Below are 83,804 nucleotides of genomic sequence, written 5' to 3' on the forward strand. Positions count from 1 at the left end.
TTCCGGGGCGGGACGGCCTGTCAAGGGTCGCCGAAGGCGATCGCGAAGCGACGCGACCGAAGGGAGCGCCCTTGACAGGCCGGCCCGAACCGGAAGGACGATGGGACTGACGGGAAACCCCCAAACCCTCCCTGCTCCCGTCCAAGGGGATCCCGCCCCCCACCCCCGGCCGGCCACCCGCCGCCACTCGGCCCCGGCCCGCCCGACCGCCAAGACCGGCGTGCGGAGACGGGGCGGATTCGCGTACGGTTGACGGTCGCCCATGCACGTCAGAAGGGGGCCTTGGTGGCCGCGCAGAATGCCGCTGTCGACAGCACGGCGGATTCCGTCCGCGATCGGGAGATCGCGGTCGAGCAGACGCATCTCGATCAGGTGTACCGACGCCTTGAGGAGAAGATCCACGAGGCCGAGTTCCTCATGAACGACGCCGCCCAGCGCGGCCAGGTCGGCACGCCCGGGGCGCTCGCCGAGCGGGACGCGCAGGTGTTCCGTGCCGGGATCCACCTCAACCGGCTCAACAACGAGTTCGAGGACTTCCTCTTCGGCCGGATCGACCTCGTCCTCGGCAAGGACGGGGAGCGCGGCCCCGACGGGGCCTACACCTCCGTCGAGCCCGCCGACGACGCGATCCGCGCCGACCTCACCGCCGACATCGCGGAGACCCTGCACATCGGCCGGATCGGCGTGCTCGACTCCGACTACTCGCCGCTCGTCATCGACTGGCGGGCCCCCGCGGCCGCGCCGTTCTACCGCTCGACCCCGAAGGACCCCGGCCGCGTCATCCGCCGCCGCGTGATCCGCTCCAAGGGCCGCAAGGTGCTCGGTGTCGAGGACGACCTGATGCGCCCGGAGGTCACGGCCGCCCTCGACGGCCGGGAGCTGCCCGCCATCGGCGACGGTGCGCTGATGGCCGCCCTCGGGCGGGCCCGTACGCACACCATGCGGGACATCGTCTCGTCCATCCAGGCCGAGCAGGACCTGGTCATCCGGGCCCCCGCCGCCTCCGTCGCGGAGGTGGCCGGCGGGCCGGGCACGGGGAAGACGGCCGTGGCCCTGCACCGTGCCGCGTACCTCCTCTACCAGGACCGCCGCCGCTACTCGGGCGGCATCCTGATCGTCTCGCCGACCCCCCTGCTCGTCGCCTACACCGAGGGCGTCCTGCCCTCGCTCGGCGAGGAGGGCCAGGTCGCGATCCGGGCGCTCGGGTCCCTCGTCGACGGCGCCGAGGCGACCACGTACGACGAGCCGCCCGTGGCCCGGATCAAGGGCTCGTCCCGCATGCTGAAGGTGCTCCGCAAGGCCGTCCGGGGGGCCCTGGAACTGGGCGACGCGCCGGAGCGGCTGCGCGTGGTGGCGTTCGGCCGGCGCGTCGAGCTGGAAGCGCCGGAGCTGAACCGGATCCGGCAGAACGTGCTCGGCGGCACCGCCCCCGTGAACCTGCTGCGCCCGCGCGCCCGCAAGCTGCTCCTGGACGCCCTGTACGCGAAGACGGGCGCGTCCGGCCGGCACAGCGACCCGGAGCTGGCGGCCGAGCTGCGCAGCGCGTTCGACGAGGACATCTCCACCGAGGACGACTTCCTCGGCTTCCTGAACGCCTGGTGGCCGGAGCTGACCCCGCGCCGGGTGCTGGCGGCGATGGCCGACGAGCGGCGGCTGGGCCGCTGGTCGCGGCGGGACCTGAACCCGCGCGAGACGCGGCAGCTGGCGCGTTCGCTGCGCCGGGTCGGCGCGGACGGCTCCGGCCCGCTGTCGGTGCACGACGTGGCCCTGCTGGACGAGCTGAACCAGCTCCTCGGCGCGCCGGCGCGCCCGAAGCGGAAGCGGGAGATGGACCCGCTGGACCAGCTCAGCGGGCTGGAGGAGCTGATGCCGACCCGCGAGGAGACCCAGTGGGAGCGGGCCGAGCGGATCGCGGCCGAGCGGACCGAGTACGCGCACGTGATCGTGGACGAGGCGCAGGACCTGACGCCGATGCAGTGGCGGATGGTGGGCCGGCGGGGCCGGACCGGCACCTGGACGGTGGTCGGGGACCCGGCGCAGTCCTCGTGGACGGACCCGGACGAGGCGGCGGCGGCGCGGGACGAGGCGCTCGGCTCCCGGCCGCGCAGGCGGTTCACGCTGACCGTGAACTACCGCAACCCGGCCGAGGTCGCCGAGGTGGCGGCCCGGGTGCTGGAGCTGGCTATGCCGGGCATGGAGCCGCCGACGGCGGTGCGCTCGACGGGCCTGGAGCCCCGCTTCACGGCGGCCGGGGAGGACCTGGGCGCGGCGGTGCGGGAGGAGACGCGGCGGCTGCTGGAGCAGGTGGACGGCACGGTGGGCGTGGTCGTGGCCATGGACCGGCGTGCGGAGGCCGCGGGCTGGCTGGCGGACCTGGGCGAGCGGGCGGTGGCGCTGGGCAGCCTGGAGGCGAAGGGCCTGGAGTACGACGCCACGGTGGTGGTCTCCCCGGCGGAGATCGCGGAGGAGTCCCCGGCGGGCCTGCGGGTGCTGTACGTGGCGCTGACGCGCGCGACGCAGCAGCTGACGGTGGTCTCGGCGGCGGGCGACAGGCCGGGCGCGGACGGCGTCCCGGAGCTGCTGCGCCCCTGACCCGCCGGGCCGGGGCCACCGCTCCGCCGGGGCCAGGGCCACCGCTCCGCCGGGCCGGGGCCACAGCTCCGCCGGAGCCGGGCCGGAGGTTCGCCGGAGCGGCTCACGGCGCGCCGTCCCCCTGACGGTGCGTGACGCCCTCGCGCCCCCCGCCCGACCAGCCGCGGGCCGTTCCCGGACGGCTCGCGGCCAGGCGCGTGATCCGGGGCGTCCAACTCGCGGGAGGGGGGATCGCTTCCGGCGATCCTTTGTTAGCCTGGGTACGACACCGGCTCGATCCAAGCCCCCGGGCCCAACCTTCGTCGCTTAGAGCGACCACTTGCCGCGAGGCGAGCATGGCGGGTCGGTGTCTTAGTCGGTAACACCAGGTCCGCGCCCTCCACCGAGTGGGGGGCGCGGACCTGTTTTGTATTAACCCACCATTCCGGGCGACCAGGTTCTCTCGTATGGTGGAAGAGTCTTTCCGAAATTTGTAGCTGGTTACCTTGTACCGGCTGGTAGGTGGGACGATCGGACAACAGGTCCTGCCGCACCTGCCCATCCCTGGACGGTGTGGGGCGGGATCCGTGTACAGCGAAACCAGGGACAGAAGAGGAAACACGGCCATGGCAACGGCGCCCAGCGTCTCGTATTCGATGACGGTCCGCCTGGAAGTGCCCGCGAGCGGAACCGCGGTCTCCCAGCTCACCACCGCCGTGGAGTCTTCCGGAGGGTCGGTCACCGGCCTCGACGTCACCGCCTCCGGGCACGAGAAGCTCCGTATCGACGTCACCATCGCCGCCACCTCCACCGCGCACGCCGACGAGATCGTCGAGAAGCTCCGCGGCATCGAGGGCGTCAGCCTCGGCAAGGTCTCCGACCGAACCTTCCTGATGCACCTCGGCGGCAAGATCGAGATGTCGTCCAAGCACCCCATCCGCAACCGCGACGACCTCTCGATGATCTACACCCCGGGCGTCGCCCGCGTGTGCATGGCCATCGCGGAGAACCCCGAGGACGCGCGCCGCCTCACCATCAAGCGCAACTCCGTCGCAGTCGTGACCGATGGCTCCGCCGTCCTGGGCCTCGGCAACATCGGCCCGATGGCCGCGCTGCCCGTCATGGAGGGCAAGGCCGCCCTCTTCAAGCGCTTCGCCGGCATCGACGCCTGGCCGATCTGCCTCGACACCCAGGACGCCGACGAGATCGTCGCCATCGTCAAGGCCATGGCCCCGGGCTTCGCCGGCATCAACCTGGAGGACATCTCCGCGCCGCGCTGCTTCGAGATCGAGGCCCGCCTGCGTGAGGCCCTCGACATCCCCGTCTTCCACGACGACCAGCACGGCACCGCCATCGTCGTCCTCGCCGCCCTCACCAACGCACTTCGCGTCGTGGGCAAGGCAGTTGAGGACGTCAAGGTCGTCATGTCGGGCGCCGGCGCCGCCGGTACGGCCATCCTGAAGCTGCTCCTCGCCGCGGGCGTCAAGAACGCCGTCAGCGCCGACATCCACGGTGTCGTGCACGCCGGCCGCCCCGACCTGGTCGACGCCGCGCCGGACTCCCCGCTGCGCTGGATCGCCGACAACACCAACCCCGAGGGCTACACCGGCACCCTCAAGGAGGCCGTGGTCGGCGCCGACGTCTTCATCGGCGTCTCGGCCCCGAACGTGCTCTCGGGTGAGGACGTCGCCGCCATGGCCGACGGCGCCATCGTGTTCGCGCTCGCGAACCCGGACCCGGAGGTCGACCCGGCCATCGCGCGCCAGACCGCCGCCGTCGTGGCCACCGGCCGCTCGGACTTCCCGAACCAGATCAACAACGTGCTGGTCTTCCCCGGCGTCTTCCGCGGCCTGCTCGACGCGCAGTCGCGCACCGTGAACACCGACATGATGCTGGCCGCCGCGACCGCCCTCGCCGACGTCGTCGGCCAGGACGAGCTGAACGCGAACTACATCATCCCGTCCGTCTTCAACGACAAGGTCGCCGGAGCCGTCGCGGGCGCCGTCCGCAAGGCCGCGCAGGCCGCCGCGGCCCCCGCTGTGACGGGGCCCACGGTCTGATACCGGCGCGTCGTGGGATGCGGGCCCGGCGGGGCGCCCATAGGGTTGCGGGGATGCCCGCGTGGCCCGCGGTCCGCATCCCCCGGAGCCATCCCCCGGAGCCACTGGTGCGGACGGAGCGTCACCGCGGCGTGACTGTGGCGCTTTTCGTGTGACCCTGGCGGGTGCCGGATTGGCTTTCCCGCCGCTGGTGGGGGCAGGATGCGTAACCGGGCGAGAGGGTCTGACGTTCAGACCCGGGTCCGGGCACTGTCCTAGGGCCCTGGCAGCATCGGCTTCGATCTCACGCCTCTAAGGCAAGTTGAACACGGGAGTACAACATGAACCGCAGTGAGCTGGTGGCCGCTCTGTCCGAGCGCGCCGAGGTGACCCGCAAGGACGCCGACGCCGTTCTGGCCGCGCTCGCCGAGACCGTCGGCGAGATCGTCGCCAAGGGCGACGAGAAGGTCACCATCCCCGGCTTCCTGACCTTCGAGCGCACCCACCGTGCCGCTCGCACCGCGCGCAACCCGCAGACCGGCGACCCCATCCAGATCCCGGCCGGCTACAGCGTGAAGGTCTCCGCGGGCTCCAAGCTCAAGGAAGCCGCCAAGGGCAAGTAGTACCGCCCTTGTGCCGAGGGCCGCACAGGCCCTCGGGACGGCAGTGGTACGTAGAACGGCCGAGGGCGGCCACCCCGCACGGGGTGGCCGCCCTCAGGCCTTTCCAGGGCCCCGCAGGGGGCCCGGCAGGGGCCCCGTGGGGCCCCTGCGGGGAGATGATCAGACCAGGTCGCCGTTGGGCAGCTCGACCTTGGCGCCGAGCTCCTGGAGCTTCTCCATGAAGTTCTCGTAGCCGCGGTTGATCAGGTCGATGCCGTGGACGCGCGAGGTGCCCTCGGCCGCCAGCGCCGCGATCAGGTACGAGAAGCCGCCGCGCAGGTCGGGGATGACCAGGTCGGCGCCCTGCAGCTTGGTCGGGCCGGAGACGACCGCCGAGTGCAGGAAGTTGCGCTGGCCGAAGCGGCAGGCGCTGCCGCCCAGGCACTCGCGGTACAGCTGGATGTGAGCACCCATCTGGTTCAGCGCCGAGGTGAAGCCCAGGCGGGACTCGTACACCGTTTCGTGCACGATCGACAGGCCCGTGGCCTGCGTCAGGGCGACGACCAGCGGCTGCTGCCAGTCGGTCTGGAAGCCGGGGTGCACGTCCGTCTCCAGCGCGATGGCCTTCAGCGGGCCGCCCGGGTGCCAGAAGCGGATGCCCTCGTCGTCGATCTCGAAGGCGCCGCCGACCTTCCGGTACGTGTTCAGGAAGGTCATCATCGAGCGCTGCTGGGCGCCGCGCACGTAGATGTTGCCGCCGGTCGCCAGGGCCGCGGAAGCCCAGGACGCGGCCTCCAGGCGGTCCGGGAGCGCCTTGTGGTTGTAGCCGCTCAGACGGTCGACACCGGTGATCCGGATGGTCCGGTCGGTGTCCACGGAGATGATCGCGCCCATCTTCTGCAGGACGCAGATGAGGTCTTCGATCTCCGGCTCGACGGCGGCGTTGCTGAGCTCGGTCACGCCCTCGGCCAGGACGGCCGTCAGCAGGACCTGCTCGGTCGAGCCGACCGACGGGTAGGGCAGGCGGATCTTGCAGCCGCGGAGGCGCTGCGGGGCCTCCAGGTACTGGCCGCCCTCGCGCTTCTCGATGGTCGCGCCGAACTGGCGGAGCACGTCGAAGTGGAAGTCGATCGGACGGCCGCCGATGTCGCAGCCGCCCAGGCCCGGGATGAAGGCGTGGCCGAGGCGGTGCAGCAGCGGGCCGCAGAAGAGGATCGGGATGCGGGAGGAGCCCGCGTGCGCGTCGATGTCGGCGACGTTCGCACTCTCGACGTAGGTCGGGTCGAGGATCAGCTCGCCCGGCTCTTCGCCGGGGCGCACGGTCACGCCGTGCAGCTGGAGCAGACCGCGCACGACCCGCACGTCACGGATGTCGGGAACATTGCGCAGCCGGCTCGGCTCGCTGCCGAGCAGGGCGGCCACCATGGCCTTCGGCACGAGGTTCTTCGCACCGCGGACACGGATCTCGCCCTCGAGCGGGGTTCCGCCGTGGACAAGCAGGACATCGTTGCCGGTCATGGATCTCGCGTTCCGGAGTGGATGGGCAGGGGACCAGACGTAAGGGTAAGGGCCACCACCCCCATGTTTGTATGGGTGACGGGGCCGTAGGACTGTCATGAATACGGCACAACACGGTCGGTGTCCGCCAGGTAGCGGAGTGTCGTGTTCCGGCGCGCGGGGCGGCGCGCGCTCCTCTCTGCCGCCGTGCGCCCTGAGCTGCGCTTGATCCGATACCGCCGCCCGCTCCCCCCGAGGGGCGATTGTGCGAGATCATGTGCCCATGACCGAGGTGTCCTCCCTCACAGGGCGGCTGCTCGTGGCCACCCCCGCCCTCGCGGACCCGAACTTCGACCGCGCGGTGGTGCTGCTGCTCGACCACGACGAGCAGGGCTCGCTCGGCGTGGTCCTCAACCGGCCCACCCCCGTGGACGTCCGCGACATCCTGCTCCCCTGGGCCCCGCTGGCCGGCGATCCGGGGGTGGTGTTCCAGGGCGGCCCCGTCGCGCTGGACTCCGCCCTGGGGGTCGCCGTGATACCCGGCGAGGAGGGGCCCCTCGGCTGGCGCCGGGTGCACGGGGCGATCGGCCTCGTCGACCTGGAGGCCCCGCCCGAACTCCTCGCCACCGCCCTCGGCGCCCTGCGCATCTTCGCCGGCTACTCCGGATGGGGCCCCGGCCAGCTGGAGGACGAGCTCGGCGACGGCGCCTGGTACGTCGTCGACTCCGAACCCGGCGACGTCTCCTACCCCGACCCCGAACGGCTGTGGCGGGCCGTGCTGCGCCGCCAGCGCAGCGAGCTCGCGATGGTCGCCACCTATCTGGACGACCCGTCGCTGAACTGAGCCCGGCGGGGTTCAGTACCCTGGATTTATGAGCACTCTTGAGCCCGAGCGCGGGACTGGTACGGGGACCCTCGTAGAGCCGACGCCGCAGGTGTCCCACGGCGACGGCGACCACGAGCGCTTCGCCCATTACGTCCAGAAGGACAAGATCATGGCGAGCGCGCTCGACGGCACCCCCGTCGTCGCGCTCTGCGGGAAGGTCTGGGTCCCGGGCCGCGACCCGAAGAAGTACCCCGTCTGCCCCATGTGCAAGGAGATCTACGAGTCCATGGGCGCCGGCGGCGACAAGGACAAGGGCGGCAAGGACAAGTAGCGAAGTCCTGACTTCCGCCGCCGAAGGCCCCCGATGCGCGCGAGCGCGTCCGGGGGCCTTCGCCGTGTGCGCCGGGCGGGTTAGGGTCGGCGCGACGAGCTTCGCCCCGCGGGGACGGGTGCCGGGCGGGACGCCGCGGGCCGGCTGCCGCCGCCTCCGGGCGGGCGACCGGCCGGCCGACGCGGAGGACTGACGCATGGACCTGATCCCGCTCCCCGAACACCTCGTTCCCGATCCGGAGGGACGCCGCCACACCTTCGGGCCCGAGCCCCTGCTCGACGCCGGGCCCCGCACCGGGGGCGTCGCGCGCTGGCTGCGCCGGGAGGTGGGCGCCGCCACCGGATGGGCCCTGCCCGCGCCGGCCGCCGGCGCGCGGGGCGACGTAAGGCTGCGGATCGAGCCGGGGGCAGCGGACGGGGGAGCCGGCGGGGAACCCGGCGGGCTGGGGCCCGAGGCGTACCGGCTCGACATCGGTCCCGACGGCGTCGAGCTGACCGGCGGGGACGCCGCCGGGCTGTTCTGGGGCGCCCAGACGCTGCGTCAGCTGCTCGGCCCCGACGCGTACCGGCGGGCCCCGCTGCGGCCCGGGCGGACCTGGAGCCTGCCGTACGCGGCCGTCGCGGACAGCCCCCGCTTCGGATGGCGCGGCATGATGCTCGACACCGCCCGGCACTTCACGCCCAAGGACGGGGTGCTGCGCCACATCGACCTGCTCGCCGCCCACAAGCTGAACGTGCTCCACCTGCACCTGACGGACGACCAGGGCTGGCGGATCGAGATCAGGCGCCACCCCCGGCTCACCGAGGTGGGCGCCTGGCGGGCCCGCAGCCGCTGGGGCCACCGCGCCTCCCCGCTGTGGAACGAGACCCCGCACGGCGGCTTCTACACCCAGGACGACATCCGCGAGATCGTCGCGTACGCGGCCGAGCGGCACGTACGGGTCGTCCCAGAGATCGACGTGCCCGGGCACTCGCAGGCCGCCATCGCCGCCTACCCGTGGCTGGGCAACGCGGACGCCGTGGACACCGCCGCGCTCGGCGTGTGGGACGACTGGGGCATCAGCAAGAACGTCCTCGCCCCGACCGAGGAGGTACTGCGCTTCTACGAAGGGGTCTTCGAGGAGGTGCTGGAGCTCTTCCCGGCCGAGGTCTCGCCGTTCGTCCACGTCGGCGGCGACGAGTGCCCCAAGGAGCAGTGGCGGGCCTCGCCCGCCGCGCAGGCGCGCATCCGCGAACTGGGCGTGGACGGGGAGGACGGGCTGCAGTCCTGGTTCATCCGGCACTTCGACGGCTGGCTCGCCGCCCGGGGCCGCCGGCTCATCGGCTGGGACGAGATCCTGGAGGGCGGACTCGCCGACGGCGCCGCCGTCTCCTCCTGGCGCGGCTACGCGGGTGGCGTCGCCGCCGCCGAGGCCGGGCACGACGTGGTGATGTGCCCCGAGCAGCAGGTGTACCTGGACCACCGTCAGGCGGGCGGCGCCGACGAGCCGATGCCCATCGGGTACGTGCGCACCCTGGAGGACGTCTACCGCTTCGAGCCGGTGCCGCCGAAGCTGTCGCCGGAGGCCGCCGCGCACGTGCTGGGCGCCCAGGCCAACGTGTGGACCGAGGTGATGGAGAACCAGTCCCGCGTGGACTACCAGGTGTTCCCCCGGCTGGCCGCCTTCGCCGAGACGGTGTGGTCGCGGCTGCCGGAACCGGAATCCCGTGACTGGCCCGGCTTCGAAGCGCGTACGGCCGCCCACCTGGCGCGCCTGGACGCCCTCGGGGTCGACTACCGGCCACTGGCCGGACCGTTGCCGTGGCAGCGGCGTCCCGGGGTCGTGGGACGCCCGCTCGAAGGCGCGCCCCCGATCGTGTGACCCGGGGGCACGGGGGGCGCTCCGGCGCCGCCCGTCCGGAAGCGGAACTCTTCGGGAACCTTTGGAACTCTCGCTCAAATGAGGCCGATCCGGGGAAAAACGGACGTTCGGGCGAGGGGTGTCCGGACCGTGCCGCGGGCGGCGCCGCCCCGCCCGCACGCCCCGTCCGCAGGCCCCGCCCCGGCCGCGCGCGCCCGGCGCCCGAGCAAGGACCGGCACCCCGTACCCGGGCGACCCTCGCGCCGGGCGGTCCCGAAGATGTGCCAGAGTTGCCACGTCCCGGCGGTGAGCACGTACCGTACGGCGGACAGGCGTGAGCGCCGGGACCGGGACATCGGGAAGGGGCAGCCGGGTTGACCACGCACGCACCGCACACACCGCATTCGGCTCAGGGGCCGCACGCACCGCACTCGGCTCTGGAGCCGCAGGCGGAGCGGGCGCAGTCCGTGACGCTGCCGGCCTCGCTCGACGAGGCCGTCGCGGCACTCGCCGCCATGCCCGCGGCCGTGCCCGTGGCGGGCGGCACCGACCTCATGGCCGCCGTCAACGCCGGGCTGCTGCGCCCCGCCGCCCTGGTCGGCCTCGGCCGGATCAACGAGATCCGCGGCTGGCAGTACCAGGACGGGCACGCGCTGCTCGGCGCCGGACTGACGCACGCCCGGATGGGACGGCCGGATTTCGCCGCTCTGATCCCGGCGCTGGCCGCGGCCGCCCGGGCCGCCGGCCCGCCGCAGATCCGCAACGCCGGCACCCTCGGCGGCAACATCGCCTCGGCCGCGCCGACCGGTGACGCCCTGCCGGTGCTGGCCGCGCTGGAGGCGGAGCTGGTGATCGTCGGCCCCGGCAGCCTCGGCGACACCGGGTGCTCGCAGCGCGAGATCCCCGTCTCCCACCTGCTGGCCGGCCGCGACATGCTGCGGCCGGGCGAACTGATCGGCTTCGTGCGGGTGCCGCTGCTGCACGCCCCGCAGGTGTTCCTGAAGGCCACCGGACGCACCGGCCCGGGCCGCGCGGTGGCGTCCGTGGGGCTCGTGCTGGACCCGGCGCGCCGCGGTGTGCGGTGCGCGATCGGCGCGGTGGCCCCGATGCCGCTGCGGCCGCTGGAGGCCGAGCAGTGGGTGGCCTCGCTGATCGACTGGGACGGGGACCGCAGCCTGGCCCCCGAGGCACTGGAGGCGTTCGGCGAGTACGTCGCGGCCGCCTGCGTGCCCGACCAGGGGGAGCAGGTGTCCTCGGCGGTACTCCACCTGCGGCGGACGGTGGCCGTGCTGGCGCGCAGGGCCCTGGGGAGGGCGCTGACCTCATGAGCGAGAACGAGAACGTGAGCGGAACGACGGGGAACGCGGGCAACGCGGGTCAGGCTGCCGGGGCCGGCAACGGCTGGGGCTGGGAGCCGGTCCCGCAGGGCGGCGAGTACGACAACGAGGCCACGGCCTTCGTGCAGCTGCCGCAGGAGATGCTGGACGCGCTCGACAGAGGGGAGCCGCTGGCGGCGCCCGGGCACGGCTTCGTGCCGCCGCCGATGATCGTGCCGCTGGGGTCGGGCAGTGCTGACCCCTCCGCCACCGGGACCTGGACGATGCCGGTGCAGTGGCCGGACGCGGGCTCGGGGGCGGTTCCCGGGGCGGGCGCCGGCCCGTCCGCCGGTGCCGCCGCGCAGGCGCCCGCCCGCGCGCCGATCCCGGCGTCCATCCCGCTCCCGGCGTCGGTGGCGGCCGCGTTCGCGGCGGCGCCCGCGGGGGAGGCCGAGGCCGAGCCGCAGGGTGGTGTGCCGCACGCGGAGCCGTCCGCCGGCGGGCCGCACGGCACGCTGGGCGGGGGGCTGCACTTCGACCCGACGGGTGGCGTGCCGCTGCACGGGGAGCCGCAGGGTGTGTCGCACGCCGCCCTGCACGTCGACCCGCAGGGCCACCCGCATGCCGTCCCGCACGGCGGTGTGCCGCACGCGGAGTCCGCCGCCGGCGGGCCGCACGGGACGCTGGGCGGCGGGCTGCACACGGGCCCGCACACCGACCCCTACGCCGAACCCCACGCGGGCCCGGATCCCGGCGCGACCGCCGAGTGGCAGTTCCCCGAGGCGGTACACCACCCGGCGGAGCCGACGGCCACCGGGCAGTGGACGCTGCCCGGCGGCGCCGGCGACCCCGCCCTGGACGACGGCTGGGGCCGGCCCGCCGGCGGGACCCCCGCCCCCTGGGAGCAGCCCGCGGCGCCCGAGGCGGCTCCCGGGGTGCTGCTGAGCTCCGGCGTGCTCCCGGGCAGTGCCACCGGTGCGCCCGCGGCCGCCCAGTCGGCCGGACGCGGTCCGAGGGTGCTGGGCGGCCCCGGCGTGGGCACCCCGCTGCCCGAGGCCTACCTCCAGGCCGGGCCGGAGCCCGAGGCCGTGCCCGCGGCCGCCCCGGACATCGAGGCCTCCCACGGCCCGGCCGAGATGCCGGTCGAGGGCGAGCGGCCGCGTCCGGCGGAGGCCGACGGCGGTGCCGGGGGCGCCGAGACCGGCGGACCCGGCTTCGCGGAGCCCCCGGCGGCGGCTCCGGCCGAAGCGGAGGCCGCGCCCGTGCCGGGCGACGGCGGTGCCGACAGCGGTGCGACGCCTCCGGCCGAGGGCGACACCGGGAGTTTCCCGGTCCAGGAGACCGCGTACGAGGAAGAGCGGATCCCCGCCGTCGCCCAGCACGAGCATCCGTCGGCGTCGTACGTCCTGCGGGTCAACGGCGCCGACCGGCCCGTCACCGGGGCGTGGATCGGCGAGTCCCTGCTGTACGTGCTGCGCGAGCGCCTCGGCCTGGCCGGCGCCAAGGACGGCTGCTCGCAGGGCGAGTGCGGAGCCTGCGCGGTCCAGGTCGACGGGCGGCTCGTCGCCTCCTGCCTGGTCCCGGCGGCGACGGCGGCCGGCAGCGAGGTGCGCACCGTCGAGGGCCTCGCGAGCGGCGGGGAACTCTCGGACGTGCAGCAGGCGTTGTGCAGGTCGGGCGGGGTGCAGTGCGGGTTCTGCGTGCCCGGCATGGCCATGACCATCCATGACCTGCTGGAGGGCAACCACGCCCCCAGCGACCTGGAGACCCGCCAGGCGCTGTGCGGCAACCTCTGCCGCTGCTCGGGCTACAAGGGCGTCATCGAGGCGGTCCGCGAGGTCGTCGCCGAGCGCGAGACCGCGGCGGCCGAGGCCGAGGCGCTCATCCCGCACCAGGCGCAGCCCGGCGAGGGCGGGATCCACCCGGCCCACCCGGCGGCACACGGCACGGACGGCTTCGACCCCTTCGGCTCGAACCCGGGATCCGGAGTGTTCGACGGCGGCCAGACGGCTTTCGACGGCGGCCAGACGGGCTTCGACGGCGGCCAGACGGCTTTCGACGGCCAGGCGGGCTTCGACGGCGGCCAGGCGGCCTTCGACGGCCAGGCGGGCCAGCACGGCACCGACGGCCGGGGCACCCCGATGGGCCACCTCGGACCCGACGGACTCGGCGGGCCGCACGGACTCCCCGGCCCTGACGGATTCGGCGGACTCCCCGGCCCTGACGGACTCGGCGGCCTGCACGGGAACGGATTCGGCGGGGACCAGCACAACGGAGGCATGGCGTGAGCGGGCAGGACGCGGCCACGGCGACGGCCGGCACCACCACGACCACCACCATGGCGACGGTCAGCCTCGGCGCCGACGGCGACACCGAACAGCCGCGCCCCCTGCGCGGCATCGGCGTCTCCGTCCCCTCCGCGGACTCCCGAGCCAAGGCCGAGGGCACCTTCCCCTACGCCGCCGACCTGTGGGCCGAGGGCCTGCTGTGGGCCGCCGTGCTGCGCTCCCCGCACGCCCACGCCCGCATCCGCTCCATCGACACCTCGGCCGCCGCCGAGATGCCCGGCGTGCGCGCCGTCATCACCCACGCCGACGTCCCCGGCGCGGCCACCCACGGCCGGCGCATCGCCGACCGGCCGGTCTTCGCCCACGACGTCGTACGCCACCACGGCGAGCCCATCGCCGCCGTCGCCGCCGACCACCCCGACACGGCACGCCTCGCCGCCGCCGCGATCATCGTCGAGTACGAGCTCCTCGACGCCGTCACCGACCCCGAGCAGTCCTTCGGCGCGGCCCCGCTGCACCCGGACGGCAACCTGATCCGGCACATCCCGCTGCGCTACGGCGACCCGGAGGCCACCGGCGAGGTCGTCGTCGAGGGCCTCTACCGCATCGGCCGCCAGGACCCCGCGCCCATCGGCGCCGAGGCCGGCCTCGCCGTGCCCCGGCCCGACGGCGGCGTGGAGATCTACACCGCCTCCACCGACCCGCACACCGACCGCGACCTCGCCGCCGCCTGCTTCGGCCTGGAGCCGGACCGCGTCCGCGTCGTCGTCACCGGCGTGCCCGGCGCAACCGCCGACCGCGAGGACGCCGCCTTCCAGCTCCCGCTCGGCCTGCTGGCCCTGCGCACCGGCTGCCCGGTGAAGCTGGCCGCCACCCGCGAGGAGTCCTTCCTCGGCCACGCCCACCGCCACCCGACCCTGCTGCGCTACCGCCACCACGCGGACGCCGAGGGCCGGCTGGTCAAGGTCGAGGCCCAGATCCTGATGGACGCCGGCGCCTACGCCGACGCCTCCGCCGAGTCCCTCGCGGCGGCCGTGGCCTTCGCCTGCGGCCCGTACGTCGTCCCGCACGCCTTCGTCGAGGGCTGGGCGGTCCGTACGAACAACCCGCCCTCCGGCCACGTCCGCGGCGAGGGCGCCATGCAGGTCTGCGCCGCGTACGAGGGCCAGATGGACAAGCTCGCCGCCGCCCTCGGCATCGACGGCGCGGAGCTGCGCCTGCGCAACGTCCTGGCCACCGGTGACCTGCTCCCCACCGGCCAGACCGTCACCTGCCCGGCCCCCGTCGCCGAACTCCTGCGCTCCGTCCGCGACTTCCCCCTCCCCTCCCTCCCCAAGGACACCCCCGAGGAGGAGTGGCTGCTGCCCGGCGGCCCCGAGGGCGCGGGCGAACCCAGCGCGGTGCGGCGCGGCGTCGGCTACGGCGTGGGCATGGTCCACATGCTCGGCGCCGAGGGCGCCGACGAGGTGTCCACCGCCACGGTGAAGGTGGTCGGCGGCGCCGCCACCGTCATCTGCGCGGCCGTGGACACCGGGCAGGGCTTCGCCACCCTCGCCCGCCAGATCGTCCAGGAGGTCCTCGGCATCGACGAGGTGACCTGCGCCCCCGTCGACACCGACCAGCCGCCGGCGGGTCCCTCCGCCCACGGCCGCCACACCTGGGTGTCGGGCGGGGCGGTGGAGCGGGCCGCGAAGATGGTCCGTACGCAGCTCCTCCAGCCCATGGCCCACAAGCTCGGCATGTCCACCGAGCTCCTCCAGATCCAGGACGGCCGGATCACGTCGTACGACGGGGCCTTCTCGATGACGGTCGCGGAGGCCATAGAGGGCAAGGAGCTCTGGGCGACGGCCCAGTGCCGCCCCCACCCCACGGAGCCGCTGGACTCGGACGGCCAGGGCGACGCCTTCGTCGGCCTCGCCTTCTGCGCGATCCGCGCGGTCGTCGACGTGGACATCGAGCTCGGCTCGGTCCGGGTCGTGGAACTGGCCGTCGCCCAGGACGTCGGCCGCGTCCTCAACCCCCGCCAGCTGGAGGCCCGGATCGAAGCGGGTGTCACCCAGGGCGTCGGCGCGGCCCTGACGGAGAACCTCCGCTCGGTCGCCGGCCTGGTCCGCCACCCCGACCTGACGGGCTACGCCCTGCCGACGTCCCTGGACGCCCCGGCGGTGCGGATCGTCCGGCTGGTGGAGGAGCGGGACGTGGTGGCCCCGTTCGGCGCGAAGGCGGCGAGCGCGGTCCCGGTGGTGACCACCCCGGCGGCGGTGGCCTCGGCGGTCCGCGCGGCGACGGGCCGGCCGGTGAACAGGATCCCGATCCGGCCATCGGCGGCGGTCGCGGCGCCGGTGCCGGCGGTGCCCAACTCCTAGCCGCTTGGGGCCTGTCGGCGCCGCTCGTTAGAGTGGCGTGAGCGGGTGCGAACGGGGACGGGGAGCGGGGGAGGCATCGTGGCGGTGGACAACGCGGGTCCGGGGCTGCTGGGGGTGAACGTCGCCGGCGGCGTCGCGGCCGGTCTGATGGCCCAGGCGAAGGCCCTGGAGGTCGAGTACGACTCGCTGACCGACTACAAGAACCGGGTCGACGCACTGCTGAAGACCCTCGACGGCTCGGAGGCGGACGCCGGCAAACTGGCCCACGGCACCCTGCCGGCAGGCACCCTGGGCACGGGCTTCGCCGAGGCGGACGCCCTGTTCAAGGCGTACACGACGGTCCACGGCGAACTGCAGAAGCTGTCGGCGGGCCTGGCGGGCCAGATCGAGGCACTGGGCATCGCCATCCTGACGGCGGGCAAGGGCTACGGCAACGTCGACGCGGAGACGCAGGCCCGCATGCGGGCGCTGATCAAGCAGTCGAAGGAAGCCTACGTCCCGGACCGCGACCCCCTGGTCCAGCAGGAACGCGAAGCCCAGAAGCACGCCCCGGCCTCGACTCCAGCCCCGAACCCGAGCACGTCGAAGGGCACGATCTGATGGCGACGACGAACTTCGAGGGCTACTCGCACGAGCAGCTGCTGGCGATGATCGCGTCCGTCAACCCGGAGACGGTCAAGGCGCGGGCGACGCAGCTGGCGGACGCGGCGAAGGCTCTGAACGAGATCGGCGACAGCCTCAAGCGACACCAGGTCAAGGGCTGGGAGGGCGAGGCAGCACACGCCTTCCAGGACTGGGTGAGCCGCACGGGCAGCGCCACGCTGACGCTGGGCAAGTTCAGTTCAGCGGCCGGCATGTGGATGGAAAGCGCCGCCCAGACGATGGTGGAGGTCAAGGCCAACACCCCGAAGTACGACGCGGCGGCGGCCGAGAGCCTGGAAGCGGCCCGCAAGTACCACAACGACCCGGACGCACAGAAGCTCGGCCAGACCGCCCACTCGAAGCTGACCGGCGACCACCAGCAGGCGGTGCAGCAGCTGACGAAGCTGGCGCAGTCGTACGAGGCGTCGACGACGCAGATGAACTGGGCGCAACCGCCCACGTTCCCGCCGCCGCCGGGGAGTATTGAGCCGAACGAGCCGTATAACGGGATTAGCGACTTCGGACGTGGCGGTGGCGCTTCTGCAGGTTCCGGCACAGGCGGTTCCGCTTATGTTTCGACAGCTCCGGGCTCTTCGGCGCCTGAACCCAGCTGGCCAGCGGCGCGTCAGCCTTCGCCTGACAAGGCGCTTCCTTCGATGACAGGCCCGACACCAGGGTTGCCGCCAGTCGTTCCGGACCGCAACGTGGACGTGAGCCTTGACCATGTCGCAACACTCCCGGACAAGGCTGTGCCGCCGAGCCCTGGACTGCCTGTCGGTCCCGGATCGAATGGACCGGGTTGGAGCCCTCCGGTTGGGCCGATCCCGCCTCTAACGCTTCCGCCGACCGGTGGGTTGCCAGCCACGCGGCCTCCTGTTGGCATCGGAGGAAAGGTTGGCGGCATCCCGGTTCAGCCACCACGTGACAGCGGGATCGTGGGTGGCAGGCCGATTTCCACTGGTGGCCCCAGCGCGGGTATTCCGCGCGGGACGGTCATCGGTGTGGAAGGTCCACATGCGGGTGTCCCCCGGGGGATGCCCGGCATGATGGGTGGCGGCTTCGGGAGCCCACATGGCAATCCAGGGGGTCCGGCGGCTGGCCGACGACTGACCATGGAGCATGGTGGTGTTGTCGGTGGCCGGCAGGCCGCAGCTGGTGGCCAGCCCTTCACCCAGGGTGGTTCGGGTTTGGTGCGGGGGTCGGCTGTGGGGCCAGTGGGCCATGGAGCCGTCACCTCCCAATCTCCGGGCAGGAGGCGCGGAGACCAGGGGGGCGAGCGCCCCGACTATCTGGCCGAGGACGAAGAGACCTGGCAGGCCAACCGTCGTGTTGTCCCGCCGGTCATCGACTGAGTGAAACGGACTTTGCACAGGATGCGCATGCGGGAGGCAACCTCGGCCCTGGTGGGTTTGCTGCTGTTGTGGGTCACCGCGACTCCCGCTCATGCGGAGACTGTGCGGTCCAAGCAGTGGCACCTAGATGCAATGAAGGCTGAGGACCTCTGGAGGATCAGCACAGGCAAGGGGATCACTGTTGCGGTGATTGACACAGGCATTGCTCGGATCCCCGAACTGGAGGGTCGGGTCGTCCCAGGCAGGGACTTTGCGTCAGAGGCTGTTCAAGGCGACGAGCGAGTCGACTACAGGAATCACGGCACCTCTATGGCAGCGATTATCGCAGGGAGCGGAAAGGGCCCGGACGGGGTGGAGAGCGCGTTTGGGCTGGCACCGGACGCGAAGATCCAATCTCTCCGCGTTGACCTGGATGGCAACGGCATCTCCACGAATACGTCGCTGGCTGACGCCATCCGCTATGCAGCGGATTCCGATGCCAAAATCCTGAACGTGTCCTTGGGGTGGAGCGATAGTGATGGCCTGAGAAGCGCTGTGACCTACGCCCTCAGCAAGGGGAAGTTGATCTTCGCTGCCTCGGGGAACGACGGTGACAGCCACATCAATTATCCGGCGGGTATTCCTGGCGTGGTGGGTGTCGCGGCTGTTGATCGCGATGGTGCTGCAGCCAAGGAGTCAACGCACAACGCTTCCGTAGATATGTCTGCGCCAGGCGTCGACATCATCAGCGGATGCAGCGGCAATACCGGCCTCTGCACCAGCCACGGCACAAGCGACGCCACCGCCCTAACCTCGGCCTCCGCGGCCCTTCTCTGGTCCGCTCACCCCACCTGGACCAACAACCAGATCCTCCGCGTCCTCCTCAACACCGCCGGCAAGCCCGTCGACGGCGTCGAGCGCAACGACTACATCGGCTACGGCGTCGTCCGGCCCCGCATCGCCCTCCCCACCCCCGGCGACCCCGGCCCGGCGGACGTGTACCCGTTGCCCGATCTCGCCGCAGCGGCAACGGCAACGCCGGCCCCTCCCGTTCCCTCGACCGGGGGAAAGATCACCCCGAGCGCCCCGCCCCGGGCCGGCTCTGCGGTAGACAAGGGCGACGGCAGCGGGGGCCTGCCCTGGATCGCCCTCGGGCTGGGGGCCTGTGTCCTCATCGGCGGGGCCGTCGCCGCCGTCGTCGTACGGCGGGCGAGGTCCTGACGCGGACACGGAGTACGGAGTGGGGAGCACACGGGATGTCCTTCGACGAGGAGTGGTCCGCGGCGCGCGCCACCGCCGCGGCCAACATCTCGGCCCGCCTCAACCAGGCCACCACCGGCGGCACCGCCGACCTCGCCCTTAACCAGGACCACATCGGCGCCATCGGCAGCGAGGCGTACAAGCTGCACTCCCGCCTCCAGGCCGACGGCCGGCACGCCGCAACCGCCTCCGCCGAGGCCGCCGGTGCGCTGTCGCGCGAGGGCTTCGGCAGCGGGGCCGCGCTCGCCAGGGCGAACACCCGCTGGGAATCCCAGGTCAAGACCCTCGTCGCCGCCTGCGCGCAGATCTCCAACGGGCTGAACTACTCGCTCTCCTCCCACCGCAGGGACGAGCAGCGCCTCTACGCGGAGTTCACCACCTCCAAGCTCGACGCCTACCTCAAGTAGTGGGGGAGCAGTCAGCGCCGTGGTGACGTACGAGAACGTGCTGAACGCCCCGATCGACAAGCTCGCCACCGCCGTCCGCGACTGGCAGGCCATGGCCGCCAAGCTGGAGGAGCTGGCCGAGGCCGCCCGCAACGGCATGAAAGCCAAGGCCGACAAGGCCGAATGGAGCGGGGTCACCGCAGGCGTGGCGCGGCCGTTCGTCGGCAGGACGGCCAAGCAGTTCGAGGACGCCGCCAAAGAGGCCAAGGGCGTCCACCAGGCCCTCGCCCAGGGCCACGACACCTTCAAGTCCTCCCGCGACCGGCTGAGGAAGATCGCCGAGGAGGAGGCGCCCGCAGCGGGCTTCCGGGTGGACGGGAAGGGGAAGGTCGAGGCGTTACCCCTGGCCACCGACGCCGACCGGAACGCGGCCCGCCACGACCCCGACTACCAGGAGTCCCTCCGCGTCAACCGCCCCCGCTGGCAGGCGAAGGTGGACGCGGCCGTCGACGCCTGTGACGACGTGGACCGCTCCCTCGCCCGGCTCCTCGGCGCCAACGTCGCCGACGACCACGACTTCACCGCCCCCAGGTACGCCGGCCTCACCGCCGAGCAGGCGGGCCGTGCGACCGACCTCGCCCGCAAGGGCCGCGACCTCTCGCACGCCGAGCTGGGCGAGCTGAACGAGTTGCTGGCCGACAATGCCACGAAGCCGGAGTTCGCGACCGGCTTCTACGGGAACCTCGGCCCCAAGGGCGCGCTCCAGTTCTTCGGGCAGATGTCGACCGACACCCACCCCTACGGCAGGCTCGACGAGCAGCGCCTCGCGGACGTCCGGGAGCTCCAGAAGAACCTCGGCCTCAACCTGGCCACCGCCACCCGCTCCACGACCGAGCCGCACCTGCCCGACGGCTACGCCCAGGAGCTGCGCAGGCTCGGCACCCAGCAGATCCCCCTGGGGCGGTACGAGCAGAACCCGCCGTTCGGGTACCAGCTGCTCGGCGGGATCATGCGCTACGGGAACTACGACCCCAAGTTCCTGCTCCCGATCGCCGAACACGCGACGCAGATCCACGCCAAGGACCCGGACTTCTTCAACCGGGGCCGCCAGCTGGGCGGCGGCACCGGCCGGAACCTGCTGAACCCCTCCGGGCTCAACGGCGCGGGCTACGACCCGGTGGTCAGCTTCCTGGAGGCCCTGGGGCACAGCCCGGAGGCGTCGGCGCAGTTCTTCGACCCCGACCGCGGGCCCCACGCCTACAACCTCGACGGCACGGTGAAGTCCGGGGCCCCCGACCTGGGCAGGGACGCGACGGGCAAGCGCGTCGAGAGCTACCTCGACTTCTTCGCCGACAAGGGGTACCGCTCCACCATCGACACGGAGGGCACCCGCCCGGACGACCTGATGAAGGCCCGCGCGTACGTGCCCGACGCCCTCGGCCACGCCCTGGAGGCGGCCACCCTCGGCCACGCATGGGACGACCCCGCGCCCGGACTGAACCGGACCGAGGCCGGAGCGCGGGTCATGAAGGACGTCGTGCTGGCGTACGGAGGCGACGCCGGGCTGCTCAAGCGCCAGGAGGTCCTCGAGGACAGCCTGGGCCGCATGACCGCCGGATACATCGACGACGTCAACCAGGCGCTGGACGGCAACGAGGGCAGGAGCGTCTTCGCCCCGGGGGCCGACGGCGGGCAGGCGCACGTGAAGTTGGGGCGCAACCAGGCCCGTGACCTGCTTGCCGCGCTGGGGCAGCACCCTGACTCCTATGCCACGGTGTCCGCTGCCGAACGTGTTCATGCCGCGAGCGTTCTGGAGAGCCGGGCGGTGCACGACGGCGCGATCGACGAGGGCCGGGCCCGGACGGTGGTCCGTGTCGGGGCCGAGGTCCAGGGCATCCTCGACGAGTCCCGTGCCGAGCAGGTCCGGGCAGTCGGCGAGAAGGAGCACGCGGCGTACGAGAAGGCGCACGAGCGGAGCTCGCACTGGGTGGAGTTCGGTACCACCGCCGCGATCGCCGCCGGTGTCGCCTTCCTGCCGGCCACGGCCGCCGCGGCCGGTGCGGCGGCGGTCGTCGTCCCGCTGGCCGTGGACACCGGCAGCGGCGCCGTGGAGCAGGCCGCCTCGAGCGTCATCGGGGAGTGGTCCGAGGAGACCAAGGAGAAGCACAAGGACGAGGTCGACGGCCAGACGCACGCCTCCAACAAGGCGATGTTCCAGGCGGGTGAGCACAGCGCCGAGGCACCCATGAGGCAGTTCGTGGAGCGCCACGGCATCGATCCCAACGGCGGCTTCGGCAACGACCTCGTCGAGTCGGTGCGGGTCGGCTACATGTCCGGGAACTCCCTCGCGCAGCAGCAGGGCCACGAAGCGCAGATGGAGGAAGCCACATGAGCCTGGGGCGCATGGACGCACCTCTGGCCTTCCTGGCCGTCGGGCTGGTCGTGTGCGCCATGGAGTTCGCGGGGTCGCCCGGGAGCGAGCGCGAGACGGCGGCGCAGGTACGGGAGCCGCCGAGGCTCTCCACCGGTCAGGTCTGTGCCGGGCTCTTCCCGGGCGAGGGCGGGAAGGCGCTGGAGCGGGTGCTGCAGTCGACGACGTTCGAGCCCCGGGACGGGGAGGGGAACCCGGATGTTCGCGAGGTCGCCAGGGTGATGGAGGACGCGTACAGGTCCGGCCGGGAGATCCGCTGGATGCCCCAGGCGGAGTGTGAGGTCCGGGGGGTGGCGCAGGGCGGGCGCATTCCCTCGTTGAGGGTGCGCTTCACCGCCGACAGCAAGCTCGACGAGTTCCGGGAGGAGAGGGAACCCGGTGTGTCGGTGTCCACCGGGTTGAGGAAGCGGGTCTACCTCTCCTACGAGTGCGTCAGCCCCCGTGCGGGGTCCACGCGGGACGCTCCCCTCGAAATCGCGGTCTTCTTCCACGAGCGGCGGGACGAGAGCGAGGGTGCAGCCGTTCTCCGGCCGGATCACCTGGCCCTCACCCACTCCGCCGCCCTCGCCGTGGCCAAGGAGCTCCGGTGCGCGGACGACGGCGGGCTCCCGGCCCGCGCCGAGCAGCTGCCGGCTGCCGGGCAGGCCCAGGAGGGGAGCGCGCCGAAGGCCGTCCGGGGCTCTCTGCCTCGGACGGCCTTCGGTTCTCGGAAGCCGTGACCGGAATCGAACCGGCGTAACCCGCTTTGCAGGCGAGTCCCTCAACCACTCGGGCACACGGCTGGGTGTGTGGTGACGAGTACGAACGTACGGGGGGCCGTGCCGGCGGGGAAGGGTGGCGCGGGGGCTGCAATGTGACTGCCATGCCGCGTTCACACGGGCTCGCGGACCTAGGTCGTGCGGCCGAGGCGGGATCGGTCGAAATGACAGGGGCGAAAGTGGCCCGTGAAACTTACTCTGGGGCGATGAGCGCCCTTGAACCCGGGATATCCGAGACCGCCGTCGCCGCCCCGCCGCCGCAGGGCGGCATTCTCGGGCCGGCGTACCGGACGCTCAGCGCCGGGATCATCTCCGTGGTCTTCCTGATCGCCTTCGAGGCCACCGCCGTCGGGACGGCGATGCCCGTCGCGGCGCGGGAGCTGGACGGGATCGGGCTCTACGCCTTCGGGTTCTCCGCGTACTTCACCACCAGCCTGTTCGCCATGGTGCTGTCCGGGCAGTGGGCCGACCGGCAGGGGCCGCTGCGGCCGCTGACGGTGGGGATCGGGGCCTTCGCCGCCGGGCTGGTGTGTTCCGGGACCGCGCAGCTGATGGGGGTGTTCGTCCTCGGGCGGGCGGTGCAGGGGTTCGGGGGCGGGCTGGTGATCGTCGCCCTGTACGTGGTGGTCAGCCGGGCCTACGAGGAGCGGCTGCGGCCCGCGATCATGGCGGCCTTCGCCGCGAGCTGGGTGGTGCCGTCGATCGTCGGGCCGCTGGCGGCGGGGACGGTCACCGAGCACCTGGGCTGGCGGTGGGTGTTCCTCGGGATCCCGGCGCTGGTCGTCGTACCGCTGATGGTGGCCCTGCCCGCGATCCGGCGCACCGCGTCCGGGCCGGTGGACCCGGCCTCGCCCGGCGCGTTCGACCGGCGGCGGATCCGGCTGGCGCTCGGGATCTCGCTGGGCTCCGGGCTGCTCCAGTACGCCGCCCAGGACCTGCGGTGGCTGTCGCTGCTGCCCGGCGTCGCGGGCGCGGCCCTGCTGGTGCCGGCGGTGCTGGGGCTGCTGCCGCGCGGCACGTACCGGGCGCGGCGTGGGCTGCCGTCGGTGGTGCTGCTGCGCGGGGTGGCGGCGGGGGCGTTCATCGGGGCGGAGAGCTTCGTGCCGCTGATGCTGGTCACCCAGCGCGGTCTGAGCCCGACGTGGGCGGGCTTCTCGCTGGCGCTGGGCGGGGTGACGTGGGCGCTGGGCTCGTGGGTGCAGTCGCAGGGCCGGACGGCGCCCTACCGGGAGCGGCTGATGGTGGCCGGGATGGTGATGGTGGCGGTGGCCATCGCGGCGGCCCCGGCGGTGCTGGTCGAGGCGGTGCCGGTGTGGACGCTGGCGCTGGCCTGGGCGGTGGGCTCGCTCGGGATGGGGCTGGTGATCGGCTCGACGAGCGTGCTGCTGCTGAAGCTGTCCGCGCCGGAGGAGGCGGGCGCGAACTCCGCCGCGCTGCAGATCTCGGACGCCCTGGCGAACGTGGTGCTGCTGGCGGCGGGGGGCGCCGCGTTCGCCGCGCTGGGCGGCGGGGCGGTGGGCGCGGGGCATGCCGCCGCCGCCTCGGAGAGCGCTTCGCACCCCGCGGCGTTCCTCGTCGTGTTCCTGCCGATGGCCTGCGTGGCCCTGGTGGGGGCGTGGGTGGCGACCCGGCTGGACCCGGTGCCGGAGAAGGCCGCGGCCTGAGGGGCGGGCCCGCCCCGGGAAATGGGGTGAGGCCGTCCCGCGAGGTCGTTACGCTCCGCACGTGAACACGCACGAGCTGATCCTCCCGCTGTCCGACGCCGAGCGCGCCGAGCTGGCCGACCTCGCCGATGCCACCGGCTCGACCCCCGAGGCGCTGGCCCTGGAGGCCGTACGGTCCCACCTGCGCCGGGAGCGCGAGCGGGTCGGGGCGGAGGGCGCCCGGCTGGCGGAGCGGCACGCCGGGCTGCTGAAGCGGCTCGGGCAGTGAGCGCCGCCGCCCCGGTCCGGCACCTCACGCTCGCCGAGGTCCTGGACCTCGCCCGGCTCGCCTGCCTGGCCCGGGACCAGCCCGTGGAGCTGCGCGCCCCCGGGCTGCTGGAGTCGGCGGTGCACCGGCCCCGGGCGCGCATGTTCGGGACCCCGGCCTACGAGGACCTCTACGAGCAGGCCGCCGCGCTGCTGCACGGCATCGCCGTGAACCACCCCCTCGTCGACGGGAACAAGCGCACGGCCTGGCTCGCCGCGGCGGCCTTCCTCGCCGTGAACGGGGTGGACCTCGCCGACGCCGATCAGGAGGCCGCGTACGCCCTGGTCATCGACGTCGCGGCCGGGCGGGAGGCCGATCTCGCCTTGATCGCCGGGCGGTTGAGCTCGCTGTGACGCGTGCGCGGCGGAGGGTGGGGGACGCCGGACGTCGTGTGTGACGCTCGCCGCACCCGCCGAGGTCACGGGCCTGTCCCTCCGCGAGGGGCGGGCCCGCGCCGGTAAGGTGGCCCGGTTGTCCTACGTACGACCACCACGTCGGCGGGGACGGCCACGACTGCCACGACCGCCGAGAGCAACGAACCGGAGACCGTGACTACTACCGCCTCCCACCACCTCTCACCCGCCTTCCCCGGCCGTGCCCCCTGGGGTACCGCCAGCAAGCTGCGAGCCTGGCAGCAGGGTGCGCTCGACAAGTACGTCCAGACCCAGCCGCGGGACTTCCTCGCGGTCGCCACCCCCGGCGCAGGCAAGACCACCTTCGCGCTCACCCTCGCCTCCTGGCTGCTGCACCACCACGTGGTCCAGCAGGTGACCGTGGTCGCGCCGACCGAGCACCTGAAGAAGCAGTGGGCGGAAGCCGCCGCCCGGATAGGCATCCGGCTCGATCCCGAGTATTCGGCCGGGCCGCTCAGCAAGGACTACCACGGCGTCGCCGTCACGTACGCGGGCGTCGGCGTGCGCCCGATGCTGCACCGCAACCGCTGCGAGCAGCGCAAGACGCTGGTGATCCTCGACGAGATCCACCACGCCGGCGACTCGAAGTCCTGGGGCGAGGCCTGCCTGGAGGCCTTCGACCCGGCGACCCGGCGCCTGGCCCTGACCGGTACGCCCTTCCGGTCCGACACCAACCCGATCCCCTTCGTCACGTACGAGGAGGGGAACGACGGGATCCGGCGGTCCTCCGCCGACTACACGTACGGCTACGGCAACGCCCTCGGCGACGGCGTCGTCCGGCCCGTGATCTTCCTGTCCTACAGCGGCAACATGCGCTGGCGCACCAAGGCCGGCGACGAGATCGAGGCCCGCCTCGGCGAGCCGATGACCAAGGACGCGATCTCGCAGGCCTGGCGCACGGCCCTGGACCCGCGCGGCGACTGGATGCCGAACGTGCTGCGCGCCGCCGACCAGCGCCTGACGGAGGTCAGGAAGGGCATCCCGGACGCCGGCGGGCTCGTCATCGCCGCCGATCAGGACGCGGCGCGCGCGTACGCCAAGCTGATCCGGGAGATCACCGGGACCAAGCCGACCGTCGTGCTCTCCGACGACACCGGCGCGTCGAAGAACATCGACACGTTCAGCGCGAACGACGACCGCTGGATGGTCGCGGTCCGCATGGTGTCCGAGGGCGTCGACGTGCCGCGCCTCGCGGTGGGCGTGTACGCGACGACGATCTCGACGCCGCTGTTCTTCGCGCAGGCCGTCGGCCGCTTCGTGCGATCGCGCAGGCGCGGCGAGACGGCGTCCGTGTTCCTTCCGACGATCCCCTACCTCCTCGGCTTCGCGAACGAGATGGAGGTCGAGCGCGACCACGTCCTGGACCGGCCGAAGAAGGCGGGCGAGGACGAGGACCCGTACGCCGAGTCCGAGAAGGAGATGGAGGAGGCGAACCGGCAGGAGGACGAGGACACCGGCGAGGACGAGCAGATGTCCTTCGAGGCCCTCGAATCCGACGCGGTCTTCGACCGGGTGCTGTACGACGGCGCCGAGTTCGGCATGCAGGCGCACCCGGGCAGCGAGGAGGAGCAGGACTACCTCGGCATCCCGGGTCTGCTGGAGCCGGACCAGGTGCAGCTGCTGCTGCAGAAGCGGCAGTCCCGGCAGATCGCGCACAGCCGCCGCAAGCCGGACGCGGAGTCGGACCTGCTGGAGCTGCCGGCCGAGCGGCGGCCGGTGGTCTCGCACAAGGAGCTGCTGGAGCTGCGGAAGTCGCTGAACACGATGGTGGGCGCGTACGTCCACCAGAGCGGGAAGCCGCACGGGGTGATCCACACGGAGCTGCGCCGGGTGTGCGGCGGGCCGCCGAGCGCGGAGGCGACGGCGGGGCAGCTGAAGGAGCGGATCAAGAAGGTGCAGGAGTGGGCCACCCGGATGCGGTGAGCCGTCCCTGAGAACGGGAAACGGGGTCCGTGCGCGGGTGCGCACGGACCCCGTTCTCGTGGGGCCTACCGCTTAGGCGGTCGGGCGGCGACGACGGCCGGTGCCGGCGACCAGGGCCGCACCCATGGCGAGCGCGACACCGCCGGCGCCGAGCGCCCAGCTGGTGGCGGCGTCGGCACCGGTCTCGGCGAGCTCGCCGCCGGTGTTGGTGCTGCCGCCGGTGTTGCCGGAGCCGGTGTTGGTGTCGACGATCGGCGTGGTGGTGCCGCCGCCGTTCGGCTTGGTGTTGTTGCCACCGGTGTTGCCGCCGGTGTTGCCACCGTTGTTGTGGCCACCCGTGTTGCCGCCGGTGTTGCCACCGCCGGTGGAGCCCTTGACGATCTTCGACTCGACGACGGCCGTGTCGGAGAAGACGTCCTCGTCCACGTTGCTGCCGCCGGCGGCGACGACGGCGATCTGGCCGGCCGGGGCGCCCGTGGTGAACTTCACGCGGACCTGGAGGCTGAGCTTCTTCGCCGGGATCTCGATGTCGTCGGTCAGCAGCGCGACGGCGGCGCCGCCCTCACCGATGACGTCGACGTCGTGCCAGGCACCCTGGTAGAAGACCTGCACCTTGACGGTGGAGGAGTCCAGCGAGCCGGCCTCGTCGGCGACGGCCAGGACGAGCACGTAGCTCTCCTGCGCCTTGCCCTTGGAGTTGTCGACCGTGTAGGTCAGGTTGGTCCAGTCGCCGCCCGCCTTGAAGGCGCTCGGGACACCGTTGATGCCGAGGACCGGACCGGTGGCGACCAGGTCCTCGTCCTCGTCCTCGACCTGCGGCGCGGGGGCCGGGGCCGGCTTCTGCGGCGCGGGCTTGGCCGGGGCCGGGGCCGGAGCCGGGGCCTCCTTGGCCGGGGTCTCGGCGGCCGGCTTCGCGTCCTTCGCCGGAGTCTCGGCGGCGGGCGCGGCGTCTTCCTTCGGCGCGGCGTCCGGCGTCGTGACGGCCGGGGTCTGGGCCTCGTCCGCCATGGCGGGCGTGGCCATGAGGACCGTCGGACCAACGACAGCGGCAGCGGCCACGACGGCCATGCGCTTCAGCTTCACTGTTGCTTCTCTCCCCTTGTATGTGTCCGAGGCATGTTGCGCCCCGCCCCCCCAACATCTTTTTGAACACGATCAGAGTAATCCCCGTGTAAACCGATTTTCGGTCCGGGGTCATTACGAATCGATACAGTCCCGTTCAGAAAACGGCTTAAACCGGCAGTAGGCGCCCGGATTCTGGACGAGGCCTTTCGCTCAGCGGACTCGCTCGCTACTGTCCCCGCATCGAACGCCCCGTGGCAGCGCCGCCGCGGGAGCGCAGCCGGTGCCTTGGCCGCCACCGGCGGCCTCTCCGTGCGTCGCCGAGGGACCGGCAGCGCTGCACCCCGCGAGAGTCACCGCCGCCCACCGATTACAGAGGGAGAGGCGTCGTGACCGCGGAAACCTCCCAGACTCTCGACCGAGGGCTCAGAGTCCTCAAGCTGCTCGCCGACACCGACCACGGTCTGACCGTCACCGAGCTCTCCAACCGCCTCGGTGTCAACCGCACCGTCGTCTACCGCCTGCTCGCCACGCTGGAGCAGCACGCCCTGGTCCGCCGTGACCTCGGCGGCCGGGCCCGCGTCGGGCTCGGCGTGCTGCGGCTGGGCCGGCAGGTCCACCCGCTCGTGCGCGAGGCGGCCCTGCCCGCCCTGCGCTCCCTCGCCGAGGACATAGGGGCCACCGCGCACCTGACCCTCGTCGACGGCACCGAGGCCCTCGCCGTGGCCGTCGTGGAGCCCACCTGGACCGACTACCACGTCGCCTACCGGGCCGGCTTCCGCCACCCGCTGGACCGCGGCGCGGCCGGCCGGGCCATCCTGGCCGCCCGTCAGGGATCGCTCATCGAGCCCGGCTACACCCTGACCCACGGCGAGCTGGAGGCGGGCGCCAGCGGCGCCGCCGCACCGCTCGTCGGCATCACCGGACTGGAGGGCAGCGTCGGCGTCGTGATGCTGGCCGACGCCGTCCCGGAGCGGGTCGGGCCCCGCGTGGTCGACGCGGCCCGGGAGGTCGCCGACGCCCTGCGCTGACCGGCGCGGACGCGGGCGGCGCGGGCCGGGCGGCCCGGGTCGGTAGATTGGCCGGGTGCTCTCACGCCTCACACGTCTGCCGCGTCCCGCCGCCCTGGCCGTCTGCGCCGCGCCCGTCCTCGGGCTGTTCGCCGTCGCGGCCCTCGCACCGCTGCCCTTCGTGGTGGCAGTGCCGGGCCCCACGGCCGACGTACTGGGCTCCGACCAGGGCAAGCCGGTGATCACCGTCACCGGCGCCCCGGTGCGGGACACCAAGGGCCAGCTCCGGATGACCACCATCCGGGCCACCGGCCCCTCCTCGACGATGAAGCTGCCCGAGCTGATCCGCCACTGGTTCAAGACCGACCAGGCCGTCATGCCCCGGGAGTCGGTGTATCCCTCGGGCGGAAGCGACAAGCAGATCGAGGAGCACAACCTGGAGGAAATGGCCCAGTCGCAGTCGGCCGCCGCGGCCGCCGCCCTCGGCTACCTCAAGAAGGACCCCAAGGACATCAAGGTCCAGCTCAACCTCGCCGACGTCGGCGGCCCGAGCGCCGGACTCCTCTTCACCCTGGGCATCGTCGACAAGCTTGACGGTGACGGCAGCGGCGGCGAACTCACCGGCGGCCGCAGCATCGCCGGAACGGGCACCATCAGCGCCGACGGCACGGTCGGCGCGGTCGGCGGCGTGGGCCTGAAGACGCAGGCCGCGCGGCGCGACGGGGCGACCGTGTTCCTCGTGCCGAAGGCGGAGTGCTCGGACGCCACGTCCGACCTCCCCGAGGGCCTGCGGCTGATCCCCGTCACTTCGCTGACGGACGCGGTGAACTCGCTGCGGGCGCTGAACCGGAACGAGGACGTTCCGTCCTGCTGACGGAGGGCTTCTCGTCGAGGCCGCGCCAGGACGGGAAGACCAGCGGGGTCAGCGTCGCCAGGACGTAGACGGCGGCGAAGGCCAGCAGGGCCGTGGTCACGCCCAAGCCGTCGACCAGGAAGCCCGCCGCGAGACCGCCCATCGGCATCGCCAGCTCGCCGCCCGCCATGCTCACGCTGGAGACCCGGCTGCGCATGTCCTCCGGGACCAGCCCGGAGATGACGGTGGTCAGGATCGGGTTCAGCACGCCCGCGCCCAGGCCGGCCAGGGCCATGGTCACCGCGAGGGGCAGCGGGGTGTCGGTGACGGCGGCGACGACGTAGCGGGTGGCCCCCGAGAGCAGGAAGGCGCCCGCGAAGACGGCCCGGCGGGGGAAGCGCTCGCCCCAGGCCCCGTAGAGCAGGGCCCCGAGCAGGGCGAAGCCGCCGAAGAGCGAGACCATCAGGCCGAGGGTGGCGGCGCCGCCGAGGTCCTCGCGGCCGTGGACCGGCAGGAGCACGGAGGACCAGCCCTGGTCGAGGCCGTTGGTCACCATCACCATGAGGGTGATGCCCAGCAGGAGACGTGAGTGGGTCAGGAACCGCCAGCCCTCGGCTAGTTCGGTGCGGTACGCGGCGAACGAGGGCTTCTCGGCGGTGCGTTGGGGCTCGGCGGCGGGGACCCCGCGCAGGAACGCGGAGATCAGGAGGGCGGAGGCGGCGAAGGTGGCCGCGTCCATGAGGAGTACGGTCTCGGCCCCGACGAGCGAGATCAGTACGCCCGCCACCGCGGCCCCGATCATCCGGGCTCCGCGCGAGACGGCGTCGTAGAGGCTCGCCGCGCGGGCGACGGTGGTGCCGGCGTGTTCGGCGAGGCTGGGCAGCAGCACGTAGCGGGCGGTCAGGCCCGGGGTGTGCACGAGGCCGCTGACGGCCATCAGCGCGCACAGCATCCAGAAGTCGAGGAGCCCCGCGTAGTGGAGGAGGGGGATCGCCCCGACCGACACGGCGCAGATCACGTCGGAGGCCGCGGAGACCCGGCGGCGGCCGATCCGGTCGATGACCGGGCCGCCGACCAGAGCGGCCACGACGATCGGGAGGGTGGCGCAGAAGGCGACGACGCCGGCGCGGCCGGCGCTTCCCGTGGTCTGGAGGACGAACCACGGGACGCCGATCAGGGTCAGTGAACTGCCGGCGATGGAGATGGTGTTGGCGGCCAGGACCGCCGCGAAGGGCCGACGGCTCATGCGGCGTGCTGCCTGACGCGGGCATGGGCGTGGGCGGGGGCCGGCTGGAGCAGGCGGGTGCCGGCGGCCACCAGGGTCTCGCCCAGCCGGTTGCGCAGGGCGGGCAGGGCCGGGGAGCCGGCGGGGGCGGCCTCCCGGGCGAGGCGCCAGGCGGCGGCCTCGGCGGTGAGTTCGGCGGTGCGGTCGGCGTGTATCAGGGCGTGCGGGAAGGTGTGCACGGCAGGACTCCTTCTGGGTGAACGCGTGGGGTGGGGCCGAGGGTGGGGCCGAAGGCGGGGCTGAGGGCGCGGGCGGGAGGTCAGGCGTTGCCGCGGCGCGGGAAGGTGTGCGTGTGGAAGCGGACCGTCTCGGCGCCTTCGGCCTGCGGCAGGTCGCGGTAGCTGTTGACGAGCTCGTGGATCCTGTGGATCAGCTCGTGGCTCTGGGTGGGCGTCAGGCGCAGCGTGAAGTCGCTGAGGTCCGACGAAGTCCGCCACTCCTTGGGCCAGTTGTGGGCTTCGCCGAGCCAGGTGCCGATCTCCTGGGAGTGGATCGCCGCGATCTCGCGGAGGAACGTGCTGCCGGCGCTGCGGGTCTCCGGGTCGTCGTCGAACATCAGCGACTCGTCGAAGGCCGTCCCGTCGTGGGTGGCCTTCCACCAGCGCTCGCGGCCCTTGCCGTGCCCGGGTGCGTCCTCGACGAAGCCGTGCGCCGCGAGCTGGCGCAGGTGGTAGCTGGTCGAGCCGCTGGACTCGCCGAGCCGCTCGCCCAGTTGGGACGCGGTGGCGGGTCCGTCGCGGCGCAGGGCGGCGAGCATGCGGATGCGCAAGGGGTGGGCGAGGCCGCGCAGGGAGCGGGCGTCGAGCTCCCGGACCGGGGGCTGCTGCGGGCTTTCGGCGTTCTTCTCGGGCATGGCTCAACCGTAAGGTTGCAAAGAGTTCTATGCAAGGGTTTCTTTGCAACCTTTTCTTTGGAAGCGGGGGAGGCAGCCCGCGGGCGGCTCAGCCGTCCGCCGCCGCCTGCTCCACCAGCGGGATGATCCGCAGCGGGACCGGGTTCTCCATGACGATCGCCGTCGACGCCCGCACGATCCCCTCGAAGCCCACCACCCGGTCGATCACCCGCTGGAGGTCGGCATTCGACCGCGCCACCAGCCGGCACAGCATGTCCCCGTGCCCGGTCGTCGTGTGCAGCTCCAGTACCTCCGGGACGCCCGCCAGGTGCGCCCGTACGTCCGCCCCCTGCCCCTGCTTGATCTCCAGCGTGGCGAACGCCGTCACCGGATACCCGAGCGCCGTCGGGTCGACCTGCGGGCCGAACCCGCGGATCACCCCGTTCGACTGGAGCCGGTCCAGCCGTGCCTGCACCGTGCCGCGCGCCACGCCCAGCCGGCGGGAGGCCTCCAGTACGCCGATGCGGGGCTCGCGCGCCAGCAGGACGATGAGGCGGCCGTCGAGTTCGTCGATGCCCATGGAAACCTTCCCTCGATCGGCTGGTCATACTGCACAGATCTCTCAGTCATCCTCCGGCTCGACTGGGCATTCTGTACAGCAGAAATGGAAACTATTGCGCAGCTTGTGGAAGAGCGGGAATCTGCGCTCATGACTGAGACCCTGGACACCACCCCGCAGACCGCGCGTGAGGCAGACCCCTTCCCGGTGAAGGGGATGGACGCGGTCGTCTTCGCCGTCGGCAACGCCAAGCAGGCCGCGCACTACTACTCCACCGCCTTCGGCATGAAGCTCGTGGCCTACTCCGGACCGGAGAACGGCAGCCGCGAGACCGCCAGCTACGTCCTGACCAACGGCGGCGCGCGGTTCGTCCTGACCTCGGTCATCAAGCCGACCACCGACCACGGCCGCTTCCTCGCCGAGCACGTCGCCGAGCACGGCGACGGCGTCATCGACCTCGCCATCGAGGTCCCGGACGTCCGCGCCGCCTACGCGTACGCCGTCGAGCAGGGCGCGCGCGGCCTGGACGAGCCGTACGAGGTCAAGGACGAGAACGGCACCGTCGTGCTCGCCGCCATCGCCACCTACGGGCAGACCCGCCACACCCTGGTCGAGCGCGTCGACTACACCGGCCCCTACCTGCCCGGCTACACGGCCGTCGAGCCGATGGTCGCCCCGCCGGCCAAGCGGACCTTCCAGGCGATCGACCACTGCGTCGGCAACGTCGAGCTGGGCCGCATGAACGAGTGGGTCGCGTTCTACAACAAGGTCATGGGCTTCACGAACATGAAGGAGTTCGTGGGCGACGACATCGCCACCGAGTACTCGGCGCTGATGTCGAAGGTCGTCGCGGACGGCACCAAGAAGGTGAAGTTCCCGATCAACGAGCCGGCGATCGCGAAGAAGAAGTCGCAGATCGACGAGTACCTGGAGTTCTACAACGGCCCCGGCGTCCAGCACATCGCGCTGGCCTCGAACGACATCGTCTCCACGGTGCGCACGATGCGCGCGGCGGGCGTGGAGTTCCTGTCCGTGCCGGACGCGTACTACGACACGCTCGGCGAGTGGGTCGGCGACACCCGCGTGCCGATCGACGAGCTGCGCGAGCTGAAGATCCTCGCGGACCGGGACGAGGACGGCTACCTGCTGCAGATCTTCACCAAGCCGGTGCAGGACCGTCCGACGGTGTTCTTCGAGATCATCGAGCGGCACGGGTCGATGGGCTTCGGCAAGGGCAACTTCAAGGCGCTGTTCGAGGCGATCGAGCGGGAGCAGGAGAAGCGCGGCAACCTGTAGGCCGCGCGGTTCCGGGTTCCACGGCCCCGCCGGTACCTCCGGCGGGGCCGTTCCCTTGCGCGGGGACCAGCCCGCGCAGCGGCGGGTTACGTTCCGGCCGAGGGGGACGGCTTCGGTGCCGCGGGCCGCGGCTTCGGTGCCGCGGGCTGCGGCTTCGGCTTCGGGGCCGCAGGCCCGGCCTTCGGAGCCGAAGCCGGCTTAGGCCTCGGACTCGGGAGTTCCGGCGCCACCCACGGCGTGCGCGGCTGCATGTTCTCCGGACCGCCCGCCGGCGGCTGCCCGATCGACGCCAGGGCGTCCTTCGCCAGCGGCCCCCGCACCGGGGAGAACACCGGGTTCGTGCGCAGCGCCGCCTGCAGGCTCCGCCGCGCCGCCGCCTCGTCGCCCAGCCCGCGCTCGATCACCGCCCGGTGGTACGAGAAGTCGGCGCTCCGCAGCCCGAGGTCGGTCGCCTTCTTCGCGTACTCCAGCGCGTCCGAGTCCTCGCCGCCCTTGTGCAGCGCCCACCCCAGCGCGTCGGCCACCTGCACGCTCTTGTGCCGCGCCCACTCCGCCGACAGGCGGCGCACCGCCTGCGCCGGATCACCGTGGTCCGCCTCGTACAGGCCGAGGACGACCTCCTCGTTGACCCCGTTCGCGGCGCCCGCCGCCGCCAGTACGGCCAGCGAGCGGTACTGCACCCGCGCCTCCTCGGGCCGCTCCAGCGAGTCCAGCAGCTCGCCCAGCTCCAGCGCCAGCCTCGGCACCGGGGTGCGGCCCAGCGCCAGCCGGTAGTCCCGTACCGCCTCCCCGCCCCGCCCCAGCGCCGCCAGCGCCCTGGCCCGGCCGCCCAGCGCCTCGCCCTGCCCCGGGTCGGTGCGCAGCGCCGCCTCGTACTGGCGCAGCGCCTCCGCCGGGTCGCCGCGCTCCCACGCCAGCTCCCCGAGCCGGAACAGCACGTACGCCTTCTCCGCCGGGGACTTCGCCTCGCCGCCCGCCGCCTCCAGCGCCACCACCGCGTCCTCGCGCCAGCCCCGGTCCCGGTACACCTGGGCCGCCCTCAGGTGCGCGGCCAGGCCCGGCCGGAGCTCCATCAGCCGGTCCATGGCCCGCTGCGCGGCCTTGTAGTCGCCGAGGCCCGTGTACGCGTCCACCAGGACCGGGTACGCCGTCCAGCGCCGCGGCGCCTGCGCCCGTACCAGCTCGCCCCACTTCCGCGCCGTCGCGAAGTCCCGCCGGGCGCCGGCCAGCGCGCCCATGCCGGTCATCGCGTCGAAGTTGCCCTTCTCGGCGGGGCGGACCTCCAGCGACCGCTTGAGCGCCTTCTCCGCCTTCGGGTACCAGGCGGAATCGGCCGTCCGCCGGGCCTGTTCGAGGTACGCCGACCCGAGCACCGCCCACGAAGCGTCGTCGTCGGCGTGCGCGGCGACCCACTTCTCCCGGTCCGCCACCAGCGCCGTCAGGTCCACCGCCGCCGCCGGGGCGCCCATGCCCACCGCCGACGCGGCCCGTTCGCTCGGCCCCGGCGGGCGGGCGTCGTCACCGGTACGGGCCGGGCGGATCAGCAGGGCCCCGGCGATCAGGACCACCGCGACCGCGGCCGCCACGACCGTCTTGCGTCCGGTGAAGGTCACGGGCGGCGCGGGCTGCTGGGATTGCTCGTCGAAACCGTGCATGCGCTCACTGTGCGTCAATATGAAGAGCCCGCCGAGGTGTCCGAAGCCGGTCGCCGCCGTGTTCACACCGATGGCCCCGACTGTCACTGTGGCCACATGGATGACGATCTCATTGTGCGACTCGGCGAAGGGCTTCCGCCCGAGGCGCTGCTGACCGACCCTCAGGTGACGGCCTCCTACGCCCGCGACACCGCCGGCTTCTGCGACGCCGGTACCCCCGCCGCCGTCGTCCTGCCGCGGACGGTGGAGCAGGTGCAGCACGTCATGCGCACCGCCACCGCCCTACGGGTCCCCGTGGTCCCGCAGGGCGCCCGCACGGGCCTCTCGGGGGCCGCCAACGCCTCCGACGGCTGCATTGTGCTGTCCCTCGTCAAGATGGACCGGATCCTGGAGGTCTCCACCGTCGACCGGATCGCCGTCGTCGAGCCGGGCGTGGTCAACGCGGTCCTCTCCCGGGCCGTCGCCGAACGGGGCCTCTACTACCCGCCCGACCCCTCCAGCTGGGAGCAGTGCACCATCGGCGGCAACATCGGCACCGCGTCCGGCGGGCTGTGCTGCGTGAAGTACGGGGTCACCGCCGAGTACGTGCTCGGGCTGGACGTGGTCCTGGCCGACGGGCGGCTGCTGCGCACCGGGCGGCGCACCGCCAAGGGCGTCGCCGGGTACGACCTGACGCGGCTGTTCGTCGGCTCCGAGGGCACCCTCGGGGTGGTGGTCGGGGCCGTCCTCGCGCTGCGGCCGGCGCCGCCCCGGCAGCTGGCGCTCGCCGCCGAGTTCCCCTCGGTCGCCGCCGCCTGCGAGGCCGTCTGCGCCGTCATGGAGGCCGGCCTGACGCCCTCGCTGCTGGAGCTGATGGACCGCACGACCGTCCGCGCCGTCAATGTCCTCGGGAAGATGGGCCTGCCCGAGAGCACGGAGGCGCTGCTGCTCGCCGCCTTCGACACCCCGGACGCGCCCGCCGACCTGGAGGCCGTCGGCAGGCTGTGCGCCGCCGCCGGGGCGGCTTCCGTCGTACCCGCCGGGGACGAGGCGGAGTCGGAACTGCTGCTCCAGGCCCGCCGGATGTCCCTCACCGCCCTGGAGGCGCTCCGGCCGGCGACGATGATCGACGACGTGTGCGTACCGCGGTCGCGGCTCGCCGAGATGCTGGACGGGACGGCCGCCATCGCCGCGGCGCACGACCTCCTCATCGGCGTCTGCGCGCACGCCGGCGACGGCAACACCCACCCGGTCGTCTGCTTCGACCCCGCCGACGAGGACGAGGCGCGGCGGGCCCGGGAGTCCTTCGACGCGATCATGGCCCTGGGGCTGTCCCTGGGCGGGACGATCACCGGGGAACACGGGGTGGGGGTACTGAAGAAGGAGTGGCTGGCCCGTGAACTCGGCCCGGTCGGGCTGGAGATGCAGCGCACCGTGAAGCAGGCCTTCGATCCGCTCGGGCTGCTGAACCCCGGCAAGCTCTTCTGACGTCCGCGTGGTCCGCGTCGGCCGCGTCGTCCCGTCGTACGGGGTGCCGGTCACAGGTCGCCGTCCGCGGACTCGTCCGAGGGCCACGGGTCGCGCAGCCACAGCTCGTCGGCGGGGGTGGGGGTGAGCAGCGCGGCCAGCGCGTCGTCCAGGCCGAGCCGCTCCGCCTCCGTCCCCGGCGGGACCACGCGCAGGGTGCGCTCCAGCCAGGCCGACACCGAGCCGGCCGGGGCCTCCAGGAGGGCGTCGCCGTCGGGGGAGCTCAGTGCCATGCACAGGACGGACTGGTTGTCGATCTTCGTGGGCCAGATCCGGACGTCTCCGTGGCCGCACGGGCGGAACACCCCCTCGACGAGCAGCTCGCGGGCGAAGGTCCAGTTGACCGGGGTGCTGGAGCCGGCGTGGAAGGTGACGTGCACGGCGTAGGGGTCGGCGGTGAGGTACAGCAGCTTCGCGGGCACGGGGATGCTGCGCTCGGGGGACAGGACCAGCTTCAGTTCGAGTTCGCGCTCGATGACGGGGTGGTGCATCGCGGCCTCACTTCGGTGCGTTCGTCTGCGGACGCGGGGCGGTTCTCGCCCCGCACGAGGAGAGAGCACCCTCGTGCCCGGGTATGACGCGGGTTTCCGCACCGAATGTCAGGTTGGCTGAAATCGTTCGGCTGACCGGATTCCGTCGGGTGGGGTGGGGGTGGGGCGAGGTTCGCCCGAACGTTTGGAATCTCCCGTTACCGGACCTGCCGGGCGGGGGTTCTTGGCTATGGTCCTCCCCTTGGGTCCTCCCCTGCACAAGCCTCAAGCCACGATCGGAGTTGGGGACATTGACGGCCTCCCCTGGTGACGGAGAGCACGCGGCCCGCGAGGGCTACTACCCCGACCCGTCCATCCCCGGGTACGTCCGGTACTGGAACGGCGCGTCCTGGGTCCCGGGTACGAGCCGTCCCGCCGCCGCGGTCTCCACTGCCGTCCGGGTGGAGGAGACGGGGCCGGTCTTCCTGGACGAGACCTGGGGCTCCGCCGTGGGCGCCGCCGGTTACGGGGATGGCGGTGCGGGCCGGCTTCGGGACTCCGCCCCGAGCCCGGCGTGGGGCGGAGCCCCGCAGGCGGGCCCCGGCCCGGCCGGCCGTGAGCCGGGCCAGGCCCTGCACGGCGGTGCCGGCGGCGCGGGTGCGGACTGGGGGTACGGCGCCGACGCGGGCGCCGGGCCGGGGGCCGGGCCGGGCTGGGGTCCCGGGGCCGGTACCCCGGGCGGTGGCGGGGCCGATGTGTGGGACTGGGGTTCCGGAGCGCAGCCGGGCCGAGAGCGGGGCGCCAGCGGTGCCGGCGCCGGGGCCGAGCCGGGCCGGGGCCCGGGCGGTGGCGGGGCGGTGGGCGAACCCGGCCGGGGGCCGGGCGGGTGGCAGGTCGATCCCGTTCACCAGGCCGGCTTCGGCGGGCCCCGCGACGCGCGGGTCTCCTGGGGCGACCCGGCCGAGCCCGAGCCCGGCCGGCCCGCCGGGATCTCCCTGGCCCGGCCCGCGGCCGCCGCCACCGCGCAGCGGCTCCCGGCGCAGGCCGCCGCCGAGAGCGTCGGCATCCTCTCGGCCCGCCCGCCGGCCTGGCCCGACGCCCCGGGCGCCGGCACCTCGGGCCTCACCTCCAGCTGGCCGGAGGCCACCCCGGAAGCCCCGCCGCAACGGCCGCAGCCGCAGCCGGCACACCGGACCCCCGAGCCGGCCCCCGACCCGGTGCGCCCCGCCGAGCCGGAGCCCCGGGACGCCGGGGCGGCAGGGGTCCGCGCGCGGGAGCGCCGCGCCCCGGAGCCCGCACCCGAGCCGGGACGCCGGGCCCCCGGGGCGCCCGAGGGGCCCGCGCCCTCGGGGTCCCGCGCGGCCGCCCCCGTACCGGAGGCACCCGCGCGGGAGGACAGCCGGGCCGTCTTCGAGCGGATGGCGGAGCGGGCCGTGCGGCCCGCCGGGCTGGGGCGGCGGGGGGTGGCACGGCTGCTGGACTCCCTCGTGCACACCGCCGTCGCAGCGGCCGTCACGGTGCCCGTCGTACCCCGGGTGACGGCCCACCTGGAGGCGAAGGTCGACGCCGCCCGGGCGAGCGGGCGCACCACCACCGTGTACCTGCTCGACGCCACCACCGCCGGGTACCTGGGCGTCGTACTCGGTGCGGTCCTGCTCTTCGGCGTCCTCTACGAGGCCCTGCCCACCGCGCGTTGGGGCCTCACCCCGGGCAAGAAGCTGCTCGGCGTGCGCGTGCTGGCCACCGCCACCCTGCGCCCGCCCGCCTTCGGCGCGGCCCTGGGCCGCTGGCTCGTGTACGCCTTCCTGGGGCTGCCGGGCAGCCTGTGGTGCCTGGTGGACCGCCCCCGCCGGCGGGCCTGGCACGACCGCGCCGCCGGGACGTTCGTGACCCGCTGACGGGCGGCGGGTGCCGCCGCGACGGCCCGTGCCCCGGACGGACGCGGCCGCGTTGCGGGCCGCGCGGAGCCGGGTTCGACTCGGGCCATGAGCACCGACCAGCCGCCGCCGGGCCAGCCCCCCGAGGACGACCCGTTCCTCAAGAAGCCCCACGAGCCGACGCCCCCGTCGGGCGGTTCGCCGTACGGCTCGCCGCCCCCCGGCGGCGGCGGTTACCCCCCGCCCCCGCCGCCCGGCGGCGGCTATCCGCCGCCTCCGCCCCCGCCCCCGTACGGCGGCGGGCCCGGAGACCCGTACGGCGGCGGGGGCGGCTACGGCATGCCCGATCCGCTCGCCGGGATGCCCCCGCTCGCGGACTTCGGCAAGCGGCTCGCCGCCCGCGTGATCGACCTGCTGATCGTCGGCGTACCGCTGTTCCTCATCCAACTGCCCTTCGGATCCCGGCGGTACGTCGTGGACACCGAGAAGGGCGAGGACGTCACCGAGGTCATCACCAAGTCGTACGGCGGCACGGGCCTGTTGTGGACGCTGGTCACGATCGTCGCGTACGTCGGCTACGACTGGTGGTTCACGCACAAGAACGGGCGGACCGTCGGCAAGAGGGCCATGGGCCTGCGCGTCGCGATGCTCAACGACGGCAGCGTGCCGCCGTCCGGCCCCGCGCTCGGCCGCGGCATCGTGCTCTGGGTGCCGACGCTGGTGTGCTGCTTCTGCCTGTGGCCGCTCGCGCTGATCGTGTCGATGCTCGTCGACAAGCCGTACCGGCAGGGGCTCCACGACAAGGTGGCCAAGACGGTGGTGGTCACCGCGACCTGAGCCGGATCCCTCGCCACGAGGGCACGCGCGGGCGGCCGACCCCGGTGGGGGGCGGCCGCCCGCGCCGGTGTCCGGTCAGTGGTGGACGGGGTGGTCCGCGGAGGCGGTCCGGGGCTCGGGCACCCGGGCGGCACCCGCCCCCGCCGCCGACCCGTCCCGCGCGGCGGAACCCCCGGCGGAACCCCCGGCGGAACCCGCCGCGGGCGCCCCGCCGCGCCGAGCCGCGTGCCGGCCGCGCCGCCGCGGGAGCGGCACGGTGAGCGCGACCAGCAGGCCGAGGGCGAGCGCGGCCGCGGAGATGACCGCGACCCCGATCCCGGTGCTCGTCTGCGAGAGCAGCAGCATGGCGATGGTCGACACGACGACGGTGGCGGAGCCGTAGGCGAGCTGTGCGGCAGTCGGACGCGGCATGGCGTTTTCCGTCCTCAAGGCGTGGAGGGTGGGAGTCGCATCGACAGATCGCGCACGCGTCAAGTGACTCCCGGAAGGGATGCCCGGACGAAGCAACAGGTAAGCGTGACCTTACCCACGGTGTCGGGGCACGGAGGGGCGCACGGCGTCGCACGGTGTCGCACACCCGCTCTCGGGACCCGTCAAGCGGAGGCCTTCGCCCCGGATGGGGCCGTATGGCGACGGAACGTCCGAATAGCGGAACTCGCTGACCGCATAGTGCAGTTGTAAGGAAGAAGTCAAGGTCTGTCTTTTCTTTAGACTCTCCGGTCAAATGTCGTCACTTGAGACGCGCGCCGCGCGGAACCCCCCACTCCTACGGAGATGTTCCGACCTACGTCGCGGCCGCGGGAGGGGAACGACATCAAGTGACCGGAAACTCCACCAGGCGTCGCGCGCTGCGCGCCGCCGCCGTCGGCGTGACCCTGGCCGCCACCGCGGCCTCGGGCGCCTTCTTCACCACGGCCCAGGCCACCACCGCGTGGGGCAGCGACGCCCCGGCGGTCGACAAGCAGGACCCGAGCTCCCCCGCGAAGGAGCAGGTCCAGCACAACCTGGAGACCCCGTTCAGCAAGCAGAACGCGCAGGCGCGCGAGGCTGCCCTTGACCAGGTGCTGGCGGGCAAGAAGAACGTCGAGCAGCGCGGGGCCTCGAAGGTCGTCAAGCTCGACGACAAGAAGTACGTCGAGCTGGGCCGCGAGAAGACCGACAAGATCTTCACGATCCTCGTCGAGTTCGGCGACCAGGTCGACAGCACGACCATGATCGACCCGGACGGCCCCGGCCCGCTGCCGGCCGAGCAGAAGTACGGGGGCACCCCCGGCCCGCTGCACAACACGATCGCGCAGCCCGACCGCGCGACGAACAACAGCACGGCCTGGCGCAAGGACTTCAGCCGTGACTACTTCCAGGACCTGTACTTCGGTACCGGCCAGGGCAAGGACTCGCTGAAGACCTACTACGAGAAGACCTCCTCGGGTCGCTACTCGGTCGAAGGCGAGGTCGCCGACTGGGTCAAGGTCCCGTACAACGAGGCCCGTTACGGCTCGAACTGGTGCCGCCAGACCAACTGCAACAACGTGTGGGACACCGTCCGCGACGGCGTCACCGCGTGGACCGAGGCGCAGAAGAAGGCCGGCAAGACCGACGCCCAGATCAAGGCCCAGCTGGCGCAGTACGACCAGTGGGACCGCAACGACTTCGACGGCGACGGCAACTTCAACGAGCCCGACGGCTACATCGACCACTTCCAGATCGTCCACGCGGGCGAGGACGAGTCGGCCGGCGGCGGCGCGCAGGGCAAGAACGCGCTGTGGGCGCACCGTTGGTACGCCTACGGCACCGACCTCGGCAAGACCGGTCCGGAGAACAACAAGGCCGGCGGTACCCAGATCGGCAACACCGGCATCTGGGTCGGCGACTACACGATGCAGCCGGAGAACGGCGGCCTCGGCGTCTTCGCGCACGAGTACGGCCACGACCTCGGTCTGCCGGACCTCTACGACACCTCCGGCGGCGGCGAGAACTCGGTCGGCTTCTGGTCCCTGATGTCGGCCGGCTCCTGGCTCGGCAACGGCAAGGACTCCATAGGCGACCTCCCGGGCGACATGACCGCCTGGGACAAGCTCCAGCTGGGCTGGCTGAACTACGACACGGCCAAGGCCGCGACGAAGTCCACCCACAAGCTGGGTGTCTCGGAGTACAACACCAAGGACAAGCAGGCGCTGGTCGTCGAGCTGCCGAAGAAGCAGGTCAAGACCGACATCGTCGCTCCCGCCGAGGGCTCCTCGCAGTGGTGGAGCCAGATGGGTGACGACCTCAAGAACACCCTGACCCGCACGGTCGACCTGACCGGCAAGAAGTCCGCCGCCCTCTCCCTCAAGGGCTGGTGGGACATCGAGGCCGAGTACGACTTCCTCTACACCGAGGTGTCCACGGACGGCGGGGCCACCTGGCACGCGCTGGCCGGCACCGCCGACGGTGCGGCCATCCCGGCCGACGCCTCCGGCAGCCCGTCGCTGACCGGTGCCTCCGGCGCCTGGAAGTCGCTGAACTTCCCGCTGGACGCCTACGCGGGCAAGAAGGTCGACCTCCGCTTCCGCTACCAGACGGACGGCGGCGCGGGCGGCAAGGGCTTCACGGCCGACGCCGTCACCCTGACCGCGGACGGCGCCACGCTGTTCACCGACGGCGCCGAGAACGGCGACAACGGCTGGACCGGCAAGGGCTTCGAGCGCATCGGCGGGGGCTTCACCAAGGAGTACCCGCAGTACTACATCGCCGAGAACCGCCGCTACGTCTCGTACGACTCCACCCTCAAGGTGGGCCCGTACAACTTCGGCTGGGCCAACACCAAGCCGGGCTGGGTGGAGCACTACCCGTACCAGGACGGCCTGCTGATCTGGCTGTGGGACAAGTCCCAGAAGGACAACAACACGAGCCAGCACCCGGGCTCGGGTCTGATCCTGCCGATCGACGCCAACGCCAAGCCGATGAAGTGGTCGGACGGCACCCTGCTGCGGAACAAGATCCAGCCGTACGACGCCACGTTCAGCGCGTACTCCACGGACGCGTTCACCCTGCACAACAAGGGCGAGTCGCTCTTCGTCAAGCCGAAGCCCGCGAACCTGGTCTTCGACGACCACAAGGGCAAGTACTACTACGACGAGAACCCGACCGGTTCGGTGAAGGTCGCTGACACCAACACCAAGATCAAGATCGCGAAGGAGACCTACGACGGCCTCCAGATGACGATCGAGGTCGGCCCCGCCGCCAAGTAGTCAAGCAAAACCGCAGGTCAAAGCATGATCGGCCGTCGCCCTCTAGCGGGCGGCGGCCGATCGCGTTTAGATGCGGGGACGACTGTTCTTATTGACGGGGGAGCTGAGGATCATGCCCGGTGGAGGTTTCGTCAGACTGCCAGGCGGCAGCGTGGTGGTCGCGCTCACGCTGCCGAGGCCGTCCGGCGACGGCGGCGACGTACGCGTGCTGGTGCACGCCGTGAACCGGGCCCGCGCCCTGACCAGGCTGCGGAACCTCGGGATGCGGGCGGTGTACCTGAGGGGCAACGCACAGCCCCCCACCCCGGACGAGGTCACCGCCGTCCTGCACCACCCCGACGGCCTCCTGTGGCGCGGCGCCCCGGATCCCGGCCAGGAGCTCTGGCACCCGATCCGCGCCCTCCTGGGCGGCTGAGGGGGCCGAGGGGGCCCAGGGGGCTCTCAGCCGCCCACCAGGGTCACGCCGGCCGCGCGGAGCTCCTCCAGGGCCTTCTCGGTGGTGTGGGGGGCCACGCCGGCCGTCAGGTCCAGCAGGACGCGGGTGGTGAAGCCGGCGCGGGCGGCGTCGACGGCGGTGGCCTTCACGCAGTGGTCGGTGGCGATGCCGACCACGTCGACCTCGCTCACGTGCCGGTCGCGCAGCCACTCGGCGAGGCCCTGGCCGTTCTCGTCGGTGCCCTCGAAACCGCTGTACGCGGCCTCGTAGGCGCCCTTGTCGAAGACGGCGGCGACGGCCCCGGAGGCGACGGCGGGGGCGAAGTTCGGGTGGAACCCGACGCCCTCGGTCCCCGCGACGCAGTGCACCGGCCAGGAGTTCTCGTAGTCCGGCTCGGCCGGGGGCCGCGCGAAGTGGGACCCGGGGTCGACGTGGTGGTCCCGGGTCGCCACGACGTGCCGGTAGCCGGGGGTGGTCTGCCCGATCAGCTCCGTGATCGCGGCGGCGACGTCGGCCCCGCCGGTGACCGCGAGGCTGCCGCCTTCGCAGAAGTCGTTCTGTACGTCGACGACGATCAGTGCGCGGTGCATGTCGCGTGTCCTTCGGGTCGGTGTCTGTGGTTCGGTCCGGCGGGCCCCGCGGGGCCTCTTCCCCCGTCCGGCCCCGTCCCGAAACGGGAAGGCCCCGCCGGGCCCGCCCGCTACGCGTATTCCGTGGGGAGCACGGCCTCGCCGCGGGAGAGCTGGGCCGCCGAGAGCGGGAGCCCCGCCCTGGCCGCCCGGTGGCGGTCGCGCGCGGCCTCCAGCGGCTCGCGGGCCACCACCTCGCCCGCCTTCACCAGCTGCACCAGCAGCTGCGAGCCGGCCAGCGCGGCCGGCACCGGCCCGGTGCCGACGACCTCGGCCTCCGCGACCCCCTCGGCGTCCCGCCGGCGCGCCGCCCACTTGCGGCCGCCGACGGACGTCTTGCCGCCCGAGGACTTCTTCGCCACCGCCACCAGCGGTGCCTTCGGGTCCGCCGAGGCCGCCCGCGCGACCAGCTTGTAGACCATCGAGCAGGTCGGGTGGCCGCTGCCGGTCACCAGCTGCGTGCCCACCCCGTACGCGTCCACCGGCGCCGCCGCCAGCGAGGCGATGGCGTACTCGTCCAGGTCGGAGGTGACCACGATCCGGGTGCCCGTCGCGCCCAGCTCGTCCAGCTGCTGCCGCACCCGGTGCGCGACCAGCAGCAGGTCCCCGGAGTCGATGCGCACGGCGCCCAGGTCCGTCCCGGCGACCTCCACGGCCGTCCGCACGGCCTCGGCGACGTCGTACGTGTCCACCAGCAGGGTGGTCCCGCTGCCCAGCGAGGCGACCTGCGCGGTGAAGGCGTCCCGCTCGCTGTCGTGGACGAGGGTGAAGGCGTGCGCAGACGTCCCGACCGTCGGGATGCCGTACCGGAAGCCGGCCGCCAGGTCGGAGGTGGAGGTGAAGCCGCCGACGTACGCGGCCCGCGAGGCCGCGACCGCCGCCAGCTCGTGGGTGCGGCGCGCCCCCATCTCGATCAGCGGTCGGTCGCCGGCCGCCGAGGCCATCCGGGAGGCGGCCGCGGCGATGGCGGAGTCGTGGTTGAGGATCGAGAGGACGACCGTCTCCAGCAGCACGCACTCGGCGAAGCTGCCCTCGACCCGCAGGACGGGCGACCCGGGGAAGTAGACCTCCCCTTCCGGGTATCCCCAGATGTCACCCGAGAAGCGGTACGACGCCAGCCAGTCCAGCGTCCGCATGTCGACGACGGCGCGCTCCCGCAGGAACTCCAGCACCGCGCCGTCGAAGCGGAAGTTCTCCACGGCGTCCAGGACGCGCCCGGTACCGGCCACCACCCCGTAGCGCCGCCCCTCGGGCAGCCGCCGGGTGAAGACCTCGAAGACCGAGCGGCGTTCGGCGGTGCCGTTCGCCAGGGCGGCCTGCAGCATCGTCAGCTCGTAGTGATCCGTGAAGAGCGCTGTCGACGGCACGTCCACCGGCAGGCCCAGGTCCGCAGGGTTCATGCCACGGATGCTAGCGCACATTTCGTCAAAGTGACGAGATGTAGGGGCCCGTTTGTGCGACCGGCCCGTCACAGTGGCAGCATGGGACAAGTGAGTGTTGCTCCTATTGAGATCGAACGCACCGAATCGGCCGAGGAGACCTTCGCGGTCCCCGAACCGGACGTCCCGTGGGTGACCCTGGTGCACAACGACCCGGTCAACCTCATGAGCTACGTGACGTACGTGTTCCAGGCGTACTTCGGATACCCCAAGGACAAGGCGACCAGGCTGATGCTCGACGTCCACAACAAGGGCAGGGCGGTCGTCTCCAGCGGCACCCGCGAGGAGATGGAGCGCGACGTGCAGGCCATGCACGGCTACGGGCTCTGGGCGACCCTCTCGCAGGACCGCAACTGATGGGCGGCGTGTTCGAGCCGCTGAAGGGCGGCGGGGCCGCGGTGGCCCTGGACGAGATCGAGATCTCCATCCTGCGCTCGCTGGCCGTGCAGCTGCTGGAGCTGATCGGCCCCGGCGAGCCGGAGCCCGCCGCGGACGCCGACCCGCTGGCCGTGCTGTTCGCCTCCGACGGCCCCACCGAACCCCCGGCCGACCCGGCGCTCGCCCGGCTCTTCCCCGACGCCTACGGGGGCCCCGGCGGCCCGGGCTCCGGGGAGGATCCCGAGGAGCTGCGGGCCCGCTCGGCGGAGTTCCGCCGCTTCACCGAGAACGACCTGCGCAGCCGCAAGCGGGAGGACGCGCTGGCCGTCGTGCGCAGCCTCGACTCCCTCACCCCGGCCGGCGACGGCGCGGCGGTGCTGGAGCTGACCGGCGAGCTGCCGCTGCGCTGGCTCGGCGCGCTCAACGACCTCCGGCTGACCATCGCGGCCCGGCTCGACATCACCGAGGACGACGAGAGCGCGGTGCTGTTCCGGCTGCCGGACGACGACCCGCGCAAGCCGATGGTGATGGCGTACCTCTGGCTCGGCGGCCTCCAGGAGACGCTCATCGAGACCCTCTGAGACGGGCCCGTCCGCCCCGCGGACGCCACCTCGCGCGCGTGTTCGCTCAGCGGACGCTCAAATCCGGATAACGATCAGATCACCGCCATGCGGTGATCTGATCTTTTTGCGCCGCCATGTCCTGATATTGCCGTGCCCTGCGTCACTTTTCCGCCCTTCTCCCACCCCCGAGCACGTGATAGATCTTCACGACCGCCGACGGGACGCCACCCATGTCCCCCGGCCCGCTTGAACCGGCTGACCGCCGGCGTGCAACTCCATCCGTATCCGGGGGGATCGAGGAACCCGATCCGCAGCCGTCAGAGGCGCGGGTCGGCGTGGAGAAAGGCGCACCAAAACATGACCTCTGTGCAGGTCGAGCAGCACGACAGGACGCCCGGCGAGGGCGGTCAGGGCGAAGGCGACGGGGAGGGCTACCACCGGGCGCTCGGAGCCCGCCAGATCCAGATGATCGCGATCGGCGGAGCCATCGGCACCGGCCTCTTCCTGGGCGCCGGCAAGGCGATCTCCAAGGCGGGACCGAGCCTGATCCTGGCCTACGCCATCGCCGGACTGGTCATCTTCTTCATCATGCGGGCCCTGGGCGAGCTGCTCATGTACCGGCCCGTCTCCGGTTCCTTCTCGGACTACGCCCGCGAGTTCCTGGGCCCGTTCTGGGGGTACGTCACCGGCTGGACCTACTGGCTGTTCTGGGTGGTCACCGGCATCACCGAGGTCACCGCGGCCGCGCAGTACATGTCGTACTGGACCCACGACAGCTTCCCGCAGTGGGCCTACGCGCTGATCTTCACGGTCATCCTCTACGCCGCCAACCTGATCTCCGTGAAGCTCTTCGGCGAGCTGGAGTTCTGGTTCTCGATGGTCAAGGTCACCGCCATCGTCGGCATGATCCTGATCTGCGCCGGCATCCTCACCATCGGCTTCTCCGACGCGGCCGACACCGCCTCCGTCTCCAACCTGTGGAACGACGGCGGCTTCTTCCCCAAGGGCATCGGCGGCACGCTGATGACCCTGCAGATCGTGATGTTCGCCTTCCTCGCGGTCGAGCTCGTCGGCGTCACCGCCGGCGAGTCCAAGGACCCCGAGAAGACCCTGCCCAAGGCCATCAACACCGTGCCGTGGCGCATCGCCGTCTTCTACGTCGGCGCGCTCATCATGATCCTGTCGGTCGTCCCGTGGACGCACTTCCAGCCGGGCGTCTCGCCCTTCGTCGCCGCCTTCGAGCGCATGGGCCTGGGCATCGGCGCCGCGATCGTCAACTTCGTCGTGCTGACCGCCGCGCTGTCCTCCTGCAACTCGGGCATGTACTCCACCGGCCGCATGCTGCGCGACCTGGCGCTCAACGGCCAGGGCCCGAAGGTCTTCACCAAGCTCACCAAGAGCGGCACCCCGCTCATCGGCACCACCTTCTCCGCCGCGCTGATGCTGGTGGGCGTCTGGATCAACTACGTCGCCCCGGGCAAGGCCTTCGACTACGTCGTCTCCTTCGCCACCATCTCCGGCATGTGGGCCTGGATCATGATCCTGGTCTGCCAGATCCGCTACCGGTCCAAGTCCGACCGCGGCGAACTGCCGAAGTCCGCGTTCCGCGCCCCCGGCGCCCCGTACACGAGCTGGTTCGCGCTGCTCTTCATCGGCATGGTCATCGTGATGATGGGCGCCGACAAGGACTCCCGCGTCTCGCTGTACTGCGCCCCCCTGTGGGGCCTGATCCTGGGCGTCTCCTACCTGGCCTCCAAGAACCGCGGCCAGGGCGGCGACACCTCCGTGAAGGTCTCGCTGAGCGTGGACGTCTGACGCCACGGACTCCGTGTCCACCATTCGGGCCCTCCCGTACCACTCCTCGGTACGGGAGGGCCCGTCTGCTTATCCTGTGGCTCATGCTGACCCTCACCCAGGCCCTGTACGACCAGATCGTCGAGCACGCCCGCAAGGACCACCCGGACGAGGCATGCGGCGTCGTGGCCGGACCCGCGGGCACCGGCCGCCCCGAGCGGTTCATCCCGATGCTCAACGCGGCCCGCTCGCCCACGTTCTACGAGTTCGACTCGAAGGACCTGCTCAAGCTCTACCGCGAGCTCGACGACCGGGACGAGGAGCCCGTGATCGTCTACCACTCGCACACCGCCACCGAGGCCTACCCCTCGCGCACCGACGTCACGTACGCGAACGAGCCCGGCGCGCACTACGTCCTCGTCTCGACGGCCGACCAGGACGGCCTCGGCGAGTTCCAGTTCCGCTCCTACCGGATCGTCGACGGCGTGATCACGGAGGAAGAAGTGCAGGTCGTGGCCGCCTACTGACCACTATGTGAGCCGACGGCGTCCACGATGCGGGATCACACTCCAAACACCGGACCGGGAATCGTTAACATGACCGCATGGTTTCCCACGACGTGAGCATCGAGATGCCCGGCAGGCTGCTGCTCGTGGCGCGGCTGCACGTCGACCTGTGCCGCCTCGCCAGCGCCATCTGTCCTGCCGTCTGAGCACCGGGCCCCTTCCGCGCGGGGGCTGCACCAACGCGCGCCCGCACACTTCTTCGCCCCCTTCACGACACTGGAGCCTGCCATGGCCATCGAGGTCCGCATCCCGACCATCCTCCGCACCTACACCGACGGCGAGAAGGCCGTGAACGGCGAGGGCGCCACCCTCTCCGAGCTGTTCGCGGACCTGGACACCCGCCACCAGGGCATCGAGGCGCGCATCGTCGAGGACGGCAAGCTGCGCCGCTTCGTCAACGTCTACCTCAACGACGAGGACGTCCGCTTCATCGACGGCATCTCCACCGCCCTCAAGGACGGCGACAGCGTCACCATCCTCCCGGCCGTGGCCGGCGGCTCGAAGTAATGCGCTACGACTCCCCGCTCGCGGCGGTCGGCAACACCCCGCTCGTGCGCCTGCCCCGGCTGTCCCCCTCGGAGGACGTCCGGATCTGGGCCAAGCTGGAAGACCGCAACCCGACCGGCTCGATCAAGGACCGCCCCGCGCTCCACATGGTCGAGCAGGCGGAGAAGGACGGCCGCCTGTACCCCGGCTGCACCATCCTGGAGCCCACCTCCGGCAACACGGGCATCTCGCTCGCCATGGCCGCGAAGCTCAAGGGCTACCGGATCGTGTGCGTGATGCCGGAGAACACCTCGCAGGAGCGCCGCGACCTTCTCGCGATGTGGGGAGCCGAGATCATCTCGTCGCCGGCCGCGGGCGGCTCGAACACCGCCGTGCGGGTGGCGAAGGAGCTGGCCGAGCAGAACCCCTCCTGGGTGATGCTCTACCAGTACGGCAACCCGGACAACGCGGGCGCCCACTACGCCACCACCGGCCCGGAGATCCTCGCCGACCTCCCGTCGATCACCCACTTCGTGGCGGGCCTGGGCACCACCGGCACCCTCATGGGCGTCGGCCGCTACCTCCGCGAGAACGTGCCCGGCGTGAAGATCGTCGCCGCCGAGCCGCGCTACGACGACCTCGTCTACGGCCTGCGCAACCTCGACGAGGGCTTCGTCCCCGAGCTGTACGACGCCTCGGTGCTCACCACCCGCTTCTCGGTCGGCTCGGCCGACGCGGTGACCCGCACCCGTGAACTCCTCCAGCAGGAGGGCATCTTCGCGGGCGTCTCCACCGGAGCCGCGCTGCACGCCGCGATCGGCGTGGGCCGCAAGGCGGTCGCCGCCGGCGAGTCCGCCGACATCGTCTTCGTCGTGGCCGACGGCGGCTGGAAGTACCTGTCGACCGGCGTCTACACGGCGGCGACCACCGAAGAGGCCATCGAGGTCCTCCAGGGACAGCTCTGGGCCTGAGGCCCCCGTACGCACGGCACGCACCGGACGCCGCCGGCCCCCGCAGCACGCGGGGCCGGCGGCGTCGGCGTTTCGCGGTTCACCCGTTCGGCCCTCTCGGGGTCGCCCGCCCCGCCCTGCGCGCGCAGGCTCGGAACCGACCGGTTTCCCAGCAGCAGGAAGGTCGTCGACATGACCACCACCCCGGGCGGAAACACCCCCTCGACGCCTGCCGGTACACACGGCCGGGGGCAGCATTCCTCCAGCGCGTGGGCCGGCGGGGGCGTCATCTTCGCCGGCGTGCTGATGGCCGTCGGCGGCGTCGTCGGCGTCCTCGAGGGCATCGCCGCCCTCGCCAAGGACGACGTCTACCTCCCCGTCGGCGACTACACCTTCAAGTTCAACCTCACCTCGTGGGGCTGGATCCACATCATCATCGGCGTGATCGTCTTCATCGTCGGCGTCGCGATCCTCAAGGGCCTCCACTGGGGTCGCATCGCCGGCGTGATCGTGGCCGCCGTCTCGGTCCTCGCGCACTTCCTCTGGCTGCCCTACCAGCCGCTGTGGGGACTCATCTCGATCGCCTTCGGCGTCTTCATCATCTGGGCCCTGTGCACGGACGACCGCACCGAGACGCTGATCTGACCGCCCCGCCTCCGGCCCCCCGCCGCCGCGCCCGCCGTACGCCGCCGGGCGCGGCGGTGCGCGGACGGCCGCGTCAGCGGCCGCCGCCCAGCAGCTCCGCGAGCACCGCCGCATGGCTGCCGTCCGGGTCCTTGACCGCCGTCACCAGGGTCAGCGGGCCCGCCGCCGCCAGCTCCCGCAGCCGGTCCAGGCCCTCCAGCGCCGCGGGGGCCGCCAGCTCTGCCTCGTACCGCACCCGGAACTCCTCCGGCGAGCCGCCCGCGTGGAACCACTTGCGCAGCTCCGCCGACGGGGTCACCTCCCGCGGCCACTCTCCCCCAGCTACCGCTGGGAGGTGCCCCCACACCGCGGCCGCCTCCTTCGACAGCCCGCGCGGCCACAGCCGGTCCACGAGCACCCGTACGCCGTCCGCCCCCGGTTCCGGGGGATCGTAGACACGCCGCAGCCGGATCACTCCGCACCGCCTCCCAGCCCCTTGGCCTCGTCCCACAACACCGGGTCCAGTGTCCCCACCGGCGTGCGGAACTCCCACAGCGACACCTCCTCGGGCCGGTCCGCCTCCAGGAAACCGCCCCGCCCGTGCCACCCGGCCATCCCCGGCGGCACCGGGATCACCCCGGCCCGCCGGTCGTCGTACTTCCCGGCGATCCACGCCACCCGCGCCCGCTCCCGGTGTGCCCGCACGGCCAGCACCAGGCAGGTCCGGCCGTCCGCCAGCCGCCACAGCTCACCCGGCCGCACCCGCGGCGGCGGCGCCGGCCCGTGGGGCGGCGGCGCCACCGCCACCGCCGTGGCCCGCCGGGGGAGCAGCACCACCACCGCCACGGCGACCGCCGCCACCACGGCGGGCCACCACGACGTGTCCATATTCCGACCGTAGCCGCGCACGCCGCCCCCGGCACGGCAACGCCCGTGCCCCCCATCGCTCTGCTGGGTGACACCACAGGTGATTCCCCCCACAACGGCCCGCCGCGGAGGAGCGACCGGAGGTTTCGCGCCTTACGCTCGACCCACGCACGGCCCGCATTCCGTCCACGGACCGTCCCCGGAGGTTCACGCTCCATGAAGCTCACCGTCGTCGGCTGTTCGGGGTCCTTCCCGGCCGCGGATTCGGCATGTTCGAGCTATCTCGTCGAGGCCGACGGCTTCAGGCTGCTCCTCGACATGGGCAACGGCTCCCTCGGCGCGCTCCAGCGCCACTGCGGTCTCTACGACCTCGACGCGATCTTCCTGAGCCACCTGCACGCCGACCACTGCATCGACATGTGCGCGTACTTCGTGGCCCGCTACTACCGGCACGAGGGCGGCCGCTGCGGCACCATCCCCGTCTACGGCCCCGAGGGCACCGAGCAGCGCCTGACCACGGCGTACGAGGACGTCCCGGACGAGCGTTCGATGAGCGAGGTCTTCGACTTCCGGACCCTGAAGTCCGCCGTCTTCGAGATCGGCCCGTTCACGGTCCGCACGGAGAAGGTCTGCCACCCGGTCGAGTCGTACGGCATCCGCGTCGAGCACGGCGGCCGCGTGCTGGCGTACTCCGGCGACACCGGCGTCTGCCCCGAGCTGGGGACGCTGGCGGAGGGCGCCGACCTGTTCCTGTGCGAGGCCTCCTTCACGCACGGCAAGGAGGAAATCCCGGACCTCCACCTCAACGGCCGCGAGGCCGGCGAGTACGCCCGCGACGGCCGGGTCGGACGGCTCGTGCTGACGCACATCCCGCCGTGGACGGACGCCGCGCAGAACCTGGCGGACGCCAAGGCGGTCTACGACGGCCGCGTCGACCTCGCGCACGCGGGCGCCGTCTACGAGGTCTGAGGCTCCGGGAGCACGCCGGCAACGACGGAGCCCCCGCCCTCCCTTCCGGGAGAGCGGGGGCTCCGTCGCGTAGTTGCCGCCTACGAAACTGCGGGGGCGCGGAGGCCGCGGGGCCTTACTTGGCCTCGGCCTTCGCCAGCTCGGCGAGCTCCTCGTCGGACTCGCGGCCCGGAGTGGGGAGGTTCCACTTGGTGATCGCGAAGCGGAAGACCGCGTAGTAGAGGGCCGCGAAGCACAGGCCCACCAGGACCAGCATCCACGGCTTGGTCGCGATGCCGAGGTTCAGGAAGAAGTCGATCGCGCCGGCCGAGAAGCCGAAGCCGTCCTTCATGCCGAGCGCCCAGGTCAGGGCCATGGACACACCGGTCAGGACCGCGTGGACCGCGTACAGCACCGGGGCGATGAACATGAAGGTGAACTCGATCGGCTCGGTGACACCGGTGACGAACGCGGTGAGCGCGAGGGAGAACATCATGCCGCCGACGACCTTGCGGCGCTCGGGGCGGGCGCAGTGGACGATCGCGAGGCAGGCCGCCGGGAGGGCGAACATCATGATCGGGAAGAAGCCGGTCATGAACTGTCCGGCGCTCGGGTCGCCGGCGAGGAAGCGGCCGATGTCGCCGCTCTTGCCGTTGTACTCGCCCGCCTGGAACCACGGGAAGGAGTTGAGCAGGTGGTGCATGCCGACCGGGATCAGCGCACGGTTGGCGACACCGAAGATGCCCGCGCCGACGGCGCCGGAGCCGACCAGCCACTCACCGAGGCCGTGGATGCCCTTGCCGAGGACCGGCCAGATCAGACCGAAGACGATGCCGATGAGCAGACCCGCGAAGGCGGAGAGGATCGGGACGAGACGGCGGCCGCCGAAGAAGCCCGCCCAGTCCGGCAGCTTGGTCCGGTAGAAGCGCTGGTAGAGCAGGGCGACGACGAGGCCCATCACGACACCGCCGAGGACCTTGGCGTCCACGGGCGCCTCGACCATGACGATCTTGCCGTCGGCCACCTTGGCGATCTTCGGCAGGCTCGAGTCGGTGAAGGTGGCGAGCACCTTCTGGAAGACCAGGTAACCGGTGACGGCGGCCAGGGCCGTCGAACCGTCGGACTTCTTGGCGAAACCGATCGCGATGCCGACGGCGAACAGCAGCGCCATGTTGCCGATGATCGCGTCACCACCGGCCGCCATGTAGGTGGCGATCTTGTTGATGAAGTCCGGCAGCGACGCCTTGCCGAGCATGTCGTCCTGGCCGAGGCGGATCAGCAGAGCGCCGGCCGGCAGCACGGCAACGGGGAGCATGAGGCTCCGGCCGATGCGCTGCATGACGGCCATCACGCCAGCGCCCTTCTTCTTCTCCGCAGCGGTCGCTGTGGACATGGGTTCCTCCAGTGGACAAGGCGCTGCCTGGGGACATGGAAAATGGGGGTGGCGGCGTCTCGGAAGTGGGGGACCAATGGCTGCTCGGCAGCTGCATGGTCTACACCATTGGGTGGTGTAGACCAGTTGTAGCACGGTCGGGGTTAGATAAGGAACCTTCGATTTTGTGTGGCCTGCGCCACAGGAAGAAGGGCCTCCGGATCATTGGATCCGAAGGCCCTGGCCTTGTGTCACAAGGGGCGCTACGCCTTGGTGTTCTCCGCCTCCATCGCCGCGATCTCCTCGTCCGACTCCCGCCCCGGCGTCGGGATGTTCCACCGCGTGATCGCGAACCGGAACACCGCGTAGTAGACCACCGCGAAACCCAGCCCGATCGGGACGATCAGCCACGGCTTCGTCGCCAGACCCCAGTTGATGACGTAGTCGATCAGACCGGCCGAGAAGCTGAACCCGTCGTGCACCCCCAGCGCCCACGTCACCGCCATCGACACACCCGTCAGCACCGCGTGCACCACGTACAGCGCCGGCGCCACGAACAGGAACGAGTACTCCAGCGGCTCCGTGATCCCCGTGACGAACGAGGTCAGGCCCACCGACAGCATCAGCCCGCCCACCTCCTTGCGCCGCTGCGGCTTCGCACAGTGCGTGATCGCCAGCGCCGCCGCGGGCAGGGCGAACATCATGATCGGGAAGAAGCCCGACAGGAACAGACCCGCGTTCGGATCGCCCGCCAGGAACATGTTGATGTCACCGTGCACCGTCGTCCCGTCCGGCTTCGTGTAACTGCCGAACTGGAACCACACCGGCACGTTCAGGAACTGGTGCAGACCGATCACCAGCAGCGCCCGGTTCGCCACCCCGAAGATGCCCGCACCCCAGGCACCCAGCCCCACCAGCCAGTCCGAGAAGCTCTCCAGCGCGTCACCCACCGGCGGCCAGATCCACAGGCACAGCGCCGCGAACCCGATCGCCACGAACGACATGATGATCGGCACCAGCCGCCGGCCGTTGAAGAAGCCCAGCCAGTCCACCAGCTTCACCCGGTGGTACCGCTGCCAGAACCACGCCGCCAGCAGCCCCATCACGATCCCGCCGAACACCCCCGGGTTCTGGTACGCGTACCCCGCGAAGGTGTCCGTCGGCGTCAGGCACCCGCCCCCCACGTCCTTCGTCCCCGACGGGCACGGCTTCGGGAACGCGTGCAGCACCCCCCGGTACACCAGGAACCCCGCCACCGCCGCCAGCGCCGTCGAACCGTCCGCCTTCTTCGCCATCCCGATCGCGACACCCACGCAGAACAGCAGCGGCAGGCCCAGGTCCGCGTCCAGCAGCGCCCCGCCCGCCCCCGCCATCACCTTCGCGACGGCCGACCAGTCCAGACCGTCCTTGCCGAACACGTCCGGCTGCCCCAGCCGGTTCAGGATGCCCGCCGCCGGCAGCACCGCGATCGGCAGCTGCAGGCTGCGCCCCATCTTCTGCAACCCCTGGAACAAGCCGTTCCACCACTGCCTGCGCGGCACCGCCGCTGCGCTGCTCGCGCTCATCCGCTTCCTCCCTGGCCCGGCCCGTTTTGGCGGTCGCAGTACGTGCGGCACACTGGTGTAGACCAGTTGTGGGCAGGCTGCTGCTGATCGTCATCCTTCGGCAGGCGTCCGGCTCGCGCTCGCGCAGATAGGCCAACCGTGAGCAACGTGAGCTAACGTGACGAAGAGGACGCAGCGGGTAGCCGGCCGGCCACGGCCGCAAAGACTCGTCCTTCGAAACACTCAGGGAGAAACACATGGCCACCAAGGCTGAGAAGATCGTCGCCGGGCTCGGCGGCATCGACAACATCGAAGAGGTCGAGGGCTGCATCACCCGCCTGCGCACCGAGGTCGCCGACCCCTCCCTCGTCGACGAGGCCGCCCTCAAGGCCGCCGGCGCCCACGGCGTCGTCAAGATGGGCACCGCCATCCAGGTCGTCATCGGCACCGACGCCGACCCGATCGCCGGCGAGATCGAAGACATGATGTGAGCTGAGCCCACGGCTCGGCACAGCACCACCAGGACCCCGTCCCGGCCGCACCGGACGGGGTCCACGCGTACCCCCGCACCGACTAGGCTCACAGCCATGTCTCGCATCGACGGCCGCACGCCCGAACAGCTCCGCCCGGTCACCATCGAACGCGGATGGAGCAAGCACGCCGAGGGCTCCGTCCTCATCTCCTTCGGAGACACCAAGGTCTTCTGCACCGCCTCCTTCACCGAAGGCGTCCCGCGCTGGCGCAAGGGCACCGGCGAAGGCTGGGTCACCTCCGAGTACTCGATGCTGCCCCGCTCTACCAACACCCGCGGCGACCGCGAATCCGTCCGCGGCAAGATCGGCGGCCGCACCCACGAGATCTCCCGCCTCATCGGCCGCTCGCTGCGCGCCGTCATCGACTACAAGGCCCTCGGCGAGAACACCATCGTCCTGGACTGCGACGTCCTCCAGGCCGACGGCGGCACCCGCACCGCCGCCATCACCGGCGCCTACGTCGCCCTCGCCGACGCCATCGCCTGGGGCCAGGGCAAGAAGCTCATCAAGGCCGGCCGCAAGCCGCTGACCGGCACCGTCGCCGCCGTCTCCGTCGGCATCGTCGACGGCGTCCCCCTCCTCGACCTCTGCTACGAGGAGGACGTCCGCGCCGAGACCGACATGAACGTCGTCTGCACCGGCGACGGCCGCTTCGTCGAGGTCCAGGGCACCGCCGAGGGCGAGCCCTTCGACCGCAAGGAACTCAACGCCCTCCTCGACCTCGCCGCCGGCGGCTGCGCCGACCTGGAGGCCCTCCAGCTCGGCGCCCTGGACCTCCAGGCCCCGTAGCAACCGCCGGGCGCGGGCGCGCGTCTACCCGGGTACGGGCGCACGGTCTCACGACCGTGCGCCCGTCCACGCATCCGAGCTTGGGGGGACCCGAATGAAGCCGAAACTCCGCATCGCCGCCGTAGCCCTCGCGGCCGCCCTCGCCGTCCCGGCGGTGACCGCCTGCGACGCCATCTCCACCGCCATGGACTGTGCCAACACCGCCGTCGCCATCGCGGACAGCGTCAACAACCTCCAGCAGGCCGTGTCCAACGCGGGCAACAGCATCCAGGACACCCAGAACGCGCTCGACCAGATCGACACCAACCTCAAGAAGATCAAGGACACGACGGGCAACGCCGACCTCGGCAAGGCCGTCGACTCGATGAGCACGGCCGTCAAGAACGTCCGCACCGCCGTCAACAACGGCGACACCACCCCCGACGTCAAGCCGATCGCCGACGCCGCCGCCGAGATCACCAAGGTCTGCACCCCGGGATAATGGGGGCATGACCCGCCTGATCCTCGCGACCCGCAACGCGGGCAAAGTGACCGAGCTCCGCGCCATCCTGTCCGCCGCCGGCCTGCCGCACGAGCTGGTCGGCGCGGACGCGTACCCCGAGATCCCGGACGTCAAGGAAACCGGCGTCACCTTCGCCGAGAACGCCCTCCTCAAGGCCCACGCCCTCGCCCGGGCCACCGGCCACCCCGCCATCGCGGACGACTCCGGCCTCTGCGTCGACGTCCTGAACGGCGCCCCCGGCATCTTCTCCGCCCGCTGGGCCGGCGCCCACGGCAACGACAAGGCCAACCTCGACCTCCTGCTGGCCCAGCTGGGCGACATCTCCGACGAACACCGCGGCGCCCACTTCTTCTGCGCGGCCGCCCTCGCCCTCCCGGACGGCACCGAACGCGTCGTCGAAGGCCGCCTCCTGGGCACCCTCCGCCACACCCCGGCGGGCGGCGGCGGCTTCGGCTACGACCCGATCCTCCAGCCCCTGGGCGACACCCGCACCTGCGCGGAACTGACCCCGGACGAGAAGAACGCCATCTCCCACCGAGGCCAGGCCTTCCGCGGCCTGATCCCGGTCCTGCGGGAACTGCTGGGCTGAGGCCCTCGGATGTGCCGACGGCCCTGTACCCGGATGCGGGTACAGGGCCTTCTTGCAGGTGCGGCCGGGGGGATTCGAACCCCCACGGGATTTCTCCCACGGCGTTCTAAGCGCCGCTCGGCTGCCTGTTACGACACGGCCGCGAGGTGCTGCCATGGTAGCGGCCCGGTATCGGCTGCGGCGAAGGACGCCTCATTCACTGCGGCGGCGACCTCCTCGGCACCACGTGCTGGTGATTGCGTGGCAGTTGGGGCACAGCAGCCGGAGGTTCCCGAGCCTGTTGTCACTCCGGTCGCCGTTGACGTGGTCCACCTCCAAGGTCATGGGAAGCCCGAGCCATTCGGGCGGAGCGCCGCAGTCGGCGCAGCGCTCGGGCACATCTGCATCGCGGAGGGCGCGGCGCAGCTGTGCGGTCTTCGCGCGCCGTCCATCCTCCCGCTTGACGAGGATCTCGTCAGCGGATCGCGGCGGGCAGGTGCCGGGTTTGCCGCGCTGATGGGCCTGCCCCAGGAAGTGCGATGTCGAGAGCCCCTCCTCGCGGATCCAGCGCTTCAGCCTCTCGTTGAGCGTTCCGTTCGCCGGGAGGCCGAGCAGGCTCAGGGTTCCGGACAGCGAGACCGACGCGGCCACGGCCTCGATCAGCGCTGTACTCGAGGGCCTCGGGTGATACGTGCGCGCGCTCACCGCCGCCGCCTCTTGGCGCGTCCCCGGTAGGTGTCCGTGGTGGAGTGGCAGTTCGGGCAGAGGAGCCGCAGGTTTTCGCGGCGGTTGTCACGCCAGTTGCCGTCGATGTGGTCCACTTCCAGAGGGAGCGGCCGTCCCGACCAGGTGCCCTCGTTGCCGCACAGCGCGCATCGCAGGGGCACCCCGAGCATGCTCAGTGCGTGCCGGAGGCGGTCGCCGGGAATCCGTCGGGTGCGGTCGCCGCGTTGCTCGACGAGAACCGTCTCGGGCGTCCGGTGCGTACGGGTTCTTCCTGCCGGAGACGGCAGGAAGAAGTGTGAGGTGTCGATGCCGTAGGCCTTCACCTTCCGGCTGATGTGCGTGTGGTGGCCGCCCACCACTTCCAGTCCCAGGTGCCTCAGCACCTCGCACATGTTCGTTGAGGCCGCGACTGCCTCCGCCAGGACCTCCTTGGTCCACTTCACCCCCTCCTTGGCGAAGTGCGAGACGTCCACCCCTAGTCTGCGCATCCTGCCGTGAACGTACCGGCGGGATCCGCCTCGAGGGTCCACCCCGAGCTTCTCCAGCGCCTCGGACAGTGTCTTCGACGTGCTCGCCGCTTCCGCCAGGCGTTCCTTCGTGTACGGACTGACCGGCATCGCGCCCCCGTTTCCGGCCCCGCGTCCGCGCGGCCCCGTACGGGTTAACCGATCAGCATCACGTGAGGTTACGTGCGATAAGCGGAAAGTCCCGCACCACTTCGGTGCGGGACTTTCAGGGGTGCGGGGCCGGACGGGGTCAGATGCCCAGGTCCTTGATGATCTTCGCAACGTGGCCGGTGGCCTTGACGTTGTAGAAGGCGTGCTCGACCTTGCCCTCCTCGTCCACGACCACCGTGGAGCGGATGACCCCGGTCACCGTCTTGCCGTACAGCTTCTTCTCGCCGAACGCGCCGTACGCCGCCAGGGTCTCCTTCTCCGGGTCCCCGACCAGGGTGACCTTCAGGTGCTCCTGCTCGCGGAACTTCGCGAGCTTCTCCGGCTTGTCCGGGGAGACGCCGATGACGTCGTACCCGGCCGTCGCCAGGACGTCCAGGTTGTCCGTGAAGTCGCAGGCCTGCTTCGTGCAGCCCGGCGTCAGGGCCGCCGGGTAGAAGTACACGATCACCTTGCGGCCCTTGTGGTCGGCCAGCGAGACCTCGTTGCCGTCCGCGTCGGGCAGGGTGAAGGCGGGGGCGATGTCGCCCGGCTGGAGTCGCTCGCTCATCTCAACAGTCTCCTCGGGATGGGATCGGTACGGGATGAGCCTAAGCTGACGTCACTGACAGACTGTTCATGACGGATCACACGCATCACTACGACGGAGGCAGCGCGGTGCCGGAAGCCAGGACCCCCGCACAGATCGAGGCGGACATCGTCCGCCGCCGCGAGCAGCTCGCCGAGACGCTCGACGAGATCGGCGTGCGCATGCACCCGCAGACGATCATCGGGGACGCGAAGGCCCGGGTCGCCTCGGCGGTGGACCAGACGGCCGGCCGTGCCTTCGTCGCCGTGAACCGGCTCGTCACCGACGTGCGGGACGGCCTGCGCCACGAGGACGGCGCCCCGCGCTTCGAGCGGATCCTGCCGGTCGCGCTCGTCGCCGTCGGCGTGGTCGGCCTGCTGGTGGCCTCCTCGCGCCGCAAGCGGTGACCACCCGGTGACCACCCTCCGGCTTACAGGGCGGACGGCGGCAGGTAGGTTCGAGGCGTGAGCGAGAACACCACCCACGACAAGCTGCCCATCCGCATGCTCCACGACCGCGTGCTCGTGAAGTCCGACACGCCCGAGGGCGAGCGGCGCTCGGGCGGCGGCATCCTCATTCCGGCGACGGCCGCGGTGGGCAAGCGGCTCGCCTGGGCCGAGGTGGTCGCGGTCGGGCAGAACGTGCGCAGCGTCGAGCCCGGCGACCGGGTGCTGTACGACCCGGAGGACCGTGCCGAGGTCGAGGTGCGCGGGGCGACGTACGTGCTGATGCGCGAGCGGGACCTGCACGCCGTGGCGGCGGAGCGGCTGGAGGGGTCGAAGGACTCCACGGGGCTGTACCTCTGAGACACGGGCGTGCGAAAGGGCCGGTGACCGTCGTCACCGGCCCTTTTTGCGTGCCCTTTGCTACGGTGGAGCAGAACCCCCGACGAGACGCGCCGTACCGGGTAGCAGGACGCAAAGACGACGCACCCCGTTTCCGCTCTCGTCCCGGAGGTGCCTGTCATGGCCTGGGTTCTTCTTCTCGTCGCCGGTCTGCTCGAGGTCGGCTGGTCGATCGGCATGAAGTTCACGGAGGGCTTCACCCGGCTCTGGCCGTCCGTGTTCACCGGTGCCGGGATCGTCGCGAGCATGGTGCTGCTGTCGTACGCGGCCAAGACCCTGCCCATCGGTACGGCGTACGGGGTGTGGGTCGGCATCGGTGCGGCCGGGGCGGCGGTGCTGGGGATGGCGGTGCTGGGTGAGCCCGTCACCGCCGCCCGGATCTTCTTCATCTGTCTGCTGCTGGTCGCGGTGGTGGGGCTGAAGGCCACCTCCGGGCACTGATCACCCTCATTCGAGGAAGTGGGACGGCGGGCGGCGGCGGCCCGGGCCCTGGGTGGTGCCTCCGGTGGTCTGGCCGCCGTTCGTCTGGCCGCCGTTGGTCTCGCCTCCGGTGGTCTGGCCGCCGTTCGTTTCGCCTCCGGTGGTCTGGCCGCCGTTGGTCTGGCCCCCGGTGGTCTGGCCGCCGTTCGTTTCGCCGCCGGTGGTCTGGCCCCCGTTCGTCTGGCCCCCGTTGTCCTGCCCGCCCTGGGTCTGGCCGCCGTTCGGCGGTCCCGGCGGGGTGGGGGGTCCCGGCGGGGTGGGCCGGTCGGGGCGCTGCCACGGCGGGCGGCTGCCGTCGGGCTGCTGCGGGCCGGTGGGCTGGACCGGCGGGGGCGGCGGGAGCTGGGCGGCGCCGGGCTGGAGCTCCAGGTCGAAGTCCTCCGGGTCGGTGGCCTCCAGGGCCGTCTTCGTGTAGGCCGCCCAGATCCGGGCGGGGTAGCCGCCGCCGCCGATGCGGGCCTCGCCGAGCGCCCCGTACAGGGACTGGAGGGTGCCGGTGTCGGGGTCCTGGCCCATCACCGAGACCACCGTGACGAGGTCCGGGGTGTACGCGGCGAACCAGGCGGCGCGGTCCAGCTCGGCGGTGCCCGTCTTGCCGGCGGCCGGGTGGCCGGCGGCCAGGGCCTCCGTGCCGGTTCCGTTGTCGACGACGCTGACCAGCATGGACGTGGTGGTGTCGGCGGCCTCGCGGGGGACGGCCTGGCGGGGGGTGCGGTCGGGGAGGTGGATGTCGTCGCCGTCCTTGGAGATCTTCTCCAGGAAGGTGTACGGGGTGTACCGGCCGTGGTCGGCGAGGGTGGCGTAGGCCTGGGTCATGTCCACGACGCTGGCCTGCATGGTGCCGAGGGCCATGGCCGGGCCGACGACGAAGTTGGGGGTGTCCTCGGGGATGCCGAGGTCGATGGCGGTCCGCTTGACCTTCTCGGTGCCGACGTCGACGACCATCTGGGCGAAGACCGTGTTGACGGAGAGGTCGGTGGCGGTGTTGACGGTGATGTCCCCGTACGACTGCTGGCCCTCGTTCTCGGGGGCGTAGGGGATGCGGGTGCCGACGACGCGGCGCTTGTTGTCGCCGTTGTAGATGGTGTTCGGGGTGATGCGGCGGCCGTCCTGGGTGCGGGAGTCGTTCTGGACGGCGGAGGCGAAGACGAACGGCTTGAAGGTGGAGGCGACCTGGTAGTCGTGGCGGGTCGCGTTGTTCACGTACTGCTTGGTGTAGTCGATGCCGCCGTAGAGGGCGACGATCTTGCCGGTGGCGGGGTCGATGGAGGCCCCGCCGGCCCGGACCACGCGGTCCACGGGGCGTGCCCCGGGGTCGAGCTTGTCCATCAGCTGCTTCTGGACGGCGTCGACGAAGGCGGCCTGGCGGCGCTTGTCGATGGTGGTGGTGATCCGGTAGCCGCCCTCGGCGAGGGTCTTGTCGTCGAGGATCTTGTGTTCGGCGATGTAGTCCTTGACGGCTTCGACGAGGTAGCCGCGCTGTCCGGAGAGGCCGGCGGCGGCGCGGACCTTGCCGGGTTCGGGGAACCGTGCGGCGGTGCGTTCCTCGGGGGTCATCCACTTCTTCTTGACCATGCCGTCGAGGACGTAGTTCCAGCGGGCGGTGGCGCGGTCGCGGCTCTGGGGGTGGGAGACGACGTCGAAGGCGCTGGGGGAGTTGAGGAGGGTGGCGAGGTAGGCGCCCTCGGCGGTGGTCAGCTTGTTGACGTCCTTGCCGTAGTAGGCCTGGGAGGCGGCCTGGATGCCGTAGGCGTTGCGGCCGAAGTAACTGGTGTTCAGGTACCCCTCCAGGATGTAGTCCTTCGACTTCTCGCGGCCGAGTTTGATCGCGATGAAGAACTCCTTGACCTTCCGTTTGATGGTCTGTTCCTGGCCCAGGTAGTAGTTCTTGACGTACTGCTGGGTGATGGTCGAACCGGACTGGGTGCCCTTGCCGGTCGCCGTGTTCCAGGCGGCGCGGACCATCGCCTTGGGGTCCACCGCCCGTTCGGAGTAGAAGTCCCGGTCCTCGGCGGCCAGTACGGCCTCCTGGACGCCCCGGGGGACCTGCGACAGGGGGACGTTGACGCGGTTGACCTCGCCGTCGCGGGCGAGCTGGGAGCCGTCGGCGTAGAGGTACACGTTGGACTGGGCGGTGGCGGCGGCGTTGGCCGGCGGGATGTCGACCAGCAGGTAGCCGGCGACGAGCGCGCCGCCGATCAGGAGGGCGACCAGCAGCAGGGTGCCGAGCACCATGCGCCAGGTGGGCAGGAGGCGGCGCCAGCCGGTGCGTCTGGGGCGGGCCTTGGGGCGCTTGGCCCCGCTGGGGGGCCGGTTCGGGGTGTCGGGGTCGCGAGGGGGCCAGCCGGGGGGTGGTGACTGGTCGCTCATCTCCGGGGCTCCTCGTGACCGTGGGAAATATCCACATTTTTACCTCATGGTGTCCGGATGGACTGGCGTAAAACGGTCGCGTGGCTCGCCCCTCCGCACTAAGCTCGCGCGCTTTGGCCGACGTGGGAACGATGAGGGGAAACGGAGGGATGCGGTGGGGCTGCACACGGCGCGTCTGTACACGGCCGTCGCGGCCGGCGGATTCCGGCGCTACGCCACCTACGGGACGGCGACTGCCGCAGGGGTGTTCACCAACACCGTCTTCGGCTTCATCGTGGCGTACACGTACGTCGCCCTGTGGGACGAGCGCCCCCACCTCGGCGGCTACGACCAGGCCCAGGCCCTCACCTTCGTCTGGGTCAGCCAGTCCCTGCTGGCCGCCGGCTCGCTCATCGGCGGCGGCTTCCAGGAGGAACTCCAGGAACGCATCCGTACGGGTGACATCGCCGTCGACCTGTACCGCCCGGCCGACCTCCAGGCGTGGTGGCTCGCGGCCGACCTCGGCCGGGCCGGCTTCCAGCTGCTGGGGCGCGGGGTGCTGCCCCTGGTGGCCGGGGCGTGCGCCTTCACCCTCGCGCTGCCCTCCGACCCGCTGCGCTGGATGTTGTTCCTGGTGTCGGTCTGCCTCGGGCTGGTCGTCGGGTTCGGGGTGCGGTACCTGCTCGGGCTGGCGGCGTTCTGGCTGCTGGACGGGGCCGGGGTCAACATGATGGCCACCGTCGTGACCATCTTCTGCTCCGGGATGCTGCTGCCGCTGACCGTCTTCCCGGGCGGCTTCGGCGAGCTGGTGCGGCTGCTGCCGTGGGCCGCGATGCTCCAGGTCCCGCTGGACGTGCTGCTCGGCACTCACACCGGGGCCGGGGGAGCCGTACGGGCGCTCGGCTTCCAGGCCGCGTGGGCGCTGGCCCTGCTGGGCGCGGGGCGGCTGGTCCAGTCGGCGGCGACGCGGAAGGTGGTGGTCCAGGGTGGCTGAGGCGACGGTGGACCGCAGTACGCGGATGCCCGGCCGCGGTCTGCCGCACGAGCAGGCACGGGCCGGCGGCCGGCTGCGGGAGGGGCTGCGCGGGTACGGGCTGATCGCCGGGATGTGGATCCGCTCGACCATGACGTACCGGATGTCGTTCCTGCTGGCCACCGTCGGGAACGCGGCGATCACCGCCCTCGACTTCGTCGCGATCGCCGTCATGTTCTCCCACGTGGACGCGCTGGGCGGCTTCACCCTGCCCGAGATCGCACTGCTGTACGGGGCCTGCTCCGCCTCCCTGGGCCTGGCGGACCTGCTCCTCGGCAACACCGACCGGGTGGGCGTCCGGATCCGCGACGGCTCCCTCGACACCATGCTCGTACGCCCCGTCCCGCTGCTCGCCCAGGTCGCCGCGGACCGCTTCGCGCTGCGCCGGCTGGGGCGGATCGCGCAGGGGCTGGGGGTGCTGGGCTGGGCGCTGTCGGTGCTGGACGTCCAGTGGACCCCGGGGAAGGTGCTGCTGGTGCCGGTGATGGTGGTGGCCGGGGCGGGGATCTTCGGCGGGGTGCTGGTGGCCGGCGCGGCCTTCCAGTTCCTCGCCGGGGACGCGGCGGAGGTGCAGAACTCCTTCACGTACGGGGGCTGCACCATGCTCCAGTACCCGCCGACCGTGTTCGCGAAGGAGCTGCTGCGCGGGGCGACCTTCGTGGTCCCGCTGGCCTTCGTCAACTGGCTGCCCGCGCTGTACGTGCTGGGCCGGCCCGATCCGCTGGGGCTGCCGGGGTGGGTGGCGTTCCTGAGCCCGCTGGTGGCCTTCGCGGTGTTCCTGCCCGCGTCGCTGGCGTGGCGGGCGGGTGTGCGTTCGTACCGGAGTACGGGGAGTTAGGGGTAGGCAGTGCCGGATGCGTTGATCTCGTTGGACGGGGTCGAGAAGGTCTTCGACGTGCGGCGCCGGGTGGGGCTGATGCGCCGGGAGAAACGGCAGGTCAGAGCCGTGGACGGGATCAGCTTCGCGATCGCGCGCGGGGAGGTGGTCGGCTACATCGGGCCCAACGGGGCCGGGAAGTCCACCACCGTCAAGATGCTGACCGGCATCCTCACCCCGACCGGCGGCCGGCTGCGCGTCGCCGGCATCGACCCGGCGCGGGAGCGGATGCGGCTCGCGCACCGGATCGGGGTGGTGTTCGGGCAGCGCACGACCCTGTGGTGGGACCTGCCGCTGAAGGACTCGTACGGGCTGATGCGCCGGATGTACCGGATCCCGGCGGCGCGGTACGCGGAGAACCTGGAGCGGTGCGTCGAGCGCCTGGACCTGGCCGAGCTGCTCGACGTACCGGTACGGCAGCTGTCGCTGGGGCAGCGGATGCGCGGGGACATCGCGGCGGCGCTGCTGCACGATCCGGAGGTGCTGTACCTGGACGAGCCGACGATCGGGCTGGACGTCGTCAGCAAGGCCAAGGTGCGGGGCTTCCTGCGGCAGTTGAACGAGGAGCGCGGCACCACGGTGCTGCTCACCACCCACGACCTCCAGGACATCGAGCAGCTGTGCGAGCGGGTGATGGTGATCGACCACGGCCGGCTGATGTACGACGGGGCGCTCGGCGGACTCCACGCCCTGGGTGAGGGCAGCGAGCGGACGCTGGTGGTCGACCTGGAGCGGGAGCTCCCGCCGGTGGAGGTGGCGGGGGCCCGGGTGGTGAGGGTGGAGGGGCCGCGGCAGTGGCTGGCGTTCCCGGCGGGGGAGTCGGCGGCCCCGCTGGTGGCGGCGGTCGCGGCCAGGTACCCGCTGCTGGACCTGTCGGTGCGGGATCCGGACATCGAGGACGTGATCGCGCGGATGTACGCGGGGCGGGGGTAGGGCGTGAGGGTAGGGGGTGGGGGATTGAGGTAGGGGGAAATCAGGGTTCGCCCCGGGGTGGGGCGTCGGGTGTCTGCATAGGGTGGGCCATATGAGTGACGAGCGGCCGGAGAAGCCGTTGCCCGAGAAGACCTCGTTGGAGAAGACCTCCTTGGAGAAGGCGGCAGGGGAGCCGCCCGCGATGCGGGCGTCGGACGCCGACCGCGAGCGCGTGGTGGACCGGCTGAGGGACGCCGTCGCCGAGGGCCGGCTCGACATGGACGAGTTCGAGGAACGGCTGGAGGCCGCGTACACGTCCCGTACGTACGCGGAACTCGAACCGCTGACCCGCGACCTCCCGGCGGCCGGCTCCTCCCCGTCCTCCCTGTCCTCCCCGTCCTCCCCGTCCCCCGTTCCTTCCGCTCCGGCCCACTCGTCGGCATGGCCGGAGCGGATCGGCGGTACGGGGACCTCCGCCACGGCCGTCGCCGTCATGTCGGGCTTCCAGCGCAAGGGCCGCTGGACCGTGCCCGCCCGCTTCAACGCCGTGGCGATCTGGGGCGGCGGTGAGCTCGACCTGAGGGAGGCGGACTTCGCGGAGCGCGAGGTCGTCATCACCTGCGTCGCCGTCATGGGCGGCATCGAGATCACCGTCCCGCCGGGCGTCGAGGTCGACGTACGCGGCATCGGCATCATGGGCGCATTCGACCAGGGCAAGTCCCAGGACTACCGGCCGGAGCCCGGCGCCCCGCGCGTCGTCGTCAACGGCCTCGCCTTCTGGGGCGGGGTCGCGGTCAAGGTCAAGCAGCCGAAGGGGCCGAAGGGGCCTAAGGGGGAGAAGGGGCTCGGCGGGGGTACGCCGCGCAAGGAGCTGTAGGGCAGCCGGCGGCGCGCCGGGAACTCCCCGGACCTCCCGGGAGTCGGATGCTATGCAGACAAAACCGGCCATCGGGGGAAGGGCAGGAGCGGCACGTGAACAGCAGCACGGGTGAGCGTACGAGGGGCGGCCCGGCGGCCCCGCCACGGGGAGGGTTCGTCTTCAACGCGGCGGACGAGGAGCGGCAGCGCGGAGTCCGCCGGATGAAGGCGACCGCGACGGGGCTGCTGATCCTGGTCGCGGTCGTCTACGTACTGGCCAAGTGCGCGCAGAACGCCTGGGGCGCCGGAGCCTGGGCCGGGTACGTGGCCGCCGCGGCCGAGGCGGGCATGGTGGGCGCCCTCGCGGACTGGTTCGCGGTGACGGCCCTCTTCCGGCGGCCGCTGGGCCTGCCCATCCCGCACACCGCGATCATCCCCACCAAGAAGGACCAGCTGGGGATCTCCCTCGGGGAGTTCGTCGGCGAGAACTTCCTGTCGGCGGACGTGGTCCGCGCACGGCTGCACTCCCTCGGCATCGGCGGCCGGCTCGGCGCCTGGCTGGCCGAACCCGCGCACGCCGACCGCGTCACGGCGGAGCTGGCCACCGCGCTGCGCGGAGCCCTGACCGTGCTGCGGGACTCCGACGTACAGGCCGTGGTGGGCGAGGCCATCACGCGGCGGGCGGAGGCGGCGGAGATCGCCCCGGGCATCGGCAAGACCCTGGAGCGGGTCGTCGCCGACGGCGGCCACCACCGCGCCGTCGACCTCGTGTGCGCCAAGGCCCACGACTGGCTGGTCACCCACGGGGACTCGGTCATGGACGCCGTCCAGGGCGGAGCCCCGGGCTGGACCCCGCGCTTCGTCGACCGCAAGATCGGCGACCGGGTGTACAAGGAGCTCCTGCGCTTCGTCACGGAGATGCGCGACATGCCGGGCCACCCGGCGCGCGGGGCGGTGGACCGCTTCCTGCGGGACTTCGCGGCGGACCTCCAGTCGGACACGGAGACGCGGGCGCGGGTGGAGCGGCTGAAGTCCGAGGTCCTCGCGCGGGACGAGATCCAGGACGTGATCGCCTCGGCGTGGTCCGCGATCCGCACGATGATCATCTCGGCGGCGGAGGACGAGCAGAGCGAGCTGCGGCTGCGGGTCCGGTCCTCGCTGATGTCCCTGGGCGCCCGGCTCGCCACGGACGGGCGCCTGCAGGAGAAGGTGGAGGGCTGGATCGAGGGCGCGGTGGTGTACGTGGTCACCACGTACCGCAGGGAGATCACCTCGCTGATCACGGACACGGTGGCGGCCTGGGACGCCGAACACACCTCCCGCAAGATCGAGGCCCACATCGGCCGCGACCTCCAGTTCATCCGCATCAACGGCACGGTGGTGGGCGCGCTGGCTGGGCTGCTGATCTACACGGTGTCGCGGGTGCTGGGGGGATAGGGGCGGGGATAGGGGCGGGGCGGCACTGCCCCCGGCCGTGCCGGGGTGCGCAGCGCGCGGTCGCGCGGCGAGGGGGCTCACCCGGGCGGTCTCTGAGCCGGTTTGGGGGTTTCCCGTCAGTCCCATCGTCCTTCCGTGTCGTGCCGCCCTGTCAAGGGCGCTCCCTTCGGTCGCGTCGCTTCGCGATGTCGCTGCGCTCCACCCTTGACAGGCCGTCCCGCCCCGGAATGCCGAAAGACTGCCGGGAAACCCCCAAAAGGAACGGTCATAGGGGGAGAGAGGCGAGAAGCGGGCCTTTCGGAGATGAGGCGAGGGGCCGGGCGCCGGCCCGCTGGGCATACGGGCTCCCACGTCTGCGATTCCGGGCCGGGGAGGCGGCTACCCGCACGAGAGGCCGAAAAGAGCAGCCCAGGGAGCAGCCAGGCGCACCAGATCGCTACGCGCTTCTCATGTCTCAGCGTCCGACGGCCGCCTTGGGCCGATCCCCGCACCAGAAGACAACCAGGACAGCCCGGGAAGCGTATGGGCGCGGCAGATCGCTACGCGCTCCTCCCGGCTCGGCGTCGCACGGCCGCCCGGGGCTGATACCGCCACGAGAGGCCGAAAAGAGCAGCCCAGGGAGCCGAGAGGCGCACGGCAAATCCAGCCCCGCCGGCGTTTTGAGGCGCGGGGGTCTGGGGGCGGAGCCCCCAGGAGGGGTCCGGGGCGCAGCCCGGGGGTGCTTCCAGCCCCGCCGGCGATTGAGGCGCGGGTCCGGGCGGAGCCCGGGGAATGGTGGAAGTGGGGGTCCCCCCGGACGGAGTCTGGGGGAGGGTAGGGGACAGCTCCGCGCAGCGGCCCCCCACCCGCAGCCCCCTGGGCCCGGAGGGAGTGGCCCTCGGCCCGGGGAGCGGGGTACGGCTCGGGGCCAGGGGACGGGGACCGGTCCCCGGGGGCGGTCAGGCGGAGCGGTCCGCCACGGCCCAGGCGGTCGCGGCGACGACACCGGCGGCGCCGACGACGGCCGGCCACGCCCCGACCTTCTTCGCCAGCGGATGCGCCCCCGCGAAGCCGGCGAGGTACAGCGCCCCGAGACCGGCCGCCGCCGGCACCCCGCCCCGCTTGTGCCACTCGCGCCCGGCCACCAGCCCGGCGGCGCCGAGCACGACACCGCCCAGCGGCCGCTTCTTGGTCCAGCGGGCCACGGCGTAACCGCCGACCAGCCCTGCCGCCGCCACCGCGGAACTCGGTACCCGAGCCATCTCGAACTCCCTCACACGTCGTGTCTTGCGATGAACTGCCCTGCACACGGCCGGCACCGGAACCGACACCGGCACCGGTACCCGACCCGTCAAACCTAACGCGGGCGCCTCGACGCCCGCCGGACCCCCACCGCCCCGAGCACGAGCACCGCCCCGCCGACCACGGCGTCCGGCACCGCCTCCCGCACCGCGCGCGGCAACAGCGCGACGACCCCGAGGACCAGGAGGAAGGCGAGCGCGCACCGCCCGGCCGCCCGCAGCAGTCTGTCCGTGTTCACGGTTGCTCAACGCCCCACCCCCATCCGCGACACGGACGACGCCGAGGCGATTTGTCGCACACTCGCCGGTTCTGCGCATCACCGGATACGGGAACCTCATGCGCGTAAATTCGGTCTTCCAGCAGGAATCCCCCCAATCACCCCAGGAGTCGACACAGTGATCTCCTACGGACGCACCGTCCTGGACCTCCAGGACGAGCTGGTCGACGCCTACGCCGAGGTCTTCGCCGCCGCGCCCTGGAACGAATGCGAAGAAACCATTCGCCAGTTCTCCACCCGCCTCCAGACGGACGTCCGGCGCCCCGGGTTCCGTATGGCCTTCGCCCAGTCCGAGGCCGGCGTGGACGGCTTCGCCACCGCCTGGCTGACCCCCGAGCCCTTCCCCCAGCACCGGGCGTACCCCCAGGTCGCCGCGCAGCTCGGACCCGACCGGGTGCGGGAGCTGCTCGTCGGGGCGCTGGAGATCGACGAGCTCGCCGTACGGGCCTACGCGCGCGGCCACGGCACCGGCCGGGCCCTGCTCGCGGAGATCACGGCGGACGCCCCGCAGCGGCGGGCCTGGCTCCTCACGTCCCGGCTGGCCACGGACACGGTGGCCACGTACCGCCGTCTGGGCTGGCACGAGGTGCAGGCGCTGCCCGGCACCCAGACGGGCGTCGTCGTCTTCCTGTCCCCGGACCACCCGGGCCGGCCCGGCTAGACCGGACGCGCAGCGGGCATCACCGGGCCGTGATCACACCCGGAACCGCCAAAGTCGCCCGCCGCCAGCTCGGCCTCGCCACCCGCCACCAGCTCACCGCCACCGCCGGGGTCCCCGGCGGCACCGTCACCTCCCGCACCCGCCCCGGCGGGCCCTGGCAACGCCTGCTGCCCCGCGTCTACCTCCTCCAGATGGGGCCGCCCGACCACCGCCAACGGGCCCTGGCCGCCGTCCTGTACGCCGCCGACCCGGCCGCGGACCCGCTCTCCGGCGAGACCGCCGCCCTCACCGGCGCCGCCGCCCTCTCCCTCCTCGGCATCCGCGACACCCCGCCCGCCCCGGCCGACGTACTGATCCGCGCTCCGCGCCGCCTCGCCGGCACCCCGGAGGTCCGGCCCCTGACCACCTCGCGCTGGCCCCGCACCATCACCGTCACGGGCGTCCCCAGCGCCCGCCCGGTCCGCGCCGCCGCCGACTTCGCCGCCCGCTGCCCGAGCCCCGACCGGGGTCCGCTCGGTCCTGGCCCACGTCGTCCAGTCCGGCTGGTGCCACCCGCACGACCTCCACGCCGAACTCCGCAGCGCCCGCCTCCTGGCCCGCCCGGCGATCCGTGCCGCCGCCGGGGAACTCCTGGCCGGGGTCCGTTCGCCGGCCGAGGCCCGGGCCCGCGACGCCCTCACCGGCACCGACCTCCCGACCCCGCTGTGGAACGCCCGCCTCCACACCCCGGACGGCACCTTCCTGGCCAGCCCGGACGCCTACTGGCCCGACGAGGGCGTGGCCCTGGAGATCGACTCGGCGGAGTACCACTACACCCGTGACGCCTGGCAGGCCACCCTCCGCCGCCGCCTCCGCCTGGAAGCCCACGGCATCCTGGTGGCCAGCGCCACCCCCTCGATGATCCGCGACACCCCGCACGAGGTAATCGCGGCCCTCCGCACCCTCCTGCTTCTGGCCACCACCCGCCCCACCCCACCCACGGCCCTGGCCAAGGGCCACCAGCAGCTCACGCTGTTCAACTCGGCGGAGGGCGCTAAACTCCAGGCGCCATGAGCAAGAAGCCAGAATCGGGTGAGTGGGCCCCGCCTCCGGGGTCCTGGGCATCGTCTCCTGGAAACCGGCGCAGCATGCTGGGAAACCGGAGTCGGGACACCTCGCCCGAGCGGGCACTGCGGTCACTCGTGCACGCCCGAGGCCTGCGCTACCGGGTAGCTGCCAAACCTCTTCCTAAGATGCGGCGCACGGCAGATCTGGTGTTCGGTCCCACGAAAGTAGCCGTCTTCGTTGACGGATGCTTCTGGCACGGATGCCCGCAGCACTTCGTGCCACCCAAGACCAACCCCGACTACTGGAGCGAGAAGATCAGCGGCAATGTGCGCCGCGACCGGGAGACGGACGACAGGCTTGCCGCCGAAGGCTGGCTGGTCCTCCGGTTCTGGGAGCATGAGGCCGCGGGGGACTGTGCTGCTGCGGTGTGGGACGCAGTCACAGGTCGTCGTTCGGGTACTCGGAAGTAGAGCTTGCGCCCCGCTTAGGAAGGCGTGCTGGAGGGCACTGCTTCGCCTGGAGTGCGAGGTGTGCCAACTCGCGCTTCCGCGGCGAACAGGGTTCCCTCAGAGGCCGCATCTGTGCCTTCCGGCTCTGGGTCGCCTTCCATCTGATAACCCTTGAGGAGCTCGCTCCGGTGTTCCGGACGAAGGACGGCCGCGATGGCCCGTCCCACGGCCTCGGCAACCGGCGGCGGGAAGGCATTGCCCACCTGGCGGTACCGTGCGGTCTTGCCGCTGCCTGCGAACGTCCAGTCCCTGAAGCCCTGGACTGCGGCGGCTTGGTCGACCGTGAGCATTGGGCCGTCCTTGCGGAACAAGTCCCGCTTCGGAGCTGCCTCGTGCTTGTCGTTGGCTACACCCTTCGCGTCCACATGCAGGGCGGCCCAGGCCTTCTTGGCACGCGTGGGGCCGAGGTCGGCGCCACCATGCTTCTTGGAGCCGCCGACCAGGGTGGGCGCCACGGTGACACCGGACTCCTCGGCCTCTCTCAGCCAGTCCTTGTACACCTGCTCGCCGGTCAGAACCGACTCGCCCACCTCGAACTCGACATCCCAGTAGTCCGAGTACCGGTCCCTCATGGTGGATTTGAGGGTCTCTACCAGGTTGTCCCCGGGCAGGGTGTCCTGCAGAGGCCAGACGAAGTCCGTGTGGTTGTCCACGTCCTCGTGGAACGCGACCAGGATGGCTCGGGGGCGCAGCTGCGGCACGGCAAACTTGTTGGCGTCCATACGCCGCCAGATTTTCCGCATGCGCTGGTCCTGCTGCTTCGCGGTCATAGCATCCGGGATGTCCGGGATGGCGTACCCGATATCCTTGAGCTTCCTGATGATGCGGAGCCGGTAGTCAATAAATACCTCCGGCGGCTCGAGAATTCCGCGGACGTTCTCGATCAGGATTGCTCGGGGTTTGAGGTCCGCGACGATCTCCAGCATGCTGGGGAAAAGGTCTCGCTCATCGTTTTCTCCCAGTTGCTTTCCGGCCAGGGAGAAGGGGGGGCAGGGGACGCCGCCCGCCAGGAGATCGATGTTTCTGCCGCCGCGCGCCCTTTGGAGGTCCTTGATTGCCTGGTGCTCAGGAGATCCCAGGAATTCACGGACATCGGACGGCCGCAGCGCCTCGATCTTCTGCCGGGTCCAGCCCGGCCAGGTGCCGACGTTCGCCTTGAGGGTTTCCACAGCGTTGGCGTCCCACTCGACCAACGCTGCATGGTCGAACCCGGCCTGGTGGAGGCCGGAAGCCTGGCCGCCTGCGCCTGCGCAGATCTCGACCGATACCAGCGGGTCGTCGAAGCTGGGGCGGGGTCGCCGCGCGGTCATCGCTGGTCTCCTCATGTGTGGCGCGAAACATCCAGTGTGGCAGGTACGCCAGGATGCATCCTCACACGGGAGTCGGACATCTGGGCGCCGAAGTGCTCGCGAGGCACTCCGGCGCCCGCCTCCTGTCAGCGCCGCCTGAGGTGCTGGAGCAGGGAGGCGACGTCGGCTGGAGCCAGTCCGGCCGCCACGGAGGGCTCCTCCTGCAGGTCCGCGAGCTGCTGGACGGTGGGGTCGTCGAGGATCTTCCCCATGAACTCCAGCTTGCGGTCGAGACGGGCCTCCACCACCTCGTCGATCGTGTTCCGAGCCGCCAAAACAGTGACACGGGTCTCAGTGTCGGGCGCCAGTCCGAGGCGGTGGATGCGGTCGAGGCTTTGGAGGTAGCGGCCGGCGACGAAGTCGCGGTCTACGTAGACCGCGTCATGGCAGACGTGGTGGAGGCTGATGCCCTCGCCCAGAGTGGCGGGGTTCGAGATCAGCACATGGCAGTCCTTGCTCTCGCGAAACCTCCGGATCTCGTCATCGCGGTCCGGTGTTCCACCATGCACCACGGCTGGCGAGAATCCGGACAGAAGGCGCTCCAATGTGGTCAGGCTGCGGACGAAAGTCGACCAGACTAGCGTTTTGCGTCCTTCCTGGGCGTTCTTTGCAACGATCGCGGCGACTTCCTGGTATTTCGGCGAGAGTTCATAGTCTGGAAGATCCTTCATGAGCGCGTACAGGGAATGCCCGCGCGGGATTTCCAGAGGAGGGAGCTGGTAGGCCAGTGGCTCGTACCGGCTTCCGCCGTCCAGGAGGAGAGCGGGGCTGGTTGCCGCCATCAGGAGGCGCAGAGCGGTCTTTCCCAGCGCACTCAGATCGTCCTGCCCGGACCGTGAGTCCTCGCTGCCGATCAGGGCCTCGTAGATTTCGGCGTGCAGAGGGGGGAGCTCTACGTAGCGGACCCGGGGCTCCATCGGGGGAAGGCCGAGCTCCAGCTTGGTGGTCCTGGTGAACAGCGGCCGGAGGGTGCGGCTCGCCTCCGCCAGGTCCCCGCCGGCCACTGCGCGTGCCACCGCACGCTGGCCGTGACCGGGCCAGACGAAGCCCAGGAGGTTCTCGAGATCCTTCCTCCCGTTGGGGGCAGGAGTGCCCGTGAGGATGAGGCGGCGGCGGGCGAGCGGGCCCAAGGCCATGCAGGCAGCGCCGTAGGTGCCGCGAGCCCCGAGCTTCATCCGGTGAGCCTCGTCAAGGATGAGCAGAGCTGGCTCCGACTGAAGCCATGCCGTCAAGACAGGCAGCGCGCGGTCCAGCCGCTCGTAGTTGACGATGAGGACTTCGGCGTAGTCGTCCATAGTCCCGTCGACCACGTGAGGCCGGAGACGGTGGCGGAAGCAGACAGCGGTTTCGTACTTCCAGGACTCGTAGGCGGACTTGGGACAGACCACGAGAAGGCGCGACACATTTCCGCGGGCCTTCTCCGCTGCGTACACGCCGAGTGCCACGCGCGTCTTGCCGGCGCCGGGCACGCTGAAGTTGGCGCCGTGCTGCAAGGAGAGCAGCTTTGCGATGTCCCTCTTCTGGAACTCTCCGAGCTCGGCCTTCCACTCGTCGCCCAGCATGGCAGGGACATCTTCAGGTGCGACTTCGGCTGCAGACGCGGCTTCCGGGTCGGTGAGGCGCTGCTCGACCTTGGCGGCGTCTTGGATGCTGCCGATGACAAGCTGCTGTAGGTCCGGAGCCCATTCGACGCCTGCCTGGTCCGGCCATTGGGCAAGCTGATCGACCCGGGTCAGCAGGTCGTCCACATCGGCCACAGCCGCCGTGGGGCCGAGCTGGCCGGCGGTGCGGAACCGTCCGGCCAGCTGCACCAGTGCGTCCGCATACTCGGCGGACACTTTGAAGACCACCCTGGTGCGGGTCTCGTCGAATTCCAGGCGCAGTGAAGCGCCAGTGGAAGTGTCCACGGTCACGAGCGGCCGCCGGACACTGCGTCGATCAGCCAGGCGACACCGTCTGCGGGGTCGTCCCCAATCCTTTCCGCCTGCGACGCGAGCTTGGTGAGGCTGTCCCGCAAGAGAAGCAGGGCGTCGTCGAAGGCCTGCTTGTCCAAGCTCCGGGAGGCCCGCGCCTGCACGAGGTCGACCGTGCACTGGTCGATCGCGGAGCAGGCGTCCGCGAGCCGCGCCGGTGCCAGCTGCTTGCGCTTGCGGACCCGGGCGTCGCGGCCGGCGTCGTCGATAGCCTTGTCGAAGGCGGCCTTGGCAGCGGCTACGGTTTCGCGTGCTGCCGCCTTCTCGCTTTCAGGCGCGACGGGACTGTCGGCTAGGGCCTTCGCGCGCAGTACACGGTCGTTCAGCGCGCGCGCCGCGGATACCTTCGAGGTCGTTCCCTTGACGGCGATCCCGAGGCCGGGGATGGAGACGGACTCCTGCACAGCCCCCGTATCGCCTGCCAGTTCGACAGGAAGCGCCTTGGAGAGGTATCCAGCCTTGGCGAACTCTTCATCGATGTGGCGGACGTCGGTCTTCGAGAAGCCGAGCAGGATGGCGCAGAGGCGCCATTCCTTCAGGAGGTCAGCCTCGTCCGCCTCCACCTCAGAGAGGTTCTTGTAGAGGCGCTCCAGCTCCTTCAGCTTCTCCTGGTCCATCTCGAAGTCGATCAGGCTCAGTGATGCCTCGCCGGTCCTGCTGCGCTCGATGAGCTCGCGGACCGCGGAGAGGATCCACCGTTCCTGGTGATAGGTCTTCGTCTGCACCCGGAACTCCCGTGCGATGTCCTCGGGTGTCCTCCCGAGCTGGGCCTGCTCCTCCATCGCCAGCAGCCTGTTGACGTAGGAGTAGTCCCGGCGGTGGTCCTTGCGCAGCTGGAGCGAGAGCTCTACAGCGTTGATGTCTGCCCAGGTGAAGGACGACGGCAGGACACCGACCCGCATAGATGTCTTGCCCGCCTCGCGGAGCGCGGCGGCGCGGGTGTTGCCGTTGACGAGCACGCCGTGGTGGGTGACGAGGCCGGGGTCGTTCTGGCCGTACTGGAGCAGGCTCTCCTTGAGCTTGTCGAACGCGGTGTCGCGGACCCGAGGGGCAGAGGGGTCGGCCTTCAGCAGGTCGGCGAGGTAGCCCTGGCCTTCGGCGCTATAGGGGTCTGCCTCCAGCTGCTGGTCCCGAGCGGGGTTGTGGGTTCGCTGCGCGCGGATGCGATGTGTACCCGGGTTGAAGTAGAGGCTGTCGAGTGGAAGCTCGATGACCTCCACGTGAATGGTCGTGCCGTTCCAGTCAATGCTGACGGTTTCCCGGGTCCCCCCGGCTGCCTTGACGTCCTCGAGCCGCTTGCGGATCAGCTCGCTGAACTCTTCCGCGCGCGGCGGTGGCGCGAATTCCCGGAACACAGTCCACACCTCTTCTTCTTTGTTTTCACCGTGTTGGTGCCGAATTTTGCGCAGGCTTGCTACTGGTTCTGCTGTACGGCCGCTCGGACGGCCTTCCGCGATACCTCCGGAAGGGTCTGGAGGATTCCCCAGATCTGCTCCAGGGGCCCCCGCGTCCGCTGGCCAGCGTCGATCCATGCGCCGAGAGCGGTCTTCTCGATAGAAGTCAGGAGGCCTACCTCGGCCAGCAGTGTGGCGAGGTCCACCTCGCTGGTGCCGCCGGCCACGCACTTGCCGCAGACGGTGACGAGCTGCTCCTCGGACGTTCCGTCGGCCAGGAGTACGCTGCGGCGGGCGATGGCGAGCTGCGACGTGCCTGAAGACCCGTCCGGGTACTTCTCTCCCACTCCGATCCCGCAAGTCCGACAGAGGAAGCTGTCGTCGCTCCAGACCTTTGCCCGCTGTGTGGAGGTCAAAGTGTTCCGCTGCTTGGCGGCGGCCTGGCCCGGCAGCCAGATTTCGGCCCCCCGGGCGACGTACTTCTGCTCCTGCTGCTTCAGCGACGGGTCCTCGCGGTGCGTGTCGATCTGCCAGTTGTGGTCCCGGAGTTCGCGGACGCGCCGGTCGATCTGGGCGACGTTGGGGAAGGCCTCGCGCAGTTCGGCCTTTGTGAAGACCCCTCCCACCCCTACCTTCGTCTCCAGCCACAGCGCAGCCTGCACCTTGGCGCCGTACTTGGGGTCCTGCCAGTAGGGCAGGGCGGCACTGCCAGTGCTGTCGGTCATTCCGTACTCCGTTCAGTGAAATAAGCGTGGAACGAGCAGGGCGGATCGTCCGGGATCCCGGATTTATTTCGAGCTCGGCGGTGTCGATGTTAACCGTGAAGGAAGGAGAAACGAGCCCCCCGTTGATGTGGTGATCTGCACCACATCGAAAAAATCCCCTGGGGGTGGCGCGGCATATCTAGGGGAACCCTCCGGCGTGGAGCGGATGTTGAGTCTATTTCATGCAGGCGGCCCCTTGTCTAGTCGTTTCCGTGTTGCCAATTAAGTGGAAATTATTCGTTGCCATTTAATTGGCAACACTCGGAATTGTCGATTCCAGTGATACCGATTCTCCCGGGGGGTTAGTGTTCACTCGTGCGGCATGGCGGTATTGGCTGAGGGGTGGGTGTGGAGTGCAGCGCAGAGGTTCAGCAGCAGCGGTCGGCGGAGGCGCGGGACGAGGCGGATTCGCGACCCGCTTTCTTGCTCCACTCCTAGCGGTTGCGCAGGAGGGGCCGTCAGGAAGTGTGGAGCCGCGCATCTCCCGGCGGCGGGTCGCAGCGATGCTGCAGGACGCTGGCTGCGATGTCAGTGCCAGCAGTCTGACGCGCTACTTGCAGGGCGACAGGCGCCCGGAGCTGGAGTTTGTCCGCGCCTTGTACGACCTGGCCGCCGCACGCAGCCAGCTGTCAGCCCCGGCCGGAATCCGGTGGGGGGATGTCGAGGCGGCGCACCGGCGCATCGCGTGGTGCAAGAACTGCGCAGACCTCGACGACGCGCTTGCAACCCTCCGGGCGGAGAACAGGGAGAGAGCGGAGTCTCTGGAGGCCCTGGCGGAGGAGGTGGCCGGCTTGCGCAAGCTGGCGAAGGCGGTCCGGCGCCGAGCGGCGCTTCCGCCGGTCCCCCCTGCTGAGGGGGACCGGCGGAGCGACCTTTCTGATGCCGCTGCCGCCCGGACCTTTGCGGCCACTGCGGCGGAGCTCTACTCCAATGGCCGGCCGGATGCCGCCGTTGCGGCACTCTCGGATGCCGTTCGCTTCCTCACTGCCGAAGAGGCCGTCGCGGCTTTGGAGTTCCTCCACTGCGGTCAGCACACGCAGCTTGAGGAGTCCTTCGGCCAGATGGTCGCGCGAGACCGGTCCGCGGCGACAGTAATCGAGGTAGCGGTCGAGCTGAGGGGGCGCCAGATGGTCGGACTCGCTGACGGAATCCTGGAGGCGGCCGCTGCAGGCGCGGCCCGCCGCCGCGAAGCGGCGGGGTGAGCCGTCCCGGGTCTCGTGCTCGTGTCGGCGGGCGAGTCGGGACCAGGGACGGCGGCCCGGCGCCGGCGGGCCGGGGAGGGACTATCAGGCGTCGATGATTCCGTGGCACTCCGTGTACGGCTTGCCCGAGGTGCACCAGCAGGGGGCCGTGGGGGTGGGGGGCCAGGGGGTGGCTTTGCCTCGGGCGGCCAGGGTGGTGGCGTATTCCGGGAGGAGGGCCGGGGAGGCCGGGGAGGTTTTCTCCGAGGCCGCGAAGGCTTCGTACGAGGGGACGCTGCCCGTCACGATGCCGAGGTTCGTGGTGCCCGAGGCCGCCAGGGCGCGGAGGGAGGATTCCACCGCCGTGAGGTGGGCCTCGCGGGAGGGGTACTCCGTCGAGAGGGTGGGGTACGAGGTGAGGAGCTCGGACAGTTCGCGGGCCGGCCAGTGCAGGATCGCCACCGGGAAGGGGCGGGACAGGGCGGCGCGGCGGTCGCCGAGTTCGGCGCGCAGGCGGGCGATCTCGGCGCGGAGTTCGGCCGGGTCGTTGGAGCCCAGGGCCCAGATGCGCTTCGGGTCGTGGAGTTCGTCCAGCGGGATCGGCCCGATGTGGCGGGTGTCGGCCACCATGTCCCAGTCGTCGTGGGGCAGGGCGAGGAGCCGGCGGACGCGGTGGCGGCCGGTCAGGAGTGCGGTCGTGGCGTGGGTGAGGGGGGTCTCCTCCGAGGTGAGGAGGGTGGCCGCCTCGGTGAAGCACTCGTGGGAGGCTTCCAGTTCGTCGTGTGATTCCAGGGCTTCGGCGATGACTTCCCAGGGGGCCGGGTCCGTGGGGGCCGCCGCGCGGATGCCGGAGATCAGGGCGCGGGCCTCGGCCTCGTGGCCGTACTCCCACAGGTTCGCGGCCTGGCGGGCCTTGATCAGGTGGGGGTGGGCGGGGGAGGCGGAGAGGAGTTGGTCGTAGAGGGCGCTCGCGCGCTCCCGGGCGTCGGCCAGTTCGAGGTGGGCCGCGGCCTGGAGGAGCAAGGGCTCCTGGTCCTCGGGGTAGCGGGTCGCCGTGCGGATCAGACGCTCGGCTTCGGCGGTGTGCTCGGCAGGCGTGTCGGGGCGCATGGTTCACACCGTACTGCTGCTGGTCAGTTGAGGGGGTAGGTCTTAAGGTGCCCGCCGTGCGGGATCGCGTGCGGGTGGTGGTGCAGGGGGGCGGCCGGCGGGTGGAGCGGGCGGGCTTCGCGCGGCTGTTGTGGGTGGGTGCCGAGGTGCTCACCACGCTGGGTGTGGTGGTGGCGCTGCTGGTCGTGCACCAGGTGTGGTGGACCAACCGGCAGGCCGCGGCCGCCGCCCGGGAGCAGGTCCAGGTGTTGGAGGAGGGGTGGGGGGAGGCGCGGGGGGAGGGGGCGGGGAGTTCGCCGTCGTCCGAGGTGCGGGAGTCCGTGGATGAGGGGGGCGGTGGTGGGGATCCGGTGGTTGTCGAGGGTGGGTCCAGTGGGCCTCCGGTGCCGCCTGCTCCGGGGAAGGGCGGCGGGGTGGCGTCGCCGTCGCCGGCGCAGCCGGGGAGGGGCGTCGGGGGGAAGGCTCCGGCGGCGCGGGTGCCCGCGCCGGCGCGGGACGAGGCGTACGCGGTGTTGCGGATTCCGCGGCTCGGGCTCGCCGTGCCCGTCGCGGAGGGGGTCGACAAGCGGGCCGTGCTGGACAAGGGGTACGCCGGTCACTACCCGGGAACCGCGCAGCCCGGTGCGGAGGGGAACTTCGCGCTCGCCGGGCACCGGAACACGCACGGGGAGCCGTTCCGGTACCTGAACCGGCTGCGGGACGGGGACGAGGTGTACGTCGACGTGCGGGGGCGGCGGTACGTGTACGTGGTGGGGAAGGTGCTGGCGGAGACGAGCCCGGGGGACGCGGGGGTGATCGCGCCGGTGCCGCGGAGCGGGGTCAAGCCCGGGTACGGCTATGAGGCGGCCGGTTCCTACATCACGTTGACCACGTGCACGCCCGAGTACACCTCCAAGTACCGGCTGGTGGTGTGGGGGACCCTCAAGACCGTTGTCGGTGCGGACCGTTAGTATCGGTTGTGGGTTCGTCAGTTCGAGGAGGGGCGGTGGGGATGGTGTTCGAGCGGTTCGTTCGTGCGCGGACTTTCCTCGTCTCTTCCGTCCTGTCGTCCTCGCGAGTGGTGCAGTTGCTCGTCGCGCTGTTGCTGCTCGGCGGCTTCCTCGGGCTGGTGTCCGGGGAGGCGGGGCTGGCCGCCGGTGTGGTCGTCCTGGCCTCCGCCGTCGCCTTCGGGGCCGCCGTGCTGGCCGCGTGCCTCGTACGGCCCGTGCCGCCGCACCGAATACGTACCGCGATCCGTGATCGCGAGCAGCGCACGGCGTTCCTGCCGCAGCGCGATCCCGACGCCTCGGGCCGGTCGCGGCCCAGGGCACCCGGCCGTCCTGTCCTGACGGCCGCGTAGGGGCGCGCAGTGCCTGCTGCCTCCTGCTGATCCATCGCTGTTGTCGCCCCTCGCGGGTCGTCACGCCGAAACGCATTTTTTCGACGTCTGACGAGACCCTCCGGAGGGCCCGCGTGTCCGTTTTCACTGATCTTGTCGTCGAGCTGGGCCGGCTCATGGAGCCGGTGCTGGCCGATTCCGCGACCGCTGCCGCGATCGTGCTGTTCACCGTGCTGGTGAGGCTCGCCCTGTATCCGCTGGGCCGTGCCGCGTTCCGGGCGGCCACCCCGGTGGCGGGCTGCCTGCCCATGCTGCTGCAGCTGCCGGTGTTCTTCCTGATGTACCGGTCCTTCTCCTCGGACGGGGAGCTGCTCGGGCACCGGCTGTTCGCCGCGCCGCTCGGTGCCCGCTGGACGGAGGCGCTGGCGGAGGGCGGCCCGTTCGGGGCGCAGGGGCTGGTGTTCCTCGGGCTGTTCGCGGCCGTCGCGGTGGTGGCCGCCTGGAGTGCGGTGCGGGGGCGGCGGGCTGCCGCGGCCGCGCCGGTGCCGGTGTCCGTGCCGGTCGTGGGGAAGGGCAAGGGGGCCCAGCCCGCGCTGAGTGCCGAGCAGGTGGAGGCCATGCGGAAGGTGGGCGGCGTGCTGCCCCTGCTGTCGTTCGGGACGCTGGTCACCGCGGCCGTGGTCCCGCTCGCCGCCGGGCTCTATCTGCTGACCACCACCGCCTGGTCGGTCGGGGAGCGGGCGTGGCTCCAGTACCGCAAGGACAGCGCGGCGCGTTCCAGTCTGTGAACGGGGTCTTGCGGATTGGTCGGACATCTTGGAGGATCGACCAATCCTCCGATGGCCGCAACCCATCGGCCGGCCCGTGCCATGCCCGTTCCACCGGCATGCCCATGGGCCGACCACCCACGACCACGGGAGAATGCCCATGAAGCTGCTGCGTGTCGGACCCGCCGGGTCGGAGCGCCCCGCGCTGCTCGACCAGGACGGGACCCTGCGGGACCTGTCCGGTCTGATCACGGATGTGGACGGCGCCCTGCTGTCCGACGAGTCCGTGCTGTCCCGGGTACGGGAGGCCGCGGAGGGCGGCGAGCTGCCGGTCCTGGACGCCGAAGGGCTGCGGATCGGCTCCGCGGTCGGCCGGATCGGCAAGGTCGTGGGCATCGGGCTGAACTACTTCGGGCACGCGGCCGAGATCGGTGCGGAGCCGCCGGCCGAGCCGATCCTGTTCCTGAAGGCCGCGGACACCGTGGTCGGCCCCGACGACACCGTGCTCATCCCGCGCGGCAGCGTGAAGACCGACTGGGAGGCCGAGCTCGGCGTCGTCATCGGCAGCACCGCCCGCTACCTGGGCTCCGCCGAGGAGGGCCTCGCGCACGTCGGCGGCTACACGCTGGTCAACGACGTGTCGGAGCGCGAGTTCCAGATCGAGCGCGGCGGCACCTGGGACAAGGGCAAGAACTGCGAGACCTTCACCCCGCTGGGCCCGTGGCTGGTCACGGCCGACGAGATCCCGGACCCGCAGGTCCTGGACGTCAAGCTGTGGGTGAACGGCGAGCTCAAGCAGGACGGCAACACCGCCGACCAGATCTTCCCGGTCGGCGAGGTCGTGCGGTACCTGAGCCATTTCATGACCCTGTACCCGGGCGACGTCATCGTCACCGGCACCCCGGCCGGCGTGGCCATGGGCCAGCCGGAGCCGAAGCCCTACCTGCGGGCCGGCGACGTGGTGGAGCTGGAGATCGAGAAGCTCGGCCGGCAGCGGCAGGAGTTCAAGAGCGCGTAGTGCCGGATGCCGGGTGCCTGAGCCTGGCGCCGGGTGCGGGGAGGGGCGGGCTGCCCGTGGCCCGGCTGGTACGAGACGTTCGGCGCGCTGACCCCCGCCAGCCGCTGGCTGCCCGCCGCGCCGGGCGAGACCCCGGACGGGGAGC

81 protein-coding genes, 2 tRNA genes, 1 pseudogene and 1 riboswitch are annotated in these 83,804 nt (G+C 71.8%); of the genes and pseudogenes, 56 read left to right on the plus strand and 28 right to left on the minus strand.

The genetic code is table 11. The annotated features are described in order from the left end of the window. Window positions 1-285: 285 nt before the first annotated feature. From ACQKM2_RS07685 to ACQKM2_RS07695, 3 genes are all read left to right on the plus strand, one after another. Window positions 286-2,592 carry a HelD family protein gene (locus ACQKM2_RS07685; RefSeq protein ID WP_427707398.1) on the plus strand — a complete coding sequence of 769 codons (2,307 nt, stop codon included), beginning with the start codon at window positions 286-288 and terminating at the stop codon, window positions 2,590-2,592. A gap of 605 nt (window positions 2,593-3,197) precedes the next feature. After that, window positions 3,198-4,631 carry an NAD-dependent malic enzyme gene (locus ACQKM2_RS07690; RefSeq protein WP_427707401.1) on the plus strand — a complete coding sequence of 478 codons (1,434 nt, stop codon included), beginning with the start codon at window positions 3,198-3,200 and terminating at the stop codon, window positions 4,629-4,631. Between the two features lie 320 nt (window positions 4,632-4,951). Beyond that, window positions 4,952-5,233, plus strand: coding sequence for an HU family DNA-binding protein (locus tag ACQKM2_RS07695; RefSeq protein ID WP_007264399.1), 282 nt, complete (start codon window positions 4,952-4,954; stop codon window positions 5,231-5,233). Window positions 5,234-5,392: 159 nt separating this feature from the next. On the opposite strand, the gene murA is transcribed toward ACQKM2_RS07695, so the two are convergent. Further along, a complete protein-coding gene (murA, locus tag ACQKM2_RS07700; RefSeq protein ID WP_007264398.1) occupies window positions 5,393-6,730 on the minus strand; it encodes a UDP-N-acetylglucosamine 1-carboxyvinyltransferase in 1,338 nt (445 codons plus the stop codon). Window positions 6,731-6,992: 262 nt separating this feature from the next. On the opposite strand from murA, the gene ACQKM2_RS07705 reads away from it, so the two are divergent. From ACQKM2_RS07705 to ACQKM2_RS07760, 12 genes are all read left to right on the plus strand, one after another. After that, on the plus strand, window positions 6,993-7,553 hold the full coding sequence (locus ACQKM2_RS07705; protein ID WP_125816781.1) for a YqgE/AlgH family protein: 561 nt from the start codon (window positions 6,993-6,995) through the stop codon (window positions 7,551-7,553). Between the two features lie 28 nt (window positions 7,554-7,581). Then, window positions 7,582-7,866 (plus strand): DUF3039 domain-containing protein, encoded by a 285-nt coding sequence (locus tag ACQKM2_RS07710; RefSeq protein WP_007264396.1) that lies wholly within the window; start codon window positions 7,582-7,584, stop codon window positions 7,864-7,866. Window positions 7,867-8,062: 196 nt separating this feature from the next. Next, window positions 8,063-9,727 carry a beta-N-acetylhexosaminidase gene (locus tag ACQKM2_RS07715; RefSeq protein WP_427707406.1) on the plus strand — a complete coding sequence of 555 codons (1,665 nt, stop codon included), beginning with the start codon at window positions 8,063-8,065 and terminating at the stop codon, window positions 9,725-9,727. Window positions 9,728-10,143: 416 nt separating this feature from the next. Further along, a complete protein-coding gene (locus tag ACQKM2_RS07720; RefSeq protein WP_427707753.1) occupies window positions 10,144-11,034 on the plus strand; it encodes an FAD binding domain-containing protein in 891 nt (296 codons plus the stop codon). Continuing rightward, window positions 11,031-13,310, plus strand: a complete 2,280-nt coding sequence (locus ACQKM2_RS07725; protein WP_427707408.1) for a 2Fe-2S iron-sulfur cluster-binding protein — start codon at window positions 11,031-11,033, stop codon at window positions 13,308-13,310. Before ACQKM2_RS07720 ends, ACQKM2_RS07725 begins: the two co-directional genes overlap by 4 nt. 50 nt (window positions 13,311-13,360) lie before the next feature. Then, complete coding sequence (locus tag ACQKM2_RS07730; RefSeq protein ID WP_427707755.1) at window positions 13,361-15,676, plus strand: xanthine dehydrogenase family protein molybdopterin-binding subunit; 2,316 nt, start codon at window positions 13,361-13,363, stop codon at window positions 15,674-15,676. Window positions 15,677-15,754: 78 nt separating this feature from the next. Further along, a complete protein-coding gene (locus ACQKM2_RS07735; RefSeq protein ID WP_427707411.1) occupies window positions 15,755-16,276 on the plus strand; it encodes a DUF2563 family protein in 522 nt (173 codons plus the stop codon). Next, the gene (locus tag ACQKM2_RS07740) at window positions 16,276-17,670 is read left to right on the plus strand and encodes a WXG100 family type VII secretion target (RefSeq protein ID WP_427707413.1); all 1,395 of its coding nucleotides are present in this window, start codon (window positions 16,276-16,278) and stop codon (window positions 17,668-17,670) included. Before ACQKM2_RS07735 ends, ACQKM2_RS07740 begins: the two co-directional genes overlap by 1 nt. Before the next feature lie 132 nt (window positions 17,671-17,802). After that, on the plus strand, window positions 17,803-18,870 hold the full coding sequence (mycP, locus tag ACQKM2_RS07745) for a type VII secretion-associated serine protease mycosin (RefSeq protein WP_427707416.1): 1,068 nt from the start codon (window positions 17,803-17,805) through the stop codon (window positions 18,868-18,870). A 35-nt stretch (window positions 18,871-18,905) separates the two neighbouring features. Next, window positions 18,906-19,316 carry a hypothetical protein gene (locus ACQKM2_RS07750; protein ID WP_427707418.1) on the plus strand — a complete coding sequence of 137 codons (411 nt, stop codon included), beginning with the start codon at window positions 18,906-18,908 and terminating at the stop codon, window positions 19,314-19,316. A gap of 19 nt (window positions 19,317-19,335) precedes the next feature. Further along, window positions 19,336-21,687, plus strand: coding sequence for a hypothetical protein (locus tag ACQKM2_RS07755; protein WP_427707420.1), 2,352 nt, complete (start codon window positions 19,336-19,338; stop codon window positions 21,685-21,687). Window positions 21,688-21,698: 11 nt separating this feature from the next. Further along, window positions 21,699-22,445: a hypothetical protein gene (locus ACQKM2_RS07760; protein WP_427707421.1), complete on the plus strand. Its 747-nt coding sequence runs from the start codon at window positions 21,699-21,701 to the stop codon at window positions 22,443-22,445. Here ACQKM2_RS07760 and ACQKM2_RS07765 read toward each other — a convergent pair. After that, window positions 22,437-22,508: transfer RNA gene (locus ACQKM2_RS07765), tRNA-Cys, on the minus strand. The genes ACQKM2_RS07760 and ACQKM2_RS07765 overlap by 9 nt on opposite strands. A 182-nt stretch (window positions 22,509-22,690) precedes the next feature. On the opposite strand from ACQKM2_RS07765, the gene ACQKM2_RS07770 reads away from it, so the two are divergent. The 4 genes from ACQKM2_RS07770 to ACQKM2_RS07785 all read left to right on the plus strand — a co-directional run bounded on the left by ACQKM2_RS07770 (window position 22,691) and on the right by ACQKM2_RS07785 (window position 26,791). Next, entirely contained in the window at window positions 22,691-24,148 is a 1,458-nt protein-coding gene (locus ACQKM2_RS07770; protein ID WP_427707423.1) for an MFS transporter, read from the plus strand. Window positions 24,149-24,209: 61 nt separating this feature from the next. Then, a complete protein-coding gene (locus ACQKM2_RS07775) occupies window positions 24,210-24,416 on the plus strand; it encodes a hypothetical protein (RefSeq protein ID WP_427707425.1) in 207 nt (68 codons plus the stop codon). Further along, window positions 24,413-24,808: a type II toxin-antitoxin system death-on-curing family toxin gene (locus tag ACQKM2_RS07780; protein ID WP_427707427.1), complete on the plus strand. Its 396-nt coding sequence runs from the start codon at window positions 24,413-24,415 to the stop codon at window positions 24,806-24,808. Before ACQKM2_RS07775 ends, ACQKM2_RS07780 begins: the two co-directional genes overlap by 4 nt. 195 nt (window positions 24,809-25,003) lie before the next feature. Beyond that, window positions 25,004-26,791, plus strand: a complete 1,788-nt coding sequence (locus ACQKM2_RS07785; protein ID WP_427707429.1) for a DEAD/DEAH box helicase — start codon at window positions 25,004-25,006, stop codon at window positions 26,789-26,791. Window positions 26,792-26,863: 72 nt separating this feature from the next. Here the strand turns inward: ACQKM2_RS07785 and ACQKM2_RS07790 are convergent, their stop codons facing one another. Continuing rightward, a complete protein-coding gene (locus ACQKM2_RS07790) occupies window positions 26,864-27,874 on the minus strand; it encodes a hypothetical protein (protein WP_427707431.1) in 1,011 nt (336 codons plus the stop codon). Window positions 27,875-28,242: 368 nt separating this feature from the next. On the opposite strand from ACQKM2_RS07790, the gene ACQKM2_RS07795 reads away from it, so the two are divergent. Both ACQKM2_RS07795 and ACQKM2_RS07800 read left to right on the plus strand, forming a co-directional pair. Beyond that, on the plus strand, window positions 28,243-28,884 hold the full coding sequence (locus ACQKM2_RS07795; RefSeq protein ID WP_007264382.1) for an IclR family transcriptional regulator: 642 nt from the start codon (window positions 28,243-28,245) through the stop codon (window positions 28,882-28,884). Window positions 28,885-28,939: 55 nt separating this feature from the next. Then, window positions 28,940-29,737, plus strand: a complete 798-nt coding sequence (locus ACQKM2_RS07800; RefSeq protein ID WP_427707433.1) for a S16 family serine protease — start codon at window positions 28,940-28,942, stop codon at window positions 29,735-29,737. Here ACQKM2_RS07800 and ACQKM2_RS07805 read toward each other — a convergent pair. The 4 genes from ACQKM2_RS07805 to ACQKM2_RS07820 all read right to left on the minus strand — a co-directional run bounded on the left by ACQKM2_RS07805 (window position 29,667) and on the right by ACQKM2_RS07820 (window position 32,413). Continuing rightward, entirely contained in the window at window positions 29,667-30,962 is a 1,296-nt protein-coding gene (locus ACQKM2_RS07805) for an MFS transporter (RefSeq protein ID WP_427707435.1), read from the minus strand. The two genes, ACQKM2_RS07800 and ACQKM2_RS07805, sit on opposite strands and share 71 nt — an antisense overlap. Then, entirely contained in the window at window positions 30,959-31,180 is a 222-nt protein-coding gene (locus ACQKM2_RS07810) for a hypothetical protein (protein WP_427707437.1), read from the minus strand. The genes ACQKM2_RS07805 and ACQKM2_RS07810 overlap by 4 nt, the downstream gene beginning before the upstream one ends. 80 nt (window positions 31,181-31,260) lie before the next feature. Continuing rightward, window positions 31,261-31,854, minus strand: coding sequence for an ArsR/SmtB family transcription factor (locus tag ACQKM2_RS07815; RefSeq protein WP_427707439.1), 594 nt, complete (start codon window positions 31,852-31,854; stop codon window positions 31,261-31,263). 88 nt (window positions 31,855-31,942) lie between these two features. Beyond that, the gene (locus ACQKM2_RS07820) at window positions 31,943-32,413 is read right to left on the minus strand and encodes an Lrp/AsnC family transcriptional regulator (protein ID WP_405980493.1); all 471 of its coding nucleotides are present in this window, start codon (window positions 32,411-32,413) and stop codon (window positions 31,943-31,945) included. 129 nt (window positions 32,414-32,542) lie between these two features. On the opposite strand from ACQKM2_RS07820, the gene hppD reads away from it, so the two are divergent. Beyond that, entirely contained in the window at window positions 32,543-33,688 is a 1,146-nt protein-coding gene (hppD, locus tag ACQKM2_RS07825; protein ID WP_427707441.1) for a 4-hydroxyphenylpyruvate dioxygenase, read from the plus strand. An 86-nt stretch (window positions 33,689-33,774) separates the two neighbouring features. On the opposite strand, the gene ACQKM2_RS07830 is transcribed toward hppD, so the two are convergent. Continuing rightward, window positions 33,775-35,439 carry a tetratricopeptide repeat protein gene (locus ACQKM2_RS07830; protein WP_427707443.1) on the minus strand — a complete coding sequence of 555 codons (1,665 nt, stop codon included), beginning with the start codon at window positions 35,437-35,439 and terminating at the stop codon, window positions 33,775-33,777. Here ACQKM2_RS07830 and ACQKM2_RS07835 point away from each other — a divergent pair, their 5' ends adjacent. Then, complete coding sequence (locus tag ACQKM2_RS07835) at window positions 35,440-36,810, plus strand: FAD-binding oxidoreductase (protein ID WP_427707445.1); 1,371 nt, start codon at window positions 35,440-35,442, stop codon at window positions 36,808-36,810. It begins immediately after the preceding gene. 50 nt (window positions 36,811-36,860) lie between these two features. On the opposite strand, the gene ACQKM2_RS07840 is transcribed toward ACQKM2_RS07835, so the two are convergent. After that, on the minus strand, window positions 36,861-37,340 hold the full coding sequence (locus tag ACQKM2_RS07840) for an SsgA family sporulation/cell division regulator (protein ID WP_427707447.1): 480 nt from the start codon (window positions 37,338-37,340) through the stop codon (window positions 36,861-36,863). Between the two features lie 290 nt (window positions 37,341-37,630). On the opposite strand from ACQKM2_RS07840, the gene ACQKM2_RS07845 reads away from it, so the two are divergent. Together ACQKM2_RS07845 and ACQKM2_RS07850 are read left to right on the plus strand one after the other, a co-directional pair. Then, the gene (locus ACQKM2_RS07845) at window positions 37,631-39,217 is read left to right on the plus strand and encodes an RDD family protein (protein ID WP_427707449.1); all 1,587 of its coding nucleotides are present in this window, start codon (window positions 37,631-37,633) and stop codon (window positions 39,215-39,217) included. A gap of 87 nt (window positions 39,218-39,304) precedes the next feature. Then, window positions 39,305-40,033: an RDD family protein gene (locus tag ACQKM2_RS07850; protein WP_427707451.1), complete on the plus strand. Its 729-nt coding sequence runs from the start codon at window positions 39,305-39,307 to the stop codon at window positions 40,031-40,033. 75 nt (window positions 40,034-40,108) lie between these two features. On the opposite strand, the gene ACQKM2_RS07855 is transcribed toward ACQKM2_RS07850, so the two are convergent. Beyond that, complete coding sequence (locus tag ACQKM2_RS07855; RefSeq protein ID WP_427707453.1) at window positions 40,109-40,444, minus strand: hypothetical protein; 336 nt, start codon at window positions 40,442-40,444, stop codon at window positions 40,109-40,111. 407 nt (window positions 40,445-40,851) lie between these two features. On the opposite strand from ACQKM2_RS07855, the gene ACQKM2_RS07860 reads away from it, so the two are divergent. Together ACQKM2_RS07860 and ACQKM2_RS07865 are read left to right on the plus strand one after the other, a co-directional pair. Continuing rightward, a complete protein-coding gene (locus ACQKM2_RS07860; protein ID WP_427707455.1) occupies window positions 40,852-43,263 on the plus strand; it encodes an immune inhibitor A domain-containing protein in 2,412 nt (803 codons plus the stop codon). Window positions 43,264-43,375: 112 nt separating this feature from the next. Further along, window positions 43,376-43,678: a hypothetical protein gene (locus ACQKM2_RS07865; protein ID WP_125816760.1), complete on the plus strand. Its 303-nt coding sequence runs from the start codon at window positions 43,376-43,378 to the stop codon at window positions 43,676-43,678. Between the two features lie 26 nt (window positions 43,679-43,704). Here ACQKM2_RS07865 and ACQKM2_RS07870 read toward each other — a convergent pair whose 3' ends face one another. After that, window positions 43,705-44,289 carry a nicotinamidase gene (locus ACQKM2_RS07870; RefSeq protein WP_427707458.1) on the minus strand — a complete coding sequence of 195 codons (585 nt, stop codon included), beginning with the start codon at window positions 44,287-44,289 and terminating at the stop codon, window positions 43,705-43,707. Between the two features lie 110 nt (window positions 44,290-44,399). Beyond that, window positions 44,400-45,728, minus strand: a complete 1,329-nt coding sequence (locus ACQKM2_RS07875) for a nicotinate phosphoribosyltransferase (protein ID WP_427707460.1) — start codon at window positions 45,726-45,728, stop codon at window positions 44,400-44,402. 81 nt (window positions 45,729-45,809) lie between these two features. Between ACQKM2_RS07875 and clpS the strand changes: the two genes are divergently transcribed. The 8 genes from clpS (at window position 45,810) to ACQKM2_RS07915 (ending at window position 51,149) form a co-directional block, all read left to right on the plus strand. Further along, the gene (clpS, locus tag ACQKM2_RS07880) at window positions 45,810-46,124 is read left to right on the plus strand and encodes an ATP-dependent Clp protease adapter ClpS (protein WP_125596099.1); all 315 of its coding nucleotides are present in this window, start codon (window positions 45,810-45,812) and stop codon (window positions 46,122-46,124) included. After that, entirely contained in the window at window positions 46,124-46,726 is a 603-nt protein-coding gene (locus tag ACQKM2_RS07885) for a DUF2017 domain-containing protein (protein WP_427707462.1), read from the plus strand. Before clpS ends, ACQKM2_RS07885 begins: the two co-directional genes overlap by 1 nt. A 339-nt stretch (window positions 46,727-47,065) precedes the next feature. Further along, window positions 47,066-48,523: an amino acid permease gene (locus tag ACQKM2_RS07890; RefSeq protein WP_427707464.1), complete on the plus strand. Its 1,458-nt coding sequence runs from the start codon at window positions 47,066-47,068 to the stop codon at window positions 48,521-48,523. Between the two features lie 83 nt (window positions 48,524-48,606). Further along, window positions 48,607-49,029, plus strand: coding sequence for a Mov34/MPN/PAD-1 family protein (locus ACQKM2_RS07895; protein WP_007264348.1), 423 nt, complete (start codon window positions 48,607-48,609; stop codon window positions 49,027-49,029). Between the two features lie 77 nt (window positions 49,030-49,106). After that, the gene (locus ACQKM2_RS07900; protein ID WP_427707468.1) at window positions 49,107-49,214 is read left to right on the plus strand and encodes a putative leader peptide; all 108 of its coding nucleotides are present in this window, start codon (window positions 49,107-49,109) and stop codon (window positions 49,212-49,214) included. 82 nt (window positions 49,215-49,296) lie between these two features. Further along, window positions 49,297-49,575, plus strand: coding sequence for a MoaD/ThiS family protein (locus ACQKM2_RS07905; RefSeq protein WP_007264347.1), 279 nt, complete (start codon window positions 49,297-49,299; stop codon window positions 49,573-49,575). Further along, window positions 49,575-50,525 carry a PLP-dependent cysteine synthase family protein gene (locus tag ACQKM2_RS07910; RefSeq protein ID WP_401245883.1) on the plus strand — a complete coding sequence of 317 codons (951 nt, stop codon included), beginning with the start codon at window positions 49,575-49,577 and terminating at the stop codon, window positions 50,523-50,525. Before ACQKM2_RS07905 ends, ACQKM2_RS07910 begins: the two co-directional genes overlap by 1 nt. A gap of 171 nt (window positions 50,526-50,696) precedes the next feature. After that, window positions 50,697-51,149, plus strand: a complete 453-nt coding sequence (locus ACQKM2_RS07915; protein WP_427707470.1) for a DUF7144 family membrane protein — start codon at window positions 50,697-50,699, stop codon at window positions 51,147-51,149. Window positions 51,150-51,222: 73 nt separating this feature from the next. On the opposite strand, the gene ACQKM2_RS07920 is transcribed toward ACQKM2_RS07915, so the two are convergent. Further along, window positions 51,223-51,603, minus strand: coding sequence for a DUF488 domain-containing protein (locus ACQKM2_RS07920; protein ID WP_427707473.1), 381 nt, complete (start codon window positions 51,601-51,603; stop codon window positions 51,223-51,225). Beyond that, a complete protein-coding gene (locus ACQKM2_RS07925; RefSeq protein WP_427707475.1) occupies window positions 51,600-52,016 on the minus strand; it encodes a hypothetical protein in 417 nt (138 codons plus the stop codon). The genes ACQKM2_RS07920 and ACQKM2_RS07925 overlap by 4 nt, the downstream gene beginning before the upstream one ends. A gap of 195 nt (window positions 52,017-52,211) precedes the next feature. On the opposite strand from ACQKM2_RS07925, the gene ACQKM2_RS07930 reads away from it, so the two are divergent. Beyond that, complete coding sequence (locus ACQKM2_RS07930; protein ID WP_427707477.1) at window positions 52,212-52,964, plus strand: MBL fold metallo-hydrolase; 753 nt, start codon at window positions 52,212-52,214, stop codon at window positions 52,962-52,964. Window positions 52,965-53,079: 115 nt separating this feature from the next. On the opposite strand, the gene ACQKM2_RS07935 is transcribed toward ACQKM2_RS07930, so the two are convergent. Both ACQKM2_RS07935 and ACQKM2_RS07940 read right to left on the minus strand, forming a co-directional pair. After that, window positions 53,080-54,336, minus strand: coding sequence for a PTS transporter subunit EIIC (locus ACQKM2_RS07935; protein WP_427707479.1), 1,257 nt, complete (start codon window positions 54,334-54,336; stop codon window positions 53,080-53,082). Between the two features lie 242 nt (window positions 54,337-54,578). Continuing rightward, a complete protein-coding gene (locus ACQKM2_RS07940; protein WP_427707481.1) occupies window positions 54,579-55,880 on the minus strand; it encodes a PTS transporter subunit EIIC in 1,302 nt (433 codons plus the stop codon). A gap of 218 nt (window positions 55,881-56,098) precedes the next feature. Here ACQKM2_RS07940 and ACQKM2_RS07945 point away from each other — a divergent pair. From ACQKM2_RS07945 to rdgB, 4 genes and pseudogenes are all read left to right on the plus strand, one after another. Beyond that, window positions 56,099-56,350 (plus strand): annotated as a pseudogene (locus tag ACQKM2_RS07945) (glucose PTS transporter subunit EIIB); the annotation flags it as partial. Window positions 56,351-56,446: 96 nt separating this feature from the next. After that, complete coding sequence (gene rph / locus ACQKM2_RS07950; RefSeq protein ID WP_427707483.1) at window positions 56,447-57,181, plus strand: ribonuclease PH; 735 nt, start codon at window positions 56,447-56,449, stop codon at window positions 57,179-57,181. 94 nt (window positions 57,182-57,275) lie between these two features. Further along, window positions 57,276-57,662, plus strand: a complete 387-nt coding sequence (locus tag ACQKM2_RS07955; RefSeq protein WP_427707485.1) for a hypothetical protein — start codon at window positions 57,276-57,278, stop codon at window positions 57,660-57,662. A gap of 7 nt (window positions 57,663-57,669) precedes the next feature. Further along, window positions 57,670-58,272 (plus strand): RdgB/HAM1 family non-canonical purine NTP pyrophosphatase, encoded by a 603-nt coding sequence (gene rdgB / locus ACQKM2_RS07960; protein WP_427707487.1) that lies wholly within the window; start codon window positions 57,670-57,672, stop codon window positions 58,270-58,272. 59 nt (window positions 58,273-58,331) lie between these two features. Here rdgB and ACQKM2_RS07965 read toward each other — a convergent pair. The 4 genes from ACQKM2_RS07965 to bcp form a co-directional block, all read right to left on the minus strand. Continuing rightward, window positions 58,332-58,415: transfer RNA gene (locus tag ACQKM2_RS07965), tRNA-Leu, on the minus strand. A gap of 49 nt (window positions 58,416-58,464) precedes the next feature. Then, on the minus strand, window positions 58,465-58,956 hold the full coding sequence (locus ACQKM2_RS07970; protein WP_427707489.1) for an HNH endonuclease: 492 nt from the start codon (window positions 58,954-58,956) through the stop codon (window positions 58,465-58,467). Continuing rightward, complete coding sequence (locus ACQKM2_RS07975) at window positions 58,953-59,594, minus strand: HNH endonuclease (protein ID WP_427707491.1); 642 nt, start codon at window positions 59,592-59,594, stop codon at window positions 58,953-58,955. Before ACQKM2_RS07975 ends, ACQKM2_RS07970 begins: the two co-directional genes overlap by 4 nt. Window positions 59,595-59,733: 139 nt before the next feature. Then, the gene (gene bcp / locus ACQKM2_RS07980; RefSeq protein ID WP_007264334.1) at window positions 59,734-60,201 is read right to left on the minus strand and encodes a thioredoxin-dependent thiol peroxidase; all 468 of its coding nucleotides are present in this window, start codon (window positions 60,199-60,201) and stop codon (window positions 59,734-59,736) included. Between the two features lie 107 nt (window positions 60,202-60,308). Between bcp and ACQKM2_RS07985 the strand changes: the two genes are divergently transcribed. The 3 genes from ACQKM2_RS07985 (at window position 60,309) to ACQKM2_RS07995 (ending at window position 61,505) form a co-directional block, all read left to right on the plus strand. Continuing rightward, window positions 60,309-60,626, plus strand: a complete 318-nt coding sequence (locus tag ACQKM2_RS07985) for a DUF3618 domain-containing protein (RefSeq protein ID WP_427707757.1) — start codon at window positions 60,309-60,311, stop codon at window positions 60,624-60,626. A 57-nt stretch (window positions 60,627-60,683) separates the two neighbouring features. Beyond that, entirely contained in the window at window positions 60,684-61,025 is a 342-nt protein-coding gene (locus tag ACQKM2_RS07990) for a GroES family chaperonin (RefSeq protein WP_079427293.1), read from the plus strand. Between the two features lie 52 nt (window positions 61,026-61,077). Continuing rightward, window positions 61,078-61,152, plus strand: a riboswitch (guanidine-III (ykkC-III) riboswitch). A 32-nt stretch (window positions 61,153-61,184) separates the two neighbouring features. Further along, entirely contained in the window at window positions 61,185-61,505 is a 321-nt protein-coding gene (locus tag ACQKM2_RS07995) for a DMT family transporter (RefSeq protein WP_030158619.1), read from the plus strand. A gap of 6 nt (window positions 61,506-61,511) precedes the next feature. Here ACQKM2_RS07995 and ACQKM2_RS08000 read toward each other — a convergent pair whose 3' ends face one another. Then, a complete protein-coding gene (locus ACQKM2_RS08000) occupies window positions 61,512-63,914 on the minus strand; it encodes a transglycosylase domain-containing protein (RefSeq protein ID WP_427707495.1) in 2,403 nt (800 codons plus the stop codon). Between the two features lie 160 nt (window positions 63,915-64,074). Here ACQKM2_RS08000 and ACQKM2_RS08005 point away from each other — a divergent pair, with 160 nt between their 5' ends. The 5 genes from ACQKM2_RS08005 (at window position 64,075) to ACQKM2_RS08025 (ending at window position 69,010) form a co-directional block, all read left to right on the plus strand. After that, entirely contained in the window at window positions 64,075-64,887 is an 813-nt protein-coding gene (locus tag ACQKM2_RS08005) for an ABC transporter permease (RefSeq protein WP_427707760.1), read from the plus strand. A gap of 25 nt (window positions 64,888-64,912) precedes the next feature. Continuing rightward, window positions 64,913-65,764, plus strand: a complete 852-nt coding sequence (locus ACQKM2_RS08010) for an ABC transporter permease (RefSeq protein ID WP_427707763.1) — start codon at window positions 64,913-64,915, stop codon at window positions 65,762-65,764. A gap of 9 nt (window positions 65,765-65,773) precedes the next feature. After that, the gene (locus ACQKM2_RS08015; protein ID WP_427707497.1) at window positions 65,774-66,736 is read left to right on the plus strand and encodes an ABC transporter ATP-binding protein; all 963 of its coding nucleotides are present in this window, start codon (window positions 65,774-65,776) and stop codon (window positions 66,734-66,736) included. Window positions 66,737-66,917: 181 nt separating this feature from the next. Further along, window positions 66,918-67,592, plus strand: coding sequence for a DUF1707 SHOCT-like domain-containing protein (locus ACQKM2_RS08020; RefSeq protein WP_427707765.1), 675 nt, complete (start codon window positions 66,918-66,920; stop codon window positions 67,590-67,592). A gap of 47 nt (window positions 67,593-67,639) precedes the next feature. Then, window positions 67,640-69,010: a DUF445 domain-containing protein gene (locus ACQKM2_RS08025; RefSeq protein ID WP_427707499.1), complete on the plus strand. Its 1,371-nt coding sequence runs from the start codon at window positions 67,640-67,642 to the stop codon at window positions 69,008-69,010. Between the two features lie 938 nt (window positions 69,011-69,948). On the opposite strand, the gene ACQKM2_RS08030 is transcribed toward ACQKM2_RS08025, so the two are convergent. Both ACQKM2_RS08030 and ACQKM2_RS08035 read right to left on the minus strand, forming a co-directional pair. Then, window positions 69,949-70,251, minus strand: coding sequence for a hypothetical protein (locus ACQKM2_RS08030; protein WP_042800947.1), 303 nt, complete (start codon window positions 70,249-70,251; stop codon window positions 69,949-69,951). 95 nt (window positions 70,252-70,346) lie between these two features. Next, the gene (locus tag ACQKM2_RS08035; RefSeq protein WP_427707501.1) at window positions 70,347-70,529 is read right to left on the minus strand and encodes a hypothetical protein; all 183 of its coding nucleotides are present in this window, start codon (window positions 70,527-70,529) and stop codon (window positions 70,347-70,349) included. Between the two features lie 157 nt (window positions 70,530-70,686). Here ACQKM2_RS08035 and ACQKM2_RS08040 point away from each other — a divergent pair, with 157 nt between their 5' ends. The 3 genes from ACQKM2_RS08040 to ACQKM2_RS08050 all read left to right on the plus strand — a co-directional run bounded on the left by ACQKM2_RS08040 (window position 70,687) and on the right by ACQKM2_RS08050 (window position 72,746). Further along, window positions 70,687-71,229 (plus strand): GNAT family N-acetyltransferase, encoded by a 543-nt coding sequence (locus ACQKM2_RS08040; protein WP_427707503.1) that lies wholly within the window; start codon window positions 70,687-70,689, stop codon window positions 71,227-71,229. A 777-nt stretch (window positions 71,230-72,006) separates the two neighbouring features. Next, window positions 72,007-72,282, plus strand: a complete 276-nt coding sequence (locus ACQKM2_RS08045) for a hypothetical protein (protein WP_427707505.1) — start codon at window positions 72,007-72,009, stop codon at window positions 72,280-72,282. Continuing rightward, complete coding sequence (locus ACQKM2_RS08050) at window positions 72,279-72,746, plus strand: very short patch repair endonuclease (protein ID WP_427707507.1); 468 nt, start codon at window positions 72,279-72,281, stop codon at window positions 72,744-72,746. Before ACQKM2_RS08045 ends, ACQKM2_RS08050 begins: the two co-directional genes overlap by 4 nt. Before the next feature lie 14 nt (window positions 72,747-72,760). On the opposite strand, the gene ACQKM2_RS08055 is transcribed toward ACQKM2_RS08050, so the two are convergent. From ACQKM2_RS08055 to ACQKM2_RS08070, 4 genes are all read right to left on the minus strand, one after another. After that, window positions 72,761-74,095 carry a DNA cytosine methyltransferase gene (locus ACQKM2_RS08055; RefSeq protein WP_427707509.1) on the minus strand — a complete coding sequence of 445 codons (1,335 nt, stop codon included), beginning with the start codon at window positions 74,093-74,095 and terminating at the stop codon, window positions 72,761-72,763. 125 nt (window positions 74,096-74,220) lie between these two features. After that, window positions 74,221-76,041: a DEAD/DEAH box helicase gene (locus ACQKM2_RS08060; protein WP_427707767.1), complete on the minus strand. Its 1,821-nt coding sequence runs from the start codon at window positions 76,039-76,041 to the stop codon at window positions 74,221-74,223. A 2-nt stretch (window positions 76,042-76,043) separates the two neighbouring features. Then, a complete protein-coding gene (locus tag ACQKM2_RS08065; RefSeq protein ID WP_427707511.1) occupies window positions 76,044-77,471 on the minus strand; it encodes a hypothetical protein in 1,428 nt (475 codons plus the stop codon). A gap of 50 nt (window positions 77,472-77,521) precedes the next feature. Next, window positions 77,522-78,226, minus strand: a complete 705-nt coding sequence (locus ACQKM2_RS08070) for a hypothetical protein (RefSeq protein WP_427707513.1) — start codon at window positions 78,224-78,226, stop codon at window positions 77,522-77,524. 542 nt (window positions 78,227-78,768) lie between these two features. On the opposite strand from ACQKM2_RS08070, the gene ACQKM2_RS08075 reads away from it, so the two are divergent. Continuing rightward, complete coding sequence (locus tag ACQKM2_RS08075; protein WP_427707515.1) at window positions 78,769-79,467, plus strand: hypothetical protein; 699 nt, start codon at window positions 78,769-78,771, stop codon at window positions 79,465-79,467. Window positions 79,468-79,551: 84 nt separating this feature from the next. On the opposite strand, the gene ACQKM2_RS08080 is transcribed toward ACQKM2_RS08075, so the two are convergent. Further along, complete coding sequence (locus tag ACQKM2_RS08080) at window positions 79,552-80,556, minus strand: SEC-C metal-binding domain-containing protein (protein ID WP_427707517.1); 1,005 nt, start codon at window positions 80,554-80,556, stop codon at window positions 79,552-79,554. 56 nt (window positions 80,557-80,612) lie between these two features. On the opposite strand from ACQKM2_RS08080, the gene ACQKM2_RS08085 reads away from it, so the two are divergent. The 4 genes from ACQKM2_RS08085 to ACQKM2_RS08100 all read left to right on the plus strand — a co-directional run bounded on the left by ACQKM2_RS08085 (window position 80,613) and on the right by ACQKM2_RS08100 (window position 83,659). After that, complete coding sequence (locus ACQKM2_RS08085) at window positions 80,613-81,506, plus strand: class E sortase (RefSeq protein WP_427707519.1); 894 nt, start codon at window positions 80,613-80,615, stop codon at window positions 81,504-81,506. A 41-nt stretch (window positions 81,507-81,547) separates the two neighbouring features. Continuing rightward, on the plus strand, window positions 81,548-81,895 hold the full coding sequence (locus ACQKM2_RS08090) for a DUF6412 domain-containing protein (RefSeq protein ID WP_427707769.1): 348 nt from the start codon (window positions 81,548-81,550) through the stop codon (window positions 81,893-81,895). A gap of 113 nt (window positions 81,896-82,008) precedes the next feature. Further along, window positions 82,009-82,662 carry a YidC/Oxa1 family membrane protein insertase gene (locus ACQKM2_RS08095; RefSeq protein ID WP_427707522.1) on the plus strand — a complete coding sequence of 218 codons (654 nt, stop codon included), beginning with the start codon at window positions 82,009-82,011 and terminating at the stop codon, window positions 82,660-82,662. A gap of 139 nt (window positions 82,663-82,801) precedes the next feature. After that, entirely contained in the window at window positions 82,802-83,659 is an 858-nt protein-coding gene (locus tag ACQKM2_RS08100) for a fumarylacetoacetate hydrolase family protein (RefSeq protein ID WP_285345782.1), read from the plus strand. The last annotated feature ends 145 nt before the right edge of the window (window positions 83,660-83,804 follow it).

It is taken from the genome of Streptomyces sp. NPDC004126 (assembly GCF_050275515.1).
Lineage (GTDB): Bacteria > Actinomycetota > Actinomycetes > Streptomycetales > Streptomycetaceae > Streptomyces.

Coding starts and splice junctions, on each gene's coding strand:
- ACQKM2_RS07690 (WP_427707401.1), top strand. CDS start 3,198: ATGGCAACGGCGCCCAGCGTCTCGTATTCGATGACGGTCCGCCTGGAA.
- ACQKM2_RS07695 (WP_007264399.1), top strand. CDS start 4,952: ATGAACCGCAGTGAGCTGGTGGCCGCTCTGTCCGAGCGCGCCGAGGTG.
- murA (WP_007264398.1), bottom strand. CDS start 6,730: ATGACCGGCAACGATGTCCTGCTTGTCCACGGCGGAACCCCGCTCGAG.
- ACQKM2_RS07705 (WP_125816781.1), top strand. CDS start 6,993: ATGACCGAGGTGTCCTCCCTCACAGGGCGGCTGCTCGTGGCCACCCCC.
- ACQKM2_RS07710 (WP_007264396.1), top strand. CDS start 7,582: ATGAGCACTCTTGAGCCCGAGCGCGGGACTGGTACGGGGACCCTCGTA.
- ACQKM2_RS07715 (WP_427707406.1), top strand. CDS start 8,063: ATGGACCTGATCCCGCTCCCCGAACACCTCGTTCCCGATCCGGAGGGA.
- ACQKM2_RS07725 (WP_427707408.1), top strand. CDS start 11,031: ATGAGCGAGAACGAGAACGTGAGCGGAACGACGGGGAACGCGGGCAAC.
- ACQKM2_RS07730 (WP_427707755.1), top strand. CDS start 13,361: ATGGCGACGGTCAGCCTCGGCGCCGACGGCGACACCGAACAGCCGCGC.
- ACQKM2_RS07740 (WP_427707413.1), top strand. CDS start 16,276: ATGGCGACGACGAACTTCGAGGGCTACTCGCACGAGCAGCTGCTGGCG.
- mycP (WP_427707416.1), top strand. CDS start 17,803: ATGAAGGCTGAGGACCTCTGGAGGATCAGCACAGGCAAGGGGATCACT.
- ACQKM2_RS07750 (WP_427707418.1), top strand. CDS start 18,906: ATGTCCTTCGACGAGGAGTGGTCCGCGGCGCGCGCCACCGCCGCGGCC.
- ACQKM2_RS07760 (WP_427707421.1), top strand. CDS start 21,699: ATGGACGCACCTCTGGCCTTCCTGGCCGTCGGGCTGGTCGTGTGCGCC.
- ACQKM2_RS07770 (WP_427707423.1), top strand. CDS start 22,691: ATGAGCGCCCTTGAACCCGGGATATCCGAGACCGCCGTCGCCGCCCCG.
- ACQKM2_RS07805 (WP_427707435.1), bottom strand. CDS start 30,962: ATGAGCCGTCGGCCCTTCGCGGCGGTCCTGGCCGCCAACACCATCTCC.
- ACQKM2_RS07815 (WP_427707439.1), bottom strand. CDS start 31,854: ATGCCCGAGAAGAACGCCGAAAGCCCGCAGCAGCCCCCGGTCCGGGAG.
- ACQKM2_RS07820 (WP_405980493.1), bottom strand. CDS start 32,413: ATGGGCATCGACGAACTCGACGGCCGCCTCATCGTCCTGCTGGCGCGC.
- hppD (WP_427707441.1), top strand. CDS start 32,543: ATGACTGAGACCCTGGACACCACCCCGCAGACCGCGCGTGAGGCAGAC.
- ACQKM2_RS07835 (WP_427707445.1), top strand. CDS start 35,440: ATGGATGACGATCTCATTGTGCGACTCGGCGAAGGGCTTCCGCCCGAG.
- ACQKM2_RS07840 (WP_427707447.1), bottom strand. CDS start 37,340: ATGCACCACCCCGTCATCGAGCGCGAACTCGAACTGAAGCTGGTCCTG.
- ACQKM2_RS07850 (WP_427707451.1), top strand. CDS start 39,305: ATGAGCACCGACCAGCCGCCGCCGGGCCAGCCCCCCGAGGACGACCCG.
- ACQKM2_RS07855 (WP_427707453.1), bottom strand. CDS start 40,444: ATGCCGCGTCCGACTGCCGCACAGCTCGCCTACGGCTCCGCCACCGTC.
- ACQKM2_RS07865 (WP_125816760.1), top strand. CDS start 43,376: ATGCCCGGTGGAGGTTTCGTCAGACTGCCAGGCGGCAGCGTGGTGGTC.
- ACQKM2_RS07870 (WP_427707458.1), bottom strand. CDS start 44,289: ATGCACCGCGCACTGATCGTCGTCGACGTACAGAACGACTTCTGCGAA.
- ACQKM2_RS07875 (WP_427707460.1), bottom strand. CDS start 45,728: ATGAACCCTGCGGACCTGGGCCTGCCGGTGGACGTGCCGTCGACAGCG.
- clpS (WP_125596099.1), top strand. CDS start 45,810: ATGGGACAAGTGAGTGTTGCTCCTATTGAGATCGAACGCACCGAATCG.
- ACQKM2_RS07885 (WP_427707462.1), top strand. CDS start 46,124: ATGGGCGGCGTGTTCGAGCCGCTGAAGGGCGGCGGGGCCGCGGTGGCC.
- ACQKM2_RS07890 (WP_427707464.1), top strand. CDS start 47,066: ATGACCTCTGTGCAGGTCGAGCAGCACGACAGGACGCCCGGCGAGGGC.
- ACQKM2_RS07895 (WP_007264348.1), top strand. CDS start 48,607: ATGCTGACCCTCACCCAGGCCCTGTACGACCAGATCGTCGAGCACGCC.
- ACQKM2_RS07900 (WP_427707468.1), top strand. CDS start 49,107: ATGGTTTCCCACGACGTGAGCATCGAGATGCCCGGCAGGCTGCTGCTC.
- ACQKM2_RS07905 (WP_007264347.1), top strand. CDS start 49,297: ATGGCCATCGAGGTCCGCATCCCGACCATCCTCCGCACCTACACCGAC.
- ACQKM2_RS07910 (WP_401245883.1), top strand. CDS start 49,575: ATGCGCTACGACTCCCCGCTCGCGGCGGTCGGCAACACCCCGCTCGTG.
- ACQKM2_RS07915 (WP_427707470.1), top strand. CDS start 50,697: ATGACCACCACCCCGGGCGGAAACACCCCCTCGACGCCTGCCGGTACA.
- ACQKM2_RS07925 (WP_427707475.1), bottom strand. CDS start 52,016: ATGGACACGTCGTGGTGGCCCGCCGTGGTGGCGGCGGTCGCCGTGGCG.
- ACQKM2_RS07930 (WP_427707477.1), top strand. CDS start 52,212: ATGAAGCTCACCGTCGTCGGCTGTTCGGGGTCCTTCCCGGCCGCGGAT.
- ACQKM2_RS07935 (WP_427707479.1), bottom strand. CDS start 54,336: ATGTCCACAGCGACCGCTGCGGAGAAGAAGAAGGGCGCTGGCGTGATG.
- ACQKM2_RS07940 (WP_427707481.1), bottom strand. CDS start 55,880: ATGAGCGCGAGCAGCGCAGCGGCGGTGCCGCGCAGGCAGTGGTGGAAC.
- rph (WP_427707483.1), top strand. CDS start 56,447: ATGTCTCGCATCGACGGCCGCACGCCCGAACAGCTCCGCCCGGTCACC.
- ACQKM2_RS07955 (WP_427707485.1), top strand. CDS start 57,276: ATGAAGCCGAAACTCCGCATCGCCGCCGTAGCCCTCGCGGCCGCCCTC.
- rdgB (WP_427707487.1), top strand. CDS start 57,670: ATGACCCGCCTGATCCTCGCGACCCGCAACGCGGGCAAAGTGACCGAG.
- ACQKM2_RS07975 (WP_427707491.1), bottom strand. CDS start 59,594: ATGCCGGTCAGTCCGTACACGAAGGAACGCCTGGCGGAAGCGGCGAGC.
- bcp (WP_007264334.1), bottom strand. CDS start 60,201: ATGAGCGAGCGACTCCAGCCGGGCGACATCGCCCCCGCCTTCACCCTG.
- ACQKM2_RS07995 (WP_030158619.1), top strand. CDS start 61,185: ATGGCCTGGGTTCTTCTTCTCGTCGCCGGTCTGCTCGAGGTCGGCTGG.
- ACQKM2_RS08000 (WP_427707495.1), bottom strand. CDS start 63,914: ATGAGCGACCAGTCACCACCCCCCGGCTGGCCCCCTCGCGACCCCGAC.
- ACQKM2_RS08010 (WP_427707763.1), top strand. CDS start 64,913: ATGCCCGGCCGCGGTCTGCCGCACGAGCAGGCACGGGCCGGCGGCCGG.
- ACQKM2_RS08020 (WP_427707765.1), top strand. CDS start 66,918: ATGCGGGCGTCGGACGCCGACCGCGAGCGCGTGGTGGACCGGCTGAGG.
- ACQKM2_RS08025 (WP_427707499.1), top strand. CDS start 67,640: ATGCTATGCAGACAAAACCGGCCATCGGGGGAAGGGCAGGAGCGGCAC.
- ACQKM2_RS08030 (WP_042800947.1), bottom strand. CDS start 70,251: ATGGCTCGGGTACCGAGTTCCGCGGTGGCGGCGGCAGGGCTGGTCGGC.
- ACQKM2_RS08050 (WP_427707507.1), top strand. CDS start 72,279: ATGAGCAAGAAGCCAGAATCGGGTGAGTGGGCCCCGCCTCCGGGGTCC.
- ACQKM2_RS08055 (WP_427707509.1), bottom strand. CDS start 74,095: ATGACCGCGCGGCGACCCCGCCCCAGCTTCGACGACCCGCTGGTATCG.
- ACQKM2_RS08070 (WP_427707513.1), bottom strand. CDS start 78,226: ATGACCGACAGCACTGGCAGTGCCGCCCTGCCCTACTGGCAGGACCCC.
- ACQKM2_RS08075 (WP_427707515.1), top strand. CDS start 78,769: ATGCTGCAGGACGCTGGCTGCGATGTCAGTGCCAGCAGTCTGACGCGC.
- ACQKM2_RS08080 (WP_427707517.1), bottom strand. CDS start 80,556: ATGCGCCCCGACACGCCTGCCGAGCACACCGCCGAAGCCGAGCGTCTG.
- ACQKM2_RS08090 (WP_427707769.1), top strand. CDS start 81,548: ATGGTGTTCGAGCGGTTCGTTCGTGCGCGGACTTTCCTCGTCTCTTCC.
- ACQKM2_RS08100 (WP_285345782.1), top strand. CDS start 82,802: ATGAAGCTGCTGCGTGTCGGACCCGCCGGGTCGGAGCGCCCCGCGCTG.